Origin of the sequence: Simplicispira sedimenti (assembly GCF_022760965.1) — a bacterium.
GTDB classification, from domain to species: domain Bacteria; phylum Pseudomonadota; class Gammaproteobacteria; order Burkholderiales; family Burkholderiaceae_C; genus Simplicispira; species Simplicispira sedimenti.
This window is the reverse complement of the sequence record NZ_JAKVIJ010000009.1, coordinates 56,952-170,420: the sequence shown is the minus strand read 5'-3', so window position 1 is coordinate 170,420 and position 113,469 is coordinate 56,952. Positions and strand designations below refer to the sequence as shown.

100 protein-coding genes, 1 tRNA gene and 1 riboswitch (1 of these 102 cut by a window edge) are annotated in these 113,469 nt (G+C 64.3%); of the genes, 36 read left to right on the top strand and 65 right to left on the bottom strand.

All coding sequences use genetic code 11. The features are described from left to right. Positions 1 to 633, top strand: the 3' portion of a protein-coding gene (locus MJ602_RS11580) for a symmetrical bis(5'-nucleosyl)-tetraphosphatase (RefSeq protein WP_243020950.1). The gene continues 210 nt to the left of window position 1, outside the view; only the last 633 of its 843 coding nucleotides appear in the window; its start codon lies off the left edge, out of view; the stop codon is at positions 631 to 633. A gap of 122 nt (positions 634 to 755) precedes the next feature. On the opposite strand, the gene MJ602_RS11575 is transcribed toward MJ602_RS11580, so the two are convergent. After that, positions 756 to 2,204: a DEAD/DEAH box helicase gene (locus tag MJ602_RS11575; RefSeq protein WP_243020949.1), complete on the bottom strand. Its 1,449-nt coding sequence runs from the start codon at positions 2,202 to 2,204 to the stop codon at positions 756 to 758. A gap of 435 nt (positions 2,205 to 2,639) precedes the next feature. Between MJ602_RS11575 and paeA the strand changes: the two genes are divergently transcribed. Beyond that, positions 2,640 to 3,959 carry a polyamine export protein PaeA gene (paeA, locus tag MJ602_RS11570; RefSeq protein ID WP_243020948.1) on the top strand — a complete coding sequence of 440 codons (1,320 nt, stop codon included), beginning with the start codon at positions 2,640 to 2,642 and terminating at the stop codon, positions 3,957 to 3,959. Positions 3,960 to 4,007: 48 nt separating this feature from the next. Here paeA and MJ602_RS11565 read toward each other — a convergent pair whose 3' ends face one another. Both MJ602_RS11565 and MJ602_RS11560 read right to left on the bottom strand, forming a co-directional pair. Continuing rightward, entirely contained in the window at positions 4,008 to 4,646 is a 639-nt protein-coding gene (locus tag MJ602_RS11565; RefSeq protein ID WP_243020947.1) for a lytic transglycosylase domain-containing protein, read from the bottom strand. After that, positions 4,643 to 6,388, bottom strand: coding sequence for a proline--tRNA ligase (locus MJ602_RS11560; protein WP_243020946.1), 1,746 nt, complete (start codon positions 6,386 to 6,388; stop codon positions 4,643 to 4,645). The genes MJ602_RS11565 and MJ602_RS11560 overlap by 4 nt, the downstream gene beginning before the upstream one ends. 92 nt (positions 6,389 to 6,480) lie before the next feature. Between MJ602_RS11560 and MJ602_RS11555 the strand changes: the two genes are divergently transcribed. Then, entirely contained in the window at positions 6,481 to 7,161 is a 681-nt protein-coding gene (locus MJ602_RS11555; RefSeq protein WP_243020945.1) for an RNA pyrophosphohydrolase, read from the top strand. Positions 7,162 to 7,168: 7 nt separating this feature from the next. On the opposite strand, the gene proB is transcribed toward MJ602_RS11555, so the two are convergent. The 4 genes from proB to rplU form a co-directional block, all read right to left on the bottom strand. Beyond that, positions 7,169 to 8,320, bottom strand: a complete 1,152-nt coding sequence (gene proB / locus MJ602_RS11550; protein WP_243020944.1) for a glutamate 5-kinase — start codon at positions 8,318 to 8,320, stop codon at positions 7,169 to 7,171. Positions 8,321 to 8,373: 53 nt separating this feature from the next. Further along, entirely contained in the window at positions 8,374 to 9,453 is a 1,080-nt protein-coding gene (gene cgtA, locus MJ602_RS11545) for an Obg family GTPase CgtA (RefSeq protein ID WP_243020943.1), read from the bottom strand. 132 nt (positions 9,454 to 9,585) lie between these two features. Continuing rightward, positions 9,586 to 9,843, bottom strand: coding sequence for a 50S ribosomal protein L27 (gene rpmA, locus MJ602_RS11540; RefSeq protein ID WP_162015356.1), 258 nt, complete (start codon positions 9,841 to 9,843; stop codon positions 9,586 to 9,588). Positions 9,844 to 9,861: 18 nt separating this feature from the next. After that, the gene (gene rplU / locus MJ602_RS11535; protein ID WP_162018008.1) at positions 9,862 to 10,173 is read right to left on the bottom strand and encodes a 50S ribosomal protein L21; all 312 of its coding nucleotides are present in this window, start codon (positions 10,171 to 10,173) and stop codon (positions 9,862 to 9,864) included. A 229-nt stretch (positions 10,174 to 10,402) separates the two neighbouring features. Here rplU and MJ602_RS11530 point away from each other — a divergent pair, with 229 nt between their 5' ends. The 8 genes from MJ602_RS11530 (at position 10,403) to MJ602_RS11495 (ending at position 17,185) form a co-directional block, all read left to right on the top strand. Further along, positions 10,403 to 11,332: a polyprenyl synthetase family protein gene (locus MJ602_RS11530; protein WP_243020964.1), complete on the top strand. Its 930-nt coding sequence runs from the start codon at positions 10,403 to 10,405 to the stop codon at positions 11,330 to 11,332. 21 nt (positions 11,333 to 11,353) lie between these two features. Next, positions 11,354 to 11,430, top strand: a tRNA-Pro gene (locus MJ602_RS11525). Positions 11,431 to 11,548: 118 nt separating this feature from the next. Then, the gene (gene pilB, locus MJ602_RS11520; RefSeq protein ID WP_243020942.1) at positions 11,549 to 13,285 is read left to right on the top strand and encodes a type IV-A pilus assembly ATPase PilB; all 1,737 of its coding nucleotides are present in this window, start codon (positions 11,549 to 11,551) and stop codon (positions 13,283 to 13,285) included. Between the two features lie 25 nt (positions 13,286 to 13,310). Continuing rightward, positions 13,311 to 14,528 (top strand): type II secretion system F family protein, encoded by a 1,218-nt coding sequence (locus MJ602_RS11515; RefSeq protein ID WP_162015354.1) that lies wholly within the window; start codon positions 13,311 to 13,313, stop codon positions 14,526 to 14,528. Further along, complete coding sequence (locus MJ602_RS11510; protein WP_243020941.1) at positions 14,528 to 15,409, top strand: prepilin peptidase; 882 nt, start codon at positions 14,528 to 14,530, stop codon at positions 15,407 to 15,409. The genes MJ602_RS11515 and MJ602_RS11510 overlap by 1 nt, the downstream gene beginning before the upstream one ends. Next, positions 15,406 to 16,026 (top strand): dephospho-CoA kinase, encoded by a 621-nt coding sequence (gene coaE / locus MJ602_RS11505; RefSeq protein ID WP_341474757.1) that lies wholly within the window; start codon positions 15,406 to 15,408, stop codon positions 16,024 to 16,026. The genes MJ602_RS11510 and coaE overlap by 4 nt, the downstream gene beginning before the upstream one ends. A 7-nt stretch (positions 16,027 to 16,033) precedes the next feature. After that, positions 16,034 to 16,789, top strand: coding sequence for a cell division protein ZapD (zapD, locus tag MJ602_RS11500; protein WP_243020940.1), 756 nt, complete (start codon positions 16,034 to 16,036; stop codon positions 16,787 to 16,789). 174 nt (positions 16,790 to 16,963) lie between these two features. After that, positions 16,964 to 17,185 carry a DNA gyrase inhibitor YacG gene (locus MJ602_RS11495; protein ID WP_162015350.1) on the top strand — a complete coding sequence of 74 codons (222 nt, stop codon included), beginning with the start codon at positions 16,964 to 16,966 and terminating at the stop codon, positions 17,183 to 17,185. A 40-nt stretch (positions 17,186 to 17,225) separates the two neighbouring features. Here the strand turns inward: MJ602_RS11495 and MJ602_RS11490 are convergent, their stop codons facing one another. From MJ602_RS11490 to MJ602_RS11470, 5 genes are all read right to left on the bottom strand, one after another. After that, positions 17,226 to 17,654, bottom strand: a complete 429-nt coding sequence (locus MJ602_RS11490; RefSeq protein WP_341474756.1) for an NUDIX domain-containing protein — start codon at positions 17,652 to 17,654, stop codon at positions 17,226 to 17,228. Positions 17,655 to 17,664: 10 nt separating this feature from the next. Continuing rightward, positions 17,665 to 18,537, bottom strand: a complete 873-nt coding sequence (locus tag MJ602_RS11485) for an ATP-binding protein (protein ID WP_243020939.1) — start codon at positions 18,535 to 18,537, stop codon at positions 17,665 to 17,667. Positions 18,538 to 18,757: 220 nt separating this feature from the next. Continuing rightward, positions 18,758 to 19,987, bottom strand: a complete 1,230-nt coding sequence (argJ, locus tag MJ602_RS11480) for a bifunctional glutamate N-acetyltransferase/amino-acid acetyltransferase ArgJ (protein WP_243020938.1) — start codon at positions 19,985 to 19,987, stop codon at positions 18,758 to 18,760. A 96-nt stretch (positions 19,988 to 20,083) separates the two neighbouring features. Beyond that, complete coding sequence (gene secA / locus MJ602_RS11475) at positions 20,084 to 22,843, bottom strand: preprotein translocase subunit SecA (RefSeq protein ID WP_243020937.1); 2,760 nt, start codon at positions 22,841 to 22,843, stop codon at positions 20,084 to 20,086. Between the two features lie 134 nt (positions 22,844 to 22,977). Further along, positions 22,978 to 23,955, bottom strand: a complete 978-nt coding sequence (locus tag MJ602_RS11470; protein WP_243020936.1) for a M23 family metallopeptidase — start codon at positions 23,953 to 23,955, stop codon at positions 22,978 to 22,980. A 27-nt stretch (positions 23,956 to 23,982) separates the two neighbouring features. Between MJ602_RS11470 and MJ602_RS11465 the strand changes: the two genes are divergently transcribed. Beyond that, entirely contained in the window at positions 23,983 to 24,282 is a 300-nt protein-coding gene (locus tag MJ602_RS11465) for a DciA family protein (protein ID WP_162015344.1), read from the top strand. A gap of 19 nt (positions 24,283 to 24,301) precedes the next feature. On the opposite strand, the gene MJ602_RS11460 is transcribed toward MJ602_RS11465, so the two are convergent. Then, the gene (locus MJ602_RS11460) at positions 24,302 to 26,005 is read right to left on the bottom strand and encodes an ABC transporter permease (protein ID WP_423246703.1); all 1,704 of its coding nucleotides are present in this window, start codon (positions 26,003 to 26,005) and stop codon (positions 24,302 to 24,304) included. Positions 26,006 to 26,027: 22 nt separating this feature from the next. Between MJ602_RS11460 and MJ602_RS11455 the strand changes: the two genes are divergently transcribed. Beyond that, on the top strand, positions 26,028 to 27,098 hold the full coding sequence (locus tag MJ602_RS11455) for an ABC transporter ATP-binding protein (RefSeq protein WP_243020934.1): 1,071 nt from the start codon (positions 26,028 to 26,030) through the stop codon (positions 27,096 to 27,098). A gap of 43 nt (positions 27,099 to 27,141) precedes the next feature. On the opposite strand, the gene galE is transcribed toward MJ602_RS11455, so the two are convergent. Beyond that, positions 27,142 to 28,161, bottom strand: coding sequence for a UDP-glucose 4-epimerase GalE (gene galE, locus MJ602_RS11450; RefSeq protein ID WP_243020933.1), 1,020 nt, complete (start codon positions 28,159 to 28,161; stop codon positions 27,142 to 27,144). Positions 28,162 to 28,434: 273 nt separating this feature from the next. Between galE and MJ602_RS11445 the strand changes: the two genes are divergently transcribed. From MJ602_RS11445 to MJ602_RS11410, 8 genes are all read left to right on the top strand, one after another. Further along, the gene (locus tag MJ602_RS11445; protein WP_243020932.1) at positions 28,435 to 31,194 is read left to right on the top strand and encodes a bifunctional glycoside hydrolase/polysaccharide deacetylase family protein; all 2,760 of its coding nucleotides are present in this window, start codon (positions 28,435 to 28,437) and stop codon (positions 31,192 to 31,194) included. Positions 31,195 to 31,201: 7 nt separating this feature from the next. Next, a complete protein-coding gene (locus tag MJ602_RS11440) occupies positions 31,202 to 34,993 on the top strand; it encodes a tetratricopeptide repeat protein (protein ID WP_243020931.1) in 3,792 nt (1,263 codons plus the stop codon). Between the two features lie 24 nt (positions 34,994 to 35,017). Next, positions 35,018 to 35,572, top strand: coding sequence for a penicillin-binding protein activator LpoB (locus tag MJ602_RS11435; RefSeq protein WP_243020930.1), 555 nt, complete (start codon positions 35,018 to 35,020; stop codon positions 35,570 to 35,572). A gap of 16 nt (positions 35,573 to 35,588) precedes the next feature. Next, positions 35,589 to 36,989, top strand: a complete 1,401-nt coding sequence (locus tag MJ602_RS11430) for a PelD GGDEF domain-containing protein (RefSeq protein ID WP_243020929.1) — start codon at positions 35,589 to 35,591, stop codon at positions 36,987 to 36,989. After that, the gene (locus MJ602_RS11425) at positions 36,982 to 37,995 is read left to right on the top strand and encodes a tetratricopeptide repeat protein (RefSeq protein WP_243020928.1); all 1,014 of its coding nucleotides are present in this window, start codon (positions 36,982 to 36,984) and stop codon (positions 37,993 to 37,995) included. The genes MJ602_RS11430 and MJ602_RS11425 overlap by 8 nt, the downstream gene beginning before the upstream one ends. After that, complete coding sequence (pelF, locus tag MJ602_RS11420; RefSeq protein ID WP_243020927.1) at positions 37,992 to 39,533, top strand: GT4 family glycosyltransferase PelF; 1,542 nt, start codon at positions 37,992 to 37,994, stop codon at positions 39,531 to 39,533. Before MJ602_RS11425 ends, pelF begins: the two co-directional genes overlap by 4 nt. Next, positions 39,533 to 40,906 (top strand): exopolysaccharide Pel transporter PelG, encoded by a 1,374-nt coding sequence (pelG, locus tag MJ602_RS11415; RefSeq protein WP_243020926.1) that lies wholly within the window; start codon positions 39,533 to 39,535, stop codon positions 40,904 to 40,906. The genes pelF and pelG overlap by 1 nt, the downstream gene beginning before the upstream one ends. A 79-nt stretch (positions 40,907 to 40,985) precedes the next feature. After that, on the top strand, positions 40,986 to 42,167 hold the full coding sequence (locus tag MJ602_RS11410; RefSeq protein WP_243020925.1) for a spherulation-specific family 4 protein: 1,182 nt from the start codon (positions 40,986 to 40,988) through the stop codon (positions 42,165 to 42,167). Between the two features lie 13 nt (positions 42,168 to 42,180). Here the strand turns inward: MJ602_RS11410 and MJ602_RS11405 are convergent, their stop codons facing one another. The 7 genes from MJ602_RS11405 to MJ602_RS11375 form a co-directional block, all read right to left on the bottom strand. Further along, on the bottom strand, positions 42,181 to 43,005 hold the full coding sequence (locus MJ602_RS11405) for a D-hexose-6-phosphate mutarotase (protein ID WP_243020924.1): 825 nt from the start codon (positions 43,003 to 43,005) through the stop codon (positions 42,181 to 42,183). A 168-nt stretch (positions 43,006 to 43,173) separates the two neighbouring features. Next, entirely contained in the window at positions 43,174 to 43,920 is a 747-nt protein-coding gene (hisA, locus tag MJ602_RS11400) for a 1-(5-phosphoribosyl)-5-[(5-phosphoribosylamino)methylideneamino]imidazole-4-carboxamide isomerase (RefSeq protein WP_162015332.1), read from the bottom strand. A gap of 77 nt (positions 43,921 to 43,997) precedes the next feature. Beyond that, a complete protein-coding gene (hisH, locus tag MJ602_RS11395; protein WP_243020923.1) occupies positions 43,998 to 44,666 on the bottom strand; it encodes an imidazole glycerol phosphate synthase subunit HisH in 669 nt (222 codons plus the stop codon). A gap of 50 nt (positions 44,667 to 44,716) precedes the next feature. After that, on the bottom strand, positions 44,717 to 45,340 hold the full coding sequence (gene hisB / locus MJ602_RS11390) for an imidazoleglycerol-phosphate dehydratase HisB (RefSeq protein ID WP_243020922.1): 624 nt from the start codon (positions 45,338 to 45,340) through the stop codon (positions 44,717 to 44,719). After that, entirely contained in the window at positions 45,337 to 46,455 is a 1,119-nt protein-coding gene (locus MJ602_RS11385) for a pyridoxal phosphate-dependent aminotransferase (protein WP_243020921.1), read from the bottom strand. Before MJ602_RS11385 ends, hisB begins: the two co-directional genes overlap by 4 nt. Beyond that, positions 46,452 to 46,904: a PIN domain-containing protein gene (locus tag MJ602_RS11380; protein ID WP_243020920.1), complete on the bottom strand. Its 453-nt coding sequence runs from the start codon at positions 46,902 to 46,904 to the stop codon at positions 46,452 to 46,454. The genes MJ602_RS11385 and MJ602_RS11380 overlap by 4 nt, the downstream gene beginning before the upstream one ends. A gap of 4 nt (positions 46,905 to 46,908) precedes the next feature. Further along, positions 46,909 to 47,133: a CopG family transcriptional regulator gene (locus MJ602_RS11375; RefSeq protein WP_243020919.1), complete on the bottom strand. Its 225-nt coding sequence runs from the start codon at positions 47,131 to 47,133 to the stop codon at positions 46,909 to 46,911. A 218-nt stretch (positions 47,134 to 47,351) separates the two neighbouring features. Here MJ602_RS11375 and MJ602_RS11370 point away from each other — a divergent pair, with 218 nt between their 5' ends. Continuing rightward, positions 47,352 to 47,618, top strand: a complete 267-nt coding sequence (locus MJ602_RS11370) for a VF530 family protein (protein WP_162015327.1) — start codon at positions 47,352 to 47,354, stop codon at positions 47,616 to 47,618. 145 nt (positions 47,619 to 47,763) lie between these two features. On the opposite strand, the gene hisD is transcribed toward MJ602_RS11370, so the two are convergent. The 12 genes from hisD to MJ602_RS11310 form a co-directional block, all read right to left on the bottom strand. Then, complete coding sequence (gene hisD, locus MJ602_RS11365; protein WP_243020918.1) at positions 47,764 to 49,083, bottom strand: histidinol dehydrogenase; 1,320 nt, start codon at positions 49,081 to 49,083, stop codon at positions 47,764 to 47,766. Positions 49,084 to 49,089: 6 nt separating this feature from the next. Beyond that, positions 49,090 to 49,752, bottom strand: coding sequence for an ATP phosphoribosyltransferase (hisG, locus tag MJ602_RS11360; RefSeq protein ID WP_162015325.1), 663 nt, complete (start codon positions 49,750 to 49,752; stop codon positions 49,090 to 49,092). Next, complete coding sequence (gene murA / locus MJ602_RS11355) at positions 49,749 to 51,020, bottom strand: UDP-N-acetylglucosamine 1-carboxyvinyltransferase (RefSeq protein WP_243020917.1); 1,272 nt, start codon at positions 51,018 to 51,020, stop codon at positions 49,749 to 49,751. The genes hisG and murA overlap by 4 nt, the downstream gene beginning before the upstream one ends. Before the next feature lie 77 nt (positions 51,021 to 51,097). After that, positions 51,098 to 51,340 carry a BolA family protein gene (locus MJ602_RS11350; RefSeq protein ID WP_162015323.1) on the bottom strand — a complete coding sequence of 81 codons (243 nt, stop codon included), beginning with the start codon at positions 51,338 to 51,340 and terminating at the stop codon, positions 51,098 to 51,100. 171 nt (positions 51,341 to 51,511) lie between these two features. Further along, on the bottom strand, positions 51,512 to 52,267 hold the full coding sequence (locus MJ602_RS11345; RefSeq protein WP_243020916.1) for an ABC transporter permease: 756 nt from the start codon (positions 52,265 to 52,267) through the stop codon (positions 51,512 to 51,514). Further along, the gene (locus tag MJ602_RS11340; RefSeq protein WP_162015321.1) at positions 52,264 to 53,193 is read right to left on the bottom strand and encodes an ABC transporter ATP-binding protein; all 930 of its coding nucleotides are present in this window, start codon (positions 53,191 to 53,193) and stop codon (positions 52,264 to 52,266) included. The genes MJ602_RS11345 and MJ602_RS11340 overlap by 4 nt, the downstream gene beginning before the upstream one ends. 52 nt (positions 53,194 to 53,245) lie before the next feature. Beyond that, positions 53,246 to 53,518, bottom strand: a complete 273-nt coding sequence (locus MJ602_RS11335) for an STAS domain-containing protein (protein WP_243020915.1) — start codon at positions 53,516 to 53,518, stop codon at positions 53,246 to 53,248. Positions 53,519 to 53,538: 20 nt separating this feature from the next. Next, a complete protein-coding gene (locus MJ602_RS11330) occupies positions 53,539 to 54,186 on the bottom strand; it encodes an MlaC/ttg2D family ABC transporter substrate-binding protein (protein ID WP_243020914.1) in 648 nt (215 codons plus the stop codon). Positions 54,187 to 54,226: 40 nt separating this feature from the next. Continuing rightward, entirely contained in the window at positions 54,227 to 54,949 is a 723-nt protein-coding gene (locus tag MJ602_RS11325) for an MlaA family lipoprotein (RefSeq protein ID WP_162015318.1), read from the bottom strand. Continuing rightward, complete coding sequence (mlaD, locus tag MJ602_RS11320; protein WP_162015317.1) at positions 54,946 to 55,419, bottom strand: outer membrane lipid asymmetry maintenance protein MlaD; 474 nt, start codon at positions 55,417 to 55,419, stop codon at positions 54,946 to 54,948. Before mlaD ends, MJ602_RS11325 begins: the two co-directional genes overlap by 4 nt. 14 nt (positions 55,420 to 55,433) lie before the next feature. Further along, the gene (gene mlaE, locus MJ602_RS11315; protein WP_162015316.1) at positions 55,434 to 56,216 is read right to left on the bottom strand and encodes a lipid asymmetry maintenance ABC transporter permease subunit MlaE; all 783 of its coding nucleotides are present in this window, start codon (positions 56,214 to 56,216) and stop codon (positions 55,434 to 55,436) included. Next, positions 56,213 to 57,046 carry an ABC transporter ATP-binding protein gene (locus MJ602_RS11310; RefSeq protein ID WP_243020913.1) on the bottom strand — a complete coding sequence of 278 codons (834 nt, stop codon included), beginning with the start codon at positions 57,044 to 57,046 and terminating at the stop codon, positions 56,213 to 56,215. Before MJ602_RS11310 ends, mlaE begins: the two co-directional genes overlap by 4 nt. Before the next feature lie 380 nt (positions 57,047 to 57,426). On the opposite strand from MJ602_RS11310, the gene speD reads away from it, so the two are divergent. Further along, a complete protein-coding gene (gene speD / locus MJ602_RS11305) occupies positions 57,427 to 57,837 on the top strand; it encodes an adenosylmethionine decarboxylase (protein WP_243020912.1) in 411 nt (136 codons plus the stop codon). Next, positions 57,837 to 58,799 carry a polyamine aminopropyltransferase gene (speE, locus tag MJ602_RS11300; protein WP_243020911.1) on the top strand — a complete coding sequence of 321 codons (963 nt, stop codon included), beginning with the start codon at positions 57,837 to 57,839 and terminating at the stop codon, positions 58,797 to 58,799. Before speD ends, speE begins: the two co-directional genes overlap by 1 nt. A 190-nt stretch (positions 58,800 to 58,989) precedes the next feature. On the opposite strand, the gene MJ602_RS11295 is transcribed toward speE, so the two are convergent. The 6 genes from MJ602_RS11295 to MJ602_RS11270 all read right to left on the bottom strand — a co-directional run bounded on the left by MJ602_RS11295 (position 58,990) and on the right by MJ602_RS11270 (position 68,744). Then, positions 58,990 to 59,769 carry an amino acid ABC transporter ATP-binding protein gene (locus tag MJ602_RS11295; protein ID WP_279236166.1) on the bottom strand — a complete coding sequence of 260 codons (780 nt, stop codon included), beginning with the start codon at positions 59,767 to 59,769 and terminating at the stop codon, positions 58,990 to 58,992. Further along, positions 59,750 to 60,403 carry an amino acid ABC transporter permease gene (locus tag MJ602_RS11290; protein WP_243020910.1) on the bottom strand — a complete coding sequence of 218 codons (654 nt, stop codon included), beginning with the start codon at positions 60,401 to 60,403 and terminating at the stop codon, positions 59,750 to 59,752. Before MJ602_RS11290 ends, MJ602_RS11295 begins: the two co-directional genes overlap by 20 nt. Before the next feature lie 164 nt (positions 60,404 to 60,567). After that, positions 60,568 to 61,362 carry an amino acid ABC transporter substrate-binding protein gene (locus MJ602_RS11285; protein WP_243020909.1) on the bottom strand — a complete coding sequence of 265 codons (795 nt, stop codon included), beginning with the start codon at positions 61,360 to 61,362 and terminating at the stop codon, positions 60,568 to 60,570. A gap of 251 nt (positions 61,363 to 61,613) precedes the next feature. Then, positions 61,614 to 63,092: a glutamate synthase subunit beta gene (locus MJ602_RS11280; protein ID WP_243020908.1), complete on the bottom strand. Its 1,479-nt coding sequence runs from the start codon at positions 63,090 to 63,092 to the stop codon at positions 61,614 to 61,616. Positions 63,093 to 63,133: 41 nt separating this feature from the next. Next, positions 63,134 to 67,867: a glutamate synthase-related protein gene (locus MJ602_RS11275; protein WP_162015309.1), complete on the bottom strand. Its 4,734-nt coding sequence runs from the start codon at positions 67,865 to 67,867 to the stop codon at positions 63,134 to 63,136. Positions 67,868 to 68,042: 175 nt separating this feature from the next. Then, a complete protein-coding gene (locus tag MJ602_RS11270; RefSeq protein WP_243020907.1) occupies positions 68,043 to 68,744 on the bottom strand; it encodes a transposase in 702 nt (233 codons plus the stop codon). A 75-nt stretch (positions 68,745 to 68,819) separates the two neighbouring features. On the opposite strand from MJ602_RS11270, the gene MJ602_RS11265 reads away from it, so the two are divergent. Next, positions 68,820 to 69,146, top strand: coding sequence for a BON domain-containing protein (locus MJ602_RS11265; protein WP_243020906.1), 327 nt, complete (start codon positions 68,820 to 68,822; stop codon positions 69,144 to 69,146). On the opposite strand, the gene MJ602_RS11260 is transcribed toward MJ602_RS11265, so the two are convergent. From MJ602_RS11260 to MJ602_RS11220, 9 genes are all read right to left on the bottom strand, one after another. Then, positions 69,127 to 70,041, bottom strand: coding sequence for a class I SAM-dependent methyltransferase (locus MJ602_RS11260; protein ID WP_243020905.1), 915 nt, complete (start codon positions 70,039 to 70,041; stop codon positions 69,127 to 69,129). The genes MJ602_RS11265 and MJ602_RS11260 overlap by 20 nt on opposite strands. A gap of 36 nt (positions 70,042 to 70,077) precedes the next feature. Beyond that, on the bottom strand, positions 70,078 to 71,250 hold the full coding sequence (locus MJ602_RS11255; RefSeq protein WP_243020904.1) for a deoxyguanosinetriphosphate triphosphohydrolase: 1,173 nt from the start codon (positions 71,248 to 71,250) through the stop codon (positions 70,078 to 70,080). A gap of 50 nt (positions 71,251 to 71,300) precedes the next feature. Beyond that, positions 71,301 to 72,344 carry a 3-dehydroquinate synthase gene (aroB, locus tag MJ602_RS11250; protein WP_243020960.1) on the bottom strand — a complete coding sequence of 348 codons (1,044 nt, stop codon included), beginning with the start codon at positions 72,342 to 72,344 and terminating at the stop codon, positions 71,301 to 71,303. Positions 72,345 to 72,695: 351 nt separating this feature from the next. Then, positions 72,696 to 74,219, bottom strand: coding sequence for an Ig domain-containing protein (locus tag MJ602_RS11245; RefSeq protein WP_243020903.1), 1,524 nt, complete (start codon positions 74,217 to 74,219; stop codon positions 72,696 to 72,698). A 25-nt stretch (positions 74,220 to 74,244) separates the two neighbouring features. After that, on the bottom strand, positions 74,245 to 76,347 hold the full coding sequence (locus MJ602_RS11240) for a type IV pilus secretin PilQ (RefSeq protein WP_423246705.1): 2,103 nt from the start codon (positions 76,345 to 76,347) through the stop codon (positions 74,245 to 74,247). Positions 76,348 to 76,376: 29 nt separating this feature from the next. Continuing rightward, on the bottom strand, positions 76,377 to 76,922 hold the full coding sequence (locus MJ602_RS11235; protein WP_162015301.1) for a pilus assembly protein PilP: 546 nt from the start codon (positions 76,920 to 76,922) through the stop codon (positions 76,377 to 76,379). Then, positions 76,919 to 77,614: a type IV pilus inner membrane component PilO gene (locus tag MJ602_RS11230; protein ID WP_243020902.1), complete on the bottom strand. Its 696-nt coding sequence runs from the start codon at positions 77,612 to 77,614 to the stop codon at positions 76,919 to 76,921. The genes MJ602_RS11235 and MJ602_RS11230 overlap by 4 nt, the downstream gene beginning before the upstream one ends. Positions 77,615 to 77,617: 3 nt before the next feature. Continuing rightward, positions 77,618 to 78,223, bottom strand: a complete 606-nt coding sequence (locus MJ602_RS11225) for a PilN domain-containing protein (protein WP_162015299.1) — start codon at positions 78,221 to 78,223, stop codon at positions 77,618 to 77,620. Then, positions 78,220 to 79,299, bottom strand: a complete 1,080-nt coding sequence (locus MJ602_RS11220) for a pilus assembly protein PilM (RefSeq protein ID WP_162015298.1) — start codon at positions 79,297 to 79,299, stop codon at positions 78,220 to 78,222. The genes MJ602_RS11225 and MJ602_RS11220 overlap by 4 nt, the downstream gene beginning before the upstream one ends. A gap of 265 nt (positions 79,300 to 79,564) precedes the next feature. On the opposite strand from MJ602_RS11220, the gene MJ602_RS11215 reads away from it, so the two are divergent. After that, the gene (locus MJ602_RS11215; RefSeq protein WP_243020901.1) at positions 79,565 to 81,943 is read left to right on the top strand and encodes a penicillin-binding protein 1A; all 2,379 of its coding nucleotides are present in this window, start codon (positions 79,565 to 79,567) and stop codon (positions 81,941 to 81,943) included. A 40-nt stretch (positions 81,944 to 81,983) separates the two neighbouring features. Here the strand turns inward: MJ602_RS11215 and cyaY are convergent, their stop codons facing one another. Beyond that, the gene (cyaY, locus tag MJ602_RS11210; RefSeq protein WP_162015296.1) at positions 81,984 to 82,316 is read right to left on the bottom strand and encodes an iron donor protein CyaY; all 333 of its coding nucleotides are present in this window, start codon (positions 82,314 to 82,316) and stop codon (positions 81,984 to 81,986) included. A gap of 12 nt (positions 82,317 to 82,328) precedes the next feature. On the opposite strand from cyaY, the gene lptM reads away from it, so the two are divergent. The 3 genes from lptM (at position 82,329) to MJ602_RS11195 (ending at position 84,693) form a co-directional block, all read left to right on the top strand. After that, positions 82,329 to 82,511, top strand: coding sequence for an LPS translocon maturation chaperone LptM (gene lptM, locus MJ602_RS11205; RefSeq protein ID WP_279236158.1), 183 nt, complete (start codon positions 82,329 to 82,331; stop codon positions 82,509 to 82,511). Beyond that, positions 82,508 to 83,788 (top strand): diaminopimelate decarboxylase, encoded by a 1,281-nt coding sequence (gene lysA, locus MJ602_RS11200; RefSeq protein WP_243020899.1) that lies wholly within the window; start codon positions 82,508 to 82,510, stop codon positions 83,786 to 83,788. Before lptM ends, lysA begins: the two co-directional genes overlap by 4 nt. A gap of 77 nt (positions 83,789 to 83,865) precedes the next feature. After that, entirely contained in the window at positions 83,866 to 84,693 is an 828-nt protein-coding gene (locus MJ602_RS11195) for an oxygen-binding di-iron domain-containing protein (RefSeq protein ID WP_243020898.1), read from the top strand. A gap of 58 nt (positions 84,694 to 84,751) precedes the next feature. On the opposite strand, the gene MJ602_RS11190 is transcribed toward MJ602_RS11195, so the two are convergent. The 5 genes from MJ602_RS11190 to MJ602_RS11170 form a co-directional block, all read right to left on the bottom strand. Continuing rightward, positions 84,752 to 85,390: a protein-methionine-sulfoxide reductase heme-binding subunit MsrQ gene (locus tag MJ602_RS11190; RefSeq protein ID WP_243020897.1), complete on the bottom strand. Its 639-nt coding sequence runs from the start codon at positions 85,388 to 85,390 to the stop codon at positions 84,752 to 84,754. 20 nt (positions 85,391 to 85,410) lie between these two features. Beyond that, the gene (gene msrP, locus MJ602_RS11185) at positions 85,411 to 86,409 is read right to left on the bottom strand and encodes a protein-methionine-sulfoxide reductase catalytic subunit MsrP (protein ID WP_243020896.1); all 999 of its coding nucleotides are present in this window, start codon (positions 86,407 to 86,409) and stop codon (positions 85,411 to 85,413) included. A gap of 131 nt (positions 86,410 to 86,540) precedes the next feature. After that, entirely contained in the window at positions 86,541 to 87,878 is a 1,338-nt protein-coding gene (gene ccsB / locus MJ602_RS11180; RefSeq protein WP_243020895.1) for a c-type cytochrome biogenesis protein CcsB, read from the bottom strand. Beyond that, positions 87,875 to 90,034 carry a cytochrome c biogenesis protein ResB gene (locus tag MJ602_RS11175; protein WP_243020894.1) on the bottom strand — a complete coding sequence of 720 codons (2,160 nt, stop codon included), beginning with the start codon at positions 90,032 to 90,034 and terminating at the stop codon, positions 87,875 to 87,877. Before MJ602_RS11175 ends, ccsB begins: the two co-directional genes overlap by 4 nt. Positions 90,035 to 90,160: 126 nt before the next feature. Beyond that, the gene (locus tag MJ602_RS11170; RefSeq protein ID WP_243020893.1) at positions 90,161 to 90,790 is read right to left on the bottom strand and encodes a c-type cytochrome; all 630 of its coding nucleotides are present in this window, start codon (positions 90,788 to 90,790) and stop codon (positions 90,161 to 90,163) included. Positions 90,791 to 90,863: 73 nt separating this feature from the next. Between MJ602_RS11170 and yihA the strand changes: the two genes are divergently transcribed. Continuing rightward, entirely contained in the window at positions 90,864 to 91,601 is a 738-nt protein-coding gene (yihA, locus tag MJ602_RS11165; RefSeq protein WP_243020892.1) for a ribosome biogenesis GTP-binding protein YihA/YsxC, read from the top strand. Between the two features lie 91 nt (positions 91,602 to 91,692). Beyond that, the gene (locus tag MJ602_RS11160) at positions 91,693 to 92,601 is read left to right on the top strand and encodes an alpha/beta fold hydrolase (protein WP_243020891.1); all 909 of its coding nucleotides are present in this window, start codon (positions 91,693 to 91,695) and stop codon (positions 92,599 to 92,601) included. A 783-nt stretch (positions 92,602 to 93,384) separates the two neighbouring features. On the opposite strand, the gene MJ602_RS11155 is transcribed toward MJ602_RS11160, so the two are convergent. Both MJ602_RS11155 and MJ602_RS11150 read right to left on the bottom strand, forming a co-directional pair. Further along, positions 93,385 to 94,257: a lysophospholipid acyltransferase family protein gene (locus MJ602_RS11155; RefSeq protein ID WP_243020890.1), complete on the bottom strand. Its 873-nt coding sequence runs from the start codon at positions 94,255 to 94,257 to the stop codon at positions 93,385 to 93,387. Positions 94,258 to 94,578: 321 nt separating this feature from the next. Continuing rightward, positions 94,579 to 95,427, bottom strand: coding sequence for a lysophospholipid acyltransferase family protein (locus MJ602_RS11150; protein WP_162015284.1), 849 nt, complete (start codon positions 95,425 to 95,427; stop codon positions 94,579 to 94,581). Between the two features lie 133 nt (positions 95,428 to 95,560). On the opposite strand from MJ602_RS11150, the gene metK reads away from it, so the two are divergent. Next, positions 95,561 to 96,742 (top strand): methionine adenosyltransferase, encoded by a 1,182-nt coding sequence (gene metK, locus MJ602_RS11145; RefSeq protein WP_243020889.1) that lies wholly within the window; start codon positions 95,561 to 95,563, stop codon positions 96,740 to 96,742. A gap of 162 nt (positions 96,743 to 96,904) precedes the next feature. After that, positions 96,905 to 97,948: a bifunctional nicotinamide-nucleotide adenylyltransferase/Nudix hydroxylase gene (locus MJ602_RS11140; protein WP_243020888.1), complete on the top strand. Its 1,044-nt coding sequence runs from the start codon at positions 96,905 to 96,907 to the stop codon at positions 97,946 to 97,948. 7 nt (positions 97,949 to 97,955) lie between these two features. Here the strand turns inward: MJ602_RS11140 and MJ602_RS11135 are convergent, their stop codons facing one another. From MJ602_RS11135 to ahcY, 7 genes are all read right to left on the bottom strand, one after another. Continuing rightward, positions 97,956 to 101,078: an error-prone DNA polymerase gene (locus MJ602_RS11135; RefSeq protein WP_243020887.1), complete on the bottom strand. Its 3,123-nt coding sequence runs from the start codon at positions 101,076 to 101,078 to the stop codon at positions 97,956 to 97,958. 10 nt (positions 101,079 to 101,088) lie between these two features. Then, positions 101,089 to 102,399: a Y-family DNA polymerase gene (locus MJ602_RS11130; RefSeq protein WP_243020886.1), complete on the bottom strand. Its 1,311-nt coding sequence runs from the start codon at positions 102,397 to 102,399 to the stop codon at positions 101,089 to 101,091. After that, positions 102,338 to 103,135: a translesion DNA synthesis-associated protein ImuA gene (imuA, locus tag MJ602_RS11125; protein ID WP_243020885.1), complete on the bottom strand. Its 798-nt coding sequence runs from the start codon at positions 103,133 to 103,135 to the stop codon at positions 102,338 to 102,340. The genes MJ602_RS11130 and imuA overlap by 62 nt, the downstream gene beginning before the upstream one ends. 256 nt (positions 103,136 to 103,391) lie before the next feature. Next, positions 103,392 to 104,009 carry a hypothetical protein gene (locus tag MJ602_RS11120; protein WP_162015279.1) on the bottom strand — a complete coding sequence of 206 codons (618 nt, stop codon included), beginning with the start codon at positions 104,007 to 104,009 and terminating at the stop codon, positions 103,392 to 103,394. A 30-nt stretch (positions 104,010 to 104,039) separates the two neighbouring features. Further along, positions 104,040 to 104,921: a methylenetetrahydrofolate reductase [NAD(P)H] gene (gene metF / locus MJ602_RS11115; RefSeq protein WP_243020884.1), complete on the bottom strand. Its 882-nt coding sequence runs from the start codon at positions 104,919 to 104,921 to the stop codon at positions 104,040 to 104,042. Then, positions 104,918 to 105,913, bottom strand: a complete 996-nt coding sequence (locus tag MJ602_RS11110; protein ID WP_243020883.1) for a TlyA family RNA methyltransferase — start codon at positions 105,911 to 105,913, stop codon at positions 104,918 to 104,920. The genes metF and MJ602_RS11110 overlap by 4 nt, the downstream gene beginning before the upstream one ends. 66 nt (positions 105,914 to 105,979) lie before the next feature. Beyond that, complete coding sequence (gene ahcY / locus MJ602_RS11105; RefSeq protein WP_243020882.1) at positions 105,980 to 107,413, bottom strand: adenosylhomocysteinase; 1,434 nt, start codon at positions 107,411 to 107,413, stop codon at positions 105,980 to 105,982. Positions 107,414 to 107,479: 66 nt separating this feature from the next. Continuing rightward, positions 107,480 to 107,559, bottom strand: a riboswitch (S-adenosyl-L-homocysteine riboswitch). Positions 107,560 to 107,698: 139 nt separating this feature from the next. Between ahcY and MJ602_RS11100 the strand changes: the two genes are divergently transcribed. Both MJ602_RS11100 and MJ602_RS11095 read left to right on the top strand, forming a co-directional pair. Beyond that, entirely contained in the window at positions 107,699 to 109,327 is a 1,629-nt protein-coding gene (locus tag MJ602_RS11100) for a peptide chain release factor 3 (RefSeq protein WP_243020881.1), read from the top strand. An 18-nt stretch (positions 109,328 to 109,345) separates the two neighbouring features. Next, positions 109,346 to 110,173: an HAD-IIB family hydrolase gene (locus MJ602_RS11095; RefSeq protein ID WP_243020880.1), complete on the top strand. Its 828-nt coding sequence runs from the start codon at positions 109,346 to 109,348 to the stop codon at positions 110,171 to 110,173. Between the two features lie 12 nt (positions 110,174 to 110,185). Here the strand turns inward: MJ602_RS11095 and MJ602_RS11090 are convergent, their stop codons facing one another. Beyond that, positions 110,186 to 111,490 carry a GGDEF domain-containing protein gene (locus MJ602_RS11090; protein ID WP_243020879.1) on the bottom strand — a complete coding sequence of 435 codons (1,305 nt, stop codon included), beginning with the start codon at positions 111,488 to 111,490 and terminating at the stop codon, positions 110,186 to 110,188. A 143-nt stretch (positions 111,491 to 111,633) separates the two neighbouring features. Here MJ602_RS11090 and MJ602_RS11085 point away from each other — a divergent pair, with 143 nt between their 5' ends. Further along, the gene (locus MJ602_RS11085; RefSeq protein WP_243020878.1) at positions 111,634 to 112,887 is read left to right on the top strand and encodes a GGDEF domain-containing protein; all 1,254 of its coding nucleotides are present in this window, start codon (positions 111,634 to 111,636) and stop codon (positions 112,885 to 112,887) included. A gap of 78 nt (positions 112,888 to 112,965) precedes the next feature. Here MJ602_RS11085 and MJ602_RS11080 read toward each other — a convergent pair whose 3' ends face one another. Continuing rightward, positions 112,966 to 113,397, bottom strand: coding sequence for an Lrp/AsnC family transcriptional regulator (locus MJ602_RS11080; protein ID WP_119965207.1), 432 nt, complete (start codon positions 113,395 to 113,397; stop codon positions 112,966 to 112,968). Positions 113,398 to 113,469 lie beyond the last annotated feature (72 nt).

Genomic DNA, 113,469 nt, shown 5'->3' with positions numbered 1-113,469 from the left:
CTGGCCGTGGCGCAAGGCGTGCGCCAACCATCGCGGCGCGACACATTGGATGGCATCCTGCAGGCCAGAGACCGCGAAGCCCTGCTGCACTGGCTGCGCCAGCAACCCCTGGCCTGCGAACATGTGCATGCGGGCGAGCGCCTGCTGATGCTGCATGCGGGCGCCCTGCCCGCCTGGAGCGCTGCCGATGTGCTGCGTCTGGCGGGCGAAGTGCATGCCGTGCTGCGCAGCGACGATCTGCCAGACTTTCTGCACCAGATGTACGGCAACCGGCCCGATCAATGGAATGAGCACCTGGAAGGCGCAGACCGCCTGCGTGTGGTGGTCAATGCGCTGACCCGGCTGCGCTTTTGCTCGCCGCAGGGCGTGATGGACTTTGAAAGCACCGAATCGGCCAGCCAGGCTCCGGCGGGCCTGCTGCCCTGGTTTGACGTGCCTGGCCGCCGCACCGCAGGCACCTTGCTGGCCGTGGGGCACTGGTCCACACTGGGGCTGCTCAACCGACCAGATCTGCTGGCGCTGGACACAGGCTGCGTGTGGGGCGGAAAGCTCAGCGCGGTGCGCTTTGGCGCAACGCTGGCCGAGCGCGAGATTCTGCAGGTGGAGTGCCCGCAGGCCCAGCGACCCGGCTAAAGTTCGCTATATTTTTAATAGCTATTAGCGCTCGCCCTTATTGGCTTTGAAACTTTTTTGAGTGCTTTTTTAGGGTGGCTGACTGGATCCCGGCCAGCAGTCTCTCAAAGCCCCTTCAGAAATCAAGCCACCGGATCTTGGGCCTTGAACAATGCCGCCACCTTGCGCTTGGGCTTGATGTTGGGCGACACGCGCCCGGTGGACGGACGCTCGGCAGCCTCCCACGAAGGCTTGGGTGCGTCGGCCGGGGTTTCATAGGGTTGCTCGAAGAACGGATCGCGCGGCGCCGCAGGCGCATAACGCGAAGGGCTGCGCGGCGCGCGGGCTGCGCGTTCGCCGCGGGCATTGCCTTCCACCGAATCGTCGCCGCCACCCTCCGCATCACGCCAATGGCGCCGCCCATCGTTGATGCGGCCACGCGGACGGTCCTCGTCGTACTCCAGCGCCTCGATCTCGATCTTCTTCTTCAGCAGTTTCTCGATGTCCGCCACCAGACGCCCATCACTGCCCGACACCAAGGTCACCGCCAGCCCCGAGGCGCCAGCGCGGCCCGTGCGGCCGATGCGGTGCACATAGTCCTCGGCATTGAACGGCACATCGAAGTTGAACACCGCCGGCACATCCTTGATGTCCAGCCCGCGGGCAGCCACGTCGGTGCACACCAGCAAATCGACGGCGCCCTGCTTGAAGGCGTCCAGCGCCTTGAGGCGCTCGTCCTGGCTCTTGTCGCCGTGCAACGCGGCCGTCTTGAGGCCCTCGCGCTCCAGGCTGCGTGCCAGGCGCGCACAACCCAACTTGCTGTTGACGAAGATGAAGGCCTGCTTGATCTCACGCGAGCGCAGCACCTGGTGCACGGCGCGGCGCTTGTCCTCGTCGCTCACGCTATAGAAATGCTGCTCGACGGTGGACGCGGTCTCGTTCGGCCGCGCCACCTCGATGGTGATCGGGTCTTGCAGGTAGCTGCCCGCCAGGCGCTTGATCTCGGGCGAGAAGGTGGCAGAGAACAGCAAGGTGGTGCGCTGCTTGGGCAGGTAGCTCAGGATACGCTGCAGATCCGGCAGGAAGCCGATGTCCAGCATGCGGTCGGCCTCGTCAAGCACCACGTACTCGACCTGGTTGAGGACGGCGTTCTTGGCCTCAATGTGGTCCAGCAGACGGCCTGGTGTGGCCACCAGTACCTCAACGCCCTTTTTCAGCTCCAGCGTCTGGGGCTTCATATCCATGCCGCCGAACACCACGGTACTGCGCAGCTTGGTGTACTTGGCATACAGCGCGATTTGCTGCGCCACCTGGTCGGCCAGCTCCCGCGTGGGCAGCAGCACCAAGGCGCGCACCGGGTGGCGTGCGGGAGATGTGGAACTGTTTTCGTGCTTGAGCAGGCGCTGCAACAGCGGCAGCGAAAACGCCGCCGTCTTGCCCGTGCCGGTCTGGGCTGCGCCCATCACGTCCTTGCCGGTCAGCACGACGGGAATGGCTTGCGCCTGGATGGGCGTCATGGACTCGTAGCCCATTTCGGCCACAGCGCGCGCCAGCGGCTCGGCCAGCGATAGATTGGAAAAAGAACTGGTCATTGAACTTGGTATTGTCGCACTGTGCGATCAAATCGTGCCGACTCTTGAAGACCTCACTCTAGCGAGGGTCAGCCCCACGCCGCAACGAATGTTGTCGCCTGTGATTTCAGATGACGGCACAACAGAGCGCGCACCTCTCCACCAACAGGCCTTCAATCATGCGAAACCGGACATTTAGCGAAGCCAATCGCAGCGAACAAGCAAGGATTGAGCGGGCATTTACGGCATTGAGCCTCCCGCACTTCTGCGATTGAATTTGGGCGTGTTTCTTGCAGGAGATGGCCATGACAACCTATAGCCTTGTTCTGCAAAACACCAGCCTGCCCGTGGCACGCATGCACAAGCTGTTCCATCCCGGTGACATGGCTGGTGTTTATGGCGGCAAAGATACACTCAAGCCATTGTGCGCCTGCGCGCCACGCCCTTCCTACGTGCATGACACTGAGTTCCAGCTTGCTGCTCATCGGGCTGCTGATTGCAGCCAGCGCTTTTTTTTCCATGGCCGAGATCGCGCTCGCGGCGGCCCGGCGCCTGCGCCTGCGCCAGCTGGCCGATGAGGGCGATGCCCGCGCCGAACGCGTGCTGCGCGTGCAAGACCAGCCAGGCGACTACTTCACGGTGGTGCAGATCGGGCAGAACGCCGTGGCCATTCTGGGCGGCGTGGTGGGCGAAGGCGCCCTGAGCCCGCATTTCAGTGCATTGCTGGCTTGGTGGCTACCGACGTCCACTGCGCAGACGCTGGGCTTTCTGGCCTCGTTCACGGTCATCACCTCGCTGTTCATCCTGTTTTCCGATCTGTTCCCCAAGCGCCTGGGTATGGCGCGGCCTGAGGAACTGGCCATGCGCCTGTCCGGCCCCATGGCTTGGTGCATGGTCTTGCTGCGGCCTGTGGCCTGGCTCTACAGCCGCTGCGCAGACGCTCTGTTCCGTCTGTTCGGCCTGTCGTCGCTGCGTGACGAGCGCGTCACCTCCGAGGACATCCTGGCCATGATGGAAGCCGGCGCGCGCGCGGGGGTGCTGGATGTGGACGAGCAACAGGTCATCACCAACGTGTTCGAGCTGGACACACGCACCGTCTCCAGCGCCATGTCGCCGCGTGAACGTATCGCCTACTTTGTGCGCGACGAGAGCGATGCGGTGATCCGCCTGCGCATTGCGGCCGAGCCCTTCTCGACCTACCCGGTGTGCGAGGGCGACCTCGACCATGTGGTGGGCTACGTGGACGCCAAGGACCTGTTCCAGCGCGTGCTGAACAACCAGCCCATCTCGCTCAAGGACGACAGCCTGGTGCGCAAGGTGCTGATCGTGCCCGATCGGCTGACGCTGTCCGAAGTGCTGGCCCAGTTCCGTCAGGCGCACGAGGACTTTGCGGTCATCGTCAACGAATACAGCCTGGTGGTAGGGGTGGTCACGCTGAACGATGTGATGAGCACCGTGATGGGTGGCCTGGTGTCGCCCTTCGATGAAGAGCAGATCGTGCAGCGCGACCAGGACTCCTGGCTCATCGACGGTATCACTGCCATCGATGACGTGCAACGCGCACTGGGCCTGGACGAACTGCCCCACCCCGGGGAGTACGAGACGCTTGCGGGTTTTCTCATGGTCATGCTGCGCCGGGTGCCCAAGCGCACCGACGCCGTGGCCTGGGGCGGCTACAAGTTCGAGGTGATCGACGTGGACAGCTACCGCATCGACCAGGTGATGGTCACGCGCATCCCTGAGGGCACACCCGCTGCGTCAACCCCAACGGCGTAAGCACGCCATATTGATCGTCGGCAAAACCAACGACGAGATAGCTATCGCTCAGCCCGCTCGGTCATCAAAGATCCAGTGTCGCTGCGCGGCAAACACCGCATTGGGGTAGGCCGGCTTGCCCCGGCTACCGTTGTAGCGCCCCAGCGCCATGTAAAGATCGCCGCGCTCGCGGTCCAGGTAGTGGCGCAAGATGACGCAGCCAAAGCGCAGGTTGGTCTGCATATGAAACAGCTTGCCAGGGTCACCATCGCCGATCAGGCGCGTCCAAAACGGCATGACCTGCATGTAGCCGCGCGCGCCCACACTAGAGACGGCAAACTTGCGAAACGCACTTTCGACCTGCACCAACCCGAGCACCAGCGACACGTCCAGACCTGCACGCTTGCTTTCGTACCATACGGTTTGAAGAAACTCCCGCCTCACCTCCAGGTCGGGCTTGCGGCGCCGCAGACGGTTGCTCATGGCGCCCATCCAGCGCAAGTAGTGCATCCGGGCCTCGGTGGTGGGGAACTGGGGCTCGGGCGGCGCGCTGTTGGCAATGGCCGAACTCAGCGCGGTGCGCACCGAATCCATCAGCGGCTCTTCGATCTGCCCGCCCGCATGCGCCACCCCCGGCAGCGCCAGCCAGGCGGCAGGGGCCAAGGCCCCGCCCAGCACCAGTGAGCGCCGGGCAATGCCCTGCGTCATGGGGCCAGACGGCCCAGGACATGGGCCAGGACATCGGCCACCGCCACCTTGGTGGCGCTGGCGTCGCGGCGGTGCTGGTATTCGACCTGACCTTCCTTGAGGGCGCGATCGCCAATGGTGATGCGGTGCGGCACGCCAATCAGCTCCCAGTCCGAGAACATCACGCCAGGGCGCTCGCAGCGGTCGTCGAGGATCACGTCCACCCCCGCCTGCTGCAATCCGGCGTACAAGGCCTCGGCCTGGGCCTTCACCTCAGGGAAGCGGTCGGGTGAAATGGGGCACAGCACCACGGTGAACGGCGCAATGGCGTCGGGCCAGATGATGCCGCGCTCGTCATGGTTCTGCTCGATGGCAGCGGCGGGCAGGCGCGTGATGCCGATGCCGTAGCAACCCATCTCGAAGAACTGGGGTTTGCCGTTCTCGTCCAGGAAGGTGGCATTCATGGCACGGGAGTATTTGGTGCCGAGGTAGAACACGTGCCCCACCTCAATACCGCGCTCAATTGCCAGGAGTCCCTTGCCGTCAGGCGAGCGGTCGCCCGCGACCACATTGCGCAAATCGGCCACCGCATCGGGTTCGGGCAGATCACGGCCCCAGTTCACTCCGGTGAGGTGGAAGTCTTCCTCGTTGGCACCGCAGATCCAGTCAGCCATGGCGGCCACTTCGCGGTCGGCGATCACCTTGACTGCTTGCTTCAAACCGATGGGACCGAGATACCCAGGCTTGCAGCCAAAGTGGGCCTCGATCTCGGCCACCGTCGCAAAGCGGAAACCCGCATCCAGCCCTTGCACTTTGGAAACCTTGATCTCGTTCATGTCGTGGTCGCCACGCAGCAGCAGCAACCAGACCTGTGAGCGGACGGTCTCTCCGAGGTCGTTGATCTCGTCGGTGGCCAGCACCAATGACTTGACCGTTGTATGCAAGGGGACACCCAGCAGCTCCGCCACGTCTGCACAGGTGCTCTTGCCGGGTGTGGGCACCTTTTGCAGTGCAGCGGCCGCCGCAGGACGCTGTCCCTGGGGCGCCAAGGCCTCGGCCTTCTCCATGTTGGCCGCATAGTCACTCTGGGGGCAGTAAACAATGGCGTCCTCGCCCGTAGCGGCGATCACCTGGAACTCTTCACTCAGATCACCGCCAATGGCACCGGAATCGGCCGCTACTGCACGGTAGGACAGGCCGAAGCGGTCAAAAATCCGGCGGTAGGCCTGGGCCATGACCTGGTAGCTGGCCTTTGCAGCCGCCTGATCCCGATCGAAGCTGTAGGCGTCTTTCATCGTGAACTCTCGTCCACGCATCAGGCCAAAGCGCGGACGGCGCTCGTCACGAAATTTGGTCTGGATCTGGTAGAAATTGCGCGGCAACTGTTTGTAGCTGCGCAGTTCCTGGCGTGCGATGTCAGTGACCACTTCCTCGCTGGTGGGTTGAACCACGTAGTCACGGCCATGGCGATCCTGGATGCGCAGCAGTTCGGGGCCCATGGTGTCAAAGCGCCGGGTTTCCTGCCAGAGCTCGGCAGGCTGCACCACGGGCATGGTCAGCTCCACCGCCCCAGCGCGGTTCATCTCCTCGCGCACGATGGCTTCTACCTTCTGAATCACGCGCAGGCCCATGGGCATGTAGGTATAGACCCCAGCTGCGAGCTTCTTGATCATTCCGGCGCGCATCATGAGCTGGTGGCTGACCACCTCGGCATCGGCGGGGGCTTCCTTGAGGGTGGAAATGAAGAACTGGGAGGCTTTCATCGGACGCAATCGGGCTGGAGGGGGTGCACCACACTTGCCGCGCATCAAGCGGCGTGCATAATGGATGCAGTTTAAAAATTTGGGGTTCGATTATGCTTGACCGGGACGGCTTTCGGCCGAACGTCGGCATCATCCTGCTCAACCACAAGAACCAGGTGTTCTGGGGCAAGCGCATCCGCACCCACAGCTGGCAGTTCCCGCAAGGGGGCATCGACCGGGGCGAATCCCCCGAACAGGCGATGTTCCGGGAGCTCCACGAAGAGGTGGGGCTGATGCCCGACCACGTGCGCGTGGTGGCCCGCACCCGGGATTGGTTGCGCTACGAGGTGCCTGACCGGTACATCCGCCGCGATGCGCGCGGACATTACAAGGGCCAGAAACAAATCTGGTTCCTGCTCCAGTTGCTGGGCCACGATTGGGATCTGAACCTGCGCGCCACCGACCACCCAGAGTTCGACGCCTGGCGTTGGAACGATTACTGGGTTCCGTTGGATGTGGTGGTGGAGTTCAAACGCGGTGTCTATGAAATGGCGCTGACAGAGTTGGCGCGCTTTATTCCACGCCAGGACCACCGCAACCGCTACCTGCGCGGCAGCATGCGATCAAGGGATCAAGATGCCGCCTCGGGCGCCAGCGCGCCGCACCGCGGTGGGCAGTTGCTGTTGCACCCTGGAGTGGAATTGCCGCCCGGTGCCACCTTCGATCCGACACCGCCCTCGGCCACCGCGCCCGGACTCTCCGCTGACGGGGAAAAGTCACACGGCCAGCACTGAGCTTGTTTCAGAGGCCGGTGAGCACCAGATTGTCGCGGTGCACCATCTCGGCTTCGCCGGTGTAGCCCAGTAGTGCCTCAAACTCCGAAGAGGGTTTGCGGCACAGCAGCCGTGCTTCGGCGCTGGCGTAGTTGGCCAGGCCGCGGGCGATCTCTCCCCCGGCCGGGTCGCGCACGGCAATCACGTCGCCACGGGAGAAATCCCCCTCGACCGCTGTCATACCGATGGGCAGCAGGCTCTTGCCCTCACGGATCAGCTTGGCTGCCGCCCCTTCGTCCACGGTCACCGCTCCGCGCAACTGCAGGTGATCAGCCATCCATTGCTTGCGCGCCTGCGTCTTGGCCGTCTGCGCCACCAGCAAGGTACCAATGGGTTCTCCACTGGCCAGACGGAGCAGCACATCGTGCTCCCGCCCCCAGGCAATGACCGTGGAGGCACCAGAACCCGCTGCACGCTTGGCCGCCAGGATCTTGGTGATCATGCCGCCCTTGCCGATGCTGGAGCCCGCACCTCCTGCCATGTCTTCGAGCGCAAGGTCACCAGCCCGCGCCTCATGCACGAACTGCGCAGTCGGATCGCGACGCGGATCGGCCGTGTACAGCCCTTTCTGATCGGTCAGGATGACCAGCGCATCGGCTTCCACCAGGTTGGCCACCAGGGCGCCCAGGGTGTCGTTGTCGCCAAACTTGATTTCATCGTTGACCACCGTGTCGTTCTCATTGATGACGGGAACGACTCCCAAGGTCAACAACGTGAGCAAGGTGGAACGTGCGTTGAGGTAGCGCTCGCGATCGGCCAGATCAGCATGGGTGAGCAGCACCTGGGCGCTGCCCACACCGTTTTCGCGCAACTTGGTTTCGTACATCTGGGCCAGACCCATCTGTCCCACGGCGGCAGCGGCTTGCAATTCATGGACCTCGCGCGGGCGCCGACTCCAGCCCAGCCGTTTCATGCCTTCGGCAATGGCACCGCTGGACACCATGATGACTTCGCGGCGCTGCACTCCATCACCGCGCACCAGGGCTGCCAGTTGACGGCTCCATTCCCCAATGGCAGTTTCGTCAAGCCCACGGCCCTCGTTGGTGACGAGACTGGAACCGACCTTGACCACAATGCGGCGCGCATCCCGCAGCACAGACGATATTTTTTCTTGGCTCATTGGGGCTCTAGCGCCCATTTGAAGGGCGTCAATAGCTATAAATTTAATAGCATTCAAGGCTTGGCTGCAGGCTCAGCGGCAAACCGGGGATCCACCTCGACCACCGGCCCAGCTTCGGCCACTTGCTGGGTACGCACCTGGTCATACACGGCGCGAATCAGCGGCTCACAGCCCTCACGCGTCAGGGCTGAAATCTCGAACACCGGCCCTTTCCACTTGAAACGCTTGACGAAGTCTGCCACGCGGGCAGCCCGCTCCTGGGGGGGCACCATGTCGAGCTTGTTGAGCACCAGCCAGCGCGGCTTGTCGTAGAGCGCCTTGTCGTACTTTTTGAGCTCGGCCACGATGGCCTTGGCCTGCGCCACCGGATCCACCGCCTCGTCGAATGGTGCCATGTCCACCACGTGCAGCAGCAACCGGGTTCGTTGCAGATGGCGCAGAAACTGGTGCCCCAGGCCTGCTCCCTCGGACGCACCTTCGATCAAGCCCGGAATGTCGGCGATCACAAAACTCTGCTCCGGCCCGACGCGCACCACGCCCAGATTGGGGTGCAAAGTGGTGAAGGGGTAGTCCGCAATCTTGGGCCGCGCGTTGGAAACGGCGGCGATCAAGGTGGATTTGCCCGCATTGGGCATGCCCAGCAGGCCGACATCGGCCAACACCTTGAGCTCCAGCTTGAGATTCTTGCGCTCGCCAGGCCAACCAGGGGTCTTCTGGCGCGGCGCGCGGTTGATGGCGCTCTTGAAGCGCATGTTGCCGAACCCGCCATCGCCGCCCTTGGCAAGAACAACCACCTCGCCAGGGTTCAACAGTTCCAGCAGTACCTGCCCTGTCTCGGCATCGCTGATGATGGTGCCCACGGGCATCTTGAGGGTGATGTCATCGCCCGCGGCGCCAAACATGTCCGAACCCATGCCGTGCTCACCCCGCTTGGCTTCGTACCGGCGCGCATAGCGGTAATCCACCAGCGTGTTCAGGTTGGGATCTGCAACCACATACACATGCCCGCCACGGCCACCATCTCCGCCGTTGGGACCACCGAACTCCTTGTACTTCTCGTGGCGAAACGACACGCAGCCGTTGCCGCCATCGCCTGCGGCGACATCGATATAGGCTTCATCAACGAACTTCATGGGGTTTCCAGTGTACAAAAAGGCAGCCTGCCGGATGGCGGCAACGCGGCTCCTCCTTCAGCACCGCTCAAGAAGAAGCCACAAACAACAAAGCCCCGCAGCGCGGGGCTTGTTGGAATGCGTCCCGTGCGCTCAGGCCGGGGTCACATTGACCGTGTGACGGTTCAGTGCACCCTTGGTGCCGAACGACACATGCCCGTCCACCAAGGCAAACAGCGTGTGGTCCTTGCCAACACCCACGTTCGTGCCGGGGTGGAAGCGCGTGCCACGCTGGCGCACGATGATCGAGCCTGCGCTGATCAATTCGCCGCCAAACGCTTTCACGCCGAGCATCTTGGGCTTGGAATCGCGCCCGTTTCGCGTAGAGCCGCCGCCTTTTTTCTGTGCCATGACATCTGCTCCTGGAAATTAAGCGGCGATCGACCCGATCAGCAATTCGGTGAATTGCTGGCGATGGCCCTGGCGCTTCTGGTAGTGCTTGCGACGGCGCAGCTTGAAAATGCGCACCTTGTCGTGCTTGCCATGCGCCACGATGGTGGCTTTGACAGAAGCGCCGGACACCAGGGGCGTGCCCACCTTGAGTTCAGCGCCGTTGCCGACAGCCAGAACCTGGTCGATCACGATTTCCTGGCCTACGTCCGCAGCAATCTGTTCTACTTTGATTTTTTCGCCGGAAGCAACGCGATACTGCTTGCCGCCGGTTTTTATGACCGCGTACATGTTGACCTCTTTCAGTGATTGCACAGCAGCATTAGCGCCCCGTGCTCAAGTCTCCATGGGACAAGCCCAAGGAACCGGGGATTATAGCACCGAGATCAGAAATACAACAAGCACCAAGACTCCCTGAGCACTGCGCAGAACGGGTTCCTATAATCAGCAGCCCTTGCTCGCATCGCCTACCTTGACCGCCGCCGCCACTACCTCACCCCTTTCCCTGATCGCCCACGACATGCTTGAGGTGGACAGGGTCATTGCTCAACGCCTTGCTTCCAATGTTCCGTTGGTCGGGCAAATATCGCAATACATCATCGCCGCCGGCGGAAAGCGCCTGCGTCCAGCCCTCCTGCTGCTGGTGGCCGGGGCACTGAACTGCCAGAACGCCCAGCGCTTCAATCTGGCGGCGGTGGTCGAATTCATTCACACCGCCACCTTGCTGCACGACGATGTGGTCGACGCATCCACCATGCGTCGCGGCCGCGCCACAGCAAATGAAACTTTCGGTAACCCTGCGAGCGTACTGGTGGGGGATTTTCTGTACTCGCGGGCATTTCAGATGATGGTCGATGCGGGCCAGATGCGGATCATGGAAATCCTGGCCGATGCGACCAATGTGATCGCAGAAGGCGAAGTCATGCAGCTGATCAACATGCACGACGCCTCGCTGGACGAAAACGCTTACCTGCAGGTCATTCGATCCAAGACCGCCAAACTGTTCGAGGCCAGCAGCCGCTTGGCCGCCGTTCTTGCCGGAAGCGATACCGCACAGGAAGAAGTCTGCGCCACCTATGGTCAGGCATTGGGTACGGCATTCCAGATCATCGACGATGTGCTGGATTACGACGGCGATAGCCAGGAAATGGGCAAGAACCTGGGGGATGACCTGCGCGAGGGGAAGGCCACCTTGCCCCTGATTGCCGCCATGCAAAGAGGCTCCGCAACACAGGCCCAGATGGTCCGGCACGCCATTGAGAACGGCAGCACCGACCAGCTTGATGCCATCGTGACCGTTGTCAGGGAAACCGGCGCTCTGGATGTAGCCCGGGAGGCCGCTGCAGCCGAGGCACATCGTGCCATCGAAGCCATTTCCACACTCCCAGACAGTGCCTATCGCACAGCTTTGCTACAATTAGCGGCTCAGCTGTTGCAGCGCAGAACCTGACGGTTCATGCAACACAGCCATCGGGGTGTAGCTTAGCCTGGTAGAGCGCTACGTTCGGGACGTAGAGGCCGGAGGTTCGAATCCTCTCACCCCGACCAGAAATGCCCCCTTAGCGGGCGCCATTCGCCCTACGGGGGCGCCGGTACTGCGATTTACAGCATACGCAGCTTCGGCGATGATAGGATGGTTTCGCGTTCCCCCTTTCATTCTGGTTACATGGCTGCAGTTGATTCCACCCAAAGAGACTCCGCATCAGTTGCCTTGCCCGGCTTGGGCAGGGCACTGATTTCTGCCGGCAAGCTCACCCCCAAAGCCGCAGAAGACATCTTCCGGAAGTCTCAGGCCGGTCGCAGCAGCTTTATCGCAGAGTTGACGGGCTCCGGCGCAGTATCTGCCGCCGATCTTGCGCACACTGTCTCTGCTGTCTTTGGCGCCCCCCTGCTCGATCTCGACGCCATCGACCCCCAACGCCTGCCCAAGGATCTGCTGGACTCCAAGATCTGCCAGTCCTATCGCGTGCTGGTGCTCAGCAAGCGCAGCAACCGTCTGATCGTCGCCACCGCAGACCCCACGGACCAGGAGGCCGCTGAGAAAATCAAGTTCACCACCCAAATGGGCGTGGACTGGATCATTGCCGAGTACGACAAGCTCTCCAAACTGGTGGAGTCGTCCACCAAGTCGGTGGGCGAGTCCATGGAGTCCTTCACAAGCGGAGACTTCGACTTCAACGATGTTTCCACCGAAATACCTGACGAACCAGAAGACACGGGAGCTGGTGGGGATGTCGAAGACGCTCCCATCGTCAAGTTCCTGCACAAGATGCTCTTGGATGCGTTCAACATGCGCGCCTCCGATTTGCATTTTGAACCTTACGAGCACCACTACCGCGTGCGCTTCCGCATCGACGGCGAGTTGCGTGAGATTGCGTCTCCCCCCGTCGCCATCAAAGACAAGCTGGCATCACGCATCAAGGTTATCTCCCGGCTGGACATCTCGGAAAAGAGGGTGCCGCAAGACGGTCGGATGAAGCTCAAGGTCGGTCCGGACCGCGTCATCGACTTCCGTGTCAGCACCCTTCCCACGCTGTTTGGCGAGAAGATCGTGATCCGTATCTTGGATCCGAGCAGCGCCAAAATGGGCATCGACGCGCTGGGATATGAGCCCATCGAGAAAGAACGTCTGCTGAATGCGATCGGCCGACCCTACGGCATGATTCTGGTGACAGGTCCCACAGGTTCCGGCAAGACCGTGTCCTTGTACACCTGCCTGAACCTGCTGAACAAGCCTGGTGTCAATATTGCTACCGCAGAAGACCCTTCGGAAATCAACCTTCCCGGAGTGAACCAGGTCAACGTGAATGAAAAAGCGGGCCTGACCTTCGCAGCGGCACTCAAATCGTTTCTGCGCCAAGATCCCGACATCATCATGGTGGGTGAAATCCGTGACTTGGAGACGGCCGACATTTCCATCAAGGCTGCGCAAACCGGTCACTTGGTGCTCTCGACCCTGCACACCAACGACGCCCCCACCACGCTCACACGCATGCGCAACATGGGCATTGCGCCCTTCAATATTGCATCCAGCGTGATCCTGATCACTGCCCAGCGCCTGGCACGGAGGCTGTGCCCCCAATGCAAGGCGCCAGCCGATGTTCCCCATGAAGCCCTGCTGGAAGCCGGCTTCAAGGACGAGGAAATAGACGGTTCCTGGGTTCCCTACAAGCCTGTGGGGTGTTCTGCCTGCAACAACGGATACAAGGGACGTGTAGGTATCTATCAGGTGATGCCTATCAGTGAAGAAATCCAACGCATCATTCTGCGCGACGGCAGTGCGCTGGAAATCGCGGAGCAGGCACGCAATGAAGGCGTACGCTCCCTGCGCGAATCGGGGCTGCACAAGGTCAAGATGGGAAGCACCTCGCTTGAAGAAGTGCTGGCAGTAACCAACGAATAACTACAACCTGACAAGGTGGAGATCTATGGCAACGGCTGCAAAGGCAAGCATCAAGGATTTCGTCTTTGAATGGGAGGGCAAGGACCGCAACGGCAAGATCGTGCGGGGAGAAATCCGTGCCTCGGGGGAGAACCAAGTTCAGGCCTCTCTGCGCCGCCAGGGCGTGTTCCCCACCAAGATCAAGAAGCGCCGTCTGCGCTCGGGCAAGAAGATCAAGCCCAAAGACATCGCACTGTTCACCCGACAGATGGCCACCATGATGAAAGCTGGTGTGCCGCTGCTGCAATCTTTTGACATCGTGGGGCGCGGCAACACCAACCCCAGCGTGGGAAAGTTGCTCAACGATATCCGTGCCGATGTGGAAACAGGCACCTCGCTCAATGCAGCGTTTCGCAAGTACCCTCTGTATTTCGACAGCCTCTACTGCAATCTGGTGGAAGCCGGTGAGGCCGCGGGTATTCTGGAAGCGCTGCTGGATCGCTTGGCCACCTACATGGAAAAGACCGAGGCGATCAAGGGAAAGATCAAATCGGCATTGATGTATCCCATTTCGGTCATCATCGTTGCCTTCGTCGTCGTGACCGTGATCATGATTTTCGTGATCCCTGCCTTCAAGGAGGTGTTCACCTCTTTTGGCGCTGATTTGCCGGCGCCCACCCTCTTCGTGATGGGAATCAGCGACGTGTTCGTGAAGTGGTGGTGGCTGATCTTTGGCGTGCTGGGCGGTGGCTTCTACTTCTTCATGCAGGCCTGGAAGCGCAACGAAAAAATGCAGATGTTCATGGACCGTCTGCTGCTGCGCATTCCAATCTTCGGTGACCTGATCAACAAATCAGCCGTGGCGCGCTGGACGCGTACGCTCTCCACCATGTTTGCTGCCGGCGTACCACTGGTCGAAGCGCTGGATTCGGTCGGTGGTGCTGCAGGCAACTCTGTGTATGCCATGGCCACCGACAAGATCCAACAGGAAGTCTCCACCGGCACCAGCCTGACGGCAGCAATGACCAACGCCAACGTTTTCCCGTCGATGGTGCTGCAGATGTGCGCCATCGGCGAAGAATCAGGCTCCATCGACCACATGCTGGGCAAGGCGGCCGACTTCTACGAACAGGAAGTCGATGAAATGGTCGCAGGCCTCTCCAGTCTCATGGAGCCCATCATCATCGTGTTCCTGGGCACACTGATTGGCGGCATCGTGGTGTCGATGTACCTGCCCATCTTCAAGCTGGGCCAGGTCGTCTGATGGTGCTGGATCCGTGGTGGGACGCGGCCCTGGTCGGCGTCTTGGGCCTGATGGTGGGCAGCTTTCTGAACGTGGTGATCTACCGCCTGCCCCGCATGATGGAACGGCAATGGGCGCGCGAGCATGCCGACTATGCGCGCTCCACCGCCGGAGACACTGCACCCCCTGCAGAACTGCCGGACGCTGCCCCGTTCAATCTGGCCGTGCCTCGCTCGCGCTGCCAGTCCTGCGGGCACCAGTTGCGTTGGTATGAAAACATCCCGGTACTCAGCTACCTGGCCCTGCGAGGTCGATGCTCCTCCTGCAAAACGTCTTTCAGCGCACGCTATCCCGCCGTCGAGCTGCTGACAGGCGCCTTGTTCTTCTATTGCGCCCAACGCTGGGGCCTGGGCCCTGCAGGACTGGCCTGGTGCGGGTTCAGTGCGCTCATGGTGGCACTGGCCTTCATCGACTGGGACACCACCCTGCTGCCCGACGACCTGACCTTGCCTTTGCTCTGGGCCGGTCTGCTGGCATCGGTATTCCAATGGACAACCATCCCCTTGGCAGACGCCGTGCTCGGCGCCGCTGCAGGCTACTTGTCGCTCTGGCTGGTGTACTGGGGCTTCAAGCTCGCCACCGGCAAGGAAGGCATGGGCTACGGCGACTTCAAGCTTTTTGCGGCCATGGGCGCCTGGTTTGGCTGGCAGGCCCTGGTACCCTTGATCCTGATGGCTTCCGTGGTGGGCGCCGTGGTCGGCATCGCCATGAAAATGGCCAGCAGCCTGCGCGAAGGGGGTTACGTTCCCTTCGGTCCCTTCCTCGTGGGCGCAGGGCTGATCGGCATGGTCTTCGGGCCTGCACAGGTGCTGAACCTGTTGCTGGGCACACTGGGCCTGTGACCGCCCCACGCACTTCAGCCTTGCAGGTCGGTCTGACCGGCGGCATAGGCAGCGGCAAAAGCACCGTCGCAGCCATGCTGGCGGCCTGCGGCGCTACGGTGGTGGATGCAGACAAGATTTCACGTCAGCTGACCGCCGCCAACGGCGCTGCCCTACCCGCCATTGCCCAGGTATTTGGCCCATCGCTCATTGCGGCAGATGGTTCCCTGGACCGCGCGCGCATGCGCGAGCTCATCTTTCGTCAGCCGCAGGCACGCCAACAACTCGAAGCCATCATCCACCCCTTGGTGGGGCAGGAAACAGCGCGCCAGGCCCAGGCCGCCATCGCCCAAGGATGCCGCCTGGTGGTGTACGACATCCCCCTGTTGGTCGAATCCAGGCACTGGCGCCGCCAGCTCGACGCCGTGATCGTCGTCGATTGCCGTGAACAGACCCAGATCGACCGCGTGGTGGCACGCAGCCAGCTCAGCCCCGACGCGGTGCGCGGCATCATGGCCGCACAGGCCAGCCGCCACGAGCGGCGGGCCTGCGCCGATATCGTGCTGTTCAACGACACCATTCCCCTTCCCAGCCTGCAAGAGCAGGTGTCCTTGGTGGCCCGCAGCTTCGGGCTATGATCCGACCGTGATCCTGTACGAATACCCTTTCAACGAACGCATCCGCACCTACCTGCGGCTCGAACACCTGTTCAAGCGCCTGGGTGAACTGATTCCGCGCACCCACCCGCTGGACCACCACTTCGCACTGACCACCATTTTCGAAATCATGGACGTGGCCGCGCGCGCCGACCTGAAAGCCGACGTGCTCAAGGACATCGAGAAGCAAAAGCATGTGCTCGATGGTTACCGCGGCAACCCTGCCATCTCGGAGGCGGCACTCGACGGCATCATCGCCCAGCTCGACCGATGCTTTGGCCTTCTCAACACCCAGGCGGGCAAGACCGGCCAGCCCCTGAGCGAGAACGAATGGCTCATGAGCATCCGCAGCCGCGCAGGCATTCCGGGCGGCACCTGCGGGTTCGACCTGCCCAGCTACTACGCGTGGCAGCACCGACCTGCCCCAGAGCGCCAACAGGCCCTGGAAGGCTGGGCGGGCACCCTGGCACCGCTGGCCGAGTCCATTTATCTGCTGCTGAAGCTGTTGCGCGACTCCGGCGTCCCTCAGAAAGTGGCTGCCGAACGGGGCCAGTTCCAGCAAAACCTGCCGCAGGGTCGCACCTTCCAACTGCTGCGCCTGCGCATCGATCCCGCCCAGGGGCTGGTGCCCGAAATCAGTGGCAACCGGCTCATGGTGTCGGTGCGCCTCATGCACCAGATGCCCCAAGGGCACCTGCAGGCCAGCACCGAGGACGCGATGTTCGAACTGGCTTTGTGCGCTTGAAGCACCAACACCCCCCTGTGTCGCTACGCTCCTTCCCCCCGCTCTCGCAGCGCTGCGCGCTGCGGGCAGGGGGACGCCACCGGTGCGGCGGGGCGGCCCTTGCACGGTGGCCGCTGGCCTGAGTTGCGCCAGCTTCATACGTCGCAGATGGTGCAAACACCATGAAAAACTGAAATGCATCCAGACAAATCAGCACCCACGGCACCGCGCAAGGTGCGCTGTCCGGCCTGTCAGGGCTGGAGCCTGTTCAGCCCCGCCAACCCCTGGCGCCCGTTTTGCAGCGAGCGCTGCAAGCAGATGGACCTCGGCGCCTGGGCCAGCGAGGGTTTTCGCGTGCCCGCCGAAGCACCGCCTGAGGACGCCACCTTTGGCGATCCCCGCACCAGCATTGATTAAAAAATGGCACTGGCGCTTGTTGGACAAGCGCCATCAGCTATCAATTTGATAGTATTTCCGGATCAAATGGTACGCCACGCTCCTCGGCCAGCCAGCCCAGCACCGGCAACGCGCCCGGTAGCACGGGGCGCACCCCGATAGGCCAGTGCTGCCAAGCCATCGTCTGGCCCTCACGCATCTCGAAGTCACCCGTCCATTCGTGCACCTTGCACCAGTGCAAGCGCACCAGCGCGTGCGGGTAGTCGTGCTCGGTCACCTTCCAGACCGCCGCAGGGCCGATGGTGACGCCCAGCTCCTCGTGCAGCTCGCGGCGCAGCGCCTGCTCCACGGTCTCGCCCGCCTCGATCTTGCCGCCGGGGAATTCCCAGTAGCCCGCATAGACCTTGTCCGGTGGCCGCGTGGTCAGCAGCAGCGCGCCATCGGCGCGGATCAGGATGCCCACCGCGACCTCGGTGTGCTTACGCTGCACAGGCACCACCTCAGCCACCGCGCCGCCCCGCAAAGTCGCGCGCAAACTGGTAGGCCACGCGCCCGCTGCGCGAGCCACGCTCCAGCGCCCAGACCAGCGCCTCGGCGCGCGCCGCGGCGATCGCATCGCTGCCGAGCCCAAAGGATGCCAGCCACTGCCTGGCAATGGCCAGGTACTCGTCCTGGCTGAACGGGTAGAAACTCACCCACAGGCCGAAGCGCTCGGACAGCGAGATCTTCTCCTCCACGCCCTCGCCCGGATGCACCTCGCCGTCGTCGGTATGGGTGTACGTGAGGTTCTCGCGCATGTACTCGGGCAGCAGATGGCGCCGGTTGCTGGTGGCGTAGATCAGCACGTTGGGCGTAGCAGCCGCCACCGAACCGTCGAGGATGGACTTGAGCGCCTTGTAGCCCGGCTCGCCGTCCTCGAAACTCAGGTCATCGCAGAACACGATGAAGTATTCCGGCCGGCCGGCCACCACCTCGACGATGTCGGGCAGATCGGTCAGGTCGGCCTTGTCCACCTCGATCAGACGCAGGCCCTGCGGCGCGTAGGCGTTCAGGCAGGCCTTGATGAGCGAGGACTTGCCGGTGCCGCGCGCCCCCGTGAGCAGCACGTTGTTGGCCGACAGGCCGCGCACGAACTGCTCGGTGTTGCGCTGGATCTTTTCCTTCTGGCCGTCGATTTCCTGGAGGTCTTCGAGGCGCATCGCCGCCACATGGCGCACGGGCTCCAGCGTGCCGTGGCCGCTGCTGCGCTTGCGGTAGCGCCAGGCAATCGCTGCCGACCAGTCGGGCGCCGCCAACGGCTGCGGCAGCACGGATTCGATGCGCGCAATGAGCTGCTCGGCGCGTTCGATCAGATGTTCAAATTTTTCGTTCATTTTGGCCTCCAGCGCCCATTTATAAAGCGCCAGCAGCTATTAAATACGTAGCAAACATTCCGCACTCGCATGCGTCCACGGCGCATGAACCTGGCGCGGCCAAAGTCAGCAGCCCCCCGTGCAAGGGCCGCCCCGCCGCGCTGGGGGCGTCCCCCTGCCCGCATTGCGCAGCAATGCGAGAGCGGGGGGAAGCCGCGCAGCGGCTCAGGGGGTGTCCACGTCAAGAGCGGTAGTCGGCGTTGATGGTCACGTAGTCGTGGCTCAGGTCGCAGGTCCACACCGTGTCCTGCGCCTCGCCCCGGCCCAGCAGCACGCGCACCGTGATCTCGCTCTGCTTCATCACGCGCTGGCCGTCCTCCTCGCGGTACTGCGGGTTACGGCCGCCCTGCACGGCCACGTGCACGTCGTCGAGGTACAGGTCGATGCCGGTCTGGTCCAGGTCGTCGATGCCGGCGTAGCCCACGGCCGCCAGGATGCGTCCCAGGTTCGGGTCGCTGGCGAAGAAGGCCGTCTTGACCAGCGGTGAATGCGCGATGGCGTAGGCCACCTTGCGGCATTCCTCGCCGGTCTTGCCGCCTTCCACGCGCACGGTGATGAACTTGGTCGCGCCCTCGCCGTCGCGCACGATGGCCTGGGCCAGCTGCTGCGCCACGTCCAGCAGCGCCGCCTTGAGCGCCTGGCCCTCGGTGCTGGACAGCGATTCGATGGGGGCGTGCGCCGCCTTCTGCGTGGCCATCAGCATGAAGCAGTCGTTGGTGGAGGTGTCGCCGTCGATGGTGATGCGGTTGAACGACTGGTCCGCCAGCTCGCGCACCAGGCCCTGCAGCAGCGCCGGCGCGATGCGCGCGTCGGTGGCCACGAAGCCCAGCATGGTGGCCATGTTCGGACGGATCATACCCGCGCCCTTGGCGATGCCGGTCACCGTGACGGTGGCGCCACCGATCTGCACCTGCCGGCTGCAGGCCTTGGGCACGGTGTCGGTGGTCATGATGCCCTCGGCTGCGCGCGCCCAGTGGGCGGGCTGCGCATCGGCGATGGCGGCGGGCAGCCCGGCCTCGATGCGGTCCACGGGCAGTGGCTCCATGATGACGCCGGTGGAGAATGGCAACACCTGCGCCGGGTCGATCTGCAACTGGCGCGCCAGCGCCGCACAGGTGGCACGGGCGCGCGCCAAGCCTTCGGCGCCCGTGCCCGCATTGGCGTTGCCGGTGTTCACCACCAGGGCACGGATGGCCTGGCCGCCCGCCAGATGCTCGCGGCAGACCTGCACCGGCGCGGCGCAAAAGCGGTTCTGCGTGAACACCCCCGCCACCGCGCTGCCTTCGTCCAGCAGGAACACCGTGAGGTCCTTGCGGTTGGCCTTGCGCACGCCGGCTTCGGCAACGCCGATGCGCACGCCTGCCACAGGGTACAGATCAGCAGGATTGGGAGCGGAGAGATGAACGGGCATGGGGTTTCCTTCCAAAAACTGGGCCGATGATACGCAGTCACCGCGCCGCCGAAATGAAAACACGGGCCGAGGCCCGTGTCTGGTGCGCAAGCAGGCTCAAGCCAGCTTGCCGTGGCACTGCTTGTATTTTTTCCCGCTGCCGCAGGGGCAGGGATCGTTGCGGCCCACCCGGCCACCGGCGGCCACCTTCTGCTGCACGCTGAGCGTGCGCTCGTCCACCGTGGTCTCAACCTCGCCGGTTTCGGTGGGCGCGGTGTAGGTCACGTTGGCGATGTGTTCGGCACGGGCCTCCAGGTCCTCCGCAGCCTGGTCGATCTGCTCGGGCGACTGCACCTGCACGGTCATCAGCACGCGGGTCACCTCGTTCTTGACCACGTCGAGCAACTGGCGGAACAGCTCGAAAGCCTCGCGCTTGTATTCCTGCTTGGGCTGCTTTTGTGCGTAACCGCGCAAGTGGATGCCCTGGCGCAGATAGTCCAGCGCACTGAGGTGATCACGCCAGTGGGTGTCGATGTTCTGCAGCAGCACCATGCGCTCGAACTGGGTGAAGTTCTCCTTGCCCACCAGCGCGACCTTGGCTTCGTAAGCGCCATGCGCGGCGGCCAGCACCTTTTCCAGAATGTCGTCATCGGTGAGCGACTGGGCCCCTTCCACCATTTGCTGCAGCGCCAGGCTCAGCTGCCACTCGTCGGCCAGGGCCTTCTCCAGCGCAGGCAGGTTCCATTGCTCCTCGACCGATTCAGCGGGGACATGCTGACGCACCAGGTCGGTAAAGCAGCCTTCACGCATGCCGGCGATGACCTCGGACAGCTCGGCGGCATCCAGGATGTCGTTGCGCTGCTGGTAGATGACCTTGCGCTGGTCATTGGCCACATCGTCGTACTCCAGCAATTGCTTGCGGATGTCGAAGTTGCGTGCTTCCACCTTGCGCTGGGCCGATTCGATGCTGCGCGTGACGATGCCCGCCTCGATGGCTTCGCCATCGGGCATCTTGAGCCGGTCCATGATGGCCTTGACGCGATCGCCCGCGAAGATGCGCATCAGCGCATCGTCCAGGCTCAGGTAGAAGCGCGAGGAACCCGGATCGCCCTGGCGGCCCGACCGGCCACGCAGCTGGTTGTCAATGCGGCGCGATTCGTGGCGCTCGGTCGCAATGATGCGCAGACCGCCCAGCGCCTTGACCTTTTCGTGGTCTTGCTGCCACTGCGCGCGCAACTGGGCAATGCGCGATTGCTTGGTGCCTTCATCCAGGCTTTCATCGGACTCGATGGCAGCCACATCCTTCTCGATGTTGCCGCCCAGCACGATGTCGGTGCCGCGGCCGGCCATGTTGGTGGCAATGGTGATCATGCCCTGGCGACCGGCCTGGGCCACGATGTCGGCCTCGCGGGCGTGCTGCTTGGCGTTGAGCACCTGGTGCGGCAGGCCCACCTGGGTCAGCAACTGGTCGATGATTTCGGAGTTCTCAATCGAGGTTGTTCCCACCAGCACCGGCTGGCCACGCTCGTGGCATTCGCGGATGTCCGCAATGGCGGCCTCGTACTTTTCGCGCGTGGTCTTGTACACGCGGTCGAGCTGGTCATCGCGCTTGCTCGGGCGGTTGGGCGGGATGACCACGGTTTCCAGACCGTAGATTTCCTGGAACTCATAGGCCTCGGTATCGGCCGTACCCGTCATGCCCGAGAGCTTGTTGTACAGGCGGAAGTAGTTCTGGAAGGTGATGGAGGCCAGCGTCTGGTTCTCGGCCTGGATCTGCACGCCCTCCTTGGCCTCCACAGCCTGGTGCAGACCATCGCTCCAGCGGCGGCCCGACATCAGGCGGCCGGTGAATTCATCAACGATGACGATTTCGCCGTTCTGCACCACGTAATGCTGGTCGCGGTGGTACAGGTGATTGGCCCGCAGCGCCGCATACAGGTGGTGCATGAGTGTGATGTTGGCCGGGTCATACAGCGATGCGCCCTCGGCAATCAGGCCCTGGCTGGCCAGGATGCGCTCGGCGTTTTCATGGCCCTGCTCGGTCAGGAAGACCTGGTGCGATTTTTCATCCACCGTGAAGTCACCGGGCTTGGTCACGCCCTCGCCAGTGCGTGGGTCGGCTTCGCCTTCCTGGCGCACCAACAGCGGGACCACCTTGTTCATGGCCAGATAGGTGGCGGTGTGGTCTTCGGCCTGACCGCTGATGATCAGCGGGGTGCGCGCCTCGTCGATGAGGATGGAGTCCACCTCGTCCACGATGGCGTAGTTGAGCTTGCGCTGCACCCGGTCCTGCACCTCATAGACCATGTTGTCGCGCAGGTAGTCAAAACCGTACTCGTTGTTGGTGCCGTAGGTGATGTCGCTGGCGTAGGCAGCCTGTTTTTGTTCGCGCGGCATCTGCGGCAGGTTGATGCCCACCGTCAGACCCAGGAAGTTGTACAGCCGCCCCATCCATTGGGCATCGCGGTTGGCCAGGTAATCGTTCACCGTGACCACATGCACCCCGTGCCCCGACAGGGCATTGAGGTACACGGGCAGCGTGGCGGTCAGCGTCTTGCCCTCACCCGTGCGCATTTCGGCGATCTTGCCGTAGTGCAGCGCCATGCCGCCGATCAGCTGCACGTCGAAGTGGCGCATCTTCATCACGCGCTTGGAACCCTCGCGCACCACCGCGAAGGCTTCGGGCAGCAGTTCGTCCAGCGTGCTGCCCTGTTCCAGGCGCTGGCGGAACTCCTGCGTCTTGGCCCGCAGGGCTTCGTCGCTCAGAGCCTCGAACTGGGGCTCCAGCGCATTGATGCGGGCCACCGTCTTGCGGTATTGCTTGAGAAGCCGGTCATTGCGGCTGCCGAAAATTTTGGTGAGGAAGTTGGTGGCCATGCGAACAGATCCGCCCCGTGCGCCCGAAGGCACACCGGACGGCCAGAAGCTTGATTGAAAGGGGTTCAGTTGGGGACATCCCGCAGCTTGTCAAGCATCGACAAGCTGCGGAACGGCACCAAATAGCGCGGATTTTACCTGCCAGCCGTGGGTGCCCCACTGCTGCGTGACGGCAGGACTGCCAGCTTTTGCGTTGCCTGCTGGCCTGCCAAGAGAAATTTCTGCGGATCCTGGGGCACGCCCTGCACCAGCACCTCGAAGTGCAGGTGCGCCCCCGTGGAACGCCCAGTGCTGCCCACCTCGGCAATTTTCTGGCCGCGGCGCACCAGGTCACCCCGCTTGACCAACACCTTGGATGCATGGGCGTAACGGGTCACCAGTTGATTGCCGTGGTCGATTTCAACCATGTTGCCGAATTGGTGGTGATACTCCTGCGTAATCACCACACCGCCTGCGGCAGCCACGATGGGAGCCCCAGTGTCGGCAGAGAAATCCAGTCCCGCATGCAACGCCGACTGCCCGGTGAGGGGATCGATGCGCCAGCCAAAGCGCGACCCCACGTCCTTGCCCGGTGCGGGAGACTCGGTGGGCACCATGTGCTTGCGAATGTGCTGATCGAACAGGCGGGATTCCAGCACCGTGAGCAGATCAATGCGCTGGCCACTGATCTGATCGAGTTCCTTCAGGGTGGCGTCCAGTTCTTCCATGGAAAGCGAGCGCCCGGCCATCAACGCCCCGCCCAGTCCTGGTGCTCGGCCTGCGGGCTTGGTCACCGCAGGCTCTATGCCCGCCAAACCCGACACCCGCTCGCCCAGGGATTCCAGCTCGACCATGCGTGCTTGCATCTCACCCAGCTTGCGCGCCATGGCGTCGAGGTTCTGGCGCATGAAGCGGTCGCGCTGGGCAAATTCATCCGCCACGATCAGGCGCACCAGCGAGCCCACCACGGGCCAGCCTTCGCGCGCACCCTTGAGAAACACCAGGTGGTACAGCAACGCCGCCACGGCCATCAGCAACAGAGATGCGGCCAGCATCGCTGCCATCAGTCGCGTACCCGTCAGATGGATGGTGCGGCTGCGGCACAGCCGCGAGTCCATGATAATCAACTGCATTCCTGCTTCCTGTGTCCTTGACCGAACATGCTCCGCCGCCACCACGCCATTTCGCTGCAGCAGGCCGCCGATGAGTCACCCACATTGGCCAAGCTGGCTGCGCTCACGCGCGAGTCCAGCGAACGCCTCAAGGCGGTGGAACCGCTGGTTCCACCGGCGCTGCGCTCTGCACTGCAAGCGGGGCCCATCGAGGGCGATACTTGGTGCCTGGTGGTCAAAAGCAACGCAGCTGCCGCCAAATTGCGCCAACTGTTGCCCGCCTTGCAGGCCCACCTGCGCAGCAAGGGCTGGCAGGTTAACGCGATTCGGCTAAAAATCCAAACCTGAAGCCCCCGCAAATCAGGGTTTACCCTGAATTGGTACGCAAAGCCCGGCTGAGCAGCACCACGGGCACCAAGCCCACCAATACCAGCGCCAGCGAAGGCAGAGCCGCCTCGCCCAGCCGCTCATCGCGTGCCAACTGGTAGGCCACCACGGCCAGCGTGTCGCTGTTGAAGGGGCGCAGCACCAGCGTGGCGGGCAACTCCTTCATCACATCCACAAACACCAGCAAAGCCGCCGCCGCGGTGGATCGGCGCAACAGCGGCCAGTGCACCCGTACCAACAACCGAAGGCTGCCAGCGCCCAGCATGCGTGCCGAGTCGTCCAGGCTGGCCGGGATGCGTGCATACCCGCTTTGTACCGATTGCAGCGCCACCGCACAAAAGCGCACCAGGTAGGCCCACACGATGCCCAGCGCCGTGGTGGTGACCAGCGCGCCCACGCCCCACTGCGGCGCCAGCGCCTGCAGCCAGCCCACGGGCAGCAACAAGCCCACCACGATCACCGCGCCCGGCACCGCATAGCCCAGGCTGGCCAGGCGCACCACGCCGCGCGTCAGCACGCCCGCACCGCGCCGCACGGCAAAAGCCAGCGCCAGCGCCACCAGCACAGACAATACGGCGGTAATGCCACCCAGCCGCATGCTGTTCCAACCCCAGGCCAGAAAGCGGTCCCAGGGCAGCACAGACCAGTCGGCAGCCAGTGGCCGCAGCATGAACAGCACCGGCGCCACAAAGCCCAACAACACCGGCAAGGCGCACACCGCCCAGGCCCACAGCACACGGCCACCGCGCAGACGTACCGGCGTCGCTTCGGCCGACCCACCCCGGCCCACACCCGACGCAGCAAAGCGCATGCGCTGCTGGGCACGCTGCTCCAGCCCCATCACCACCAGGACCAATGCCAGCAACAGGGTGGAGAGCTGCGCAGCCGCCACGCGGTTGTCCATGGCCAGCCAGGCCTTGTAGATGCCCGTGGTGAAACTCTGGATGCCAAAGTAGCTGGTCACCCCAAAATCGGCCAGGGTTTCCATCAGCACCAACGCCACCCCGGCGGCCACCGCCGGGCGCGCCAGCGGCAGGGCAATGCGGGCAATGCGCCGGGGCAGCGGCGCCCCGAGCAGGCGCGCCGCTTCCATGAGATGTGCAGCCCGCTCACCCAATGCCGTGCGGGCCAGCAGGTACACATAGGGATACAAAGACACGACAAACACCAGCACCGCGCCCCACAGGCTGCGCACCTCGGGCAGCAGGTGTCCCTCCCAGCCAAAGGCCGCACGCAACCCCACCTGCAACGGTCCGCTGAACTGCAGAAAATCGGTGTAGGCATAGGCTGTCACATAGGCCGGCATGGCCAGGGGCAACAGCAGCAGCCATTCGAACGCCCGCCGCCCCGGAAAATCGAACAAGGTGACCGCCGCCGCCGCCGCGCTGCCGACCACGGCAGCCCCCAACCCCACCCACAGGCACAGCCACAGCGTGGTGCCCACATAGCCCGGCAACACGGTGGATGCCATCTCGCGCAGGACGGCCCAGGCCGATGCCCCCCCCTCTCCCCAGGGCAGCCAGGCCCCCAGCAGGGCCAGAACAGGCAGGGACAGCACACCCGCCAGCAGCAGCAAGGGAAGGGAGCGCAAAACGGCGGACAGGCGTGGCAAGAGAGCGTCTCGAAGGGCGACAGACAGGAAAAGACGGCCGCGAGGGCCGAGAGGAATGCGAATTCTACGCATTCGACCCTCCTACAATGCACACATGTTTCTGCAAGTCTCCCAACTGCAAGTGCGCTACGCCGGTCAGGCAGTGGCCGCAGTGCAGGATGTGTCCCTGGGTCTGGCAGCTGGCCAGATTGGCGTGCTCATCGGCCCCTCGGGCTGCGGCAAAACCACCTTGCTGCGCAGCGTGGCCGGGCTGGAGTCCGTGGCCGCAGGCGCCATCCGCCTGGGTTCGCAGGTGGTGGGCAGCCCCGGCCACAGCATGCCGCCCGAGCAGCGACGCATTGGCATGGTGTTCCAGGACTATGCGCTGTTTCCGCACCTGACTGTGGGCAGCAACGTGGCCTTTGGCATCGAGCACCTGCCCGCCGCCGAACGCAGCCTGCGTGTGGCCGAAGTGCTGCAACTGGTGGGCCTGGAGGGCAGTGCGCAACGCTACCCACATGAACTCTCTGGCGGCCAACAGCAACGCGTGGCCCTGGCGCGCGCGCTGGCGCCCCGTCCGCAGCTCATGCTGCTGGACGAGCCCTTCTCCAACCTGGATGTAGATTTGCGCGAACGACTGGCCCACGAGGTGCGCAACATCCTCAAGCAGGCGGGCGCCACGGCACTGTTTGTCACCCACGACCAACTCGAAGCGTTTGCGATCGGGGACATGATTGGCGTGATGCACCAGGGCCGCCTGCACCAGTGGGACGACGCCTACACCCTGTACCACCGCCCCGCCACCCGGTTTGTGGCCGACTTCATCGGGCACGGCGTGTTCGCCCCCGCCACGCTGGTGCAGCAAGGCAGCGGCGTGGTGGTGCGCACCCCCCTGGGTGACCTGGCCAACCTGACCGACTGCCCCCTGCCCTCGCGCTACCCCGGAGGGGCGTGTGACGTACTGCTGCGGGCCGACGATATCGTGCACGACGATGCGGCCCCGGTGCAGGCACAGATCGTGCGCAAGTCGTTTCGCGGGTCAGAGTTTTTATACACGCTGCGCATGGACAACGGCCAGATGCTGCTGGCCCATGTACCCAGCCACCACGACCACGCCCTTGGAGAGTGGATCGGCATCCGCGCGCTCGTGGACCATGTGGTGACCTTCGAGCGAAATTCAGGCTAAATATAGCTCCAGCGCAATACCAGCAAGCGCCAGAAGCTATCAATTAGATAGCATTTTTCAGTGTGCGGGCCTCGCCGTTCTGCCAGCGCCAGGCGTCCTCGCACATGCGCTGCACGCCATGCTGCGCACACCAGCCCAGCAGTTGCTGCGCCAGCGTGGGATCGGCCCAGCAGGCAGCCACATCACCAGGGCGGCGTGGCACCACCTGGTAGGGCACGGGACGGCCGCTGGCCTGTTCGAAGGCCCGCACCATCTCCAGCACCGACACCGGGCGGCCCGTGCCCAGGTTCACAGTCAGCAGACCTGGATGGCGTTCCAGATAGCGCAGCGCATCCACATGGCCTTGCGCCAGGTCGCTGACATGGATGTAGTCCCGTACCCCCGTGCCATCAACGGTCGGGTAATCGTCGCCATAGACGCTCAGACGTTCGCGCTGGCCCACGGCCACCTGGGCCACGAAGGGGAGCAGGTTGTTGGGAATACCCTGCGGGTCTTCGCCAATGAGGCCGCTTTCATGCGCACCCACGGGGTTGAAATAGCGCAGCCGCGCCAGCCGCCACTGGCCAGGCTCGGAGGTATCCAGATCGGCCAGCACCTGCTCCATCATGAGCTTGCTCCAGCCGTAGGGATTGGTGGCGCTGAGCGGAAAGTCCTCGCGAATCGGCAGTTGTGCCGGGTCACCGTACACCGTGGCCGACGAGGAAAACACCAAGGTGCGCACCCCGGCACGCCGCATGGCCTGCAGGAGCGACACCGTGCCCGCCACGTTGTTGTCGTAATAACGCAACGGCTCGCGCACCGACTCACCCACAGCCTTAAGCGCCGCGAAGTGGATCACCGCCTGGATCGGATGGCGCGCAAACAGATCGTCCAGCAAGGCCGCGTCACGCACATCCCCTTGCACATGCGCCGGCACCTGGCCGGTGATGCGCCCGACGCGCTCCAGCACATCGGGACGGCTGTTGCAGAAGTTGTCCAGCACCAGGCAAGGCATACCCGCCTGCGCCAGCGCCACACAGGTGTGGGATCCGATGTAGCCTGCCCCACCAGTCACAAGAATCATTCTCAGCCCCTGCAAATCTAAAAATCCAATAATGGAACAGTTAAAGATACGCCAAAACTATTGGTGTTTGTCTAGAATCAATGATTGTGACGTTTGGAAACATATGTGCGGAGCAAACCTTCCGCAACATCCATCCAGGTCATGCGACACCCGTTCGCAAAGACCTTCTGTTCTTATACATCCCTGCTTGTTTTTCTCTTGATCGTGCTGCGACACTTTGGCATGTTGCTGGATTTGCGTTTCCCATCCGTACGAACCTGCCTACTGGCCTTGATGGCAGCGCTGTGCTGGCCACTGGCAGCGCATGCAGCACCTGCGGTGGCGCTGTACTACGGCGAACGCGCAGGCCTGGCCGATTTTCGCGCATTCGACCTGGTGGTGGTGGATCCAGACCACTACCGACAGCAGCCACTGCCTGCGTGGGACGGCACCCAGTTCTATGCCTATGCCTCCGTCACGGAGGTACAGCCCTCCCGCGCCTATTACGCCGACATCCCGGTCGGCTGGAAGATAGGGCGCAATCCTGCCTGGGGATCAGACCTGATCGACCAAAGTGCCCCCGGTTGGCCAGAGTTTTTTGCCACCCGCGTGATTGCACCGCTGTGGGCACAAGGCTACCGTGGCTTTTTCCTGGACACGCTGGACTCGTACCGCCTGGCCGAGCGCTTTGACGAACAGGCGCAGCAACAAGGCCTGGTGCAACTGATCCGCGGGCTGCACCAGCGGTTTCCGGGCATCCGGCTCATGCTGAACCGGGGCTTCGACATCGTGCCGCAACTGCCAGGCCAGATCGAATGGGTGGCCGCCGAGTCGCTCTACCGCCGCTGGAACGCTACCCAGCGCCAATACGAAGAAGTCCCCGAGGCCGACCGCAGCTGGCTGCTGGGCCAGCTGCAACAGGTACGCGAGCGCCATGGCCTGCCGGTCCTGGTGATCGACTATGTGCCGCCGCACGACCGCACGCTGGCACGCGCCACAGCCCAGAAGATCCTGGCCGACGGCTTCACCCCCTGGGTCAGCAATGCCGAGCTGTCCGGCGTGGGCATGGGCAGCATCGAGCCGGTGGCACGCAAGGTGCTGATGATCTACAACGCCGAGGAATCGCCTTCGGTCAACTACTCCGTGGCGCACCGGTTCCTGCAAATGCCCCTGAACCACCTGGGCTACACCGTGGAGCTGCGCGACGCCTTGGAGCCGCTGCCCGAACCCATCCTGCCTGATCGCTATGCAGGCATCGTGCTCAGCTTCTCGGGCTACCTGCCCGAAGGCAAGCAGGCGGCGCTCGCGGCCTGGATAGAGCGGCAACTGGCCCACAAGGTGCCCATGGCCGTGGTTGGCGGGTTCGGACTGACACCCCCGCCCGGCTTGGCACGCAAGTTGGGGCTGGAGTCCGCTGCGCGAACGTCCGCCCCGTTGGAGCCGCTGCCCTACCATGCAATGGTGGGCCTCGAGGCCCCACCACCCAAACCTGGCAACGACGTGGAGTTGTTCCTCCTCAGTGCCCAGGAAAAGCCTCAGGCCACCCCCCTGGTGGCCTTCCGGGGCAAATCCCAGCGTGAGCAGGTCGCCGCGGCCCTGACGTCCTGGGGCGGCTTCGTGCTGGAGCCCTACACACTGGTGAACGTGCCCGGCACCGAGTACTCGCGCTGGGTGATCGACCCGTTCACCTTTCTCACCCAGGCACTGCGTCTGCCCGCCATTCCGGTGCCCGACACCACCACCGAGAACGGCCGCCGCCTGTTGCTCGCGCATGTGGACGGAGACGGCTTCCCTTCGCTGGCCGAACTGCCCGGCAGTCCGCTGGCGGCGGAGGTTTTGCTGCGTGACGTGTTCATGCGCTACCGCATTCCGCAAACCATGTCGGTCATCGAAGCCGAGGTCGCGCCCCACGGCCTGTATCCCGCCCAAAGCCCCCAGTTGCAGGCAATTGCCAAGGCGATGTTCAAGCTGCCCCACATCGAGGCCGCCAGCCACACCTATTCGCACCCCTTCCTGTGGGATCGCGCGGTGCGCCATGGCGTGTTCAAAGACGACGGCAGTGCCGCCTACCAATTGCCGCTGCCCAACTACCGGTTCGACCTGCAGCGCGAAATCGTCGGCTCCATTGCCTACATCCGAGATCACTTGGTTCCGCAAGGCAAGCCGGTGCGCATCCTGCAGTGGTCCGGCGACACCGCCCCCAGCACCGAAGCACTCAAGATCACCGAAGAAGCCGGCCTGCTCAACATCAACGGAGGCGACACCTTCATCACCCGCGCCAATCCCTCGCTCACGGCCATTGGAGCACTGGGCATCCACAAGGCCGGACACCTGCAGGTGTATGCCCCCATCACCAACGAAAACATCTACACCAACCTCTGGAAAGGCCCGTTCTACGGGTTCGAACGCGCCATCGAGACCTTTGAGCTGACCAACGCACCGCGCCGCATCAAACCCGTAGGCATCTACTACCACACCTACTCGGCCAGCAAGCCCGCCGGATTGAAAGCGCTGCACAAGGTGTATGGCTGGGCACTGGCCCAGCCGCTGCACCCGGTGTTCACATCGGAGTTCATTGCCAAGGTGCAGGACTTCCATGGCCTGGCACTGGCACGAGAAGGTGAAGGCTGGCGCGTGCGCGGCAACGGTGCCTTGCGCACGCTGCGCCTGCCCACAGTCCTGGGGGCGGCACAACCCGAGCGCAGCCGGGGTGTCGCGGGTTGGAGCGAAGGCCCCGAGGGCACTTACGCCCACCTCACCGGTGGTCAGGCCTGGTTGCGCGCCGCGCCCATGCAAACACCGGCCGCGCCCGCACTGCGCGATGCCAATGCCCGCATCACGCATTGGGACATGCAGGCCCAGGGCGGCGAATTCCAATTGCAGGGCCACGGGCCGCTGGAATTCAGCCTGCACCTCCCTTCCCCCTGTCAGGTTCGCGCCCACCAGCGCACTCTGGCACCCCAGTCCAGCCCCACCCCGGCACGGACCGACATCCGCCACTTCCGCCTCAACGATGTCACAGCGCGTATCCAGATTCACTGCCCAGCGCGTTGACCGCCCGGTGCTCGCACCCGACTGGCTCATCGCCGTGCTCACCTGCATGGTGGCGGGTGGCCTGTGGCTGCTGCACCCGCGCCAGGCGCTGGAGCGGCGCCTGTCCGAAACGGCCGACTCACCGCTGTCTGCCGCCTACCTGCACAACCTGCTGCGCAGCGACCCAGAAAACCCCACCCTGCGCCTGCTGCTGGCGCGCCAGCAAATCCTGCACGGCGAGATGGACAGTGCCCACGTGACACTCGCCCCCGCACTGGCGTCGAGCAACCCGGAGATCCACCGTGACGCCTTGTGGACGCTGTGGGAGCTTCGCTACACCCAGTATGTGCGCACCCCCGAAGACCGCCAGGACGAACGCCAGAAGCAGCTCCCCGGGTTGCGCGCCCTGCTGCACACGCTGGCGGCCGAAGAGTGGCCATTGGATCGCCAACGCAGGCTCATCACACTTGCCGCCCAGTTCGGCGACGACGCCCTGCGCAAGCGCCTGGAGCAGCAGTGGGCCCAAACCCAGCCCCAGCAACAGCCACAGGACGCCACCTCCTACGAGCGCGCAGCGCGCGATGCACTGGCCGCAGGCGACTATGCGGGCAGCGCAGAGCTTTTCATGCTCGCGCGCAACACCAGCGACAGCGCCGCACAGGCCAAGCATTTCTTCCATGAGGCCCTGCGCACCCTGCGCGCGGGCAATGATCCTGCCGGCGCCCTGGCCCTGGCCGAGCGCGAGTTGGGCCCGCTGGCAGACGACCGCGACACCCTGTTGCTGGTCATCGAGATCGCACGCGCCGCAGGGCGTCCCGATGTGGCAGACCGCTATGCACGCCGCCTGCTGCGCATTTCGCTCCTGAGGACGTGGCCTGGGTATGACGCTGCGCAAGAGGCTCCCGCTACCGCACAGTACGACGACGGTGCCAGCCTCCTGCGCTCGGAGATGCAGCAGGTGGCGTGGCCCGTGCAGAGCGCACCGACCCCCAAGGCCCCGGCCCTGCCTTTTGATGACAAGGCGTTTTCGCTGGGCTATGAGGTGTTCCTAGAAAACGGCAAGCCCGAGGACGCCTGGGCCGTGGCCAACGCCGCCGTGCAGCAGCAACCCTCCAGCCTCGTCTGGCGCGAGCGCCTGGCGCGGGTGTCCGAATGGACCGAGCGCCCCGTGCAGGCGCTGGAGCAATGGCTGATCATCGCACGGCAAACCCAGAGAGACGACGCCTGGAAGGCCGTGCTGCGACTGGCCCCAGGGCTGTTCCATGATGCGGCACTGATCGAAGCCCTGCACTACCAATTGCGCCGCAAACCGGGCGATGAAGAGCTGATCGAGGATCTGGTCGAAGCCTACGAACGCCTGGGGGAGCCGGAGCCAGCGCTGCGCTACCTGCAACAGAACGCCCGCAGCCCCGCCAGCCTGGAGCGGCTGGCCTGGCTGGCCGAACGCGCAGGCCAGCCCGACACGGCGCTGAACGCCTGGCGCTCGCTGTTCAGCGATCCCGCGCAGATCACCCCCGCCAGGGCCGTCCCCGCCGCCGTGCTGGCACTGATGCAAGGCCACCCCGACGAAGGCCTGCAATGGATGGAGGCCGCCCAGCGCCACCTGCCCGCGGAGGGCGATGCGTCGGAATTCTGGCGCCTGACCGGCCAGATTGCCGAGAGCCAGGAGCGCCGCGAACTGGCGATCACCGCCTACCGGCAACTGGCGGCCAACCCCGATGCGCCCCTGGAGGACTTGGACGCCCTGATCCGCCAACTGCTGCCCGATCACCCCCTGGAGGCGGCCCAGGTGGCACTGCGCGCCTGGGAGCGCCACGACCAACCGCGTCACCTGATCCAGGCCCTGACGCTGTATTCAGGCCGCGGCGAGTGGGCACCCTTTGACCGCGTGCTGTCCCTGCTCGACCCGGCACCCGACGCGCCGCGCCGCTCGCTGCGCAAGCTCTGGCGCATGCCCGAGTACCTGCGCCTCATGGGTTCGCACCACCAGAACGCAGGACGCCTGGCAGTGGCCCGTGAGCACTTGCAGGCGGGCCTGGCCGCCAGCCCGGACTCCACCGATATGCAGACCGCGTTGCTGTGGCTGCTGATCGACAGCAACGATGCCGTGGCACTGCGTGAACTGCTCGCACGGCACGAAGTGGCCTGGAGCCGCCAGGCCGCCGTGCACAACGCCCTGGCGTCCAGCTACCAAGCCTTGTCACAGCCACAGGTGGCGCTGGAGCGCTACCTGACGCCCCAGTTGCAGGCGCGACAGGACGATTTCCTTTGGATGATGAACTACGCCGACGCACTGGATCAGAACCAGCAGTTCGACCGTGCGTGGCATTTGCGCCGCCACCTGCTGCGCCAGCAATGGCGACAGCTCGCGCAGCAGGTACCCAACGCGCAGGGCCGACCTGAGTTGGTGCGCGCGCAGTGGCTGACCCAACAGGGCCTGGACGCCACGCAGCGTGTGGCCCGTGCGCGCCTGCAAATCACGCAGAACCCTGGTGACCCGGCCTATGCCGTGCTGCGGGAACTGATGCGACTGGACCTGGACAACCAGGGCCAACTGTCCAACGCAGCCGCCGAGACCGCCATTGGCTGGCTGCAGGACCAGCAGGAATACTCGGCTGAGCGGCGTTTTCTGTGGCACCAGTACGCCCGCAGCCGCAGCCTGCGCACCCACCGCCCGCTCTGGGCCGACATCACCGTCGCCTTGGCCGAAGACGACCGCATGGCCGCAGGCGAACTGCTTGAAGCCTTTGACGAGCGGCTGCCACGCTACGACCGCGTGAACGCGGCACGCGCCGTGGAAGACCTGCGCACTGCACAAAGCGCCGCCTTCGATACCCAACACGCCCAACACGACGACGAACCCCTGCACCGGCAGCTGACCGAATCCCTCCTGGCCTTCAGCGACCAGGTGCAAGCCAACACCCGGCACATCCAGCTCGCGGGCATGGACGAAAACCAATTGGGCGGTAGCCTGCACCTGGCCCTGTCCCCCCGGCTGGCGATGGACATCGAATGGAACAGCATCCGCCGCCAATCGACCAACGCCCGTGTCGTCAGCCTGCCCCCCCAGGAGCGCCTGTGGGGCGCTCGCCTGCTCTGGAAGACGGCCAGCACCGCCACGCGCCTGGGATGGATGCGGCGCGAGGGCTGGCAACAGACCGATGCCTGGCTGCTCAGCCACGAGCAGCGCCTGGACAGCCGCGTGACGCTGACGGCAGAGTTGGGATGGCACCAACCCAGCGAAGAGAGCCTGGCCCTGCGCCTGGCCGGCATGAAGAACCATGCCCACCTGTCCCTGCGCTACCAGTTCTCGCGCCTGGACAGCGTGCTGTGGGACTACCGCGCCGAGGACTACTACCTGCAAACCGGTCATTGGCTGGGCAGCGGCCGCCACACCGAACTGCGCTACACCCACACCTATCGCCAGGATTTGCCGCACCTGGAGTTCAGTGCCTTTGGCTCCTACCACGGCTACCGCATCAACCAGGACGCCATGGGCTGGCCGTCGCTGGATTTTCTGCCACCCGGCGCACTGGAAGGACCGCGCACCTTTGTTGCACGAAGCTTCGCGTTCTATGGCCTGGAGGCTTCCAGCAACACGCGCCTGGAGCAGGACTACACCCGCGCCCTCCAGCCGTTTGTCAGCGTCAGCCGCACCTGGCACAGCCGATTGGGCCCAGGCTACGGCGTGCGCCTGGGCTTGGCAGGCAGCCTGCTGGGCGCAGACCATTTCAGCATTGCCTGGGGACTGTCCAAATCCGGGCTCCAATCACAAGACCGCAGCAGCGAGTGGCAGCTGCGCTACCGTCTCTCTTTCTGACCTTCGCTTCCCACAGGAAAGACCATGAACCTGCTCCATCGCTTCTCCTCTCTGCGGACCTGGTCCGCCTGCACCGCGCTGGGCCTGGCCTTGATGCTGGGCGCCTGCTCTTCCCTGGACCGTGGCAAGCCACCCACCTTGCAGACCCAGGCCACGTGGACCGTACTGCCCTTTGCCAACCACACCGAAACCCCCATGGCCGGAAGCCGCGCCCAGGCGATTGCACAGTCCTTGCTGGTGGCGCGCACGGGCAAGGTGCTCGTGGCACCCACCAATACACAACAAGAGGCGCTGTTCGATGCCGCCGATGAAGCCCGGCGCCAGCAAGCCCTCGAATGGGCGCGCAGCCAGAAGGTGCGCTACGCACTGACAGGGACCGTGGAGGAGTGGCGCTACAAGGTGGGGGTGGACGGAGAACCTGCCGCAGGGGTGACGCTGCAAATCATTGACGTGGCCACCGGCGAAATGCTTTGGAGCGGCTCGGGTGGCAAGAGCGGCTGGAGCCGTGAGGCCTTGTCTGCCGTGGCACACAAGCTGATTCGCTCCCTGCTGGACACCGGCCTGTCGGACGCCCGCTGAACCATTTGCCCGACGCATGCAGGACGCCCCGAAGCCCCCCGTCACCCCAGCGGAGCCCTCGTCCGTGGCGGACACACGGCCGCACGCGGCCCTGGCCGGCAAGCATCTGCCGACGCACCTGCTGGGCAAGCTCACCCAGTTGCACAAACGGCCCGCTGTCACTGCCGGCGAAACCCTGTTGCTGCCGCTCATCGCGATTGCACTGGGCCGATTCTGGAGCCCGCAGGACCCCCTGTGGACGCAGGCGCCGTTCCCGTGGTCCTGGCTGGCCCCGGTAATTCTGGCGCTGCGCTATGGCCCCTTGGCGGGGCTGGGCGGAGCATCGGTCCTGCTGCTGGGCTGGCTGGCGTTCCATTTCGAAACCCTGGATCAGTTTCCCCAGGTGCACTTCCTGGGGGGGCTGATTCTGGTGATGATCGTCGGAGAGTTCTCCAGCCTTTGGCAGGCGCGGGCGCGCCGCTCCGAGACACTGCAGATGTACCTCGATCAGCGGCTGGAACACCTGGTGCGCCAGCACTACCTGCTGCGCTTGTCACACGACCGGCTGGAGCAAGAGCTGATTGGCCGCCCCATGTCCATGCGCGACGCCCTGGCGGCACTGCAGACCCTGAGCTCCGAAAAGACCAACGGCGAGCAGGGCGCGCAGGCGCTGCTGCGCCTGCTGGCACAGTATTGCCAGCTGGAATCTGCGGCCATCTACCCCGTGCGCGACGACGAGCCCGAGAGCGCGCCCCTGGCCGGACTGGGGAGCCATGCCACGCTGGCACTCCAGGACCCGCTGGTGCAGCAGGCACTGGAGACACGTCGGCTGTGCCACATCAGCCAGGCGCTGGCCGCACAGCAGTCGTCGGCCTACCTGGCGGTCGCGCCTCTGCTGGATCTGGCCGGTGAGGTGTACGGCCTGCTGGCCGTGACGGAAATGCCCTTCTTTGCGTTGCAGACCGAGAACCTGCAAACCATCAATCTGCTGCTGGGGTACTACACCGATGGCCTGTCGATGCAGACCCTGGCCCGGCCTATCGTGGAGCAATTGCCCGACTGCCCGGTGCCATTCGCCTTTGAAGCGCAGCGTCTGGCCCACATGCACCAGAGCACCCAGGTCAGCAGCATCGTGGTGGCGCTGGAGTGCCTGCCCCGTGCGGTGGAACAGGACGTACCGGCACAGATCCACCGCTTCAAGCGCGAACTGGACGAGATCTGGGAAATCTCCACCCCCCAGCGCACGGTGCTGGCCATCCTCATGCCCTTGGGCAACGCTGCCACGGCCGAGGGCTACATTGCCCGCCTGGAAGCTTGGCTGCAGCAAAAGAGCGGCCAGACCCCGGCACAGGCGGGCATCTTCCCGCATGTCCTGTCGCTGGATGCCCTGTCCCCGCTGAACACCTTGCAGCGCCTGCACGCACTGGCCCATGCTTAACCCCAAGCTCGGACTGTCGGCCTTGCTGCTGGAAGTGGGCGCCTGGAGCGGCCCACTGCTGCAACAGCACTCTGACGAGGCACTCGCCGCCTACCTGCTGCTGCACGCCGTGGCCAGTGTTCTGCTGACCTTGTTCCTGCTGCCTTTGCTGCCGCGAGAGCGCGCACAACCACGCGCCCCCCTGATCGTTTTGATTGTGGCCTGCTGCTACGCGGTACCCCTTGCGGGTTTTCTGGGCGTACTGGCGGCAGCGTTGTCGCTGCACTACCTGGGCCGCACGCGCAGCGCCGACGAGTATGAGTCCGTTCAACTGCCCGAGTTCGACCTGCACCAGCGTCGCCAGGGCAATTTCCGCCATGCGGGACTGCGATCGTTTCTGGGCAACAGCGAAGCACCCATACAGGCCCGCATGCGCGCCATGGTCGCGCTGCAGTATGTGTCGGGCCGCACCGCCTCGCCCCTGCTGCGTTCGGTGCTGAGCGACCCCAGCGAAGACCTGCGCCTGCTGGCCTACGGCATGCTCGATTCGCTGGAAAAGCGCATCAACCAGGCCATTGACCAGGAACTGTCGGCATTGCAGGCCGATGGTTCAGCGTCCGATGCCCCTGTCGATGACGCAGCCCGACAGGAATCCCTGCGCCGCCTGTCCGATCTGTACTGGGAACTGGTGTACCAGGAACTGGTGCAGGGCGACCTGCGCGAGCACGCCATCCGCGAATCCCTGCGCCATTGCGAGGCCGTGCTGCAGGCACAGCCCGAGAACGCGCCCCTGCACATGCGGCGCGGCCGGTTGCTGCACGCGCTGCGTCGCCCGCAGGAGGCGCAGGAATCCTACGAAGCCGCCAGCCGCCTGGGACTGCCCGCCACCAGGGTCCTTCCCTACCAGGCCCAGCTGTGCTTTGAACGTGGCGACTATGCACAGGCGCGGGCCTTGGTGCATGCCCTGGGCCCCTGGGACGCGCTGCCCCGGCTGCGCCCGGTGATCGAATACTGGAACGCCCCATGACCGCTTCGCACCCCAAGGCGGCGCAGGCCGACATTGCCCTGGTGCTCGAAGGCACCTTCCCCTACGTGAGCGGTGGGGTGTCAAGCTGGATCAACCAGATCCTGCGCGCCTACCCCCAATACCGCTTTGCGCTGGTGTTCCTGGGCAGCCGCCGCTCGGACTACGGCGCCTTCAGATACCAATTGCCGGACAACGTGGTGCACTTCGAGGAGCACTACCTCTACGAGCATCTGAATGCCGACTTCCAGCCCGCGCCACGCAAGGGCCATGCCCATGCGTTCGACCAGGTGGAGCTGCTCATCGCCACCATGGAGCGCACCGGCGCCGACAGCCCGCAGACCATGGCCTTGTTCCAGCAGGTGGTGCGCGCCATGCAGCCCGGCGGCAGCATGCACCTCGAAGACTTCCTCTACAGCGAGCGCGCCTGGAACCTGCTGTGCGACGTGTACCGCAAGCACTGCACCGACCCCTCGTTTGTGGATTACTTCTGGACGGTGCGCATCATGTTCCAGCCCCTGTGGCTGCTGGCACGCGTGGCGCAAGGCCTGATTCCAGTGCGCGCGGTGCACTGCGCTTCCACGGGCTATGCGGGCTTTCTGGGGGCACTGCTGGAGCAGACACGCGGAACACCGCTGATCCTCTCGGAACATGGCATCTACACCAAGGAGCGCAAGATCGACCTGTTCAAGAGCGAGTGGATACGCGACAACCGCAACATCTTCCAGCGCGACCCGACCGAGCTGTCGTTCTTCCGCCAGATGTGGATCCATTTCTTCGAATGGCTGGGCCGCTACTGCTACGCATCGGCCAACCCCATCATCGCGCTCTATGAAGCCAACCGCCTGCGCCAGGTGGCTGACGGCGCGCAGCCCGAGCGCACCTTCAACATTCCCAACGGCATTGCCCTGGCGCGCTTTGCACCGCTGCGTGCCCAGCGCCCCGCCGATCCACCACCGGTGCTGTGCCTGATCGGGCGCGTGGTGCCCATCAAGGACATCAAGACCTTTGTGCGCGCCATGCGCCGGGTGGTCAACCAGTTGCCCCAGGCCGAGGGCTGGATTGCCGGACCCGCCGATGAAGACCCAGCCTACGCTCAGGAATGCGAAAACCTGGTGCGCAGCCTGGGGTTGCAGGAGCATGTCAAGTTCCTGGGCTTTCAGCGCGTGGAAGACCTGATGCCGCGCATCGGTCTGGTGGTGCTCTCTTCCATCAGCGAGGCGCTACCTCTGGTGCTGCTCGAAGGCTATGCCGCAGGCGTGCCCGCCGTGTCCACCGACGTGGGCTCGTGCCGCCAGCTGGTCGAAGGCCTGGACGACGAAGACCGTGCGCTGGGCGCGTCAGGCCGTATCGTGCCCATTGCCGACCCACAGCAACTGGCCGATGCCTCGCTTGCCCTGCTCAAGGACCCTGCGGCCTGGCAGGCGGCCAGCCAGGCCGCCATTGCACGCGTGGAGCGCTATTACACCGACACCATGATGTTCGACCGCTACCGCGCCGTGTACGAAACCGCGCTGGCACGCACCGAGGGAGCCCACTGATGGCGGGCATTGGCTTTGAGCTGCGGCGCATGCTGCGCAAGGACACCCTGCTGGGCCTCGTGCAGGCCTATGCCTACGCCAGCGTCATCGGCTCCGGGCCCTGGGTGCTGTCCATCGTGGGCATCTTGCTGATCGGTATCTTCAGCGCCAGCGTGGTCATCCCAGGAAGCCTGGTCACGCAGTTCCAGACCTCGGTGACCTACCTGGTGGCCTGCAGCCTGATCTACACCGGCCTGGTGCAACTGGCGTTCACCCGCTTCATCTCCGACCGCTTGTTTGAAAAGCGCAAGGACATGGTGCTGCCCAATCTGCACGGCCTGCTGGTGCTGGTGCTGTTGGGGGCCTGCCTGCTGGGCACGGCGGCACTCTTCATCGCGCTGCCGGGCCTGGGGCTGGTGTACCGGCTGCTGATGCTGGCCGGCTTTACCCTCATGTGCGGCGTATGGGTGCTGACGGTGCTGCTGTCGGGCATGAAGCGTTACAAGGCCATCGTGCTGTTGTTTGGCGTGTCCTATGGCCTGATCGTGGTGAGCGCGCTGCTGATGCGCCCCTGGGGGCTGGAGGGGTTGCTGGGCGGCTTTGTGCTGGGCAACTATGTGCTGCTGGTGGGCATGTGGCTGCTGGTGGTGCGCGAGTTCAATCCGTCGGGGCCCATCATCGCCTTCGACTTTGCACGCCGCGCCATGCTGTACCCCACACTCATGGCCATCGGCCTGCTCTACAACCTGGGCGTGTGGATCGACAAGTTCATGTTCTGGTACTTTCCGCCCACCTCGGACGCCATCATCGGCAGCCTGCGAGCGTCCATCATCTACGACCTGCCGGTGTTCCTGGCCTACCTGTCCATCATCCCCGGCATGGCCGTGTTCCTGGTGCGTATCGAAACGGATTTCGTCGAGTTCTACGACAAGTTCTACGACGCGGTGCGCGGCGGTGGCTCGCTGGAATACATCGAGACCATGCGCGACGAGATGGTCTATTCCATCCAGCAGGGCCTGGGCGAGATTGCCAAGATCCAGACCCTGGCCGTGCTGGTCACCTTTGTCGCCGGGCCGGTACTGCTGGACGCGCTGGGCATCTCGCGCCTTTACCTGCCACTGCTGCAAGTGCAGGTGATAGGCGCGGGTCTGCAGGTGGGCCTGATGGCCGTGCTCAACGTGTTCTTCTACCTGGACCAGCGCCGCACCGTGCTGCTGCTGTGCGTACTGTTTGTGCTGCTCAACGTCGTGCTCACGGGCTGGACCCTGGCCTACGGTGCGGCCCTGTATGGCTACGGCTTTGCGCTGGCCACCCTGTTGACTTTGGGCGCGGGGCTGGCACTGCTCACACGCCGATTGAACCGCTTGGAATACCAAACCTTCATGCTGCAGTGAGTCTTTACCAAGCCTTCGCAAAGCCAACGGCAGCCCCAGGCACAATTGGATACCATTTGCCGCACCGGGCCACCCAACCATGACTCCCCATCCCTCCACACTCCGCCCCCTGGCCCTGATCCCCTTGCTGACCGCACTGTTGGGCGGTTGTGGCGGCGGGTCGGACGGCACCACGCCCCCCACTCCCACCGGCCAGGTGCGCGTGCAGTTCACCAGCCCCACCGATACCGACAATGTGCGTACGGTGGGTGCCGCCATCCCCGTGGCCGTGGGGGTCACCTTCAATGGCGCAATCGCGGCCGATGGCTCCTCGGTGCTGTGGAGCGCGGCCAACGCGAGCTTTTCGCCCGCCCGCAGCAGCAGCACCGGCGGGCAGGCATCCTCCACCATGGTCGCAACCGCTGGCGGCATGCTGCAGGTGCAGGCCAGCGCCACGGTTGCGGGGCAGACCGGCAGTGCCACCCAAACGCTGTACCTGCGCCCGGCTCCGCAAGCCCTGGAAGTGCTGGTGCCCGCGTACTTCTATCCCAACCCCAGCGGTTCGGCCTGGGATCAGCTGATCAGCACCGCCCAAGCCTACCCGGGGGTGCAGGTGACAGCCATCATGAACCCGAACGACGGGATTTTCACCAGTGCCGATGAGCAGTTTGCCCGCGTGGTCAGCGACTTCACCGGCGAAGGCGGGCAGGTGGTGGCCTATGTGGCCACCGGCTATGGCACGGGTCGCTCCGTCAGTGCCGTCAAGCAGAACATCGACAACTACCTGCGCTTCTACGGCCGCAACCAGCTCAGCGGCTTCTTCCTGGACGAAATGGGCGCCACCAGCCAGCACCTGGCCTTCTACAAAGAGATCTACAGCTACATCAAGGGGCTGGACGAAGAGCTGCGTGTGATTGGCAACCCAGGCACCCTGCCGGTGGCCGACTATGCCGCCGTCGCCGATGTGCTGGTCACCTTCGAAGGCAAGGCATCCGACTACACCCGCTTCAATCCCCAAGACGGCAACGCGTGGGTGTACGCCAAGCCCAACGCCGCACAGGCCATGCTGGTGCACAACGCCACCAGCTGTACCGCCATGCAAACAGCCATGCGCGCCGCTGCCACGGCGCGGAACAACACCGGCCTGGTCTATGCCACCGACCTGCTGTACGACTTTGCCACCAACACCGGCAACCCTTGGGCCAACCTGCCCAGTTACTGGACGTCCTTGCTCGGCACGGTGAGCGCACTCAACCGCGGCACGGCACTGCCCGGCTGCTGACCCTCAGGAGACCTCAGGCGCGCAGGCGCTGCCAGCCCGTCCAGCTGGCGCCTGGTGCCAGGTGCACTGGCGTGTCGATCTGCGCTGCCTCCACGCACAGCATGTGGGCGTGACCCTCAGGGGGCATGTCGGCCAAGCGCGCGCACAGCGCCGCCCCAGGGTTCCAGACCACGGTCTGGCCCATGGTCGGGCTCTGGGCCACTTCCAAACGGTGCGTGCCATCGTGCAGCTGCAAGGGGGCCGAGGCTGAGGCAAACACACTGTCGTACTCGCCTGCAAAACCGATGGGGCCTTGTTGCACGCTGCGCACATCGGCCACCGCGTCCCAGCGCGCACAGCCGTCCAGGCCCTGCAAGCGGGCTTGGGCAATGTCGTCCACGTGCAGGTAGCTGTGCAAGGCGATGGTGAAGTCCCAGGCCACGGCGCCGGTGTTACGCACGGCGCATTCCACCTGCAACTGGCCTTCGGACAAGACCACATCCAAGCGCACAGCAAAGGCCTGCGGCCACCAGACGCGGCTGCGTTCGTCATCCGTCAGGTGCAGCGACAGCCGGGTAACGCCCTCCCCGGCCTGCGCACTATCGGTACGCCAGGCCAGGTTGCGCGCAAAGCCATGCTTGGGCAGCGGGCCGCGCTGGTTGAACTGCGGAAAGCACAGCGGAATGCCACCCCGGATGGCGGCCTGGCCGTCGAAAACGGCCTTCGGGCTCAGGTAGAGGCGCTCACGCCCCGCCGCGACCCAGGACAGCACCTGCGCGCCATGCAAAGCCACCAGGGCGGTGTCGCCGTTGCCAGCGTGCAGGCGGATGCAGGGCTGGCCGCGAAAGGTCTCAACCACGTCTCGAAGCCTCGGCATTGTCCATTGCGCTAGCGCGTCACCCACGGCGTATGCGACGGGCGCAGCCCACTCCAGGGCTCCCGCGCAAGGGCCGCCCCGCCGCGCCGGGAGCGTCCCCCTGCCCGCAGCGCGCAGCGCTGCGAGAGCGGGGGGAAGGCCCGCAGGGCCTCAGGGGGGTGTTTGGATCTCATCGGCGCGCGCCTGCGCGGCAGCAAAGTCGAGGTCGCCCGAGTAGATCGCCCGTCCGCAGATCACGCCCTCGATGCCTTCGTTCTCAACGGCACAGAGGTTCTCGATGTCCTGCATGCTGCCCAGTCCGCCCGAGGCGATCACGGGGATGGTGAGTGCCTGTGCCAGCTTGACGGTGGCCTCGATATTGATGCCCGTGAGCATGCCATCGCGGCCGATGTCGGTATAGACGATGGACTCGACGCCCCAGTCCTCGAACTTCTTGGCTAGATCGACCACTTCGTGCCCTGTGAGCTTGCTCCAGCCATCCGTAGCGACCTTGCCGTCCTTGGCGTCCAGGCCCACGATGATGTGGCCGCCGAAGGCCGAGCAGGCGTCCTTGAGGAAGCCGGGGTTCTTGACGGCCGCCGTGCCGATGATGACGTAGCGCAGGCCGCCGTCGATGTATTTTTCGATGGTGTCCAGGTCGCGGATGCCGCCGCCGAGCTGCACCGGAATCTCGCTGCCCACCTCTTTGAGGATGGCCTTGATGGCCGCGTAGTTCTTGGGCTTGCCCGCGAACGCGCCGTTCAGATCGACCAGATGCAGGCGGCGCGCGCCCGCGTCCACCCACTTGCGCGCCATGGCGGCCGGGTCTTCACCGAAGGTGGTCGATTGGTCCATATCGCCTTGCTTGAGGCGTACGCAATGGCCGTCCTTGAGGTCGATGGCGGGAATCAAAAGCATGGTGGTGCGAGGGGTGAATGGGCATTGGCGAACGCCGCCCGGGCAGTGACAAAAGCTGGGTTAAAAACGGTGTGAACTCACGGATTCCAGTGCAGGAAATTGCGGTAGAGCGCCAAGCCCTGCTCCGCACTCTTTTCCGGGTGGAACTGTGTCGCAAAAATATTATCGCGCGCAATGGCCGATGCAAACGCGCCGCCGTAGTCGGTCTCGCCCGCGCAGTGGCGTGCGTCCGTGGGCCGGGCAAAAAAGCTGTGCACGAAATAGAAGTGGCTCTGGTCCGGAATGCCTTGCCACACCGGGTGCACGGCGCCACCGTGCGGCACCTGGCGCACGGTGTTCCAGCCCATTTGCGGCACCTTGTAGCGGCTGCCATCGGCCTGCAACCGGCCGGCCAGGTCGAACTTGACCACCTCGCCAGGAATCAGGTCCAAACCTGGCGTATCGCCCTCGGCGCTGTGCGTGAGCAGCATCTGCATGCCCACGCAAACGCCAAACAGCGGCTTGGCGGCAGCGGCCTCCAGCACCGATTCGCGCAGGCCCGAGTCACGCAGCTCGCGCATGCAGTCGGGCATGGCACCCTGGCCTGGCAGCACGATGCGCTGGGCGGCGCGCACGTCCTCGGGGCGGGAGGTGACGATCACCGTCCAGCCCGTGCCCTGTGCAGCGGCCTGCACGGCCTGCGACACCGAGCGCAGGTTGCCCATGCCATAGTCCACCACCGCCACGGTTTTTACTACTGAATTCATAGCTGTTAGCGCAATATGGATAAGCGCTGGAGGCCTTTTTGGCTTGAAATTTACAGGGAACCCTTGGTCGAGGGAATGGTGCCTGCGCTGCGCGGGTCGCGCTCCACGGCGGCGCGCAGCGCGCGGGCGAAGGCCTTGAACACGGTCTCGCACTGGTGGTGCGCGTTCACACCGCGCAGGTTGTCGATGTGCAGCGTGGTGCCCGCGTGGTTCACAAAGCCCTGGAAGAACTCGTGTGTGAGCTGGGTGTCAAAGCCACCGATCATGCCGCTGGTGAACGGGATGTTGAGCACCAGGCCGGGACGGCCCGAGAGGTCTATGACCACGCGCGAGAGCGCCTCGTCGAGCGGCACGTAGGCGTGGCCATAGCGGCGGATGCCCTTCTTGTCGCCCACGGCACGCGCGAAGGCCTGGCCGATGGTGATGCCCACGTCCTCCACGGTGTGGTGGCCGTCGATGTGCAGGTCGCCGTCGGCGTGGACCTCCAAGTCGATCAGGCCGTGGCGCGCAATCTGCTCCAGCATGTGGTCGAAGAAGCCGATGCCGGTGTGCAGGCTGGCCTGCCCGGTGCCGTCGAGGTTCAAGCGCACGGTGATGCGCGTCTCGGCGGTATTGCGGCTGACTTCGGCCGTGCGGTCGGTGGATGCGGAGGGAACGAGTGCGGAAGAGGTCATAGCGATGCCTGGAGTGCCTGCAACATGATCGCATTGTCGGCAGCGGTGCCCACGGTCAGGCGCAGGCAGTTTGCCAGCAATGGGTGCATTGTAGAAACGTTCTTGATCAAAACCTTGCGCTCGCGCAGACCGGCGAAGGTGCGGGCGGCGTCCTGCACGCGCACCAGCACCATGTTGGCCTCGCTGTCCCAGCATTTTTCAATGCCAGGCATGGCGCGCAGGGCCGCCACCAGCGCACTGCGCTGCTCGCGCAGCTGGCGCGCCTGCTCGGCAAACACCGGGGCATGCTCCAGGGCAAACAGTGCCGCCTCGCAGTTGAGCACGCTCACGTTGTAGGGGGGGCGCACCTTGTCGATCTCACCCACCAGCGCCGCCGGGCCAATCAGGTAGCCCAGACGCACCCCGGCCAGGCCGAACTTGCTGAGCGTGCGCATCAGCAGCACATGGGCATTGCGCTGCGGCTCGGCGCGCATGCGGTCCAGCCAGGTGCGGCTGGCGAAAGGCTGGTAGGCCTCGTCCATGACGACGATGCCGCCCACCGCTGCCACGGCGTCGATGATGCGCTGCACCACGTCTTCGTTCCACAGCGTGGCCGTGGGGTTGTTGGGGTAGGCAAGGTGCGTGATGGCGGGCCGGTGCAGCGCAATGGCGGCGAGCATGGCGGCCTCGTCGAGTTCAAAGTCCGGCGTGAGCGGCACGCCCACAAAATCCAGCCCCTGCAACTGCGCGCTCATGGCATACATCACAAAGCCGGGCACGGGCGCCAGCACCACGGGGCGCTGTCCATCGCCGGCGGGTGGCAGCGCGCAGGCCAGCGATACCAGGCTGATGAGCTCGTCCGAGCCGTTGCCCAGGATCAGCGCGTGCCCCTGCGGCAAACCGGCATGCTGAGCCAGTGCGGTGCGCAGGTCGGCATAGCGCGGGCCGGGGTAGCGGTTGAGCGCAAGCTGCCCCAGGCGCTGGCCCAAGGCGGCCTGCAAATCCGGCGGCAAGGAATACGGGTTCTCCATCGCGTCCAGCTTGAGGTAGCCGGTGGCGTCCTGCACCACATAAGCGTGCATGGCGCGCACGTCGGGGCGGATGCGATCGAGGGGGTTGGCAGGCACGGCAGTCATTCGAGCGATTCCAGTTCAGCGGGAGTGGTGACAAACGGGTTGATGGCGCGCACGGCGTCGTACTGCTGGCCGTGCGGCAGCACATCGCCCAGCACATAGCGGCAGCCCTGCTGGTGCGCCGAGGCCAGCACCAGCGCGTCCCAGTAGCCCAGGCCGTAGCGGTCCTGCAGGTCCCAGGCGCCATCGACGGTGTAGGCGTCCAGATGCGGCGGCTGCCACACGCGCAGGCGGCGCACCTGGGCACGCACCAGGTGCAGGGTTTGCGGCCCGGCAAAACAGGCCACGGCGTTGTGGTACAGCTCGTTGAGCACCTGCGAGCTGATGCGCCCGCAGCGGCTCTGCCAGCACAGCGTGAGCCACTCGCGTGCACGCGCCTGGCGGGCACCATCGCGCTCGTCCACGCTGGCCAGCAACACCGAGGTATCGACGAAGAGCAGCGGCTGGGCCATGGCTTCAACGATCCAACAACTCAGGCCGCGCCAGGTAGGGCCGGGTGGACGCGCCCCAGGACTCGAACCCCAGCGCCTCGCGCATGGCCTGGGCGTAGGCGTCTTCCTGGCGCATCTTTTCGGCCAGCCACTCGCCCAGCAGGCGCGACACGCTGCTGCCACGCTTGGCCGCCTCCACGCGCACCCATTCGGCCACTGCGTCGTCCATGGTGATGGTGACGTTCTTCATGGTGCACAGAATAACACGAAGTTCGTGGAACACGAAGTTCGTGTTGATGCAAATCCCGACCTTTCCCTACCTGCGCGGCGATAAGATGGCCGTCCTTGCTCCGCGCCCGCCTCTGCTGGACACCGGTAGCCATGGGAGGCGCTGAGCACGACCAGGGCTCTTGAGAACCCTGCCCAACGGCGCCTGCCCGAAACAGCGTCCTTTGAAACAGCTACGCCATGACCTCTCCGACCCCGCCCGCTCCGCCCGCCCAGCCACGCAACCCACTGCATGGCCTGACCCTGGAGGCCATCGTCACGGCGCTGGTGGCGCACTATGGTTGGCAGGAGCTGGGCAGGCGCATTCCGGTGCGCTGCTTCACCAGCGAGCCCAGCGTATCGTCCAGCCTGAAGTTCCTGCGCAAAACGCCCTGGGCGCGCGAGAAGGTGGAGGGGCTGTACCTGTTCATGCTGCGCGACCAACGTCGAGGGCTCCCCTCGCGGTAGTTCCCATCGTTGCCCTACGCGCGCCGCTGGCTGGTTGCCGAAGCCATCGCACCAGCCACCTCACCGATGCTGCGCTGGGTGCGGGTACGCACCAGCGTGGCAGACACCCCGCCGATGCCGCGCCAGCGTCCTCAGCGTTTGGGCCTCAGTTCTTGAGCCTGAACTCTGCCGCCTGCGCGTGTGCCTGCAGGCCTTCACCGTGCGCCAGCACGCTGGCGATGCGGCCCAGCACCTGGGCGCCCTGCTCGCTCACCTCGATGAGGCTGCTGCGCTTCTGGAAGTCGTACACCCCCAACGGGCTGGAAAAGCGCGCCGTGCCGCTGGTGGGCAGCACGTGGTTGGGGCCTGCGCAGTAGTCACCCAGGGATTCGCTGGTGTAGGCGCCCAGGAAGATGGCGCCCGCGTGCTTGAGCAACGGCTCCCAGCGGTGCGGGTCGGTACTGCTCACTTCCAGGTGCTCGGGCGCGATGCGGTTGCTGATGGCGCAGGCATCTTCCATGCTGCGCGTGTGGATCAGCGCGCCGCGCCCGGTCAGGCTCTTGGCGATGATCTCGGCGCGCGGCATGGTGGGCAGCAGGCGGTCGATTTCGCGCTGCACAGCATCGATGTAGGCGGCGTCGGGGCACAGCAGGATGCTCTGGGCCAGCTCGTCGTGCTCGGCCTGGCTGAACAGGTCCATGGCCACCCAGTCGGGCGGCGTGGAGCCGTCGGCCAGCACGAGGATTTCGCTCGGGCCGGCGATCATGTCGATGCCCACGGTGCCGAACACATGCTTCTTGGCGCTGGCCACGTAGGCGTTGCCGGGGCCGGTGATCTTGTCCACCTTGGGCACGGTGGCCGTGCCGTAGGCCAGTGCGACCACCGCTTGCGCGCCGCCGATGGTGAAGGCGCGGGTCACACCGGCCACGTAGGCGGCGGCCAGCACCAGCGGGTTCTTGGCACCCTGCGGGGTCGGCACCACCATGATGATGTCCTGCACCCCCGCCACATGCGCGGGGATGGCGTTCATCAGCACGCTGCTGGGGTACGCGGCCTTGCCGCCGGGCACGTAGATGCCCACGCGGTCCAGCGGTGTGACCTTCTGGCCCAGCAGGGTGCCATCCTGGTCACGGTAGCTCCAGCTCTCGCCGCAGGCCTTTTTCTGGGCCTCGTGGTAGCTGCGCACCCGCTTGGCGGCAGCCTGCAGGGCGTCGCGCTGGGCCTGCGGGATGGCGTCGAACGCGGCCTTGAAGTCGGCCTGCGTCAGCTCCAGCGCCGCCATGTTGGGAGCCGAAAGGCCGTCGAAGCGGGCGGTGTACTCCAGCACGGCGGCGTCGCCACGCTTTTGCACATCGGCCAGGATGTCGGCCACGCGCTGCTCGATGGCGGCGTCCTGCTCCGCCGACCAGTGCAGGCGCGCTGCGAATTCAGCATCAAAGGTGCTTGAAACGGTTGACAGACGGGCGGGAGAAGCTACCAATTTCATAGTAAATCAATCCTTGCGGATGGCCGAGGCAAAGGCGTCGATGATGCGGCGCAGCCGGGCCTGCTTGAGCTTGAGCGCGGCCTGGTTGACGACCAGGTGGCTGCTGATGTCCATGATCTGCTCGACCTCCACCAGGTGGTTGGCCTTGAGCGTGTTGCCGGTGGAGACCAGATCGACGATGGCGTCGGCCAGGCCGGTGAGCGGCGCCAGCTCCATGCTGCCGTAGAGCTTGATGAGGTCCACGTGCACGCCCTTGGCGGCAAAGAATTCGCGGGCAATGCCGGGGTACTTGGTCGCCACCTTCAGGCGCGAGCCCTGGCGCACGGCCTGCTGGTAATCAAAGTCGGCACGCACGGCCACGCTCACGCGGCAGCGCGCAATGCGCAGGTCCAGCGGCTGGAACAGGCCCGAGCGCGCTGCGCCGCCCCATTCGGCCCGGTGCTCCAGCAGCGTGTCCTTGCCGCACACGCCCATGTCGGCACCGCCGTACTGCACGTAGGTGGGCACGTCGGAGGCACGCACCAGCACCACGCGCACGTCTTCGTGGTTGGTGGGCAAAATGAGCTTGCGCGATTTTTCGGGGTCTTCCAGCACCTCGATGCCAGCGGCACCGAGCAGCGGCAGGGTTTCTTCAAAGATGCGGCCTTTGGACAGTGCAAGCGTGATCATCGGATTCTCTCTATATCGGCGCCCAGCCCGCGCAGCTTGGCTTCCATGCAATCGTAGCCGCGGTCCAGGTGGTAGATGCGGTCCACCACGGTCTCGCCCTCGGCCACCAGGCCCGCGATGACCAGGCTGGCCGAAGCGCGCAGGTCGGTGGCCATGACGGTGGCGCCCGACAGGCGCGCCGCACCCTCGGTGACGGCCACGCGGCCATCGACCTGTATGCGCGCACCGAGCCGCAGCAGCTCGTTGACGTGCATGTAGCGGTTTTCAAAAATGGTTTCGGTCACCGTGGCCGTGCCCTGCGCCACGGTGTTGAGCGCCATGAACTGCGCCTGCATGTCGGTGGGGAAGCCGGGGTATTCGGTGGTGCGAAAGCCCTGCGCCCTGAGCTGCGCGCCGCCGGGGCTGCGCACGCGCAGGCCGCCCTGGGCCGCCTCGACCTGCACGCCAGCGTCACGCAGTTTTTCGATCACGGCGTCCAGGTGGTCGGCGCGGGCATGGCGCAAAAGCGCCTCACCGCCCGTGGCGGCCACGGCGCACAGAAAGGTGCCGGCCTCAATGCGGTCGGCCACCACGGTATGGGTGCCGCCGTGCAGCCGGTCCACCCCCTGGATGCGGATGCGGCTGGTGCCCTGGCCTTCGATTTGCGCGCCCATGGCGATGAGCATCTCGACCAGGTCGGTCACCTCGGGTTCCTGGGCGGCGTTTTCCAGCACGGTTTCACCCTCGGCCAGCGTGGCGGCCATGAGCAGGTTCTCGGTGCCGGTGACGGTGACCATGTCGGTGGTGATGCGCGCGCCCTGCAGGCGCGTGCGCCCCTGGGGCAGGCGGGCGATGATGTAGCCATGCTCGACCACGATCTCCGCGCCCATGGCCTGCAGGCCCTTGATGTGCTGGTCCACCGGGCGCGAGCCGATGGCACAGCCGCCGGGCAGCGACACCGTGGCCTCGCCAAAGCGCGCCAGCAGCGGGCCCAGCGCCAGCACCGAGGCGCGCATGGTCTTGACCAGTTCGTAGGGCGCCTCGGGGGTGGACAGGCCGCTGGCGTCGATGCGCACGCAACCATCGTCGCCCTGCTGCACCGCCACGCCCATGTTGCGGATGAGCTTGAGCATGGTGCTCACGTCCTGCAGGCGCGGCACGTTGTGCAGCTCCACCGGGTCGGCGGTGAGCAGCGCAGCGCACAGCTCGGGCAGCGCAGCGTTCTTGGCACCGGAGATGTCCACCTGCCCCTGCAGGGAACGGCCGCCGCGGATGAGGAGCTTGTCCATGGTCAGTATTTTTTCAATGAAATCTGCCTCCAGCGCTTTTCCATCAAGCGCTAAAAGCTATTATTTTTATAGCAATCTTATTGGTTCAGCTCAGCCCATTCGGCGGGGGTGAGTGTCTTCATCGACAAGGCGTGCACCTCATCGTTCTGCATCTTGCTGCCCAGCGTGGCATACACGCGCTGGTGGCGCGCAATGGGGCGCTTGCCCTCGAACTCGGGCGAGACGATGGTGGCATACCAGTGGCGCCCATCGCCTTCGAGGTGGATGTAATCGCAGGCCATGCCTGCGGCGATGAGGTCTTTGATCTGGTCAGCAGTCATTTCATTGATCCATTCAGCGTAGTTGGCACCCGCAACGCATCAAACGGGCACGACCCAGGCCAGGTCCGCCGTGCAAGGGCCGCCCCGCCGCACTGGCGGCGTCCCCCTGCCCGCATGGCGCAGCCATGCGAGAGCGGGGGGAAGGCGTGAAGCGACTCAAGGGGGTGTTCATCAATTTCTGATTTTGTAGCCCGTGCGCAGCAGGTGGACGGCGAGAGTGCTCACGCCCAGCCACGCCCCAGCCACGATACCCAGGCTGAGCCATGGCGAGGCATCGCTCACGCCGAAGAAACCGTAGCGAAAGCCGTCCACCATGTAGAAGAACGGGTTGAGGTGGCTCGCTGCCTGCCAGAACGGTGGCAGCGAGCCGACGGAATAGAACACGCCCGACAGAAAGGTCATGGGCACGATGATGAAGTTCTGGAACGTCGCCATCTGATCGAACTTGTCGGCCCAGAGCCCGGCGATCACGCCCAGCGTGGCCAGCAGCGCGGCGCCCAGCAGGGCAAACACCACAATCCACAGCGGCGCGGCAAACTGCGGTGTGGCAAACCCCAGGGTGACGACAAACACCCCCAACCCCACCACCAGGCCGCGCACCACCGACGAGCCCACGTAGGCCAGAAACCAGGCCCAGTGCGACAGCGGCGTGAGCAGCTGGAACACCAGGCTGCCCATGATCTTGCTCTGGATCAGGCTGGACGAACTGTTGGCAAACGCGTTCTGCAGCACGCTCATCATCACCAGGCCAGGCACCAGAAACGCGGTGTAGCTGATGCGGTCGTACACCTTCACGTGGTCTTCAAGCACATGGCCGAAGATCAGCAGGTACAGCACGGCGGTGAGCACTGGCGCGGCCACGGTCTGGAAGCTGACCTTCCAGAAGCGCAGCACCTCTTTGTAAAACAGCATCTGCCAGCCGGTCATGCGCCCGCTCCTTCCTGCTGGGTGGCTGCGGCGGACATGACCTGCAGGAACACGTCCTCCAGGTCGGGGCGGCGGATTTCCATGTCGTGCACCGGCACACCGGCCAGGCGCAGTGCGGCCAGGTGCTGCTCGATCTCGGCGGCGTCGTGCGCGGGCAGCTGCACGATGCGCCCCATCACGCGGGCCTGCACGGCCAGATCGAAGGGCAGTTCGGTGTCGGTCTTGAACTGCAGCACGCTGCCCGAGGCGGCCTTGAGCAGCGTACTGGTGCGCTCCAGCGCCACGATGCGACCGCTCTTGAGCATGGCGATGCGCCCGCACAGGGCCTCGGCTTCTTCGAGATAGTGCGTGGTCAGCAGCACGGTGTGGCCTTCGCGGTTGAGGCGGGCGATGAACTGCCACAGCGTCTGGCGCAGCTCCACATCGACCCCGGCCGTGGGTTCATCGAGCACGATGATGGGCGGCTTGTGCACCAGCGCCTGCGCCACGAGCACGCGGCGCTTCATGCCGCCCGAGAGCTGGCGCATGTTGGCCTGGGCCTTGTCGGCCAGGCCCAGGTGGGCGAGCAGCTCGTCGATCCAGTCGTCGTTGTGGCGCACGCCAAAGTAGCCCGACTGGAAGCGCAACGCTTCACGCACGTTGAAGAAGGGGTCGAACACCAGCTCCTGCGGCACCACGCCGAGCTTGCGCCGGGCTGCGGCAAAGTCCTGCTGCACATCGTGGCCCAGCACCGTGACCTTGCCCTGCGTGGCACGCGCCAGGCCGGCCAAAATGCTGATGAGCGTGGTCTTGCCCGCGCCGTTGGGGCCGAGCAGGCCGAAGAATTCGCCCTCCTCGATGTCCAGCGACACCCCGTTGAGTGCGTGAAAGGGCCCTCGGGGGGTGGAATAGGTCTTGGAGACAGACTGGAAGGAGACAGCGGGCATGAGAACCCGCGATTTTACGTCCTGGGCCTGTGGCACGCCGCTACAGACTTTTTTAGCCTGGCTCTTGAATGAGGTCTTGCACCCCATACAAGCCCGCCATGCCGGTCAGCGCGGGGGGCAGACCTTGCACGGCAAAGCGGCGGCCTGCGGCCAGAGCGGCGCGGCGGCATTCGAGCAGCACCGCCAGCGCCGAGGAGTCGAACACGCGCAGAGCGCGCGCATCGACGCAGGCCTCCTCCCCTGGCACGGCGGCCAGCGCAGCCAGCAACTGCTGCAGCGTGGCGCTCGCCTGGCGGTGGGTCAGTTCCGGGGGCAGCACGGGCATGGGGTTCACCTGAGGGCCGGTCAACCGCGGACGGCATTGCCCTTGTTGCGGGCGCTCAGGGTCTGGATCAGGCCGTCGATGCCCTTGGCGTTGATCTCGGCGGCAAACTGGCTGCGGTAGGTTTCCACCAGCCATGCACCCAGCACGTTGAGGTTGTAGATTTTCCAGCCCGCGCCCTGGCCTGGGGTTTTTTCCAGGCGGTAGTCGAGCTGCACCGGGTCACCCCGGCCGCGCACCTCGGTGCGCACCAGCACATCCTTGTCCTCGGCCCCGGCGCGCAGCGGCTTGACGCTCACCGTCTGGTCGCTCACTTGCGCCAGCGCGCCGGCATAGGTGCGCACCAGCAGTTGTTTGAACTCCTCCTGCAGGCGCTGTTGCTGCTCGGGGCTGGCCTGGCGCCAACCGGGGCCGACGGCGGCGGCCGTCATGCGCCGGAAGTTGACGTTGGGCATGATGGTCTTGTCCACCAGCACCATGATCTTGTCCACATCGCCCGCCTTGATGGACTTGTCGTTGCGCAGCGCGTCCAGCACCTCGCTGGACAGGCGCTGCACCAGGGCATCGGGCGTTTCGTCCGCAGCATGTGCGGGCAACACCAGGCCCACGGACAAGGCCGCCGCTGCAGTGCCGGCGGCCAGCAGGCGGGCCAGGAACCATCGTTTCGTCATCGTGTGTTCTCCTTGTGGGGGCACTGCGGGCGGGGCCGCGTCATTGCTCGGGTTCGGGCGGCAGGGACCCGTCGCCGCTGCCATTGCGCGCACCGCGCAGCTGCATATAGACGTCGCGCGTGAAGCTGTACTTGTCGAGCGCGGCGTCGTCCAGCACGCTCTCGGCGCGCAGCAGGTTGGCACGGGTATCGACAATGCGCAGCGCATACAGGCTGTTGCGCGCCGACACGGGTGTGACTTCCCGCAGCAGGTTGCCGCGCAGATCGACCGGCAAGGCCAGCGTGTCGCGCACGGTGGATGGCCCCAGGATGGGCAGCACGAAATACGGCCCCGTGGGCACGCCCCAGCGCCCCAGTGTCAGGCCGAAGTCCTGCTTGTAACGGTCGATGCGCATTTCGGTGGCCACGTCCAGCACCCCACCCAGACCCATGGTGGTGTTGATGCCCACGCGGAACAGGCTGGCCATGGCGGCTTCACCACGCAACTGCAGGGTGTTGTTGACGAACGACCAGGCATCGCCCAGGTTGCCGAAGAAGTTGCTCACCCCCGTGCGCACGGGCGCAGGCATGGCCTGCTGGTAGGCCGTGGCCACGGGCTTGAGCACGACCTCGTCCACCGTGTCGTTGAAGCGCGTCATGCTGCGGTTGTACGCTTCCAGTGGGTCGGCCTGCTGCGCCAGCGCCGTTCCGGCCAGGCACGCCAGAACACCCGCACACAGCGCGCGCGCCACCTGTGGGCCTGCGGAGGTTGGGAAGGAAGTCATTTCTTGCTGTCTGCGCCTTCGGCGGCCTTGCTGTAGAGGAATTGGCTGATGAGGTTTTCGAGCACCAGGGCCGACTGGGTGGACGCCACTGCATCGCCTGCGCCAAGCGATGCTTCTTCGGCCCCGGCCTCGATGCCGATGTACTGCTCGCCCAGCAGACCGCTGGTCAGGATCTTGAGCGAACTGTCCTTGGGGAAAGCATAGCGTTTGTCCAGCGACAAAGTGACTTGCGCCTGGTAAGTTTTGTCATTGAATGTGATCGACTCCACACGCCCCACCACCACACCGGCGCTGCGCACGGCCGCCTTGGGCTTGAGCCCGCCGATGTTGTCGAAGCGCGCCGTGACCTGGTAGCCCCGGTCGAAATTGAGACTCAGCAGGTTGGCCGATTGCAGCGCCAGAAACACCAGCGCAGCAGCCCCCAGCATGACGAAGAGCCCCACCCAGACATCGTTCTTGTGCGCTTGCATCGCATCCATCCTTGTCAAATGCTGAACATCAGCGCCGTGAGCACAAAGTCCAGCGCCAGCACGGCCAGCGAGGCCATCACCACGGTGCGCGTGGTCGCGTGCGACACGCCCTCGGGCGTGGGCCGGGCCGTGTAGCCCTGCAGCAGCGCCACAAAGGTGACCGTGAAGCCAAACACAATGCTCTTGGCGACGCCGTTGCCCACGTCGCTGAACACATCCACACCGCCCTGCATCTGGCTCCAGAAAGAGCCCCCGTCCAGACCGATCATGGGCACGGCCACCACCCAGCCGCCGATGACGCCCACCGCGTTGAACACGGCCGCCAGCACCGGCATGGCAATCACGCCCGCCCAGAAGCGCGGCACCAGGATGCGGCGCACCGGGTCCACGGCCATCATCTCCATGGCGCTGAGCTGCTCGCCCGCGCGCATCAGCCCGATTTCTGCCGTGAGCGACGTGCCCGCACGCCCGGCAAACAGCAAGGCGGTGATCACCGGCCCCAGCTCGCGCAGCAGGCTCAGGGCCACCAACTGGCCCAGCGCCTCGGTCGAGCCAAAGTCCTGCAGCGTGTAGTAGCCCTGCAGCGCCAGCACAAAGCCCACGAACAGGCCCGACACGGTGATGATGGCCAACGAATAGTTACCCAGAAAGTGCACCTGGTCGCGCACCAGCGCGGGTCGGCGCAAGGCCTCGGGCGCCAGCAGCAACAGGCGCAGGAACAAGCGCGCCGCCTGGCCGATGTCGGCCAGCAGGCGCCGCACGGCCCTTCCCACGGTGGCGGGGCGGTACCAGCTCATGGGCGCCCTCCCGGCAGCGGACCAAAGTCCTGCGCCACGGTGGGGCCGGGGTAATGGAAGGGCACCGGCCCCGTGGGCAAGGCATGCACAAACTGGTGCACCAGAGGATCCTGGCTGTTTCGCACCTCATCGGGCGTACCTTGCGCAGCAATGGTGCCCGGCCCCAGGATCACCACATGGTCGGCCAGCGCGAAGGTCACCTCCAGGTCGTGCGACACCAGAATGCTGGTGAGCCCCATGGCATCGTTGAGCTGGCGGATGAGCTGGGCCGCCGTGCCCAGGGAAATCGGGTCCAGCCCGGCAAAGGGCTCGTCGTACATGATGAGCTCGGGGTCCAGCGCAATGGCACGCGCCAGCGCTACGCGCCGCGCCATGCCGCCCGAGATCTGGCTGGGCATGAGGTCGCGCGCCCCGCGCAGGCCCACGGCGTGCAGCTTCATGAGCACGATGTCGCGCACCAGTGCCTCGGGCAGGTCCGTGTGCTCGCGCAGCGGGAAGGCGACGTTGTCGAGCACGCTCATGTCGGTGAACAGTGCACCGAACTGGAACAGCATGCCCATGCGCCGGCGCGCCGCGTAGAGCTGCGCCGGGTCCATGCGGCCCACGTCCTGGCCGTCGAACAGCACCTGCCCGGCCTGCGCGCGCTGCTGCCCGCCGATCAGGCGCAGCACCGTGGTCTTGCCGCCGCCCGACGCCCCCATGATGGCCGTGACCTTGCCGCGCGGCACCGCGAGCGAGAGATCGCGCAGCACCACGCGCTCGCCGTACCCGAAGGTGACGTTGCGCAGTTCCACGAGAGCGGCAGAAGGCGGCGGGACGCTGGAGGGCATGGGCAAGAATGAGGCCTGCGCTGCGCACCCGGGCAATCCGCCAAGGCACGGACCGGCAAACCGCACATCATAGGGGTAAATCCCCTTGCCCCTACGGCGGCATCTGCAATTCCGGCGTTTGCTTATTGCCATTGGCTATAATCGCGGGTTCGAGAAATGTCACGCTCGCCTGGCCGAGCGGATTGCTGTCAGCGTTGCATGTGCGCTTGGGTGTGCGCAGCGGAACGAAGGCGCGGCAAGGGCCTCCTGGCCTGCGGCATTCCCCCTTCTTCCACGCAGTACCCCCACGCGGCAGCGCACCGGGCGGCGCCTGCAGGTGCTTGTGCACCTGCCGGGTTTGCCGTTATGTCACAACCCCGCGAAGAAAGGTCCTGCGCGCAATGAAGAATCTCCAGTCCGTCGTCCCCATCCCGGCACCCGTCCCCACCCGCCATGCCACAGGCCTGCACCTGATCGGTGACCTCTACGGCTGCCTGTGCGACAGCCGCCTGATGCTCGACGCCGCCCACCTGGAGAACTTTTGCAAGGACCGCGTAGCGGCCGCCGGCCTGACCACCGTGGGCAGCCTGTTCCACAGCTTTGGCGAGGGCGGCGGCGTCACCGGCGTGGTGGTGCTGGCCGAGTCGCACCTGTCCATCCACACCTGGCCCGAGGCGGGCTACGTCACGCTGGACGTGTACGTTTGCAACTACACCGAGAACAACCGCCCCAAGGCGCAGAAGCTCTTCGACGACCTGCAGGCCGCTTTCAACCCGGCCGACCCGCACCTGCACCGCGTCGACCGCGCCTGATGAGCGGCGAGCCCACCGTGCAGGCCACCCGCTACCTGGCCGAGCGCCTGAGCGCCGATTTCGGCTTCTACCTGAGCGACCGCCGCCTGCTGGACCAGCGCCAGTCGGCCTGGCAGCACATCGAGGTCTTCGAGAACCCGCAGTTCGGCCGCGTGATGCGCATCGACGGCTGCTTCATGACCAGCGAGCGCGACGAATTCTTCTACCACGAACCGATGGTGCACCTGCCGGCCATCGCCCACCCCGGCGTGCGCCGTGCGCTGGTCGTGGGCGGCGGCGACGGCGGCGCCGCCGAGGAGCTGCTCAAGCTGCCCGGCATCACGCAGGTGGTGCTGGCGGAACTGGACAGCGAGGTGATCGCCATAGCCCGCGAATGGCTCGGTGCCATCCACCGCGGCGCCTTCGACGACCCGCGCCTGGAGCTGCGCCTGGGCGACGCGCGCGCCTTCATCGGCCAGACCGAGGAGCGCTTCGACCAGATCATCCTGGACCTGACCGACCCCTTCGGCCCGGCCGTGGAGCTGTACACCGTGGAGTTCTACGCCGCCTGCCGCCGCGCGCTCAACCCCGGCGGCGTGCTGTCGCTGCACCTGGGCTCGCCCGTGCACCTGCCCGAGAGCCTGGGGCGCATCGCCGCCTCGGTGCGCGCGGTGTTCCCCATCTTCCGGCCCTACCTGCAATACGTGCCGCTGTACGGCACGCTGTGGTGCATGGGCATGGCATCGGACAGCACGGACCCCGCCGGGCTCAGCGCCGACGAGGTGGACGCACGCATCGCCGCGCGCGGCCTGCGCGACCTGCAGCTCTACAACGGCGCCATGCACCAGGCGCTGCTGGCCCAGCCCAACTTCGTGCGCGCACTGCTGGACAAGCCTGCGCGGCCACTGCACAGCGGGGACGCACTGGACGAGGTGCGCGATCCGGCGGAGCTGCCGGAGGTGCTGGTGTCGGCGCTGGGATAATTTTTTGGTCAAATCACCTCCTAACGCTTGTGGATCAAGCGCGGGCAGCTATTCTTTTTGATGGTTGTTGGGGTTGGGGTTGGGGAGTTTCCAGGCGGCTGGCCGGGACGCTCCCCGGCCAGCCGCACCCAAAAGAATAGCTGCCCGCGCTGACCCCACAAGCCCTGGAGCCCGATTCGACTCCAAACCCTCACAGCATGTGCTGCAAGAACGCCCGCGCCCGCTCATGCCCCGGGTCGGCAAAGAATTCGGCGGCCGGGCGCGCCGCGATCAGCTCGCCCTGGTCCATGAAGGCCACGGTGTGGGCCACCTCGCGCGCGAAGCCCATCTCGTGCGTGACCACCAGCATGGTCATGTGCTCCTCGGCCAGCTCGCGCATGGTGCGCAGCACCTCGCCGGTGAGCTCGGGGTCGAGCGCCGAGGTGGGCTCGTCGAACAGCATGATGTCGGGCTGCATGCACAGCGCCCGCGCGATGGCCACGCGCTGCTTCTGCCCGCCCGACAGGCGCGCGGGGTAGTTGTCGCGCTTCGGGGCCAGGCCCACCTTGGCCAGCAGTACCTCGGCGCGGGCGATGGCCGCATCACGCGCCAGGCCCTGCACCACCATGGGTGCCTCGATGAGGTTTTCCAGCACCGTGAGGTGCGGGAACAGGTTGAAGTGCTGGAACACCATGCCGGTCTTGGCGCCAATGCGGCGCACCTCGGCGTCGGGCACGTAGGCACAGCGCCCCTGCGCGTCGGTCGTGGCCAGGGTTTCGCCCTCGATGGCGATGTGGCCGCTGTCGATGGTCTCCAAGTGGTTGAGGCAGCGCAGAAAGGTGCTCTTGCCCGAGCCCGAGGGCCCGATCACCGCCACCACCTCGCCCTTGCGCACCTGCAACGACACGCCGCGCAGCACCTCGTTGGCGCCGAAGCGCTTGCGCAGGTCGCGTGCCTCGATCATGGGCGCTTCACTGGTCGTACTTGGCATAGCGTTTCTCCAGGCGCTGGAAAGCCCAGGTGAGCAGCAGCGTCATGGCCAGGTAAAAGGCCGCCGCGACGATGAAGGGCGTGGTGGTGAAGTCGCGCTGTACGATGCCGCGCGCGGCGCGCAGCAGGTCGTTGAGGGCCAGCACGTAGATGAGCGAGGTGTCCTTCACGAGCGTGATGGTCTCGTTGCTCATGGGCGGCAGGATGCTGCGCACCATCTGCGGCAACACGATGCGGCGCATGGTCTGGCCGTAGCCCATGCCCAGCACCTTGGCGGCCTCGTACTGGCCGCGGTCCACCGACTGGATGCCGGCGCGGAAGATCTCGGCGAAGTAGGCCGCGTAGTTCAGCGCAAACGCCACCACGGCGGCCGGAAAGTCGGGCAAGCGCACGCCGACCACCGGCACAAAGGGCAGCGCGAAGTAGATGAACAGCATCTGCAGCATCAGCGGCGTGCCGCGCATGAGCCAGATGTAGCCATTGACCGCCGCCGACAGGGCCTTCCAGTGCGACACCCGCGCCAGCGCCAGCACCAGCCCGAGCGGCACGGCCAGCGCCAGCGTGATGGCGAACAGCTTGAGGGTGACGGCAGCGCCCTGCGCCAGCGGCCCCAGGAGGGAGAGAACGTAGTCCATGCGGTGGCGACAGTTCAGTATGTTTTGTCCGCGGCCGTCAGCACGGGCGCGGCCCAAGCCAGCGGCCACCGCGCAAGGGCCGCCCCGCCGCGCTGGTGGCGTCCCCCTTCCCGGCGACAGCCGAGAGAAGGGGGAAGCGGCGCAGCCGCTCAGGGGGTTGTGCTCTATTTAATGATGTTCTTGCCGAACCACTGTTCGGCAATTTTCGCGGCACTGCCGTCCGCCTTCATGTCGGCCAGGGCTTTTTCGACTTTGCCATGCAGTTCGGTATCGTCCTTGCGCAGGCCCACACCGTATTCCTCGGTGCCGAAGTTGTCGTCGAGCACGGCATAGTCGCCCGGCTTCTTGGCGACGTAGTAGCGGCCCACCACTTCGTCCACCACCACGGCTTCGAGGCGGCCAGTGGAGAGGTCCATCAGCGCGGTGACGTTGTCGCCAAAGGTCTTGAATTCCTTGAAGCTCTTGAAGACGGTGTCCTCCTTCTTGATGGCGTCCACGGCGCTGGAGCCTTCCTGGGCGCCGACCACCTTGCCGGCCAGATCGGCCTTGGTCTTGATGGCGGAGTTGGCGGCCACCACGATGATCTGGTGGTTTTCCATGTAGGGCGCGGTGAACAGGATGTTCTGCTTGCGCTCTTCGGTGATGGTCAGGCCGTTCCACAGCGCGTCCACGCGCTTGCCCGACAGTTCGGCTTCCTTGGCGCTCCAGTCGATGGGCTTGAATTCCACCTCCAGGCCCAGGCGCTTGGCGGCTTCTTTGGCCATGTCGATGTCGAAGCCGACGAGCTCGTTCTTGTCGTCGCGGAAGCCCATGGGCGGAAAGTTGTCGTCCAGGCCGACGACGATCTTGGCCGCAGCGGCCGGCGCAGGCGCGGCGGCGGGTTGTGCGGTTTCGTTCTTGCTGCATCCAACCAGCGCGGCGCCCAGGGCCAACAGCGCAACAGCGGCGATCTTTTTCATGGTGTAGTGGCTCTCGATCAAGACAAGGGAGGAACCGGACGGGCCGCGCCGCCCGCTCGTGGCGGCAGTGCGGCATCCATACGGGAAAACCCTAGATTGTCCATGATCTGCGCCCTGCGGCCATGCCTGGGGAATTCAACCAAGAGCGAAATTCGACCCTGGCGCTTGTCCATCAAGCGCCAAATGCTATCAAATAAGTAGCAACAAAAAAACGGCGCCCTGGGGCGCCGTTGGCAGAGGAGGCTGAACGCTCAGCGCGGCAGGTCGCTCGCACCCATCAGGAACTCATCGATGGCGCGCGCGGCCTGGCGGCCTTCACGGATGGCCCAGACCACCAGGCTCTGGCCCCGGCGCATGTCGCCTGCGGCGAACACCTTGGGCGCGTTGGTGGCGTAGCCGCCGGTGAAGTCGGTGCTGGCGCGCGCGTTGCCACGGGCGTCCTTCTCGACGCCAAAGGCATCGAGCACCGCTGCAACCGGGCTCACAAAGCCCATGGCGAGCAGCACCAGGTCGGCCTTGTATTCCTTTTCGGTGCCGGGGACCTCAACGAACTTGCCGTCCTTGAATTCCACCTGCACCGTCTTGAGGCCGGTGACCTTGCCGCCCTTACCGACAAATTCCTTGGTGGAAATGGCGAACTCGCGCGTGCAGCCCTCTTCGTGGCTGGAGCTGGTGCGCAGCTTGAGCGGCCAGTAGGGCCAGACCAGGGGCTTGTTCTCCTCCTCGGGGGGCATGGGCATGACTTCGAACTGCGTCACGCTCTTGGCGCCGTGGCGGTTGCTGGTGCCCACGCAGTCGCTGCCGGTGTCGCCGCCACCAATGACGATCACGTGCTTGCCGTCGGCGCGCAACTGGCCCTTGAGCTTGTCGCCCGCGTTCACCTTGTTCTGCTGGGGCAGGAACTCCATGGCGAAATGGATGCCGTCCAGGTCGCGGCCGGGCACGGGCAGGTCGCGGCTCTGCTCGGCACCGCCGGTGAGCAGCACGGCGTCGAACTGCGCCTGCAGTTGCTCGGGCGTGATGGTTTCCTTGGCCCAGTTGGTGACCTTGGAGTCCTTGCCCAGGCCGTCCTTCGCCGCACCGACGAACACACCGGTGCGGATGGTGACGCCTTCGGCCTCCAGCTGCTTGGCGCGGCGATCGATGTGCGACTTCTCCATCTTGAAGTCGGGGATGCCGTAACGCAACAGGCCGCCAATGCGGTCGTTCTTCTCGAACAGAGTGACGTCGTGCCCGGCGCGCGCCAGCTGCTGTGCCGCTGCCATGCCGGCCGGGCCAGAACCGACCACGGCCACCTTCTTGCCTGTCTTGTGCTTGGGCAACTGGGGTTGCACCCAGCCATGCTCCCACGCGCGGTCGATGATGGCGTGCTCGATGCTCTTGATGCCGACCGCATCGTTGTTGAAGTTGAGCGTGCAGGCCGCCTCGCAGGGTGCGGGGCAGATGCGGCCGGTGAACTCGGGGAAGTTGTTCGTCGAGTTCAGCACCGCAAAGGCGTTCTTCCAGTCAGCGCGATAGACCAGGTCGTTGAAGTCCGGAATGATGTTGTTGACCGGGCAGCCGTTGTTGCAGAACGGCGTGCCGCAGTCCATGCAGCGCGCCGCCTGTACCTTGGCCTGTGCGTCATCCACACCAATGACGAATTCCTTGTAATTCTTCAAGCGCTCGGCCACCGGCAGGTAGCCTTCTTCGACGCGCTCGTATTCCATGAAGCCGGTGATTTTTCCCATGTCTGTGTCCTTGTGAATGTGTTCCTTGGCGCAAAGCCCGTTCAATGCGCGGCTTTAGCTACATTTTTCGTAGCGTTCAGCGCAGATTGCTCGGGCGCCTGGGTCACTTTCTTTGCATTGATTTCTGACAGGGCACGCTTGTATTCGAGCGGGAACACCTTGACGAACTTGGCGCGCGAGGCGGCCCAGTGGTCCAGCAGTTCACGCGCGCGCTTGCTGCCGGTCCAGCGGTTGTGGTCTTCCAGCAGCTTCTTGAGCTGGGCCTCGTCGGTCTGGTCGCGGTGCCAGATGGCACGCGGGATGCTGGCTTCCTGTTCGTCCGAAGGCAGCACACGCTCCAGCGCCACCATGGCCTTGTTGCAGCGCGCCTCGAACTGGCCGTCCTCGTCGTACACATAGGCCACGCCACCGCTCATGCCGGCTGCAAAGTTGCGGCCGGTCTTGCCCAGCACGGCGACTGTGCCACCCGTCATGTATTCGCAGCCATGGTCGCCCGTGCCTTCCACCACCGCAGTGGCGCCAGACAGGCGCACTGCAAAGCGCTCGCCCGCCACACCGCTGAAGTAGGCCTCGCCACTGGTGGCGCCGTACATGACGGTGTTGCCCACGATGATGTTGCGCCAGGCGTCGCCCCGGAAGTCGATGCTGGGGCGCACCACCACACGGCCGCCCGACAGGCCCTTGCCGGTGTAGTCGTTGGCGTCGCCGATCAGGTACATCGTGATGCCGTTGCACAGGAAGGCACCAAAGGATTGGCCACCCGTGCCTTCGAGCTGGATGCGGATGGTGTCGTCGGGCAAGCCATCGGGGTGCAGGCGCGTGACGGCACCCGAGAGCATGGCGCCCACGGAGCGGTTCACGTTGCGCACCACTTCGATGAACTGCACGCGCTCGCCCTTGTCGATGGCAGGACGCGAGCGCTCGATGAGCTTGCGATCCAACGTGTGCTCGATGTTGTGGTCCTGCTTGTCCACATGCAGGCGCGGCACTTCAGCGCTCACCTGGGGTTGCACGAACAGGCGGCCAAAGTCCAGGCCACGGGCCTTCCAGTGCTCCAGGCCCTTGCGCATGTCGAGCAGATCGGTGCGGCCGATCAGGTCGTCGAACTTGCGGATACCCAGTTGCGCCATGATCTGGCGCACTTCTTCGGCGACGAAGAAGAAGTAGTTGACCACGTGCTCAGGCTTGCCGGAGAACTTGGCGCGCAGCTCCGGGTCCTGCGTGGCCACGCCCACCGGGCAGGTGTTGAGGTGGCACTTGCGCATCATCACGCAGCCTTCCACCACCAGCGGTGCGGTGGCGAAGCCGAATTCGTCGGCGCCCAGCAGCGCGCCGATGGCGACGTCGCGGCCGGTCTTCATCTGGCCGTCGGCCTGCACGCGAATACGGCCGCGCAAGCGGTTGAGCACCAGGGTCTGCTGGGTCTCGGCCAGGCCGATCTCCCAGGGGCCGCCCGCATGCTTGATGGACGACCAGGGCGATGCGCCTGTGCCGCCGTCGTGCCCGGCGATCACCACGTGGTCGGCCTTGCACTTGGCCACGCCGGCGGCGATGGTACCGACGCCCACTTCGGACACGAGCTTGACCGAGATGTCAGCGTGCGGCGCCACGTTCTTCAGGTCGTGGATGAGCTGCGCCAGGTCTTCGATGGAGTAGATGTCGTGGTGCGGCGGGGGCGAAATCAGGCCCACGCCGGGGACGCTGTGGCGCAGCTTGCCGATGTAGTTGGACACCTTGCCACCGGGCAGCTGGCCACCCTCGCCGGGCTTGGCGCCCTGGGCCATCTTGATCTGGATCTGGTCGGCCGACGACAGGTACTCGGCGGTAACGCCAAAGCGACCCGAAGCCACCTGCTTGATCTTGGAGCGCAGCGAGTCTCCGTCCTGCAGCGGCAGATCGACCTCGACGTTCTCTTCGCCGATCACGCTCTTGAGGCTGTCGCCCTGCTTGATGGGGATGCCCTTGAGCTCCTGGCGATAGCGGCGCTCGTCTTCGCCCCCCTCGCCGGTGTTGCTCTTGCCGCCAATGCGGTTCATGGCCACGGCCAGCGTGGCATGGGCCTCGGTGGAAATGGAACCGAGCGACATGGCCCCGGTGGCAAAGCGCTTGACGATGTCCTTGGCGGGCTCGACCTCATCGACCGGAATGGCCTTGGCCGGATCGAACTTGAATTCGAACAGGCCGCGCAGCGTCATGTGGCGCTTGGTCTGGTCGTTGATGATCTGGGCGTATTCCTTGTAGGTGCTCCAGTTGTTGGCGCGCGTGGAATGCTGCAGCTTGGCAATGGCGTCGGGCGTCCACATGTGCTCTTCGCCACGGGCACGCCAGGCGTATTCACCGCCGGTGTGCAGCATGGTTTCGAGCACAGGGTCGTCGCCAAAAGCTGCCTTGTGCGTGCGGATGGCTTCCTCGGCGATCTCGAACACGCCAATGCCCTCGACGCGGCTGGCCGTGCCGGTGAAGTACTTCTGCACGGTGTCGGTGTTCAGACCGATGGCTTCGAAGAGCTGGGCACCGCAGTAGCTCATATAGGTGCTCACGCCCATCTTGGACATGATCTTGGACAGGCCTTTGCCAATCGCCTTGACGTAGTTGTAAATGGCTTTTTCGGGCGAGAGGTCCCCGCCCAGTTCCTTGTGCATGTCCACCAGGGTTTCGAGCGCCAGGTAGGGGTGCACGGCCTCGGCGCCATAGCCTGCGAGCACGGCGAAATGGTGCACTTCGCGCGCAGTGCCGGTTTCCACGACCAGGCCTGCAGCGGTGCGCAAGCCTTCGCGCACCAGGTGCTGGTGGATGCAGGAAAGTGCCAGCAGCGCAGGGATGGCCACCTGCTCCGGGCCCACGCCCCGGTCGCTGAGGATCAGGATGTTGGCGCCGCCGCGGATGGCATCCACGGCCTGCGCGCACAGCGACGCCAGCTTGGCTTCCACACCCTCATGCCCCCAGGACAGCGGGTAGGTGATGTCGATGACTTCGCTGCGGAACTTGCCTTGGGTGTAGCGGCTGATGTCGCGCAGCTTGGCCATGTCGGCAAAGTCCAGGACGGGCTGCGACACTTCCAGGCGCATGGGTGGGTTGACCTGGTTGATGTCCAGCAGGTTGGGCTTGGGGCCGATGAAGCTGTTGAGCGACATCACGATGGCCTCGCGGATCGGATCGATCGGCGGGTTGGTCACCTGGGCGAACAGCTGCTTGAAGTAGTTGTACAGCGGCTTGTTCTGGCTGGACAGGACGGCCAGCGGGCTGTCGTTGCCCATGGAGCCGATGCCCTCTTCGCCGTTCTGGGCCATGGGCGCCATCAGGAACTTGATGTCTTCCTGCGTATAGCCAAAGGCCTGCTGGCGGTCCAGCAGCGGCAAGCTGGCAGCGGCAGGCGTGGCGGCGGCCTCGCCGGCTTCGATGCTGTCGAGCTTGATGCGCAGGTTTTCGATCCACTGCTTGTAAGGCTTGGTGTTGACGATATTGGCCTTGAGCTCGTCATCGTCGATCATGCGCCCCTGCTCCAGATCGATCAGGAACATCTTGCCCGGCTGCAGGCGCCACTTGCGCACGATCTTGTTCTCGGGTACGGGCAGCACGCCCGACTCGGAGCCCATGATCACCAGGTCGTCATCGGTGATGCAGTAGCGCGAGGGACGCAGGCCGTTGCGGTCCAGCGTGGCGCCGATCTGGCGGCCGTCGGTGAACACGATGGAAGCCGGGCCATCCCAGGGCTCCAGCATCGCGGCGTGGTACTCATAGAAAGCGCGGCGGCGCTCGTCCATGGTGGTGTGCTGCTCCCAGGGCTCGGGAATCATCATCATCACGGCCTGGCTGATGGGGTAGCCCGCCATGGTCAGCAGTTCCAGGCAGTTGTCGAACGTGGCCGTGTCGGACTGGTCGGCGAAGCTGATCGGGTAGAGCTTTTTCAGGTCTGCCGCCAGCACGGGTGAAGACATGACGCCTTCACGGGCACGCATCCAGTTGTAGTTGCCCTTGACGGTGTTGATCTCTCCGTTGTGAGCCACGTAGCGGTACGGGTGGGCCAGCGGCCACTCGGGGAAGGTGTTCGTGGAAAAGCGCTGGTGCACCAGGCCTACGGCCGAGACGCAGCGTTCGTCCTGCAAGTCCAGGTAGTACTGGCCCACCTGGTCGGCCAGCAGCAGGCCCTTGTACACCACGGTGCGGCTGCTCATGCTGGGAACGTAGTATTCCTTGCTGTGCTTGAGCTTGAGGGCCTGGATGGCAGCGCTGGCAGTCTTGCGAATGACGTAGAGCTTGCGCTCCAGCGCGTCCTGCACGATCACATCGGAGCCGCGCCCGATGAAGAGCTGGCGCAGGATAGGTTCCTTGGTGCGCACCGTGGGCGACATGGGCATCTCGCGGTTGACCGGCACATCGCGCCAGCCCAGCAGCACCTGGCCTTCGGCCTTGATGGCGCGCTCCAGCTCCTGCTCACAGGCCAGACGCGAGGCATGCTCCTTGGGCAGGAACACCATGCCCACGCCGTATTCCCCGGCTGGAGGCAGCACCACGCCTTGCTTGGCCATTTCCTCGCGGTAGAGCTGGTCCGGAATCTGGATCAAGATACCCGCGCCGTCGCCCATCAGCTTGTCGGCACCCACGGCGCCGCGGTGGTCGATGTTCTCCAGGATCTTGAGCGCCTGCGTCACGATGTCGTGGCGCTTGACGCCCTTGATGTGCGCGACAAAACCGAGGCCGCAAGCGTCGTGTTCATGGGCGGTCGAATACAGACCGTGTGCTTTCAGGTGTTCAATCTCGGCGGCCGTGGTCATGGCGCACTCCTCATATTTATACGCGGGGAGCGCAAGCTTAGTGCATTGCAACATCCCATGGCAAGCAGTTTATTCGGGGTCAGATACCAATAAAGTCGCATAGAGCTATCTGGTTTATTATTTGGGGACACATTAAATACGACGGCAGTTCGCCTCTGATGGAGCACTGCATGACTCAATCAAGGGGGTGGGATTTGCGCGGGCGCCCTGGCCGGGCCTGCGTCAATCTGCGCGTCGCACCCTGGGTGTTCAGTGCTTGCAGAAAGGGCTCACTGCCCAGAGCCCACCCACCGCGCGCAGCACCTTCCATGCGCTGCCATTGCGCTTCATCCAGGCCCGCGCGCACCATTTCCGCATACGCGTTCTCCCGGTCGAATGGTGTGTTGCCCAGTGCCCAGTATTGGGCATGGGGCGCGATCAAACGATCCACACGCAAGCCGAGGTAGTGCGCATGGCTGGACCAGGCCCAATCCTGCGGCTGCGCCGCAAGTCCCGCGCGAACCGGCGCCCAATCCAAGCCCACCATGGCGGGCAACAAATAGACCGGCGCCTCCAGCACCGACGAGCGAAAGCGCCCTTCCCACAGCGTTCCGCTGCGGGCATGCCGGCGATTGAAGTAGCGCACATAACTCCGCCCCAACGCCTGCACCATCAAGGACAAAGCCTCCGTCGTGGCCGGAGTGACGAGCAAGTGGTAGCTGGCGCTCAGCAACACATAGGCATGAATGGTCACCCGATGCGTGCGCGCACTGTCGGCCAAGCTGCCCAAGAAGGCATCCCGGTCCTGCGCGTCCAGGAAGATGGGTTGCTGGTTGTTGCCCTGTTGCAGGACATGATGAACCTGCCCAGGCAGCGAAAGTCGTGCGAGTCGGGCCATAGCTTAAAAAAGGCGCTTCCGTGGCTGCATTCGCAGCAGTGAGCCATGCCATACTTCCGGATCAGGAGACCCGACATGAAACCCTTGTACATCGCCTTGAGCACTCTGGTGGCTGCCACCGCACTGGGTGCTTGCACTTCCAACGGCAACTACGTCGCCAGCCCCCACCAGCGCCACCGCGCCGTCGCCATGGATCTGGATACGGCGGCCCGGGTCGAGGCACGCATCCAGGCGGATGAGCGACAGGCTTTGCGCCACACGGTCCGTGTGAATGTCGTCAAAGGCCAAGCCGAACTGCTGGGCGAAGCCCGCAATGCGGAAGAACGCCAGATGGCCGAGACAGTGGCTCTTCAGACGCATGGAGTCAAGGAAGTCAAAAACCTCATGACGCTTCGCCGCTGAGTTCTGCGCCCTCGCTCCATGGCAAACCAAACCGGTTTGCCATGTCTTGCTCTAAGCCAAACTGCTGCAGGATCTGCTGCAGGCGCTCGCGCGCGCTGCGTTTGCGCTGGCCCGTATAGCGCGCAATGATGAGCTCATTCTTGAGACTGTGCTCCCAGCCCACCAGCTCGGTCACAGTGACCTGGTAGCCACTGGCCTCCAGGTACAGGCACCGCAGCACGTTGGTGATCTGGCTTCCGATTTCGCGCGTATGCAAGGGGTGGCGCCACAGCTCCGCCAAGGGCGTGCGTGCCAATTGAAGGGCCTTGTTGCGACGCAGATGCGAAGCCACCTCGGCCTGACAACACGGAACGATGGCCATGGCACGCGCCTTTTTCTGGAGGCCAAACGCGATGGCATCATCCGTTGCAGTATCGCAGGCGTGCAGCGCGGTGACCACGTCGATGCTGGCGGGCAATGTCGCCGATTCAGTGGCCTGCGCGACGGAGAGGTTTAGGAACGACATGCGCGCAAATCCCAGTCGCTCAGCCAATTGGCAAGAGCGCTCCACAAGGTCCGGGCGCGATTCGATGCCATAGATGTGCCCGCGCCCCAGCGGCCTGAAGAACAGGTCGTACAGAATAAAGCCCAGGTAGGACTTGCCTGCGCCATGGTCCGCCAGGGTAGGCGCATGCCCATCCGCCGACAGTTCCTGCAACAGGGGTTCGATGAACTGGTACAGGTGGTACACCTGCTTGAGTTTACGGCGCGAATCCTGGTTCAGCCGCCCATCCCGGGTGAGGATGTGCAACTCTTTCAAGAGCTCCATCGATTGACCAGGCCGCAACGAAGGCAGCAACTCGTGCAGCGAAGGTTCCGTTCGGGTTTTGGATGTCTTGGGCGTGATGTGCTTCATGGGCGGTGAAATGGGGTACTGCTTGGCTGGTGAACATCAGCCCAGCAGACGCTGGCCGGTCAGACGCTCATGCTCCTTCACCGCGTAGCGGTCGGTCATGCCAGCGATGAAGTCTGCCACAACCCGCGCACGGTCCGAGGGCCCGACAGCCTCGTCCCAGCGCTGCGCGAAGATGGGCTTCATGGCCTGGGGCTTCTGCATGTAGAAAGCAAAGAGATCTCGCACCACTTGTCGCGCGCTGTTGGTGGTTTCAACCACCTGCGGATGACGATACAGGTTGGCAAACAAGAAACGTTTGAGCGCGAGGGACTGCCCGTGCATCTCTTCGCTGAAGCGCACCAGCAAGGGCATGGCTCGTACCTCGTCCACATGCTTGGGGCCCTGGGTCTGCAAGGCATGCCGGGTGGCTTCGATGACGTCATACACCTGTGCACTGAGCATGCGTCGGATGGCTTCGTACAACAAGCGGCGTTGCGACTCCAAACGTGCCAATGCCGGATATTCAGCGAGCGCCTGGAGCCGGTGCGACTCGAACAGAGGAATGCTTTGCAACTGCTCCATCGAAATGAGACCCGAGCGCACGCCATCATCGATATCGTGCGCGTTATACGCAATCTCATCAGCCAGGTTGCACAACTGCGCCTCCAAACTGGGCTGCTGACGCAATAGAAAACGGGCGCCCACACCACCGGGCTCCTGCGCTTCCAGCGCCCTGGCATTTGCCTGGGAACAATGCTTGAGAATGCCCTCCCGCGTTTCAAAACACAGGTTCAGGCCATCGAATTGGGGATAACGCCGCTCCAGCCAATCGACCACGCGCAGGCTTTGCAGGTTGTGCTCAAACCCACCGAACTCTGCCATGCAGGCATGAAGTGCATCCTGCCCTGCGTGGCCAAAGGGCGTATGCCCCAGATCGTGCGCCAGGCAGATCGCTTCCACCAAATCCTCATTGAGGCTCAGTGAGCGCGCGATCGAGCGGCCCAATTGAGCCACCTCAATGGAGTGGGTCAGCCGGGTGCGAAACAGATCGCCCTCATGGTTCAAGAAGACCTGTGTTTTGTACACCAGGCGCCGGAACGCCGTCGAATGGACAATTCTGTCCCTATCCCGCTGAAAAGGCGTGCGCGTTGGCGCGGGCTCCTCCCAGTACCTGCGTCCACGCGATTGCGCCGGATCGCACGCATAGGCAGCCAAGCCTGCCTCATGCATACCGCATGCCTTGCTTGCTCAAGCGGTCCGAAAGGCTGGCACTTTTCGCATCACCAGCATGCATCGATGACTTCTCGCACCAAGGCATCGGGCGCCGAACGCAATACCGCCTTGCCCGGACCATCAATCAGCACAAATCGAATCTCGCCAGACTCTGCCTTTTTGTCGACACGCATGAGTTCTAGGTAGCGCCCCGCATTGTCTGAAGGATCCAGCACCGGCGCTTTGACAGGCAGGCCGGCCCGCTGGATCAAGTTGCGCAGCCGCAGAACAAACTTCTCGTCCACCAGACCCATGCGCAGCGACAGCTCGGCAGCCATCACCATGCCAGCACCCACCGCTTCACCATGGAGCCACACGCCGTAGCCCATTCCCGCCTCGATGGCATGACCAAACGTATGCCCAAAATTGAGAATGGCACGCAGGCCTGACTCACGCTCATCCTGCCCGACCACCCAGGCCTTGATCTCACAGCTACGCCGTACTGCATGCGCCAATGCCGTGCGGTCACGGGCACGCAAGGCGTCCATGGAGGCCTCTTGCCAAGCCATGAACTCCATATCGGCGATAGGACCGTACTTGATGACTTCCGCCAAGCCCGCTGAAAGCTCTCGCTCGGGCAAGGTATCCAAGGTAGCAAGGTCGCATACCACCAGACGGGGCTGATAGAACGCCCCGATCATGTTCTTTCCCAAGGGATGATTGATGCCGGTTTTGCCGCCCACCGATGAGTCCACTTGCGCCAGCAAGGTGGTCGGAACCTGCACAAACGGAACACCACGCATGTAGCAGGCGGCTGCAAAACCGGTCATGTCGCCAATCACCCCGCCGCCCAAGGCAAAGAGAACCGTCTTGCGGTCGCATCCGTGCTTCAGCAAGGCGTCAAAGATGAGATTCAGCGTTTGCCAGTTCTTGTGTTCTTCGCCGTCGGGGAGTTTGACAATGTGAACGACTTGGTAGCGCGCCTTGAGTGCTGCTACCAACTGAACTACGTAAAGTTGGGCGACGACATGGTTGGTAACAACCACCACTTGGCTGGCATGCGGCAATTCGCCGTAATCTTCGAAGGCGCGAGCGAATGCTCCCCCAATCATTATCGGATAACTGTGGCTGCCAAGTTCAATATTTATCGACTGCACTTAATTAACCCCGAAAATCACTTAAATACACAAATTTATCTAACGAAATTCCATTCGGCACATTCGCAATGCCAATCATCACTAACAGGCTACTGAAATACTGCTGTAAAACTCGAAAAACGGCGACCTTGAGAGTGCCTCACCGCTTGCTGGGTTCCAAAAAATCGCTTGTAGGCCGTTTTAAGCGATCGATGCTTTTGGCTGCCGATGGGCAAACCAGTATTTCAGGAGCCTGCAAAGCCCGCAAGCGAACGAGCCCCTCGCAAAGCGAGGGGCTCGCTAAAACACTAACAGCACCTAAGATTTTCAAGTACAAGTGATAGATACTTTTCTCGTATCAGACTGTGTGTCTCTTGTGGCAGTGATGAAAAATACGTGAACCCCTGGTGCAGGACAAGTTCCACTTAGCACCCCATTATTGCCGGCTGCTGACAAAGTCAACCAACCGGCTGGAGGAGTCGGGTTAGCCGTCCATGTAACCGGCTTGGTAGTGTCACCACCGGTGGCCGTCAAAGCATAAAGAAAGGGTGTAGCCACCGTCGCACCTGGCAAGGCACAGGTCGTGTTCGCGTCACCAGCGCAACCAGCCAATACGATTGAAAGAGCAGCTGGAGTTGGCGTCGGCGTTGGTGCTGGAGTAGGCAACGCGCCCGAAACTGTAACTTTCATGTTGCGAACAACCGTAGCACCAGAAGAGTCGGTCACCTGTACAACTACGTTGTAATCCCCTGGCTCAATAGATACGGTACCACTGATGACCCCAGATGAACTGAGTGTGAGCCCTGCAGGCAAACCACCCAATGCGCTCCATGTGTAAGGAGGCAATCCTCCCGATGCCGAAAGTGCATATGCAGATGGAACATTGTTAACCACAGTGATGGTGGCGTCTGAAATCGCCAACGAACCACTTGCAATGTTATCCACTACAGGTACAGCGAGCAATTGCATAATGGGATCCTGAATGCCATTGCTCACGTTGTTGTCACTACGATCTGCCACCATCTCCAGCAGAATCACACCGCTGTTTGGCCCACTGGACAGCGAAAACTGAGCCTCTCCACCAATTGTCTTGACTTGTAACACGCTTCCAGACTGGCTCCCGGAAATCAGACGCGCACCTGAAGACGCGCCAAATGGTCGGATGCTCACTTGAACGTTTGCGGCTGCGGGCGCAGGCGCCGGCTGATTTGCATCATCCATGACAAGGGCAGAAATAGCCACATTGTTGCGAATGTTCGCACTGTTCTCCCTGGAACCCAAGTAACCGGGCGCCTGCGCCGTTCCAATCACATTTGCAGGATTACCTGTCACAGCACCAACGACAATATCCACACTGGCAGTGGATACTCGCTTATCTGCAGGATTCGTCACCGAACAAGTGATGCGAGCAGTACCTGCTTTATCTCCAGCATGGAAATGGAACGAAGCGCCCCCGGCATTGGAGCCAAGCACAATGCTTCGATAGGCAGCTGGAACCTTGACTTTCCCACCCTTGCCATCATCTACTTCGACCATGTGCTCTTCCTTGCCATCAAGGTAATAGAGCGCTCCAGAATCCAGCCCACCCGCTACATTGCAGGCAAATATATCCTCCCCCCCAGGAATCGCCGTGTTTCCAGTGCGAGCCTCGACATAGAGTGTCGTGGTGAATCGCGCATAGGCACCCGTGCTTGCGATTTCGTTGCCTATATTAATAGGCAACTGACTCTTCGCGGTAGTCAGCTTGATCGTATAAGGCAAGTTCGTCTCACCCGGACTTCCACCGCCGCCGCCGCACGCCGTCAAAGCAGCCACGAGTGGCAGCGCCAGAAATTTTAATAATTTCCGCATTTTTTTTCCTATCACAGTTAAACCATCAACGCACCGAAACGCGGTCCGTGATTACCTTGGGAGTGATAAAAACTAGCATCTCCCGCTTTTTGCTCTCTTTGTTAGTGGTTTTGAAGAGATTTCCTACCACCGGCACATCGCCAAGAAATGGTACCTTGGTTTCACCATCGGTCTCCTCAATCTCAAAAATACCACCAATGACCACAGTCCCTCCATTCTCCACGAGCACTTGCGTCTTCACGCGCTTAGTATTGATGGCGCGAACGTTTTGCAAAATCTCACCAGGGCTGTCTTTGTTGACCACCAGATCCATGATGATGTTGCCTTCAGGGGTGATCTGAGGAAGAACTTCCAGTTTCAAGACCGCCTTCTTGAAAGCGATCACCGTTGCACCATTGGGCGCTGTTACCGGGTAAGGAAATTCGGTACCTTGCTCGATTTCTGCCTTGGTTTGGTCCGCAGTCACAACACGTGGACTCGAAACCACCTTACCCTTTCCATCAGCCTCCAGTGCAGAAATTTCCAAATTAAGAAAACGATTGGCCGCGGAATTAAAAATGGAGATTGCAAAGCTGCCTGGATCGTAACCGCCGATTGATTGAGCAGGCAAATTGACAAAATTTCCCAACGTATTGACCAAGCCTCCTGCACCAGTCGACGCAACTGCGTTGCTGTAACCTGTCCCAAAGCCAACCCGATTATCACCACTGAGTGCATAGCCACCGGTCCCCCCCCTGTTGGCACGCAGATCTGTTGCGCCAAGACGCACGCCCAGCGATCGACCAAAGGTGTCCGACGCCTCTACGATGCGCGCCTCGATCATCACCTGCCTCACCGGCACATCGAGAGAGGCCAACAATTGCCGCACCTCTTCGAGCTTGGTCGGAGTATCCGTCACAAAAATTTGGTTAGTGCGTGGCTCAGCAATAGCCGTCCCACGTTCAGACAGGAAGCGATTGCTGGTACTTCCAGAGCTGCCACTGGTGGTAGTGATCTGTGCCACCATATCGACGGCTTTGGCATAGTTGAGTTGAAACGCCTGGGTGCGCAAGGGCTCCAGTTTTTGAATGGTTTGCGCCGCTTCGAAGTCCTTCTTCATGCGATCGTCAATTTCATCCTTGGGAGCAATCCACAGTACATTGCCTGTCTTGCGCATCCCCAAGCCCTTGGCTTCCATGATGATCTGGAGCGCTTGATCCCATGGAACGTCCTGCAAACGCAGCGTCATTGCGCCCGTCACCGTGTCAGATGTCACGATGTTAATGTTTGTGAAATCAGCAAACACGGCCAACAATGAGCGCAGATCAATGTTTTGAAAGTTCAGCGACAGCTTCTCCGTGCTATAGCCAGGCCCTTGGGTGAGTTTGTTCAGATCCACCTTTTTCTGGCGTACCTCCACCACAAACTGGTTGTCACTCTGGTATGCAGAGTGCTCCCACTCTCCCACCGGCTCGATCACCATCCGAACCTTATCGCCTTGTTGAGTAGTGGTAACTGACTGAATGGGAGTCCCAAAATCAGCAACATCCAAACGACGGCGCAGCCCTTCAGGCAATGATGAGCGGATGAACTCAACGGTCAGACCCTTGCCCTGCTGCCGAAGATCGACGCCTACTTGGTTGTTGGCCAAGCCAATGACCACCCGCCCAGCACCATCAGCCCCCCTGCGAAAATCCACATCCTTGATGGGCAGCACATCGGAATGCCCGCTCTCGGCGAAAACGGCTGCTTGTGGCGCCTGAGCTGCAGCAACCGCAGCTACTGGATCCAATTGAATCAAGACGGCTTTTCCCTGCAGTTCCGCTCGGTAAGTAGTCGGCTGTTTGAGATTCAATACAACTCTGGATCGACCCCCAGCCTGAACGACGTTGACCGACTTGAGATTTCCCTGATTTACTTCGACTGCCGAACGCCCCATTGCGTTGATAGCGCCAGGAAAATCCAATGCAATGCGCGCTGGAGATTGAGTGGCGAATCCATTGGGAACACTAGCCATTGGCTCGGACAAGTCAATACGAACGACTTCCGCCCCTCCCTGGATAGATCCAGTGACTGCCTCAATGGCGGCCTGCGCCCAAGAGGCAGTGGAGCACAACACCGCAGCCGACGCCAAGACGCCCTGGTGCATCCATTTCATTACTGCAACCTTATGCTGATTCATTTTTTCGCCTCCTCCTGCAACTCGAGCGATGTGGTGCGTTCAATCCAGTCCCCTGCCGGGTCCTGCACAATTTCGCGCAGTTGGACGGACGTTTCGTTGATGGCGACAATTCGCCCGTAATTCTGTCCCAGGTAATTTCCTGCCTGCACCTGATACAGCAGCTTGTCCACTTTGATAAGCGCGGTGGGCTTACCCTCCTTGTTCAAACTGCCCACCATAGAGATCGCATCCAAGGGGAAGGCCTCCAATGGTTCTTTTCGACGAGCCAATTCCGGCGCAATGAGCGCTGCATTGGAAGCCATCTGTGCCGATTCTCTGCGCAAGGCTTGGGTAAGTTTCATTGGATCAAACGGATCCATCTCAGAGTTGACTTCATAACCCACTGGCTGGAACTGTTTCGGCTCTGTCAACGGCGTCACACGTGGCCTCGCCTGCGCACGCTCACTGGCCATCCACTCCCGCAACTCATCCTCACCCGAAGCAGAGCATCCGCCCAAGGCAAGCAAGACTAAGGAAACTGATGCGATCCGAGGTAATGTCATTTCTTAGCCCCTTTCGGATCCTTCGCTGCGGCTCGCTGGGCCTGCACCTCCTCGTTATCCAAATACCGGAAAGTGCGCGCCGTCGCATCCAAAACCAGACTCCCGGCAAACTTCTCCTTGTCCTTCGCCGGAACGCTGATGGCAACGTCATTGAGAGTCACGATTCGGGAGAGGTGAGCCACATCAGAGGCAAAGGCCCCCATGTCGTGATAACGCCCAGTGACACGAATGGAAATCGGCAACTCTGCGTAGTACTCGCGCACCACCACCTGCCCCGGCTTGAAAAGTTCGAATTGGAGGCTCCGCCCCAAGCCAGCTTGGTTGATATCCGAGAGCAACGCAGACATTTCCGCCTTGCTGGGCAGTTGTTTTTCCATCTGCAAAACGTACTGCTGAACCTGCTCCCGCTGCTTCTTCAACAAATCGAGGCTTACAGCTTTTTGTAACTTTTTCTTGTAGTCTTCACGCAAGCTAAGCTCTTTGGCGCGCTCAGCTTCCAACTCGGCTTGGTAGTCCGTCAACTTGACATACCACAAAGCGACTGCAACCGCCGCCGCAATGAAGAGGCAGAGCAGAATGCGTGGCAGTATGGGCCACAGTGAAGGATCCTTGGTATCCAGGTTGGTGAATTGGCGTTGCAGCTGCTCCTGCAACTGCGCCATATCGATCTTGGGTGTTTTGGTCTTGGCCATCGCTTACTTCCCTGCCGCGCTGGCGGTTTCCATCGCCTTCTTGGCCTCGCTAGAGCGAACCAATTGAAAGCGCAGATTGAATTCGGAAGCCCGGCGCAAGTCGCGCGGAGTCAAAGCAACGTTCTTGGCAACGATCTCCACCAGCTCCGGCTTGGAGAGCCAAGGCGTGTTATTCGACAAGTTGCGCAACAACTCCGACACCCGTTCATTGGACTGCGCCATGCCCTTCATCTCAACCGTCTGATTGGTTTGCTTGAGCATGGTGATATACACCCCATCCGGCAGTTGCTCCACCAACTCACTGAGCAAGTGAACGGGAAGATTGCGATCCGCCTGCAAATCTTCTACTGCCTTTTGCCGAGCGCGCAATGCCGCGATTTCCTCTTCGATGGTCGCAATCTCCTTGATTTGGTCTTCCAGCACCCGAATCTCGCTTTGCAGGAAATTGTTGTTGGCCTGCTGGTTCTCGATCATCATCTGGAACCACCAATAGATTGCACCTGCAATCAACAGGCCCGCCATCGCCGCTCCAAGCATCGCGGCCTGGTACGTTTCGCGCCGACGCTTGCGCGCGGCCTCCCTGTGGGGAAGAAGGTTGATAAGAATCACTGCAGAAACCTCCGCATCGCCAAGCCGCAAGACGTCAGATAGGAGGGCGCCTCACGTACCATTTTTTTCATTCGCACGGAACTCCCAATTTCCATGCCGTCAAACGGATTGACAACCGAGCAAGGGAAGCCGGTGTGCTGTGTCACCGATTCAATGAGCCCCTGCAAGGGCGCCGAGCCACCTGCAAGCATGATGTGATCGACGCGATTATGGGGAGTGCTGGTGAAGAAGAACTGCAAGGCTCTGCCAATTTCCTGCGAGAGGCTTTCCACGAATGGACGCAGCACGGCGCTTGCATAGTCGTCCGGCAAGTCGCCATTGCGTTTTTTGCTCTCGGCCTCCTCTGGCGAAAAGCCGTATTGGCGCACGATCAACTGCGTGAGTTGCGCACCACCGAAGGCTTGATCTCGATCGTAGAGAACCTCATCGTTCCGTATGACCTGCATGCTCGTTGTCAACGCCCCCACCTCGAACAAGGCAACCATGGTGTCCACCCCCTTGTTGGGCAAACCCTCGATCAAGCGGCTCGTCGCCAAGCGCGAGGCATAGGACTCCACATCGATGATGACAGCCTTGAGCCCCGCAGCCTCGGCCAAGCCCTGCCGATCCTGCACCTTTTCGCGGCGAGAGGCTGCGATCAGAACATCCACATCGCCGGGCGAACTCTTGCAAGGACCGATCACGCAAAAATCGAGACTGACCTCATCCAGGGAGAATGGGATGTACTGGTTGGCTTCAGACTCAACCTGAACCTCAAGCTCCTGATCACTCATGCCCGCAGGAAGCACGATTTTTTTGGTGATGACCGCTGAGGGCGGCAGTGCCATCGCTACGTTTTTGGTTTTGGTTCCGCTCTTCTTAACCACTCGGCGTACCGCCTCAGCGACCTCATCGAATTTTTCGATGTTGCCGTCAGTGATCCAGCCGCGCTCCAGCGGCTCAATGGCGCAACGTTCCAGCACCAGCATGCCGGCCTTGTCTCGCCCGAGTTCAACCAGTTTGACACTAGAGGAACTGATGTCGATTCCCAGCAACGGCGCAGGCTGGCGACTGAACAGAGATCCCGTGGAGATCAAGATAGCCCCCTGAAAATTGTCATCCCGACACAACAAAACTTAACATTTCACATGAATGCTATCAGTAAGATACTTCTCCAGCAAAGGCTTTTCCGGCTTTCGTCCCGTTTGAACGTTGTCAAAAGCAGACGCTTCTTGAACCACCCAGCCGCGACATCCGTCTCATCATCGCCAGTGCACAGGTATTGAATAGCCTGCATTTCTTGGATGTGCATTTCCACACGACATCCATTTTTATAATGGCGCCTTTGTCACCTGGAGCGTTATGCCGCCCCCAGCCCAACCCACCTCCTCCACCCCATCATCCCCCTCTTCGCGTCCGCGCTGGCTGCGCTGGCTGCTGCGGTTGTTGGCGTGGGCTGTCGGCGTGGCTGCAGCTGGCGCAGTCGCCTTGGCACTGGGCCTTGCCATTGCACTGGCCATGGCCTATCCGAATCTGCCGGACATCTCTGACTTGGCAGACTACCGGCCCAAGCTGCCCATGCGGGTCTATTCTGCCGAGGGGGCTCTGCTGGGCGAGTTCGGAGAGGAGCGTCGCAACCTGACCCCCATCGCCGAGATTCCCAAGGTCATGAAGGATGCCGTTCTCGCCATTGAAGACGCGCGCTTCTTCCAGCATGGGGGCGTTGACTACAAGGGAATGCTGCGTGCAGTTCTGGCCAATCTGGGCAAGATGAAAAGCCAAGGCGCATCCACCATCACGATGCAGGTAGCGCGGAATGTGTATCTTTCCTCGGAAAAAACAATTACACGCAAAATTTACGAAATATTACTAACTTTCAAGTTAGAGCATTTTCTGACCAAAGATCAGATTCTTGAAATCTACATGAATCAGATTTTTCTGGGAAATCGTGCCTACGGATTTGCCGCAGCTTCAGAAGCATATTTTGGTAAGCCGCTTCAATCCATTTCTATTGCCGAAGCAGCGATGCTCGCCGGGTTGCCCAAGGCCCCTTCCGCATACAACCCGATCAGCAACTACAAGCGCGCACGGGCAAGACAGCTGCACATCATTGATCGCATGGAGGAGAACGGCTTCATTACGGCCCAAGAGGCCGCGCAAGCCCGGGAGGAGAAGCTCAAAATCCGCACCCACACCGACAGCACCCGTGTCCATGCCGAATACGTGGCCGAGATGGCGCGCCAGTTGATCTTTGCACAGTACGGCAACGAGGCGTACACACGGGGCCTGAACGTGTACACCACCATCAATGCGGCAGAACAGGATGCAGCTTACCTGGCCTTGCGCCAGGGGATCATGACCTACGAGCGCAGGCAGCACTACCGAGGCCCGGAGAAGTTCGTCAACCTCCCCGCCAATGCTGCCGATCTTGAAGAGAACATCGACGACCTTCTGGCCGACCACCCTGACAACGGCGATGTGCTGTCTGCCATGGTGTTGGAAGCCAACGCCAAGAAGATTGTCGCCATGCGGCCCAACGGCGACACCCTGGAAATCACCGGCGATGGGCTCAAGCCAGTGCAATCTGGACTCAGCGACAAGGCGCCACCCAATATCCGGATCCGTCGCGGCGCCATCATTCGGGTGGTTCAGACTCCCAAGCAGACCTGGGAGGCCACCCAACTCCCCGAAGTAGAAGGCGCCCTGGTGGCTGTTGACCCTCGCAACGGGGCTATCCGCTCGCTGGTAGGCGGCTTTGACTTTGACAAGAACAAGTTCAACCACGCCACCCAGGCCTGGCGTCAGCCCGGATCCAGCTTCAAACCGTTCATCTACTCCGCTGCCCTGGAGAAAGGCTTCACACCCGCAACGGTCATCAACGATGCGCCACTGTTCTTCGACGCTGGCTTCACTGGTGGCAAACCCTGGGAGCCCAAAAACTACGACGGCAAGTTCGACGGCCCGATGACCATGCGCTCGGCCCTGGCGCGCTCCAAGAATATGGTCTCCATCCGCATCCTCCAGGCGGTGGGCGCACGCAACGGCCAGGAATGGGCCACGCGCTTTGGCTTTGAAGCGGACAAGCACCCCCCATTTCTGACCATGGCCCTGGGTGCCGGTTCGGTCACACCCATGCAAATGGCCGTGGCCTATTCGGTGTTTGCCAACGGTGGCTACCGCGTGAACCCATGGCTGGTGACACGGGTGACCGACCACAAGGGCAAATTGCTGACCGAGTTCACCCCGCCAGCGACCGAGGAAAACGAACGCGTCATCGACGCACGCAACGCCTTTGTGATGAACAGCCTGTTGCAGGAAGTCACCCGCTCCGGCACGGCGGCCCGAGCACAAGCCACCCTCAAGCGACCCGACCTCTACGGCAAGACGGGCACCACCAACGATGCCTGGGACGCCTGGTTCGCCGGATTCCAACCCACAGTGGCGGCCGTGACCTGGATCGGCTACGACACCCCTCGCAACCTGGGGAGTCGCGAAACCGGCGGCGGCCTGAGCTTGCCGGTCTGGATCAGCTACATGGAAAAAGCCCTCAAGGGCGTGCCGGTCATGGAACCCACCGTACCGCCTGGATTGGTGAACGTGGCGGGCGAGTGGTACTACGAAGAATACGCACGCAACACCGGCGTCTCCAGCCTCGGCCTGGAGGCAGGCGCTCCGGGCTCGCCCGCCCAAGCCCCAGCGCCCGAGGAGCGAAACCAGATCCTGGATCTGTTCCGCAACTGAAGCGCACCGCGCCTCCACGACGGGGTTGCGTGGCCGCCCCTCAGTCGCTGGCAAACACCAGCGACTGCCCCGCCTGAGTACTGGCCTCGCGGCTCAGGCAGGTGAAGAACTCGCCAGCGCCTTTGGTGTCCAGCCACTGGGTACCGTCATAGCGAAAGTGGTAGCCTCCGGAGCGTGCGGCCATCCAGACCTCGTGCAAGGGCTTTTGCAGGTTGACCACGATCTGGCTGCGGTTGGCAAACACCAACGTCACCATTCCGCCAGTACGCTGGTTGTCCACATCGGCGTCGGTGTCGTCATTGATGCGGTCGCAGCTGCGCTCCACAGCCTTGAGCAGCTGCTCGGCACGGTCCATGTATTCAAGGTCGGTCATTACAATTTCTGCATGTTGAAAGCTCCCCAAATTCTAGTGAGGGCCTTAAGCCTTGTCGTTGGCATGGCGAGCCTGGCGGCCTGCGGTCAGCGCGGCCCCTTGTATTTGCCCATGCCCAAGCCCCAGCCACAGGCCAGCGCTCCCGCGCAGCCCGCTCCTTCTCCCGCCCCCACTGCCTCCCAATCCACACCATGACGACACCTACCCTGCCCGGACACCCCCATATCGCCTACCACGAGGGCGAGCTGTGTGTGGAGGGAGCCCCCGTGCACGCGTTGGCACAGCAATACGGCACGCCGCTGTTTGTGTATTCGCAAGCCTCCATGCACGACGCACTGGCCGCCTACCAACGTGGTTTTGCGGGCCGCAAGGTGCAAATCTGCTACGCCATGAAGGCCAACTCTTCGCTCGCGCTGCTGCAGTTCTTTGCGCGCCAGGGCTGCGGCTTTGACATTGTTTCAGGCGGTGAACTCGACCGCGTGCTGGCCGCAGGCGGCGATCCCGGCAAGGTGATCTTTTCTGGCGTGGGCAAAACCCGCGCCGAAATGCGCCAGGCCCTGCGCGCAGGCATTCGCTGCTTCAACGTGGAGAGCGAGGCCGAGCTGGAGGTGCTCAACGCCGTGGCGCTGGCCGAAGACAGTCCCGCCCCGGTCAGCATCCGCGTCAACCCCAACGTGGACCCCAAAACCCACCCGTATATCTCCACCGGGCTCAAGGGCAACAAGTTCGGGGTTGCGCACGAGCGCACCGTCGCGGTCTACCGGCACGCGGCCTCTTTGCCAGGCTTGCGCGTGGTGGGCATCGACTGCCATATCGGCTCGCAGATCACCGAAGCCACGCCCTACCTCGACGCAACCGACCGGCTGCTCGACCTGGTGCAGGCCATCGAGGCGGAGGGTATCCCCATCCACCACATCGATTTCGGTGGCGGTCTAGGCATCGACTACAACGGCGATACGCCACCCGCCGCCGACGCCCTGTGGCACCAACTGCTGGCCAAGCTCGATGCGCGCGGCTTTGGCCAGCGCGAGTTCCTGATCGAGCCTGGTCGCTCCCTGGTCGGCAACGCGGGCCTCTGCGTCACCGAAATCCTGTACCTCAAGCCTGGCGAGGAAAAGAACTTCTGCATCGTTGATGCAGCGATGAACGACCTTCCCCGTCCTGCCATGTACCAGGCATTCCACGCCATCGTTCCGCTCCAGCCGCGCTCCGACTGCGCTGCGACGAAGTACGACATCGTTGGGCCGGTGTGCGAAAGCGGTGACTGGCTGGGCCGGGACCGCAGCCTGGCGGTTCAGCAAGGTGATCTGCTGGCCGTGCTCTCGGCGGGCGCCTATTGCATGGCGATGTCCAGCAACTACAACACGCGCGGCCGAGCCGCCGAAGTGCTGGTGGATGGGACCCAGGCCCAACTGATCCGTACCCGCGAGACCGCTGCGGACACCTTCCGGAACGAGCGCCTGCTGCCCTGAGAATTCACTTGATATCAATCAAGCACTCGCAGTAGGGTTTCTGTACAGTCGGTGTTTTTCCGCACTGCACCATCGACATGCCACTGGAACTCTACCGCGACAAGCACCATGCCTGCTACATGTTCACCAACCTCATCGAGGAAGACGGGCAAGCTGTACAGGCCAACCAGTTTCTGATCGTTGACGGCGGAACCGGTGCCATCATCGACCCGGGCGGCAATCTCGCGTACAACGAGTTGTACATGGGCATGTCCAAGCACTTCTCGCCCCAGAACCTGTCGTACCTGATCGCCTCGCACGCCGACCCGGACATCATTGCGTCGCTGGACCGCTGGATGTCGAGCACCCAGGCCAAGCTGGTCATCTCCACGGTCTGGGAGCGCTTTGTCCCGCACTTCACCAAGGCGGGCAAGACCGAAAACCGCGTCATCGGCGTGCCTGACAGGGGTGGCCGCCTTCCGCTCGGACACAATGAACTGTGGCTGCTGCCAGCCCATTTCATGCACTCCGAGGGCAATTTCCATTTCTACGACCCGGTCAGCCGCATTCTTTTTACCGGCGATCTGGGCGTGTCCATGATGTCGGGGGCGCAGGCAGCGCGACCCGTCACCGATCTGGCCAGCCACATACCGCTGATGGAAGCCTTCCACCGCCGCTACATGGTGTCGAACAAGGTGTTGCGCCTGTGGGTCCGCATGGTGCGCCAGCTCAAGATCTCCATGCTGGTGCCGCAGCACGGCGCCCCCATCCAGGGTCCACAGGCCATCGCTGATTTCCTCGACTGGATCGAAAACCTGATGTGCGGCGTGGACCTGTTCGACGACCGCTCCTACCAGTTGCCCAGCGCGGCCATCGACCCAGTGATTCGCCCGGTGCGTGCCGCACCACAGATGGCGTATTCCTAATAAAAAATGGCTCTAGCGCTTATCCAATAAGCGCAAAGCGCTATCAATAATATAGCAATCAGTGCGCACTGACGGCGTGCCGTTGCGCCGCCTCGATGCGGCGGCGGCGCCACTGGTGCCATACGCGCCAGCCCAGCAGCATCGCGAGGAGGACGCCATAAACCAGCACCTCGGCAAAGTCGTTCTTGCCAGCGCGCATCCAGTAGAAGTGCAGCACCGCGAGGATCGCCACGGCGTACACCGCGCGGTGCAAGGCACGCCAGCGTTTGCCACCCAACCCGCGGATCGCCCGATCAAACGAGGTCGCGGCCAACACGGCCAGCAGCAGGAATGCCAGCACCCCCACCAGGATGAAGGGCCGCTTGGCAATGTCCCGCAGGGTCTCGCCGCCGTCGAAGCCCATGTCGAACCAGGCATAGGCCAGCAGGTGCAGCAGCGCATAGAAGAATACGAACAGCCCAAGCATGCGCCGGAACCGGGCCAGCGCGGACCAGCCCGTCCACACCCGCAGCGGCGTGACGGCCAGTACCAGGCACAGCATGCGCAGCGTCCAATCCCCGAGCGAGCGGATCAGCGCCTGTGCAGGGTTGGCGCCCAGCAGGTTGGCCGCCGCAGCCAGCACCAGCCAGACGGTCGGCCCCGTCGCCAGGAGAAACACGACGGGCTTGGCAGCCCAGTGCAGCAAGAACCTGTTCATGGCCACAGACCGGCCGGTGCTCAGAAGAACTTGCGCAGGTCCATCCCCGAATAGAGCTGACCCACCTGCGCTTCATAACCGTTGAACATCAAGGTCTTGCGCTTCTTGGCGAACAAGCCATCCTCGCCAATGCGCCGCTCCGTGGCCTGGCTCCAGCGCGGGTGGTCCACCAACGGGTTCACGTTGGAATAGAAGCCGTACTCCTGCGGTGCAGCCTTGTTCCAGGCGGTGGCGGGCTCCTTGTCGGTGAAGCGGATCTTCACGATGCTCTTGGCGCTCTTGAATCCGTACTTCCAGGGCACCACCAGGCGCACCGGCGCGCCATTCTGGTTCGGCAGCACCTCGCCATACATGCCAAAAGCCAGCAACGTCAGCGGGTGCATGGCCTCATCCAGGCGCAGGCCCTCAACGTAAGGCCAGTCGAGCACGCGCGAACCCAGGAAAGGCATGCGCGCCTTGTCCGCCAGGGTCAAAAACTCCACATATTTCGCGCTGCCCAGCGGCTCCACGCGCCGGACCAGCTCAGACAGCGAATAGCCGACCCAGGGGATCACCATCGACCAGCCCTCCACGCACCGCAGGCGGTAGATGCGCTCTTCCTGCGCGTTGAGGCGCAGCAAATCTTCCAGTGCGTACTTGCCCGGTTTCTTCACCAGCCCCTCCACCTCCACGGCCCAGGGGTCGGTCTTGAGCGTATGGGCATTGCGTGCAGGATCGGCCTTGTCGGTGCCGAACTCGTAGAAATTGTTGTAGGTGCTGGCGTCCTGGTAGGACGTCGGCTTGTCCAGCGTGCTGGCGCCGGGCACGGCCGAAGGGGCTGCAGCCAGAGCAGCCAGCTTGCCAGGGCGCGTGGCGGCCTGCGCCAGCGCATCGCGCCCGGCCCAGGCCGCGAGCGCGGCCCCCGCGCCACCCAGGGCCAGGGTCTGCAAAACGCGGCGACGCTCCTCGTACACGGTACGGGGGGTGATTTCCGAAGGAATGGGGTGCGTGAACCCTCGGTCACGGTGCAAGCGAGACATGGCGAACTCCCAACAGCGGTGTGGACGGCATCGCAGCAGCACGATGCCCTGCATGGCTATTCGTACCGCCAGCGCTGCAGGTTACAGCGCGGGAGACCAGGGCGTTGCCCAGGGCTGTGCAAAACCCTACATCACAGGTTGCCGTAGCTGTGCAGCCCGCTGAGGAACATGTTGACGCCGAGGAAGGCGAAGGTGGTCACCACCAGCCCCACCAGCGCCCACCAGGCCGACACCGTGCCGCGCAGCCCCTTCATCAGGCGCATGTGCAGCCAGGCGGCGTAGTTGAGCCAGACGATCAGTGCCCAGGTTTCCTTCGGGTCCCAGCTCCAGTAGCCGCCCCAGGCCTCGGCGGCCCAGAGCGCGCCCAGCACCGTGGCAATGGTGAAGAAGGCAAAGCCCACGGCGATGGACTTGTACATCACGTCGTCGAGCACCTCGAAGGACGGCAGGCGCTCGCCAATGCGGCGGCGACCCGCAAGAATGGCCCCGACGATGAGCGCGGACACACCGAAATACACCATCCAGTAGCTACTGCCCGCTTCGGTGGAACCCTGGCGGAACACCAGCGGCTCGAAGCACAGCACCACGCCCAACAGCCACAGCGGTGCCAGCTTGTACCAGCGCGTCTCGCCCGCCTGTTGCTTGATGAGGTAGGCAAAAGCCACCATGGCCGACAGCGCGAAGGTGCCATAGCCGATGAAGTTGGCGGGCACATGCAGCTTCATCCACCAACTCTTGAGCGCAGGCACCAGCGGCTGGATCTCATGCGCCTCGCGCACCACGGTGTACCAGAGCAGGAAACCCACGGCCGCGCTCACCACCAGCATCACGAAGGCGCCCAGCGCGCGCGTCTGGTACTGCTCCTCGTAGTACAGGTAGAACAGCGCCGTCATCCAGCAGAACATCACGAACACCTCGTAGAGGTTGCTCACCGGAATGTGGCCCACGTCAGGGCCCAGCAGGTAGCTCTCATACCAGCGCACCATGGTGCCGATCAGCGCCATGGCCACCGCCACCCAGGCCAGCCGCGAACCCAGCAGCGACAGGGTGCTGCCCTCGCCGCGCGAGAACATGCCGATCCAGTAGAAGATCGTGCTCATGAAGAAAACCACGCTCATCCACAGGATGGCGGACTGGCTGGAGAGGAAATACTTGAGACCGAACACCGCCTCGGCGCGCTCCAGACTGCCTGCACCGTCCTGCTGGTAAAGGCCGATGGCCATCAGCGACAGCGCCGCCACCACCAGCATCAGGGTGCGCAGCGGGCGCCAGAACCAGCCCAACCAGATCGCGCCGGGGATGGAGCCCAGCAGGATGCCTTTCTCGTACACATCCATATAGGCTGCGTAGCGCTGCAGCGCGAACAGCCCGCCCGCCACCACGATGGCGGCAAACAGCCAGTCCAGCCAGTTCCTGCGGGCGAAGAATCCCTCGTTGAGGGTCACCGTGGTGGTGGTTGCGGTGTTCATGTGGAGCCTCCATGGCGGGCCGTCGGCGCGACCCCGATGAGTTTCTCGGTCAGTTGGGCGAACTCGCGGTCGCCATCCATTGTCTTGCGGTTGGTGGACAGCGCCATGGTGGCGTGCGCGCCCCCATCGTGTGGCTTGACCCAGACCCAGACGCGCCGCTCGCGGATGTAGAGCATGGCGAAGATGCCGACGATCAGCAGGGCACAGCCCAGATACACGATGTTCTTGCCCGGTGCGCGCGCCACCTCAAACACGCTGGCCTGCACCTGTGTGAAGTCCTTGAGCGCCAGCACCACGGGCGCAGGGTAGATCTGCGCATCGCTCAAGGCCACCACCATCTGCGTCATGAAGGCCAGGGTCTGCTCATTGGACTCCAGCGGCTTGAGTCCGGCCTGCTGGCGCGTGAGCTGGGCCAGTTCGTACAAGGCACCGTTGAGGATACGCACCAGCACCTCGCTGGCCCGCTCGCGTTCGGCCTCGGGGACATTCTTTTCCAGGAAGCGGGCAATCGCGGGCAAGCCGCCGATGTACTGGCCATCCTCGTCCGGGCCACCGGCGTAGAGTGCCAGTGTGCGGGACGCCGACTGCGCCAGCTGCTCCACCATTTCCTTGCGCCCACCCTCCATGGCCTGGGTCGCATAGCGCAGCACGGCCTGCTCGCGCGCGGCCGGATCCTGCAGCGCAAGGCGCATGCGCATGAAACCGTCGATACCCCCTTGCTCATCCACAGGCACACGCAGGTAGCGGAAGGTTTCTGCCTGGCTCTCGCGCACCCCCAGGAGGAACACCGGCGGATTGCCGTCGCCCATGTCCACGGGCAGCATGTAGTTGTGGTACTCCCGCGCCTGCCCTGCCGCATCACGCAGCTTGTAGCCGATGCTGGGGCCAACATTGCGCAGGTCTTTGTTTTTCGCAGTCTTGTTGGCCGCGCCCATGCGCGCACCGATGGATGCCCCCAGATCCACCTTGCGCACATCCGCGCCCGATGAGGTCTTTTCCCCGCTGTCGCTGAAATTTTCGACGTTGATGGTGCGCAGGGACACCAGCTCCAGCGCCAGCGGTTCGCCGCCCGTGTCCTTCAGCGGCTGGGCTCGGCCGCCAATCACCCCCTGCACTTCGAAACCCGAGGCCTTGGGCACCATGGGCAGGGCGCTGAGCGTGACCGAGGAGCCCCCGTCGTCGAACCCCGACTGGTAGATCTCGATGCCCTTGAAACGCGCAGGGTGATTGACCTCGATGCGTTGCTCGGTCTTCTCTCCCGTGGCCTTGTCGTGGATGACCACGTCGCTGGCGAACAGCTTGGGCATGCCCGATTCGTAGTGTTCGATGATGAACTTCTTGAGCTCCAGCGAGAACGGCAGCTCCTGCACCAGAATGCCGTCCGACTGGCTCAGGATGGCCGTGCTCGACTGCGTTCCCTCGGTCACCATCAGATTGCCCCGGAAGGTGGGGTTGGTGGCCGCCAGCCGGTGCGCGGCGGGCACGTCGGCAATCATGCCGCCACCCGCAAAGGTGGACTTGCCGTTGAACCACATCTGCGCGCGCACGACCAGGTCGCCATCGAACAGCCCCCCCAGGCAGATCAGCACGATGGCACTGTGGGCTGCGATGTAGCCAATCTTGTTGGCCGCACCGGCCTTGGCCGCCACCATCCAGCCCGTGCCGGGGCCCGCAGCGGTGTCGCGCTGCTGGAGCTTGACCTTCCAGCCCCCGCCCGCCAGCATCTGGCCGATGCGCCGCGCTTCGGTCGCAGCATCCTGCGCCAGCGTGGCCTCGGCCTTGTGGTGAAAGGCACGCAGGTTCTGTTCGCGGATGTTTTCCTTGTAGGTGCGCAGGTCCGCCAGAATCTTGGGCGTGTTGCGCACGATGCACAGCGAGGTGCTGATGACCAGGAACGCCAGGATCACCAGGAACCACCAGGCGCTGTACACCGCGTTGAGCTGCAGCGTGGAAAACAGCTGGGCCCAGAACGGACCGAACTGGTTCACATAGTTGATGGTGGGCTCATGCTGCTTGAGGACTGTGCCGATCACCGAGGCGATGCAGATCACCGTGAGCAAGGCAATGGCAAAACGCATCGAGGACAACAGTTCGATGCTGGTGCGCAGCGTCTGCGAGCCGGTACGGATGCGCACGCCTTGGGTGGTTTCAGACATGGAAGGGAGTATGCAGCGCCGAATGAAAAAAAGGGCGGGACCATCCTTGGATGGCCCCGCCCGCTTTAGTGCTTGTAGTCCAGCAATTGGTTCCCTCCGGCCCTGCGGGGCCGGGCGGGATGGGGATCAGCGCAGGCCGGCGATGTAGTCCGCCACCGCCTTGATCTCGCGGTCGTTGAGCTTGGCTGCCACGCCGGTCATCTGGAGGTTGTTCTTGCGCACGCCGTCACGGAACGCCTTGAGCTGCGTTTCGGTGTAAACCGCATGCTGACCCGCCAGGCGCGGGTACTGCGCAGGAATGCCGGCACCGTTGGGGCTGTGGCAGGCAGCGCAAGCGGCGATGTTGCGATCGGCAATGCCGCCGCGATAGATGCGCTCGCCCAGTGCAACCAGGGCCTTGTCGGTGGCTTCGCCGGGCTTGGCAGGCTTGGTGGCCAGCCAGGCGGCAATGTTCTTCATGTCCTGCTCTTCGAGCATGGAAGCAAAGCCCTGCATGACGGCGCTCTCGCGCTTGCCGCTCTTGAATTCCTGCAACTGCTTGACCAGGTATTCAGGGTGCTGTTGGGCCAGCTTGGGGTTTTCGGCCAACGGGGCATTGCCGTCTTCGGCGTGGCAGGCCACGCAGACCGTGCCAAAGCTGGCGGCACCCTTTTCCAGGTCGGGCTTGGCCTGGGCGGGCGCGGGACCAGCAGCAAAGGCGGCGGTGGCGGGCGCTGCCAGCGCGGCAGCCATGAGCAGGGGGGCTAGCAACTTCATATCGGGGGTCTTGTTAATGGTGGCGCAAAACCCCGCGATTCTACAATGCGACTCCGCCCCCACCAATTGATCCATGACACGCACCGTTTCCACGCCCCCCACCGACGCCCCCGCCACCAGCGGCGACGCCCGCTCCGCCCTGGGCTGGATGCACACGGCGCGCTTCCTCACCACGGCGGCACAACTGCACCAACTGCCCGCCGTCGATGTGCCCGAGATCGCCTTTGTGGGCCGCTCCAACGCGGGCAAGTCCACCTGCATCAACACGCTGACGCAGCAAAAGCAGCTCGCCTTCGCGTCCAAGAAGCCCGGCCGCACGCAGCACATCAACCTGTTCTCGCTCGGCCGCCAGAACCAGACGGACGCCGTGCTGGCCGACCTGCCCGGCTACGGCTACGCCGCCGTCTCGCGCTCGGACAAGGTGCGCTGGCAACAGGTGATGGTGAACTACCTCGTCAGCCGCCCCAGCCTCACCGGCATCGTGCTGCTGTGCGACCCACGCCTGGGCCTGACCGAGCTGGACGAGGCGCTGCTCGAAGTGGTGCGCCCGCGTGTCGAGGAAGGGCTGAAGTTCCTGGTGCTGTTGACCAAGGCCGACAAGCTCACGCGCGCCGAGCAGGCCAAGGCGCTGTCGATTGCGCGACTGCAAGCAGGCGGCGGCGAGGTGAAGATGTTCTCCGCGCTCAAGAAACAGGGCGTGGAAGAAACCGCACAGCTCCTGTGGCAGTGGGCCCACCCGGCACCGGCCGCCGACACCCAAGCCAGCACCGACCCCGAGGCCGACCCCGCAACCGAGGCTGGCTCCGACTGAGTCAGCGCATCGGCAGGCGCAGCGGTTTGCAATGAAACTGGCCGCCAGCGCTTACAAATAAAGCGCTAGCAGCTATTATTTTTATAGCATCATGAGCGCTCATATCGACATCACCCTGCCCCACGGCACCCGCCTGCACTGCCACACGGCTGGTGAGCGCGGCCGGCCCGTGCTGCTGTTCCTGCACGGCTTTCCCGAAGGTGCCTTCATCTGGGACGGCCTGCTCGATCATTTCGCCCAACCCGCGCACGGCGGCTACCGCTGCGTGGCGCCCTACCTGCGGGGCTTTGGCGCATCCAGCAGCCCGACGGACGTGGCGGCCTACCGCCCCAAGTTTCTGGTGCAGGACCTGGCCGCCCTGATTGCCGCCGAATGCGGCGAAGGCGCGCCCCTGGAATGCCTGGTGGCGCACGACTGGGGCGGCGCCTTGGCCTGGAACCTGGCCAACCAGCACCCGCAGCTGCTGCGCCGCCTGGCCATCGTCAACTCCCCCCATCCCGGCGCCTTTGTGCGCGAGCTGCAACACAACGCCGCACAACAGGCTGCCAGCCAGTACATGCACTTCCTGTGCCGCCCGGATGCCGAGGCGCTGCTGGCCGAGAACGATTTCCGCCGCCTGTTCGCCTTTTTCAACGCCCCGGACGGCACGCCGCCTCCCTGGCTGACCGAGGCAGTGCGCCAGCAGTACCGCGCCCTGTGGCAGCAGGGCTTGACGGGCGCCTGCAACTACTACCGCGCCAGCCCGCTGCGCCCGCCGCGCGAGGGCGACCCTGGCGCTGCCGCGGTGAGCCTGCCCGAGTCCATGCTTGAGGTGGCGGTCCCTACGCTGGTGCTGTGGGGCATGGACGATCCTGCGCTGTTGCCTGGCCTGTTGGACGGCCTGCCGGGCTGGGTGCCAAAGCTGCAATTGCAGCAGGTGGCAGGAGCGTCGCACTGGCTGGTGCACGAGCAGCCTGAGCGCCTAGTGCGGGCGCTGGGTGATTTCTTGCTGGCCAGTTGATGTTCTGGCTTTTGATTGGTAGGCACTGGGGCTGAGACGGCTGGTTTTTTGAAGTTGGCTGGCCGGGTCTCGCCCCGGCGGGCGACTCACTTTCTTTCGCTTCGCCGAAAGAAAGTAAGCAAAGAAAGGGCGACCCTGCTGCCCGTGACCCCCACGCTGCGCGCGGGGGCAGCCTGCGATGCTCGTTCGCGGGGCGTGCTGCGGAACTCACTGCGCTGCTACGCAGCTTCGTTCGGACAACCGCAGCAAGTCAGGCCTCGAAGGCGTGTGTCCTGCGGCACACGCCCGCCCCACGCCCTGCGCTTCTCGGCACGGGCAGAAGGGCTTGGCAGGTTCCGTGCCATCGCTGCGCTTGGCCTGGCATGCGCAGCGCGCAGCGCCTGCGTTCTTCGGGGCCGAGCGCAGCGATGGCCCGTGTTCTTTTCAACCCCTTCTGGCTGCGCCTGCGGCGGGGCGTTTGCGGGGTGGGCATGCGCGTCGAAGCGCGCATGCTTTGTGAACTGACTCGCCGCATTTGTCCGAACGGAGCGCCGCAGGCGCGCAGTGAGTTATGCGGCGCACCCCGCAAGCGCCCCAACGCAGGTTTGCCCCTGTAGCGTAGCGCGGGGGTCGCAGACTGTGGGTCGCCTTTCTTTTGGGTACTTTTCTTTGGCGAAGCAAAGAAAAGTACCTCGCCCGCCGGGACGAGACCCGGCCAGCCGCCCTCAGCAAAGCCAAAACCACAGCAGAAACTATCAAAACAATAGCTACCAGCGCTTACCCAATAAGCGCCAGAAGCCAATATCACCGATAAACCGAAGGCTCCCCCTCCGGCCGCGACTTGAACCGCTTGTGCACCCAGTAGTACTGCCCCGGCATGGTGAGAATGGCGGACTCCAGCTCTCGGTTCATGCGCGCGGTATCGGCTTCCACGTCCTCGGTGGGGAAATCCGCCCAGGCGGGGGTGAGCTCGGCGACGTAGCCCGTGGGCGTCATGCGCGTGTACATGCCCAGCACCTTGGCCCGCCCCAACCGGGCAAAGCGCGAGAGCGAGGTCACGGTGGCCGTGGGCACACCAAAAAATGGCACAAAAACAGACTCGCCCCGGCCAAAATCCATGTCCGACAGCAGGTACAGCAGCCCCCCCTTGCGCAGATTCGAGATGATGGGCTTGACCCCCTGGCTGCGGTTGAGCATGCGCACATCGCCAAAACGCTGGCGCCCCGCCATGAACCAGGCGTCCACATCCGGGTCCGGATGGGTGGAAAAAATCGAGGTGAACGCGCGCGAAGTGCGCAGCGGCAACGCCAGACCGCCTGCGTCCATGCCATAGAAATGCGGCGCAAAGATGATGGTGGGCGTGTCGCCATCCAGTTCGTGCAGCGCGCCCGTCAGTTGCACCCGCTGCTCGACCACGCTGCGCGGAGCCGCCCACAGCCAGCTGCGGTCCAGCCAGGTCTGGCAGAACACCACAAAGGTCTCACGCGCCCACACCTTGCGCTGCGCCAGCGTGGCCTGCGGAAAGCACAGCTCCAGGTTGCGCAGCGCCACACGCCTGCGCGGGGCGGCCAGCACAAACAGCACCCGACCAAGGGCCCAACCCAGGCCGCGCAACACGGGCAGCGGCAGGCGTGCCAGCACCTGCTGCATGAACCAGACACCCAGGCGCGCGCTCATGGCGAAACCTCCGTGCTGCGCACTGCGGTGCGAGCTTGCTTGGGAACGGCCCGGCGCGCGCTCATGGCGAAACCTCCGTGCTGCGCACTGCGGTGCGAGCTTGCTTGGGAACGGCCCGGCGCGCGCTCATGGCGAAACCTCCGTGCTGCGCACTGCGGTGCGAGCTTGCTTGGGAACGGCCCGGCGCGCGCTCATGGCGAAACCTCCGTGCTGCGCACTGCGGTGCGAGCTTGCTTGGGAACGGCCCGGCGCGCGCTCATGGCGAAACCTCCGTGCTGCGCACTGCGGTGCGAGCTTGCTTGGGAACGGCCCGGCGCGCGCTCATGCCTCCCCCCCGGTCCGAAGCAGGGGGCGCGGCTGCTTGTAGCGCGCATAGCCCCACAGGTACTGCTGTGGGCACTGGCGAATGGTCTGTTCCATGGCCTGGTTGATTTGTTGCACGGCCAGCTCCAGCACGTCGGACAGGGGCGTGGCCAGTTCCTCCAGGTAGAGGTGGTAGCCCCGGCCCCAGGGCTCACGCTCGCAGCGCGCCAGCACCACGGCAGCGCCGGTCTGCTGCGCCAGGCGTGCGGCCAGCGTCATGGTGTAGGCGGCACGCCCGAAGAACGGTACCCACAGACCCTGCCCATCGGGCGGCACCTGATCGGGCAACAGCCCCACGGCCTCCCCCCGGCGCAAGGCCTTGATCATCTGGCGCACGCCCATCAGCTCGGTGGGTACCGCCTGCACGCCGGGGCGGTTGCGCGCGGTGCGCATCACCTCGGCAAGCCAGCGCTGACGGGCCGGGCGGTACAGGATGGTGATGGGGCCGTGCGCAGCGCTCCAGCGCTGGGCTGCGGCCTGCACCGACAACTCGAAGCACCCCAGGTGCGGCGTGAGGAACACGATGCCCTTGCCCGCAGCCCAGGCGCGCTCCACGCATTCGGCGTTCTCAAAACGGCATGCCGGCAGCGCACCCAACCAAAGCCGGGGCAACTCAGCCGCCATGCGCCCGGCATGGCCCACGGCCGCGCGCACCTGCGCAAAGCGGTAACCCGCCAATTGCGCATTGGCCAGAAAGCGCCGCCGGTAGGTCGGCGATGCACAGAACGCCACCCAGCCCAGTGCAGCGCCCAGGCCATGGAGCAGCCACAGAGGCCACAGGGACAAAAATCGGAAGAGGAAAGACATTAAAATGGAATGACAGTCGCTGAGTTAACCGAGCAACTTGCAGGGCGACGATAAACAAATCTGCTAAAGCGTTCGCCAAGGCTCCAGCGGCCAGGGCAACGCCCAAGACAACGCAACACTGGAGTTTATTCAAATGGCGAACGACTTCCTCTTTACTTCGGAATCCGTTTCTGAAGGTCACCCCGACAAGGTGGCCGATCAGATCTCGGACGCCATTCTCGACGCGATTTTCACCCAGGACCCCCGCTCCCGCGTTGCTGCCGAAACGCTGTGCAACACCGGCCTCGTGGTGCTGGCCGGTGAAATCACCACCAATGCCCATGTGGACTACATCCAGGTGGCGCGCGACACCATCAAGCGCATCGGCTACGACAACACCGAGTACGGCATCGACTACAAGGGCTGCGCCGTGCTCGTGGCTTACGACAAGCAGAGCAACGACATCGCCCAGGGCGTGGACCATGCCAGCGACGACCACCTCAACACCGGCGCCGGCGACCAGGGCCTGATGTTCGGCTACGCCTGCGACGAAACGCCCGAGCTGATGCCCGCGCCCATCTACTACGCGCACCGCCTCGTCGAGCGCCAGGCCCAGCTGCGCAAGGACGGCCGCATGCCCTTCCTGCGCCCCGACGCCAAGAGCCAGGTGACCATGCGCTACGTGGACGGCAAGCCCCACAGCATCGACACCGTGGTGCTCTCCAGCCAGCACAGCCCCGAGATGAGCGACGGCACGCACATGAAGCCCGCCTTCATCGAGGCCGTGATCGAAGACATCATCAAGCCCGTGCTGCCCAAGGACTGGATCACGGCCGACACCAAGTACCTCATCAACCCCACGGGGCGCTTCGTCATCGGCGGCCCGCAGGGCGACTGTGGCCTCACCGGCCGCAAGATCATCGTGGACACCTACGGCGGCGCCTGCCCGCACGGCGGCGGCGCGTTCTCGGGCAAGGACCCGACCAAGGTGGACCGCAGCGCCGCGTACGCTGCGCGCTACGTGGCCAAGAACATCGTGGCCGCCGGCCTGGCGCGCCAGTGCCAGATCCAGGTGGCCTATGCCATCGGCGTGGCCCGGCCCATGAACGTGACGGTCTATACCGAAGGCACGGGCGTGATCCCCGACCACGAAATCGCCAAGCTGGTGCAGGAGCACTTCGACCTGCGCCCCAAGGGCATCATCCAGATGCTGGACCTGCTGCGCCCCATCTACAGCAAGACCGCCGCCTACGGCCACTTCGGCCGCGAGGAGCCCGAGTTCACCTGGGAGCGCACCGACAAGGCAGCCGCGCTGCGTGCAGCGGCCGGGCTGTAAAGCCCGGCAACCCGCGTCAGCGGGTTCGGCAGCCTTTGCGGCGCAGGCTCATTTCGCGCAGCGAAGCGAAGGCCCGCAGGGCCGGGCCGGAGCCACAAAGCCCAAGCGCCGCGCGCAGCAGCCGGGCCGTGAAGACAGCCGCACCCGGTAAAGTAGCTGAACATGCACGACACCGCCATCCTCATCGGGCGCTTCCAGCCCGTGCACGCCGGGCACCTGGCACTGCTGCAGCATGGCCTGGCGCAGGCCCGGGAAGTCATCATCGTCCTGGGCTCGGCCTTTGCGGCACGCTCGCCGAAAAACCCGTTCACCTGGCAGGAGCGCGCCGCCATGCTGCGCGACGCCTTGCCGGCAGCCGACCGCGAGCGTCTGCGCTTTCTGCCGGTGCGTGACCGCTACGACGAGCCCGCCTGGGTGCAGGATGTGCGCCTGGGTATGGCCCGGATGCTGCCCACGCCATCGGAACAGCGGGTGGCGCTGGTGGGCCATTTCAAGGATGCCAGCAGCAACTACCTGCGCCGCTTTCCGGGGTGGACACTGCTGGATCTGCCGCGCCAGGGCAGCATGGACGCCACCGCCATCCGCGATGCGTACTGGGCTGCCACCCCTGGCACGGTGAGCGCGGCGCTGGCCCCTCTGGCCCAGGACATGCCGCCCAGCACCCTGCGCTTCCTGCACGACTTTGCGACACTGCCCGCCTACGCCGCCCTGCAAGAGGAATGGCGCGTATTGCGCGACTACCGTGCCTCCTGGGCGCAAGCGCCCTACCCTCCGGTGTTTGTCACGGTCGATGCCGTGCTGCGCTGCCAGAACCATGTGCTGCTGGTGCGCCGCGGCCAGGCGCCCGGCAAGGGCCTGTGGGCTGCGCCCGGCGGCTTTCTGGAACCCCGCGACACACTGTGGCAATCCTGCCTGCGGGAACTTTCGGAAGAAACCGCCTGCCCTCTGGACGAGGCCACGCTGCGCGCCGCCCTGCGCGCGGTCAAGGTGTTTGACCACCCGGACCGCAGCCAGCGCGGCCGCACCATCACCCACGGGCACTATTTCGACCTGGGCAACATCCCGCTCCCGCCGGTGGTGGGCGGCGACGACGCTCAGCAGGCGCTCTGGGTGCCGCTGGATCAACTGGCAGCCATGGAAGACCAGTTGTTTGAAGACCACTTCCACCTGCTGGACAGTTTTCTGGGGCTGACCACTCCCGCCTGACACGGCCCTACCGGAAATCCCTGCTCTGCGTGGCCAACCGACCCAGCAGCGGCGACAAATCCCACAGCCGATGCGCGATGAGGTTGCACACCGCCCCCTCACGCTGCCAGCGCCCCTGCACCAGCAGCAGGCGAGCGCCCAGCAACGCCTGGCGCTGGGCCTCCTTCACGTGCCGCCAGACGATGATCTGCGTGCTGCCGTGCTCGTCTTCGAGCGAAACGAAGACCGTGCCCTTGGCCGTGGGGGGCTGCTGGCGCAGCGTCACCATGCCGACGGTGCGCACCCAGCGCCCATCGCGCACATGCTGCAGTTGTGCCGAGGTTCGGGCCCGGTAACGCTCCAACTGCGGTCGCAGCAAGGCCAGGGGGTGGCTGCGCAGCGTCAGGCCCACCGAGGCGAAGTCCCACAGCACCTCCTCGCCCTCGGGCGCGGCGGGCAGCGCCAGAAACGCCTCGTCCACCGGCGCGTGCTGCAGCAGCGCGGGCGGGGCGTGCAGGGCCGCGGCCTCCCACACCTGCTGGCGGCGGTGGCCCGCAAGCAGCGTCAGTGCGCCCGCCGCGGCCAGCAGCCGCATCTCGTGCTGCTCCAACCGTGCACGGCGCGCCAGCGCCTCGGTGCTATCGAAGGGCGCCACGGCACGCTCGGCCACGATGCGCGCAGCGCTGGCCGCGGGCAGGCCCTGCACGAGGTGCAGGCCCAGGCGCACGGCGGGTGTGTTGTGCAGATCCTCCAGCGTGGATTCCACAGCGCTGTGCACCACATCCACCGGCCGCACTTCCACGCCGTGGCGGCGCGCGTCCTGCACGAGCTGGCTGGGCGTGTAAAAGCCCATGGGCTGGCTGTTGAGCAGCGCCACGAGGAAGGCCGCCGGCTCGTGCCGCTTGATCCAGGCCGAGGCATAGACCAGCAGCGCGAAGCTGGCCGCGTGGCTCTCCGGGAAACCATATTCCGAAAACCCCTTGATCTGCTCGAAGATGGCTTCGGCGAACTCCTGCGCATAGCCGCGCTCGGTCATGCCGCCCACGAGCCGGTGGTAATACTTCTCCAGCCCACCCTTGCGCTTCCAGGCCGCCATGGCGCGGCGCAGGCCGTCGGCCTCGCCGGGCGTGAAGCCCGCCGCGAGCATGGCGATCTGCATCACCTGTTCCTGGAACACCGGCACGCCCAGCGTGCGGCCCAGCGCGGTGCGCAACGCCTCGCTGGGGTAGGTGACCGGTTCCTTGCCCTGGCGCCGGTTCAGGTAAGGGTGCACCATGCCACCCTGGATGGGCCCCGGCCGCACGATGGCGACCTCGATCACCAGGTCGTAAAAGCAGCGGGGGCGCAGGCGCGGCAGCATGCCCATCTGGGCCCGGCTCTCGATCTGGAACACACCAATGGTGTCGGCCTGGCAGACCATGTCGTAGGTGGCGCTGTCTTCGGCCGGGATGTCCTGCATGCGGAACACCTGCCCGCGCCGCAGGCCGATCAGGTCGAGTGCGCGCCGGATCGCCGACAGCATGCCCAGGGCCAGCACATCGACCTTGAGCAAGCCAGCGGCGTCCAGGTCGTCCTTGTCCCACTCGATCACCGTGCGGTGGGGCATGGAGGCGTTTTCCACCGGCACCATGCGGCACAGCGGCCCCTGGGTGAGCACAAAGCCGCCCGTGTGCTGCGACAGGTGGCGCGGAAACCCCAGCAACTGCTGCGTGAGCGTGATGAGCTGGCGCACGGCCAGATCGTCCGCCGGGATACCCAGCTCCGCGAAACGCTCAGGCCGCACACCCGCGCCGTCAAACCACTTCTGGCCCTTGGCGATGGCATCTACCGTGGCCAGATCAAAGCCCAGGGCCTTGCCTACATCGCGGATGGCGGACTTGGGCCGGTAGCTGATGACCGCAGCCGTGAGTGCGGCGCGGTCGCGCCCGTACTTTTGGTACAGGTACTGGATCACTTCCTCGCGGCGCTCGTGCTCGAAGTCGATGTCGATGTCCGGGGGCTCGTTGCGCTCCTTGGAGATGAAACGCTCGAACAGCACCGACATGCGCGCCGGGTCCACCTCGGTCACGCCCAGGCAGTAGCAGACCACGCTGTTGGCGGCCGAGCCGCGCCCCTGGCACAGAATGTTCTGGGAACGTGCAAAGGCCACGATGTCGTACACCGTGAGGAAGTAGTGCTCGTAGCGCAGCTCGCAGATCAGGGCCAGCTCGTGCTCGATCAGTGCCTGCACCGGGGCGGCAATGCCCTGCGGCCAGCGGCGCCCCGCGCCCTGGTAGGTCATTTGGCGCAGGTAGCTGGCGGCCGTGTGGCCGCGCGGCACCACCTCGTCCGGGTACTGGTACTTCAGCGCGTCCAGGCTGAAATGACAGCGCTGCGCCACACGCAAGGTCTCGGCCAGCAGCTCGGCGGGAAAGGTGTGCGCCAGGCGCAGCCGGGTGCGCAGGTGCTGCTCGGCGCTGCGCTGCAGGGCATGGCCGCATTCGGTCAGCGGCTTGCCGATGCGCGTGGCCGTGAGCACGTCCTGCAGCGGCTTGCGCGAGCGCACATGCATGTACACATCGCCCACCGCCACCAGAGGCAGCGCCGTCAGCTCCGACAGGGCCCGCAGGCGGTGCAGCCAGAGCTCATCATCCAGGCGCCGCAGCTGCTCCACCCCGACCCAGCACCGGCCTGTGAACTGCCCCAGCGCCCAGCGCCCCAGGGCCAGCAGCTGCGTGTCGTTGGAATGGCGTTCAGGGCACAGCAGCACCAGACAGTCGGCCAGTGCCACACCCGTGAGATCGGCCTGCGCGAGGTGGTAGGCGCCTTTCTCCGACGCGCGCCGCAACCGGGTGATGAAGGCGCACAGGTTGCCGTAGCCCTGCAGGTTCTGCGCCAGCACGACCAACACGCAAGGCGCACCGTCCGCAGCGCGGGGCTGCACCCGAAACTGCGCTCCCAGCAGCAGATGCAGGCCCACGGCCTTTGCCGCCACATGGGCGCGCACGGCCCCGGCCAGACTGCACTCGTCGGTCAGGGCCAGTGCCCGGTAGCCCAGCGCGTGGGCGCGCTCCACCAGCTCGTGCGGATGGCTCGCGCCACGCAGGAAGGTGAAGTTCGAGATGCAGCGCAGTTCCGCATAGTCCGGCAGTGATCGGGAGGGGGTGTTCATTGCCGAAGCCTCAGCCAAAGTACCCATGCAGGAACCACGCCGCCTGGTCCCCCGCCAGTCGCTGCTGAAACACCCACAGCAAGCCCGCATGGGGGCTGCGGGCAAGCCAGTAGTCACGCTGCACGTTGAGCGCCTGGGCATCGCTCCCCTGGCAGCTGCGGTGCCACCAACCACCCTCCACACGGTCAGGCCCCAACAGCAGTTGCAGCGGCCCCTGGTAATGCGGCCGGTGCTGGCGCTCCTCCAGACGCAGCGGCACCTCCAGCAACCAGGGGGGCAGCGGCATGCCGGAACCTGCGGTGGCCTGGCGCGGGCGGTGTGCCAGATCGCTGTGCCAATGCTGCATCCACTCAGGCCGGTGGTCCGCGCAGAGCACAGGCAAACACACGGCCTGCGGGCCCAGGCGGGCCTGGATGCGTTCAAGCGCCGCGTGGATGCCCTCCCCCTGGCGCTGGGGATCGGGCAACAGCGTGTGGTTGGTTCCAGCCCAGGGCTCCACCGTGTCGGCAGACAGTTCCAGTTCACCCACCGGCGCGGCCAGCACGACCTGGGCCAGATGCTCGGCCAGCAGACGCATGCAATGCTCCACGCTTTGCGTGGGCTGGGAGGTATGCACTGTGAGCGCTCCCCCATCGCCAGCCGACCGGGCGCGCATGGCATCGTGGTGCCAGTGCAGGGTGAAGGCCCGCACGCCGCAATGGCGCGCGGCCAGCCAACCCGCCATCTGCACCAGCAGGCGCCTGGCGCCAAACAGCAGGGCAGGCGCATGCTCCACCCGCGCCATCAGTTCCAGCCGGGCCTGAAAGGTCGGTGGCAGGGTGATCCAGTCGTACGCCTCGGGCCGCAGGCCGTAGGCTTGGTCCAACGCAGCCAGCAAGGGAGCACCAAACCGGCGCACCAGCCCGCCACGCGGCAGGCGGCGCACCTGCCCCAGCGTGCGGCAGCCCACGCGTGCCAGTGTGGCCTGGTGCTGGCCCACAGCGGTCATGGCCTGCAATGGCAGGGCGTCGAGCCGCGACGCTAGCCCCCCCTCAGGCACCCGCCCACCGCCATGGCGCACCAGGGCCAGCGCCGCCAGGCCCGTAGGCGCCCAGGCCACGCAGGCACCCAGTTCGGCAGCGCCATGCTGCATGCACTGGCACAGCCGCTCCAACCCGCCAAACAGGCGTGCAGACGCAGACACTTCGGCCAGCACCGCGCCCTCCTGCAGGGCCACCCGGGGGGTGAACTGCAAGGCCCAGATGCCCAGCGCCATGGGGTCAATGGGCCAGGAGCCTGTGGGTTGTGGCAGGGGCAGCAATGCGACCCAGTGCGCGGACATCGGACAACTCCTTGGCCAGCGGCGCCTGTACCGTGGCAGCGGCAGACCCCAGGCGCGGCGGCAACATGTGCTGCAGATTGCCGGGAATGGCCTCCAAACGCAGCACGCCCTCGAACGCACTGCCCCGGCGCTTGGGAATGTGCACCTGCAGCACCCAATCCGGCCCCAAAGTCACCCCCACGCGCAACGGTGCAGGCGAGGCCTGCTGCAACGCACCTTCAGGACGGCACAGGAACACCGGCGCATCGCAGGACTGTGCGTGGATCTGCAAACGGCGGATCTGCTCGGGCCGCGCCTGCGGGAGCCAGGCGAGTACGGCACCCACGGGCCCTGCCTGGAGGATTTGTTCGGTGGCCCAGAGCCGCTCCAAAGGCGCAACGGCCCGCACCCACACCAGCTGCGCAGGCGGCACGCCCAGTTGCGCTAGCCCCCCGGCGTGCGGCGGCTGGGACGGCGCCACCAGGTAAATGCGGCCACCCTCTTGCAGCAAGGCAGGCAGCGCGGGCCCCAACAGGCGCCATTCGCACCGCAGTGCCTGCGGCAGCAGCAGCTCCGTCACGGCTTGCGTGGGCCACCCGCCACCGGGCAACTGCGCATCCAATGCGCCAAACCCGGTGGGAACAGTGCGCGCCACCGCTCCCATCATGTCCACCCCGCGCCAGACAGCCGCAGCTACGGGGCCGGGAAGGGCTCCGGGGTCAAAGGCATGGACAGCTCCAAGGGTGGTAAAGGACATGGACAGGCATCAGCAAAAACAACTGTATGAATATACAGTTTTTATGCTGAACCACCAAACCCTCAATCCACCAGCGACACGGCCGCCAAGCCACGGCAATGGCAAGGCGGCCAGGCAAAGGGGGCGCTGGGATAAAAATGTGCTTTCGTCGGCCCGAGAGGCCGACGAACCAGGGCCCCGGCCTTGGCGTCGTCCCGCGCCTAGATTGGCGCGGTTTTCACCGTGTTCGCACTGGCAAAAATAGTGTGAACAGGCCCTAGCGCTTGCAGCGCGCGATGAAGTTTTCTTCGAACCGGCGCAGATCGGCCTTTTCGCCTTCGCTCAGGTCGGTACGCGCCTGCTTGGCGTGCAGAATGCGGCGCGACTCGGCGCATTGCTGCAAAAAGCGTTCTTCACGCTCACGCGAGGCCTGGTCAGCCAGGCGGGCCGCTTTTTCTTCCTCGCGCTGCTCTTTCTTGCGTGTATAGCTATCTGTCGAGAGCTTGGAATAGGCTGCTTCTTCCTCCTCACGACACTCTCGCCTGTATTCCTTGCGCAGATCTTCGATGGCGTCGTACTTCAGCCCTCGGCTGCTGGCCGTGCGCATCGCTTGGTGAAGGGATCGGCAGCGACCGCTCATGTACTGGTGGTGCTCAGGCTCATCGCCGGAGGAGCGGGAAGACGGTCGATAGCTGCTGGAAGACGACGAAGAGTAGCCCGACGAGCGCGCAGGCCCACCCACTACCGCCGTGGTGCGCATGTCCGACGGACAGGGGCGCGAGAGCACATAGTTGTTGCCATTGGAATCCCGGCAGTGGTAGCTCATCTGGGCACTGGCGGCGCCTGCCCACAAACTGCCACCCACCAAAGCCATGCAGACCCAAACCGATTTCATGGTGTGCCCTCAACGCAAAAAAACGAAATGTTACCGTGTGCCAACACCTGCCAGCCCCAAACGGCGGCAAATTTCGAGCACCGCCGTACTTTGGTTCATCGTATAGAAATGCAGGCCCGGCGCCCCTGCCGCCAGCAGTTGTTCGCACAGGTGGGTGACCACATCCAGGCCGAAAGCACGGATGCCCGCCACATCATCCCCCAACCCCTGCAGGCGCAGGCGAATCCAGCGCGGCACTTCGGCGCCGCAGCTGTCGGCAAAGCGCAGCAGGCCGCTGGCGTTGGTGATGGGCATGATGCCCGGCACCACCGGCACGTCAGCGCCCAGCCTGCGCGCCTCGTCCACAAAGCGGAAATAGGCATCGGCGTTGAAGAAGAACTGCGTGATCGCCGAGTTGGCACCCGCCTTGACCTTGGCCGCATAGGCCTGCAGGTCGGCCTCGGGTGAGCGTGCCTGCGGGTGCATCTCTGGGTAGGCGGCCACCTCCAGGTGGAAGTGATCCCCCGTCTCGGCGCGGACGAAGGCCACCAGATCGGCGGCATAGCGGAATTCGCCCATGCTGCCGTAGCCGCTGGGCAGGTCACCGCGCAGTGCCACCAGCCGACGCACGCCCATGGACTGGAACAGCGCCAGCTTCTCGCGCACCGAATCGCGCGACGCACCGACGCAGGTGAAATGCGAAGCCCCTTGCTGCCCCTCGTCCAGAATGGCCTGCACGGCCTGCAAGGTGCCGTCCTGCGTAGAGCCCCCCGCGCCGTAGGTCACCGAGCAGAACTGGGGCTGCAGGGCGTAGAGCTGCTGGCGCACGGCGCGCAGCTTCTCGATGCCCTCGGGCGTCTTGGGTGGGAAAAATTCGAAACTGACCGGCACGGCGGCCGGCACGACGGCCGGCGCGGCGTTGGCTGCGTTCATGCAGACCTCCTCGCATAGACAAAAAATTCCTGGTTGCCGTCACCGCCGCTGATGGGGCTGTCCATCCACGCACTCACCTCCAGCCCCAGGCTGGCGCAGCAGTCGCGGATGCGCTGCTCGACCACGGGGTAGAGCGCGGCATCGCGCACGATGCCGCCCTTGCCCACCTGGCCGGGCTGCAGTTCGAACTGCGGCTTGACCAGCATCAGCAGGTGGCCGCCCGGCGCCAGCAGCGGTACCAGGGCAGGCAGCACCAGCGTGAGCGAGATGAAGGACAGGTCACCCGTGACCAACTCGAACACCGGCGCGGTGCTTTCGCCCACCCAGGCCTGGAGGCGGCGGCGGGCGCCCGCAGCGGCGGGCGGCGCGGCGTCTTCGCGCTCGCGCGCCAGGTCGGCCTCCACGTCGTCGTCGCTCACATCGTCGCTGTCGTCGTAGTCGGTCACCTCGCCGTCACCGCTCATCCAACGGTACGGGCTTTCGGGCTCGGCATCGTCCTCCACAGCCGCAGGGGCCGGTTCGGACCAGGTGTCCTCCCAGGCCGCCTGCAGCGCCTCGGGCGTCAGCGCACGGGCGTTGATGCCTTCGAGGCAGACCACGCGCGGGTCCTGGCGCAACTGCGCGTGCAACTGGCCGTGGCCCACGTCCACGCCCACCACGCGGCGCGCCCCACGCTCCAGCAGGCAGTGCGTGAAGCCGCCGGTGGACTGGCCCACGTCCAGGCACTGCAGTCCCTGCACCGCCAGGCCCAGAGATTCGAGCGCACCATCGAGCTTGAGGCCACCGCGCGAGACAAAGCGCGCCTCGGCCGCGTCCTGCAGTTGCAGTTCGGCCTGGGCCGGGATCTCTTCGCCGTTCTTGGCCACCCGGCTCCAAGGGCCGTGTGCGCCCAGGCGCCATTGCACCCCGCTGGCAATCAGCCGCTGGGCCTGCGAGCGGGTGCTGGCCAGCCCTTTTTCCACCAGAAGAACATCGGCACGCTGGGTTTTCATAAGCAAAAAATGGCTTTAACGCCCTGATTACGGGCGCTGACAGCTATCAATTCAATAGCAAATAAATCAATAACGGTAGGTATCGGGCTTGTAGGGCCCTTGCTTGGGCACGCCGATGTAGGCGGCCTGCTCGTCCGTCAGCTCGGTCAGCATCGCACCCACCTTCTTCAGGTGCAGACGCGCCACCTTTTCGTCCAGGTGCTTAGGCAGCACATAGACCTTGCCGTTCTCGTAGTAGTCGCTGTGGGTGAACAGCTCGATCTGCGCGATGGTCTGGTTGGCGAACGAGTTGGACATCACGAAGCTCGGGTGGCCCGTGCCGCAGCCCAGGTTCACCAGGCGGCCCTTGGCCAGCAGGATGATGCGCTTGCCGTCCGGGAAGATCACATGGTCCACCTGCGGCTTGATCTCTTCCCACTGGCAGTGCTCTTCGAGCTTGGCGACCTGGATCTCGTTGTCGAAGTGGCCGATGTTGCAGACGATGGACTGGTCCTTCATCGCCTTCATGTGCTCGAAGGTAATGACGTCGCGGTTGCCCGTGGTGGTCACGAAGATGTCGGCTAGTGGCGCGGCGTATTCCATGGTCACGACCTTGAAGCCTTCCATCGCGGCCTGCAGGGCGTTGATGGGGTCAATCTCGGTCACCCAGACCTGTGCCGACAGCGCGCGCAGCGCCTGGGCCGAGCCCTTGCCCACGTCGCCGTAACCGGCCACCACGGCCACCTTGCCGGCAATCATCACGTCGGTGGCGCGCTTGATACCGTCCACCAGCGACTCGCGGCAGCCGTACAGGTTGTCGAACTTGCTCTTGGTGACCGAGTCGTTCACGTTGATGGCGCGGAACATCAGCGTGCCCTTGGCCGACATTTCCTTGAGGCGGTGCACGCCCGTGGTGGTCTCTTCGGTCACGCCGATGATCTGGGCGCTCTTGCGGCTGTACCAGGTGCTGTCCTCGGCCAGCTTGGCCTGGATGGCGGCGAACAGGATGCGCTCTTCCTCGCTGCCGGGGTGGGCCAGCACGGAGGCGTCCTTTTCAGCGCGCTTGCCCAGGTGCATCAGCAGCGTGGCGTCACCGCCGTCGTCCAGGATCATGTTCGGGCCTTCGCCTTCGCTGCCCTTGGGGCCGAAATCGAAGATGCGGTGGGTGTAGTCCCAGTAGTCCACCAGGGTCTCGCCCTTGATGGCAAACACCGGCGTGCCGGTGGCGGCAATCGCGGCGGCGGCGTGGTCCTGGGTGGAGAAGATGTTGCACGAGGCCCAGCGCACGTCGGCGCCCAGGGCCTTGAGCGTCTCGATCAGCACGGCCGTCTGGATGGTCATGTGCAGCGAACCGGTGATGCGCGCGCCCTTCAGGGGCTGCTTGGCGGCGAATTCCTCGCGGATGGCCATCAGGCCGGGCATCTCGGTTTCGGCGATGCGGATTTCCTTGCGGCCCCAGTCGGCCAGGCCGATGTCGGCGATGGCGGAGTCGGCAGAGGGGGCGTTGACGCGTGCGTTCATGGTTTGCTCCAAAGCATGTTTGAAAAACCACTCGCCGGGGGAAGGGGAAAAGCTCACCACGCGGAAAGTGGATGAGCGTCGTTGCGAAACAGATCCGAGCCTCACGCCCCGCCAGTGCTGGGGGCGCTGCAACGCTCCTCGGATAGGCGCCGATTATAAAGGCAAAGGCCCGCAAGCGCCGCCCGCCCCACGGAGAGGCCTGACAATGCCTGCCCGGTAAAATTGTCGTTTTCGCACGCCTGCCGGGGCGTCCTGTCCCCTGCGCACTCCCTTCTGGAATTCCTTGTGTCCTACGCCCCCGAAACCCGGCGCCGCCGCACCTTTGCCATCATTTCCCACCCCGACGCGGGTAAAACGACGCTGACGGAAAAGCTGCTGCTGTTCTCGGGCGCGATCCAGATCGCCGGCGCCGTCAAGGGCCGCAAGGCCAGTCGCCATGCCACCTCGGACTGGATGGAGATCGAGAAGCAGCGCGGCATCTCGGTGGCCTCGTCGGTGATGCAGATGCAGTACCGCGACCACGTCATCAACCTGCTCGACACCCCCGGCCACAAGGACTTCTCCGAAGACACCTACCGCGTGCTCACGGCCGTGGACTCGGCCCTGATGGTGATCGACGCCGCCAACGGCGTGGAGGCGCAGACGCGCCGCCTGATCGAGGTCTGCCGCCAGCGCGACACGCCCATCATCACCTTCGTCAACAAGATGGACCGCGAGGTGCGCGACCCGCTCGACATCCTCGACGAGGTGGAGCGCGAGCTCGGCATGCCTTGCTGCCCCATGACCTGGCCCGTGGGACAGGGTAAGTCGTTCGGCGGCATCATCGACCTGCGCACGCAGAGCATGACGGTGTTCGAGCCCGGCAGCGAGAAGCGCCCGCAGGATTTCGAGGTGATCCCGCTCTCCGAGTCCGACAAGCTGCGTGCGCGCTTTGGCCAGGCCTTCGACGACGCCCTGGAGAGCATGGAGCTGGCCGTGGGCGCCTCCACCACATGGAGCCACGAGCAGTTCCTCGCGGCCAAGCTCACGCCGGTGTTCTTCGGCTCGGGCGTGAACAACTTCGGTGTCATGGAAGTGCTCAACGCCGTGGTGGACATGTCGCCCCCGCCGGGCCCGCGCATCGCCTACCAGGAAGTGAACCGCCAGCGCGAGGAAAAGACCATCCAGCCCGAGGACGAGGGTTTCTCGGGTGTGGTCTTCAAGGTGCAGGCCAACATGGACAGCAACCACCGCGACCGCATCGCCTTCGTGCGCGTGGCCTCGGGCAAGTTCACCCCCGGCATGAAGATGCGCGTGCAACGCACGGCCAAGGAGTTGCGCCCCACCAGCGTGGTCTCCTTCATGAGCCAGCGCCGCGAAGCGGTGGACGAGGCCTACGCGGGCGACATCATCGGCTTCACCACGCACGGCGGCGTGCAGCTCGGCGACACCATCACCGACGGCCCCAACCTGCAGTTCACCGGCCTGCCCTTCTTCGCACCCGAAATGTTCATGACCGTGGTGCTCAAGAACCCGTTGCGCTCCAAGCAGTTGCAGCAGGGCCTGATGGAGCTCGGCGAGGAAGGCGCCATCCAGGTCTTCAAGCCCGACGCCGGCGGCAACATGCTGCTGGGCGCCGTGGGCCAGTTGCAGTTCGAAGTGGTGCAGCACCGCCTGAAAACCGAGTACGACTGCGACGTACGCCTGGAGAGCTGCCAGTACACGGGCGCGCGCTGGATCACGGCCGACACGCCGGCCGAGCTGCGCGAGTTCGAGAATGCCTACCCCCTGCGCCTGGCGCACGACGCGGCCAACACCCTGGCCTACCTGTGCACCAGCCCCTACGACGTGCGCCTGGCGCAGGAGCGCTTTCCCAAGATCCACTTCCACCCGCTGCGCGAGCACGCCGGGCTGAGCCTGAGCAACTCGCACTGAGGGGCGAAAAACGTGCCCATGCTGCCGCTGAGCGCACTGCGCCTGCCCCCAGGCCTGGTGGGCGTGCTCACCGACATCGACGACACCCTCACCACCGAGGGCGCCATCACCCCCGATGCCCTGCAGGCCCTGGCCGATCTGAAGGCCGCAGGTCTGCGGGTGATCGCCATCACCGGCAGACCGGTGGGCTGGAGCGAGCCGTTTGCGCAGACCTGGCCGCTGGACGCCATCGTGGCCGAGAACGGGGCCGTGGCGCTGGTGCCAGTGGCTGAAGAAGATTCAGGCCCAATCAGCCCGCAGCGCCCGTATTCAGGGCGCAGGGCGCTATCAAAAATATACCAGCAGGACGCCGCCACCAGGGCGCACCACTTTGCGCGCATGCAGCAGGTGCTGGCCCAGATCGAGCGCGAGGTGCCCGGCGCACGCCGGGCCTCCGATTCGGCGGGCCGCGAAACCGACATTGCCATCGACCACAGCGAATTCACCCACCTGCCCCAGGACGCCATCGACCAGGTGGTGCGCACCATGCGCGCGGCGGGCATGAACGCCACGGTCAGCAGCATCCACATCAACGGTTGGTTTGGCGCGCACAACAAGCTGGAAGGCGCGCGCTGGATCGTGCGCGAGCGGCTGGGGCGCGACCTGGACACCGAGATCGACCGCTGGGTCTATGTGGGCGACTCGACCAACGACCAGGTGATGTTCGAGCGTTTTCCACTCAGCGTGGGCGTGGCCAACATTGCGCGCTTTGTGCCGCAACTGCACCACCTGCCGCGCCATGTGACGCAGGCCGAACGCGGCGCTGGCTTTGCCGAGTTGGCGCGGGCGCTGCTGGGCGGGCGCTGACCCCGCAAGGCGTCAAACACCCGGTTCCTTGGGCGCCATGGCGCCGCCCTGGTAGTGCTGCACCTGCCCGTCGGGCAGCGCCAGCATCACGCGGTTGCGCCCGGTCTGCTTGCCCGCGTACAGGGCGTGGTCGGCGCGCTGCAGCAGGGTTTCGAGATGATCCTCGTGGGCTTGCAGCTCGGCCACTCCGGCGGTGGCCTGCACGCGCAGTCGCAGGCCTTCGAAAGCAATCTCGGTGTCCGACAGCACCTGCAGAAAGCGCCGCGCCACCTCGCCCGCCTCGCGCAGTGCCGTGTGGGGCATGAGCACCACAAACTCCTCGCCCCCCAGGCGCCCGGCGATGTCCACCTCGCGGAAGTTCTCGCGGCACAGTTGCGCCACGCAGCGCAGCACCTCGTCGCCTGCGGCATGGCCGTGGTCGTCGTTGATGTGTTTGAAATGGTCCAGATCCAGCATCACCAGCGACATGGCGCGCCCCTCGCGCCGGGCGCGCGCCATTTCGCGGGAAAAGAGCTTTTCGTACTCGCGCCGGTTGTTCAGCCCTGTCAGTGGGTCGATGCTGGCCTGGATGCGCAGCGCCTCCTGCAGGGCGCGGCGCTGCTCCACCTCCTGGCGCAACTGGTCGTTGCTGGCGCGCGCGGCCATCAGCAGGGCGTACTGCTGGCGCTGCAGCATCTGCACGCGCCAGGCACTGACGTAGCCCGTCACGATGGGCAGCGCCAGCGCCAAACCCAGGACCACGAACTCCCGTGTCTGCAAACTGCGGCTTTGACTGACCATGGCCAGCGTAAACAACGCCCCTACCAAGGAAACCGCCAGGGCACAGCACAGGCGGTTGGGCACAAAGACGAAGAGCATGATCAGCATCAGCAGCGTCATGGCATAGGTCCAGATGGCTATCTCGGGCCGCAGCACATACACCAGCATGAAACTGGCCAGGCCAATGAGTTCGACCACCGAAGTCCACAAGCCCTGGGTCGCCAGCCAGGGCTTGCGCACCACGGCACGCATCAATGCCAGCACGCACAACGCCACCCCGACGCGCATGGCCAGCAAACCCTGGAAGGGCGCAGACCAACCCATGGCCAGGTAGTCCGGAATGGCGAACAGCAGCAGCACCAGCGACCAGATGCCCAGGGCCAGCAGAAGCTGGTGCGCGGTGAAATGCTGGCAATATTGCTTGTAGCCCATCTCGGTGCGCCGGTCGGAGAACTCCGCACACCAGCCACGCAGGTGCCACTGCGAGCCGGGGCCCAGCGGCTCCAGCCCCTCAGGTCCGTCGGGCAGGCCCAACAACGATTTCAGGTGATCACGCATGGGTCGGTGGCTCTTTTCACCATTGTGCCTCTGACACGGTGGATCTGGGTATCCCCCATAGCACATTGAATCCCAGGGCCATCGGGGTTCTCCGGGGGCAGCCCAGGGTCCAACTGTCATACCCTTGGCACCAGGATTTGCGCATGACCGCCTCCCCCACCCACCCTGCACCACCGCCAACTCCCGCCCTCTCTGCGTGGCGTGCCGAGTTCATCCATCCTGCCGATGAACATGCCTTCCGCACCAGCGTGCAGCACAGCATGGCCCGGCAACTGCGCGTGGCCCTGGCGCTGTGGGCGGGTCTGCTGCTGTTGTTTGCCCTGCCCGACCTGCAGGTGCTGGGGGCTGCCAGCCCCTTGTTCTGGCAACTGCTGGCGTACCGCGGCGCGATGGCCGCCCTGTTGCTGGGCGCTGCGGGGGTGCTGCGCCGCCAGCCGCATTGGGCCACCGATGGGCGGCTGGTGGCCTGGATTGCCGTCATCGGCTACCCCTTCTATTTCCTGCTGTTCCATGTGCGCGAGGACGTGCGCATCTGGACCGTGGGCATGGTGATGTTCATGCAGTTCTGCATGTTCCTGTTTCTGCCGGGGCGCGTGGTGGTCTTTGTGCCGGTGGCCGTGTTTGGCGTGGTCGGCAGCCTGCTGAGCTTTGTGCTGCTGGGTCGGCCCCCAGCCACCTTGCTGGGGCTGGCGTTTTTGCTCACGCTGCCCGCCCTGGTGGGCTATGTGGCGGCGGCGCGCCTGCAGCGTGTGCAGCGCCAGGAATTTGCCCTGCGCCAACGCTTGAGCGAAACCAACGCCGCGCTGCAGGCCGAAATCGCCCAGCGCATCGAACTGCAGGCCGAACTGGAGCGTCAGGCCACCACCGACCCGCTCACCGGCCTGGTGAACCGGCGCGAATTCAGCCGCCGCTTTGCGCTGGATCTTGCGCGCACGCAGCGCGACGCCAGCCCGCTGTCGCTGGTGCTCATCGACCTGGACCACTTCAAGCGCATCAACGACCAGTACGGCCACGCCGCGGGCGATGCGGTGCTGTGCACCCTGGCCCGGCTGAGCGGCAGCTGCTTTCGCAGCATCGACACCGTGGGCCGCCTGGGGGGTGAGGAATTCGCCGTGCTGCTGCCCGGCGCCGACCTGCAATGCGCCGCCCAGGCCGCCCGGCGCCTGGCGCAGCGCCTGGCCGATACCCCGGTGGAGCACGAGGGCCAGCGCATCGTGGCGGGCATGACGGCGGGGGTGGTCCAACGCCTGCCCAGTGAGGACAGCCTCGACTCCCTGCTGCAGCGCGCCGACCTGGCGCTCTACGCGGGCAAACAGGCCGGGCGCGCACGCACCATGCTGGCGCTGCCCGACGGGAGCCACCAGGAGTTTTATACGGGTTTGCATTCAATCGGATAACTAGGCGGAAAGCCGAAGACAGTGCTGTAGCACGGCGAGGCAAACCAACGACGTTATACGGTTGAAGGCAAATCCGTATTAGGCCTTGTAGGTGGACAGCAGGATGCTGGTCTCGGTGTTGGCAATGCCCGGCGTGAGGCGGATGCGCCCCAGCGCCGCGTCGAAGGCCTCCAGGCTTTCGGCGCGCACCTCGGCCACGATATCCCAGCGGCCGTTGGTGGTGTGCAGCGTGCCCACCATGGGCTCGCCGCGCAGCGCGCGGATCACCTCGGGCGCGGCGTTGCCCTCCACGGCGATGCACATCCAGGCGCGAATGCGCTGCGGCTCCGAGTCGGGCCGCAGGCGCACCGTGTAGCCGACGATGACACCGCCCTCCTCCATCTTGCGCAGCCGGTTCTGCACCGTGCCGCGCGAGACGCGCAGCTTGTGCGCCAGCGTGGCCACGGGAGTGCGCGCGTCGGCGCGCAGGATGCTGAGGATTTCGCGGTCGGTGTCGTCGAGCTTGGTCATGGTGCGTTTGTGCGCTGGCGTTTCGCCAATTTTTGCAGCTATTTGACCAGTTTGCCGTCTTTTTGTTGGCAG

What these genes read in the sequence shown, in the direction of transcription:
- MJ602_RS11530 (WP_243020964.1), top strand. Translation starts at nt 10,403, where the DNA reads ATGCTTGAGGTGGACAGGGTCATTGCTCAACGCCTTGCTTCCAATGTT.
- lptM (WP_279236158.1), top strand. Translation starts at nt 82,329, where the DNA reads ATGTTGAAAGCTCCCCAAATTCTAGTGAGGGCCTTAAGCCTTGTCGTT.
- MJ602_RS11385 (WP_243020921.1), bottom strand. Translation starts at nt 46,455, where the DNA reads ATGACTGCCGTGCCTGCCAACCCCCTCGATCGCATCCGCCCCGACGTG.
- cgtA (WP_243020943.1), bottom strand. Translation starts at nt 9,453, where the DNA reads ATGAAGTTCGTTGATGAAGCCTATATCGATGTCGCCGCAGGCGATGGC.
- MJ602_RS11325 (WP_162015318.1), bottom strand. Translation starts at nt 54,949, where the DNA reads ATGACTTCCTTCCCAACCTCCGCAGGCCCACAGGTGGCGCGCGCGCTG.
- MJ602_RS11280 (WP_243020908.1), bottom strand. Translation starts at nt 63,092, where the DNA reads ATGGGAAAAATCACCGGCTTCATGGAATACGAGCGCGTCGAAGAAGGC.
- rpmA (WP_162015356.1), bottom strand. Translation starts at nt 9,843, where the DNA reads ATGGCACAGAAAAAAGGCGGCGGCTCTACGCGAAACGGGCGCGATTCC.
- argJ (WP_243020938.1), bottom strand. Translation starts at nt 19,987, where the DNA reads ATGCCCGTTCATCTCTCCGCTCCCAATCCTGCTGATCTGTACCCTGTG.
- MJ602_RS11150 (WP_162015284.1), bottom strand. Translation starts at nt 95,427, where the DNA reads ATGTCTTTCCTCTTCCGATTTTTGTCCCTGTGGCCTCTGTGGCTGCTC.
- MJ602_RS11340 (WP_162015321.1), bottom strand. Translation starts at nt 53,193, where the DNA reads ATGCCCGCTGTCTCCTTCCAGTCTGTCTCCAAGACCTATTCCACCCCC.
- rplU (WP_162018008.1), bottom strand. Translation starts at nt 10,173, where the DNA reads ATGTACGCGGTCATAAAAACCGGCGGCAAGCAGTATCGCGTTGCTTCC.
- metK (WP_243020889.1), top strand. Translation starts at nt 95,561, where the DNA reads ATGGCGAACGACTTCCTCTTTACTTCGGAATCCGTTTCTGAAGGTCAC.
- MJ602_RS11495 (WP_162015350.1), top strand. Translation starts at nt 16,964, where the DNA reads ATGCATCCAGACAAATCAGCACCCACGGCACCGCGCAAGGTGCGCTGT.
- MJ602_RS11445 (WP_243020932.1), top strand. Translation starts at nt 28,435, where the DNA reads ATGGCAGCGCTGTGCTGGCCACTGGCAGCGCATGCAGCACCTGCGGTG.
- cyaY (WP_162015296.1), bottom strand. Translation starts at nt 82,316, where the DNA reads ATGACCGACCTTGAATACATGGACCGTGCCGAGCAGCTGCTCAAGGCT.
- mlaE (WP_162015316.1), bottom strand. Translation starts at nt 56,216, where the DNA reads ATGAGCTGGTACCGCCCCGCCACCGTGGGAAGGGCCGTGCGGCGCCTG.
- galE (WP_243020933.1), bottom strand. Translation starts at nt 28,161, where the DNA reads ATGATTCTTGTGACTGGTGGGGCAGGCTACATCGGATCCCACACCTGT.
- MJ602_RS11375 (WP_243020919.1), bottom strand. Translation starts at nt 47,133, where the DNA reads ATGAAGAACGTCACCATCACCATGGACGACGCAGTGGCCGAATGGGTG.
- MJ602_RS11265 (WP_243020906.1), top strand. Translation starts at nt 68,820, where the DNA reads ATGAAACCCTTGTACATCGCCTTGAGCACTCTGGTGGCTGCCACCGCA.
- MJ602_RS11235 (WP_162015301.1), bottom strand. Translation starts at nt 76,922, where the DNA reads ATGACATTACCTCGGATCGCATCAGTTTCCTTAGTCTTGCTTGCCTTG.
- ccsB (WP_243020895.1), bottom strand. Translation starts at nt 87,878, where the DNA reads ATGAACACCGCAACCACCACCACGGTGACCCTCAACGAGGGATTCTTC.
- hisG (WP_162015325.1), bottom strand. Translation starts at nt 49,752, where the DNA reads ATGATCACGCTTGCACTGTCCAAAGGCCGCATCTTTGAAGAAACCCTG.
- MJ602_RS11085 (WP_243020878.1), top strand. Translation starts at nt 111,634, where the DNA reads ATGACCGCCTCCCCCACCCACCCTGCACCACCGCCAACTCCCGCCCTC.
- MJ602_RS11240 (WP_423246705.1), bottom strand. Translation starts at nt 76,347, where the DNA reads ATGCACCAGGGCGTCTTGGCGTCGGCTGCGGTGTTGTGCTCCACTGCC.
- pilB (WP_243020942.1), top strand. Translation starts at nt 11,549, where the DNA reads ATGGCTGCAGTTGATTCCACCCAAAGAGACTCCGCATCAGTTGCCTTG.
- MJ602_RS11460 (WP_423246703.1), bottom strand. Translation starts at nt 26,005, where the DNA reads ATGCGTAGAATTCGCATTCCTCTCGGCCCTCGCGGCCGTCTTTTCCTG.
- hisD (WP_243020918.1), bottom strand. Translation starts at nt 49,083, where the DNA reads ATGAAATTGGTAGCTTCTCCCGCCCGTCTGTCAACCGTTTCAAGCACC.
- MJ602_RS11255 (WP_243020904.1), bottom strand. Translation starts at nt 71,250, where the DNA reads ATGCATGAGGCAGGCTTGGCTGCCTATGCGTGCGATCCGGCGCAATCG.
- MJ602_RS11455 (WP_243020934.1), top strand. Translation starts at nt 26,028, where the DNA reads ATGTTTCTGCAAGTCTCCCAACTGCAAGTGCGCTACGCCGGTCAGGCA.
- MJ602_RS11330 (WP_243020914.1), bottom strand. Translation starts at nt 54,186, where the DNA reads ATGACGAAACGATGGTTCCTGGCCCGCCTGCTGGCCGCCGGCACTGCA.
- MJ602_RS11080 (WP_119965207.1), bottom strand. Translation starts at nt 113,397, where the DNA reads ATGACCAAGCTCGACGACACCGACCGCGAAATCCTCAGCATCCTGCGC.
- hisB (WP_243020922.1), bottom strand. Translation starts at nt 45,340, where the DNA reads ATGACCTCTTCCGCACTCGTTCCCTCCGCATCCACCGACCGCACGGCC.
- MJ602_RS11430 (WP_243020929.1), top strand. Translation starts at nt 35,589, where the DNA reads ATGCAGGACGCCCCGAAGCCCCCCGTCACCCCAGCGGAGCCCTCGTCC.
- MJ602_RS11120 (WP_162015279.1), bottom strand. Translation starts at nt 104,009, where the DNA reads ATGAAATCGGTTTGGGTCTGCATGGCTTTGGTGGGTGGCAGTTTGTGG.
- MJ602_RS11575 (WP_243020949.1), bottom strand. Translation starts at nt 2,204, where the DNA reads ATGACCAGTTCTTTTTCCAATCTATCGCTGGCCGAGCCGCTGGCGCGC.
- MJ602_RS11095 (WP_243020880.1), top strand. Translation starts at nt 109,346, where the DNA reads ATGCTGCCGCTGAGCGCACTGCGCCTGCCCCCAGGCCTGGTGGGCGTG.
- MJ602_RS11270 (WP_243020907.1), bottom strand. Translation starts at nt 68,744, where the DNA reads ATGGCCCGACTCGCACGACTTTCGCTGCCTGGGCAGGTTCATCATGTC.
- MJ602_RS11285 (WP_243020909.1), bottom strand. Translation starts at nt 61,362, where the DNA reads ATGAAAAAGATCGCCGCTGTTGCGCTGTTGGCCCTGGGCGCCGCGCTG.
- MJ602_RS11350 (WP_162015323.1), bottom strand. Translation starts at nt 51,340, where the DNA reads ATGACTGCTGACCAGATCAAAGACCTCATCGCCGCAGGCATGGCCTGC.
- MJ602_RS11345 (WP_243020916.1), bottom strand. Translation starts at nt 52,267, where the DNA reads ATGACCGGCTGGCAGATGCTGTTTTACAAAGAGGTGCTGCGCTTCTGG.
- MJ602_RS11260 (WP_243020905.1), bottom strand. Translation starts at nt 70,041, where the DNA reads ATGAAGCACATCACGCCCAAGACATCCAAAACCCGAACGGAACCTTCG.
- msrP (WP_243020896.1), bottom strand. Translation starts at nt 86,409, where the DNA reads ATGTCTCGCTTGCACCGTGACCGAGGGTTCACGCACCCCATTCCTTCG.
- MJ602_RS11230 (WP_243020902.1), bottom strand. Translation starts at nt 77,614, where the DNA reads ATGGCCAAGACCAAAACACCCAAGATCGATATGGCGCAGTTGCAGGAG.
- speE (WP_243020911.1), top strand. Translation starts at nt 57,837, where the DNA reads ATGAGCGGCGAGCCCACCGTGCAGGCCACCCGCTACCTGGCCGAGCGC.
- MJ602_RS11135 (WP_243020887.1), bottom strand. Translation starts at nt 101,078, where the DNA reads ATGAACACCCCCTCCCGATCACTGCCGGACTATGCGGAACTGCGCTGC.
- MJ602_RS11435 (WP_243020930.1), top strand. Translation starts at nt 35,018, where the DNA reads ATGAACCTGCTCCATCGCTTCTCCTCTCTGCGGACCTGGTCCGCCTGC.
- aroB (WP_243020960.1), bottom strand. Translation starts at nt 72,344, where the DNA reads ATGATTGGGGGAGCATTCGCTCGCGCCTTCGAAGATTACGGCGAATTG.
- MJ602_RS11515 (WP_162015354.1), top strand. Translation starts at nt 13,311, where the DNA reads ATGGCAACGGCTGCAAAGGCAAGCATCAAGGATTTCGTCTTTGAATGG.
- MJ602_RS11170 (WP_243020893.1), bottom strand. Translation starts at nt 90,790, where the DNA reads ATGAAGTTGCTAGCCCCCCTGCTCATGGCTGCCGCGCTGGCAGCGCCC.
- hisH (WP_243020923.1), bottom strand. Translation starts at nt 44,666, where the DNA reads ATGAATTCAGTAGTAAAAACCGTGGCGGTGGTGGACTATGGCATGGGC.
- MJ602_RS11560 (WP_243020946.1), bottom strand. Translation starts at nt 6,388, where the DNA reads ATGAAAGCCTCCCAGTTCTTCATTTCCACCCTCAAGGAAGCCCCCGCC.
- MJ602_RS11565 (WP_243020947.1), bottom strand. Translation starts at nt 4,646, where the DNA reads ATGACGCAGGGCATTGCCCGGCGCTCACTGGTGCTGGGCGGGGCCTTG.
- pelG (WP_243020926.1), top strand. Translation starts at nt 39,533, where the DNA reads ATGGCGGGCATTGGCTTTGAGCTGCGGCGCATGCTGCGCAAGGACACC.
- MJ602_RS11140 (WP_243020888.1), top strand. Translation starts at nt 96,905, where the DNA reads ATGCACGACACCGCCATCCTCATCGGGCGCTTCCAGCCCGTGCACGCC.
- imuA (WP_243020885.1), bottom strand. Translation starts at nt 103,135, where the DNA reads ATGTCCTTTACCACCCTTGGAGCTGTCCATGCCTTTGACCCCGGAGCC.
- MJ602_RS11090 (WP_243020879.1), bottom strand. Translation starts at nt 111,490, where the DNA reads ATGCGTGATCACCTGAAATCGTTGTTGGGCCTGCCCGACGGACCTGAG.
- MJ602_RS11110 (WP_243020883.1), bottom strand. Translation starts at nt 105,913, where the DNA reads ATGAAAACCCAGCGTGCCGATGTTCTTCTGGTGGAAAAAGGGCTGGCC.
- MJ602_RS11425 (WP_243020928.1), top strand. Translation starts at nt 36,982, where the DNA reads ATGCTTAACCCCAAGCTCGGACTGTCGGCCTTGCTGCTGGAAGTGGGC.
- MJ602_RS11190 (WP_243020897.1), bottom strand. Translation starts at nt 85,390, where the DNA reads ATGAACAGGTTCTTGCTGCACTGGGCTGCCAAGCCCGTCGTGTTTCTC.
- MJ602_RS11555 (WP_243020945.1), top strand. Translation starts at nt 6,481, where the DNA reads ATGCTTGACCGGGACGGCTTTCGGCCGAACGTCGGCATCATCCTGCTC.
- MJ602_RS11290 (WP_243020910.1), bottom strand. Translation starts at nt 60,403, where the DNA reads ATGGACTACGTTCTCTCCCTCCTGGGGCCGCTGGCGCAGGGCGCTGCC.
- MJ602_RS11485 (WP_243020939.1), bottom strand. Translation starts at nt 18,537, where the DNA reads ATGAACGAAAAATTTGAACATCTGATCGAACGCGCCGAGCAGCTCATT.
- MJ602_RS11160 (WP_243020891.1), top strand. Translation starts at nt 91,693, where the DNA reads ATGAGCGCTCATATCGACATCACCCTGCCCCACGGCACCCGCCTGCAC.
- pelF (WP_243020927.1), top strand. Translation starts at nt 37,992, where the DNA reads ATGACCGCTTCGCACCCCAAGGCGGCGCAGGCCGACATTGCCCTGGTG.
- secA (WP_243020937.1), bottom strand. Translation starts at nt 22,843, where the DNA reads ATGGCCACCAACTTCCTCACCAAAATTTTCGGCAGCCGCAATGACCGG.
- MJ602_RS11295 (WP_279236166.1), bottom strand. Translation starts at nt 59,769, where the DNA reads ATGCCAAGTACGACCAGTGAAGCGCCCATGATCGAGGCACGCGACCTG.
- MJ602_RS11245 (WP_243020903.1), bottom strand. Translation starts at nt 74,219, where the DNA reads ATGCGGAAATTATTAAAATTTCTGGCGCTGCCACTCGTGGCTGCTTTG.
- MJ602_RS11195 (WP_243020898.1), top strand. Translation starts at nt 83,866, where the DNA reads ATGCCACTGGAACTCTACCGCGACAAGCACCATGCCTGCTACATGTTC.
- MJ602_RS11370 (WP_162015327.1), top strand. Translation starts at nt 47,352, where the DNA reads ATGACCTCTCCGACCCCGCCCGCTCCGCCCGCCCAGCCACGCAACCCA.
- metF (WP_243020884.1), bottom strand. Translation starts at nt 104,921, where the DNA reads ATGAACGCAGCCAACGCCGCGCCGGCCGTCGTGCCGGCCGCCGTGCCG.
- ahcY (WP_243020882.1), bottom strand. Translation starts at nt 107,413, where the DNA reads ATGAACGCACGCGTCAACGCCCCCTCTGCCGACTCCGCCATCGCCGAC.
- proB (WP_243020944.1), bottom strand. Translation starts at nt 8,320, where the DNA reads ATGAGCCAAGAAAAAATATCGTCTGTGCTGCGGGATGCGCGCCGCATT.
- lysA (WP_243020899.1), top strand. Translation starts at nt 82,508, where the DNA reads ATGACGACACCTACCCTGCCCGGACACCCCCATATCGCCTACCACGAG.
- MJ602_RS11410 (WP_243020925.1), top strand. Translation starts at nt 40,986, where the DNA reads ATGACTCCCCATCCCTCCACACTCCGCCCCCTGGCCCTGATCCCCTTG.
- yihA (WP_243020892.1), top strand. Translation starts at nt 90,864, where the DNA reads ATGACACGCACCGTTTCCACGCCCCCCACCGACGCCCCCGCCACCAGC.
- MJ602_RS11310 (WP_243020913.1), bottom strand. Translation starts at nt 57,046, where the DNA reads ATGCCCTCCAGCGTCCCGCCGCCTTCTGCCGCTCTCGTGGAACTGCGC.
- murA (WP_243020917.1), bottom strand. Translation starts at nt 51,020, where the DNA reads ATGGACAAGCTCCTCATCCGCGGCGGCCGTTCCCTGCAGGGGCAGGTG.
- paeA (WP_243020948.1), top strand. Translation starts at nt 2,640, where the DNA reads ATGACACTGAGTTCCAGCTTGCTGCTCATCGGGCTGCTGATTGCAGCC.
- MJ602_RS11335 (WP_243020915.1), bottom strand. Translation starts at nt 53,518, where the DNA reads ATGCCCGTGCTGCCCCCGGAACTGACCCACCGCCAGGCGAGCGCCACG.
- MJ602_RS11510 (WP_243020941.1), top strand. Translation starts at nt 14,528, where the DNA reads ATGGTGCTGGATCCGTGGTGGGACGCGGCCCTGGTCGGCGTCTTGGGC.
- MJ602_RS11275 (WP_162015309.1), bottom strand. Translation starts at nt 67,867, where the DNA reads ATGACCACGGCCGCCGAGATTGAACACCTGAAAGCACACGGTCTGTAT.
- mlaD (WP_162015317.1), bottom strand. Translation starts at nt 55,419, where the DNA reads ATGCAAGCGCACAAGAACGATGTCTGGGTGGGGCTCTTCGTCATGCTG.
- MJ602_RS11470 (WP_243020936.1), bottom strand. Translation starts at nt 23,955, where the DNA reads ATGCAGTTGATTATCATGGACTCGCGGCTGTGCCGCAGCCGCACCATC.
- MJ602_RS11155 (WP_243020890.1), bottom strand. Translation starts at nt 94,257, where the DNA reads ATGAGCGCGCGCCTGGGTGTCTGGTTCATGCAGCAGGTGCTGGCACGC.
- MJ602_RS11380 (WP_243020920.1), bottom strand. Translation starts at nt 46,904, where the DNA reads ATGGCCCAGCCGCTGCTCTTCGTCGATACCTCGGTGTTGCTGGCCAGC.
- MJ602_RS11175 (WP_243020894.1), bottom strand. Translation starts at nt 90,034, where the DNA reads ATGTCTGAAACCACCCAAGGCGTGCGCATCCGTACCGGCTCGCAGACG.
- hisA (WP_162015332.1), bottom strand. Translation starts at nt 43,920, where the DNA reads ATGCTTTTGATTCCCGCCATCGACCTCAAGGACGGCCATTGCGTACGC.
- MJ602_RS11465 (WP_162015344.1), top strand. Translation starts at nt 23,983, where the DNA reads ATGCTCCGCCGCCACCACGCCATTTCGCTGCAGCAGGCCGCCGATGAG.
- MJ602_RS11215 (WP_243020901.1), top strand. Translation starts at nt 79,565, where the DNA reads ATGCCGCCCCCAGCCCAACCCACCTCCTCCACCCCATCATCCCCCTCT.
- speD (WP_243020912.1), top strand. Translation starts at nt 57,427, where the DNA reads ATGAAGAATCTCCAGTCCGTCGTCCCCATCCCGGCACCCGTCCCCACC.
- MJ602_RS11130 (WP_243020886.1), bottom strand. Translation starts at nt 102,399, where the DNA reads ATGTCCGCGCACTGGGTCGCATTGCTGCCCCTGCCACAACCCACAGGC.